89 protein-coding genes, 3 tRNA genes and 1 riboswitch (1 of these 93 only partly in view) are annotated in these 96148 nt (G+C 72.4%); of the genes, 44 read left to right on the top strand and 48 right to left on the bottom strand.

Features of this window, described 5'->3' with window-relative positions; genetic code table 11:
• Positions 1-95: 95 nt before the first annotated feature.
• Positions 96-1568, bottom strand: coding sequence for a DUF1593 domain-containing protein (locus J3P36_RS11755; protein WP_210508321.1), 1473 nt, complete (start codon positions 1566-1568; stop codon positions 96-98).
• A gap of 15 nt (positions 1569-1583) precedes the next feature.
• A complete protein-coding gene (locus J3P36_RS11750) occupies positions 1584-4388 on the bottom strand; it encodes a family 78 glycoside hydrolase catalytic domain (protein WP_210508312.1) in 2805 nt (934 codons plus the stop codon).
• A gap of 186 nt (positions 4389-4574) precedes the next feature.
• Between J3P36_RS11750 and J3P36_RS16615 the strand changes: the two genes are divergently transcribed.
• On the top strand, positions 4575-6326 hold the full coding sequence (locus tag J3P36_RS16615) for a S8 family serine peptidase (protein WP_210508306.1): 1752 nt from the start codon (positions 4575-4577) through the stop codon (positions 6324-6326).
• A gap of 19 nt (positions 6327-6345) precedes the next feature.
• Here J3P36_RS16615 and J3P36_RS11740 read toward each other — a convergent pair whose 3' ends face one another.
• The 7 genes from J3P36_RS11740 to J3P36_RS11710 form a co-directional block, all read right to left on the bottom strand.
• Positions 6346-6987 (bottom strand): HAD family phosphatase, encoded by a 642-nt coding sequence (locus J3P36_RS11740; protein ID WP_210508305.1) that lies wholly within the window; start codon positions 6985-6987, stop codon positions 6346-6348.
• Between the two features lie 127 nt (positions 6988-7114).
• Positions 7115-7981 carry a phosphogluconate dehydrogenase C-terminal domain-containing protein gene (locus J3P36_RS11735; protein ID WP_210508304.1) on the bottom strand — a complete coding sequence of 289 codons (867 nt, stop codon included), beginning with the start codon at positions 7979-7981 and terminating at the stop codon, positions 7115-7117.
• Complete coding sequence (locus tag J3P36_RS11730) at positions 7978-8772, bottom strand: sugar phosphate isomerase/epimerase (RefSeq protein ID WP_210508303.1); 795 nt, start codon at positions 8770-8772, stop codon at positions 7978-7980. The genes J3P36_RS11735 and J3P36_RS11730 overlap by 4 nt, the downstream gene beginning before the upstream one ends.
• Positions 8769-9548, bottom strand: coding sequence for a triose-phosphate isomerase family protein (locus J3P36_RS11725; RefSeq protein ID WP_210508301.1), 780 nt, complete (start codon positions 9546-9548; stop codon positions 8769-8771). The genes J3P36_RS11730 and J3P36_RS11725 overlap by 4 nt, the downstream gene beginning before the upstream one ends.
• On the bottom strand, positions 9548-10018 hold the full coding sequence (locus J3P36_RS11720) for a ribose-5-phosphate isomerase (protein WP_210508299.1): 471 nt from the start codon (positions 10016-10018) through the stop codon (positions 9548-9550). Before J3P36_RS11720 ends, J3P36_RS11725 begins: the two co-directional genes overlap by 1 nt.
• Before the next feature lies 1 nt (position 10019).
• Positions 10020-11759, bottom strand: a complete 1740-nt coding sequence (locus J3P36_RS11715; protein WP_210508297.1) for a dihydroxyacetone kinase family protein — start codon at positions 11757-11759, stop codon at positions 10020-10022.
• A complete protein-coding gene (locus J3P36_RS11710) occupies positions 11756-13048 on the bottom strand; it encodes an MFS transporter (RefSeq protein WP_246854696.1) in 1293 nt (430 codons plus the stop codon). The genes J3P36_RS11715 and J3P36_RS11710 overlap by 4 nt, the downstream gene beginning before the upstream one ends.
• 244 nt (positions 13049-13292) lie before the next feature.
• Between J3P36_RS11710 and J3P36_RS11705 the strand changes: the two genes are divergently transcribed.
• A complete protein-coding gene (locus J3P36_RS11705) occupies positions 13293-14027 on the top strand; it encodes a FadR/GntR family transcriptional regulator (protein WP_210508293.1) in 735 nt (244 codons plus the stop codon).
• Positions 14028-14055: 28 nt separating this feature from the next.
• On the opposite strand, the gene J3P36_RS11700 is transcribed toward J3P36_RS11705, so the two are convergent.
• The 6 genes from J3P36_RS11700 to J3P36_RS11675 form a co-directional block, all read right to left on the bottom strand.
• A complete protein-coding gene (locus J3P36_RS11700; protein WP_210508291.1) occupies positions 14056-15813 on the bottom strand; it encodes a hypothetical protein in 1758 nt (585 codons plus the stop codon).
• Position 15814: 1 nt separating this feature from the next.
• Positions 15815-16576, bottom strand: a complete 762-nt coding sequence (locus J3P36_RS11695; protein WP_210508283.1) for an SDR family NAD(P)-dependent oxidoreductase — start codon at positions 16574-16576, stop codon at positions 15815-15817.
• A 67-nt stretch (positions 16577-16643) separates the two neighbouring features.
• Complete coding sequence (locus J3P36_RS11690) at positions 16644-17864, bottom strand: PP2C family protein-serine/threonine phosphatase (protein ID WP_210508281.1); 1221 nt, start codon at positions 17862-17864, stop codon at positions 16644-16646.
• The gene (locus J3P36_RS11685; RefSeq protein WP_210508279.1) at positions 17861-18274 is read right to left on the bottom strand and encodes an ATP-binding protein; all 414 of its coding nucleotides are present in this window, start codon (positions 18272-18274) and stop codon (positions 17861-17863) included. The genes J3P36_RS11690 and J3P36_RS11685 overlap by 4 nt, the downstream gene beginning before the upstream one ends.
• A complete protein-coding gene (locus tag J3P36_RS11680) occupies positions 18267-18602 on the bottom strand; it encodes an STAS domain-containing protein (protein ID WP_210508277.1) in 336 nt (111 codons plus the stop codon). Before J3P36_RS11680 ends, J3P36_RS11685 begins: the two co-directional genes overlap by 8 nt.
• The gene (locus J3P36_RS11675) at positions 18602-20590 is read right to left on the bottom strand and encodes a glycosyltransferase family 2 protein (RefSeq protein WP_210508275.1); all 1989 of its coding nucleotides are present in this window, start codon (positions 20588-20590) and stop codon (positions 18602-18604) included. Before J3P36_RS11675 ends, J3P36_RS11680 begins: the two co-directional genes overlap by 1 nt.
• Positions 20591-20804: 214 nt before the next feature.
• On the opposite strand from J3P36_RS11675, the gene J3P36_RS11670 reads away from it, so the two are divergent.
• A complete protein-coding gene (locus J3P36_RS11670; protein ID WP_210508273.1) occupies positions 20805-23411 on the top strand; it encodes a hypothetical protein in 2607 nt (868 codons plus the stop codon).
• Here the strand turns inward: J3P36_RS11670 and J3P36_RS11665 are convergent.
• Positions 23408-24400 carry a LacI family DNA-binding transcriptional regulator gene (locus tag J3P36_RS11665; protein ID WP_210508271.1) on the bottom strand — a complete coding sequence of 331 codons (993 nt, stop codon included), beginning with the start codon at positions 24398-24400 and terminating at the stop codon, positions 23408-23410. The genes J3P36_RS11670 and J3P36_RS11665 overlap by 4 nt on opposite strands.
• A 151-nt stretch (positions 24401-24551) precedes the next feature.
• Between J3P36_RS11665 and J3P36_RS11660 the strand changes: the two genes are divergently transcribed.
• Positions 24552-25508 carry a nitrilase-related carbon-nitrogen hydrolase gene (locus tag J3P36_RS11660; RefSeq protein ID WP_210508269.1) on the top strand — a complete coding sequence of 319 codons (957 nt, stop codon included), beginning with the start codon at positions 24552-24554 and terminating at the stop codon, positions 25506-25508.
• Positions 25505-26545 carry an agmatine/peptidylarginine deiminase gene (locus tag J3P36_RS11655; RefSeq protein WP_210508268.1) on the top strand — a complete coding sequence of 347 codons (1041 nt, stop codon included), beginning with the start codon at positions 25505-25507 and terminating at the stop codon, positions 26543-26545. Before J3P36_RS11660 ends, J3P36_RS11655 begins: the two co-directional genes overlap by 4 nt.
• 231 nt (positions 26546-26776) lie before the next feature.
• Here J3P36_RS11655 and J3P36_RS11650 read toward each other — a convergent pair whose 3' ends face one another.
• Positions 26777-27991 (bottom strand): cation:proton antiporter, encoded by a 1215-nt coding sequence (locus J3P36_RS11650; protein ID WP_210508267.1) that lies wholly within the window; start codon positions 27989-27991, stop codon positions 26777-26779.
• A gap of 88 nt (positions 27992-28079) precedes the next feature.
• On the opposite strand from J3P36_RS11650, the gene J3P36_RS11645 reads away from it, so the two are divergent.
• Both J3P36_RS11645 and J3P36_RS11640 read left to right on the top strand, forming a co-directional pair.
• The gene (locus J3P36_RS11645; protein WP_210508262.1) at positions 28080-28910 is read left to right on the top strand and encodes an aldo/keto reductase; all 831 of its coding nucleotides are present in this window, start codon (positions 28080-28082) and stop codon (positions 28908-28910) included.
• Between the two features lie 78 nt (positions 28911-28988).
• A complete protein-coding gene (locus J3P36_RS11640) occupies positions 28989-30197 on the top strand; it encodes a glycosyl hydrolase (protein ID WP_307807067.1) in 1209 nt (402 codons plus the stop codon).
• Positions 30198-30320: 123 nt separating this feature from the next.
• On the opposite strand, the gene J3P36_RS11635 is transcribed toward J3P36_RS11640, so the two are convergent.
• Positions 30321-30914, bottom strand: a complete 594-nt coding sequence (locus J3P36_RS11635) for a DUF1349 domain-containing protein (RefSeq protein WP_210508255.1) — start codon at positions 30912-30914, stop codon at positions 30321-30323.
• A gap of 180 nt (positions 30915-31094) precedes the next feature.
• On the opposite strand from J3P36_RS11635, the gene J3P36_RS11630 reads away from it, so the two are divergent.
• Positions 31095-31367: a DUF2277 domain-containing protein gene (locus J3P36_RS11630; protein ID WP_210508253.1), complete on the top strand. Its 273-nt coding sequence runs from the start codon at positions 31095-31097 to the stop codon at positions 31365-31367.
• Positions 31368-31471: 104 nt separating this feature from the next.
• Here J3P36_RS11630 and rlmN read toward each other — a convergent pair whose 3' ends face one another.
• The gene (rlmN, locus tag J3P36_RS11625) at positions 31472-32680 is read right to left on the bottom strand and encodes a 23S rRNA (adenine(2503)-C(2))-methyltransferase RlmN (RefSeq protein ID WP_210508251.1); all 1209 of its coding nucleotides are present in this window, start codon (positions 32678-32680) and stop codon (positions 31472-31474) included.
• Between the two features lie 95 nt (positions 32681-32775).
• On the opposite strand from rlmN, the gene J3P36_RS11620 reads away from it, so the two are divergent.
• Positions 32776-34230 (top strand): NCS2 family permease, encoded by a 1455-nt coding sequence (locus tag J3P36_RS11620; RefSeq protein WP_210508249.1) that lies wholly within the window; start codon positions 32776-32778, stop codon positions 34228-34230.
• 25 nt (positions 34231-34255) lie between these two features.
• Here the strand turns inward: J3P36_RS11620 and J3P36_RS11615 are convergent, their stop codons facing one another.
• Positions 34256-35335: a hypothetical protein gene (locus J3P36_RS11615; protein ID WP_210508247.1), complete on the bottom strand. Its 1080-nt coding sequence runs from the start codon at positions 35333-35335 to the stop codon at positions 34256-34258.
• Between the two features lie 148 nt (positions 35336-35483).
• Between J3P36_RS11615 and J3P36_RS11610 the strand changes: the two genes are divergently transcribed.
• The 5 genes from J3P36_RS11610 (at position 35484) to J3P36_RS11590 (ending at position 39346) form a co-directional block, all read left to right on the top strand.
• Positions 35484-36617, top strand: a complete 1134-nt coding sequence (locus tag J3P36_RS11610) for a nitronate monooxygenase family protein (RefSeq protein WP_210508245.1) — start codon at positions 35484-35486, stop codon at positions 36615-36617.
• Between the two features lie 101 nt (positions 36618-36718).
• A complete protein-coding gene (locus tag J3P36_RS11605) occupies positions 36719-37519 on the top strand; it encodes an amino acid ABC transporter substrate-binding protein (protein ID WP_307807066.1) in 801 nt (266 codons plus the stop codon).
• 87 nt (positions 37520-37606) lie between these two features.
• Entirely contained in the window at positions 37607-38275 is a 669-nt protein-coding gene (locus J3P36_RS11600; RefSeq protein WP_210508243.1) for an amino acid ABC transporter permease, read from the top strand.
• Positions 38262-39026, top strand: a complete 765-nt coding sequence (locus tag J3P36_RS11595) for an amino acid ABC transporter ATP-binding protein (protein ID WP_282595163.1) — start codon at positions 38262-38264, stop codon at positions 39024-39026. The genes J3P36_RS11600 and J3P36_RS11595 overlap by 14 nt, the downstream gene beginning before the upstream one ends.
• A 110-nt stretch (positions 39027-39136) precedes the next feature.
• A complete protein-coding gene (locus tag J3P36_RS11590; RefSeq protein WP_210508241.1) occupies positions 39137-39346 on the top strand; it encodes a hypothetical protein in 210 nt (69 codons plus the stop codon).
• 20 nt (positions 39347-39366) lie between these two features.
• On the opposite strand, the gene J3P36_RS11585 is transcribed toward J3P36_RS11590, so the two are convergent.
• The gene (locus J3P36_RS11585) at positions 39367-40314 is read right to left on the bottom strand and encodes a DMT family transporter (protein WP_210508239.1); all 948 of its coding nucleotides are present in this window, start codon (positions 40312-40314) and stop codon (positions 39367-39369) included.
• A 126-nt stretch (positions 40315-40440) separates the two neighbouring features.
• Here J3P36_RS11585 and J3P36_RS11580 point away from each other — a divergent pair, with 126 nt between their 5' ends.
• From J3P36_RS11580 to J3P36_RS11540, 9 genes are all read left to right on the top strand, one after another.
• Positions 40441-41469 carry a 6-phosphofructokinase gene (locus J3P36_RS11580; RefSeq protein ID WP_210508237.1) on the top strand — a complete coding sequence of 343 codons (1029 nt, stop codon included), beginning with the start codon at positions 40441-40443 and terminating at the stop codon, positions 41467-41469.
• Positions 41470-41582: 113 nt separating this feature from the next.
• Positions 41583-42272 carry a DUF3105 domain-containing protein gene (locus tag J3P36_RS11575; RefSeq protein WP_210508235.1) on the top strand — a complete coding sequence of 230 codons (690 nt, stop codon included), beginning with the start codon at positions 41583-41585 and terminating at the stop codon, positions 42270-42272.
• On the top strand, positions 42250-42876 hold the full coding sequence (locus J3P36_RS11570) for a DUF305 domain-containing protein (protein ID WP_210508233.1): 627 nt from the start codon (positions 42250-42252) through the stop codon (positions 42874-42876). The genes J3P36_RS11575 and J3P36_RS11570 overlap by 23 nt, the downstream gene beginning before the upstream one ends.
• 72 nt (positions 42877-42948) lie before the next feature.
• On the top strand, positions 42949-43956 hold the full coding sequence (locus tag J3P36_RS11565; RefSeq protein ID WP_210508231.1) for a permease: 1008 nt from the start codon (positions 42949-42951) through the stop codon (positions 43954-43956).
• On the top strand, positions 43949-44710 hold the full coding sequence (locus tag J3P36_RS11560) for a TIGR03943 family protein (RefSeq protein WP_210508229.1): 762 nt from the start codon (positions 43949-43951) through the stop codon (positions 44708-44710). The genes J3P36_RS11565 and J3P36_RS11560 overlap by 8 nt, the downstream gene beginning before the upstream one ends.
• 4 nt (positions 44711-44714) lie before the next feature.
• Complete coding sequence (locus tag J3P36_RS11555) at positions 44715-46133, top strand: hypothetical protein (protein ID WP_210508227.1); 1419 nt, start codon at positions 44715-44717, stop codon at positions 46131-46133.
• A gap of 231 nt (positions 46134-46364) precedes the next feature.
• The gene (locus tag J3P36_RS11550; protein WP_210508225.1) at positions 46365-47162 is read left to right on the top strand and encodes a hypothetical protein; all 798 of its coding nucleotides are present in this window, start codon (positions 46365-46367) and stop codon (positions 47160-47162) included.
• 89 nt (positions 47163-47251) lie between these two features.
• Positions 47252-48592, top strand: coding sequence for a hypothetical protein (locus tag J3P36_RS11545; protein ID WP_210508223.1), 1341 nt, complete (start codon positions 47252-47254; stop codon positions 48590-48592).
• 201 nt (positions 48593-48793) lie between these two features.
• Positions 48794-49762, top strand: a complete 969-nt coding sequence (locus tag J3P36_RS11540) for a sigma-70 family RNA polymerase sigma factor (RefSeq protein WP_210508221.1) — start codon at positions 48794-48796, stop codon at positions 49760-49762.
• Here the strand turns inward: J3P36_RS11540 and J3P36_RS11535 are convergent.
• Complete coding sequence (locus J3P36_RS11535; protein WP_210508219.1) at positions 49752-49958, bottom strand: hypothetical protein; 207 nt, start codon at positions 49956-49958, stop codon at positions 49752-49754. The two genes, J3P36_RS11540 and J3P36_RS11535, sit on opposite strands and share 11 nt — an antisense overlap.
• A gap of 169 nt (positions 49959-50127) precedes the next feature.
• Between J3P36_RS11535 and J3P36_RS11530 the strand changes: the two genes are divergently transcribed.
• The 5 genes from J3P36_RS11530 to J3P36_RS16910 all read left to right on the top strand — a co-directional run bounded on the left by J3P36_RS11530 (position 50128) and on the right by J3P36_RS16910 (position 52284).
• Entirely contained in the window at positions 50128-50676 is a 549-nt protein-coding gene (locus J3P36_RS11530; protein ID WP_210508218.1) for a dihydrofolate reductase family protein, read from the top strand.
• Between the two features lie 38 nt (positions 50677-50714).
• On the top strand, positions 50715-51017 hold the full coding sequence (locus J3P36_RS11525; RefSeq protein WP_210508217.1) for a DUF4287 domain-containing protein: 303 nt from the start codon (positions 50715-50717) through the stop codon (positions 51015-51017).
• The gene (locus tag J3P36_RS11520) at positions 51014-51748 is read left to right on the top strand and encodes a DUF998 domain-containing protein (protein ID WP_210508216.1); all 735 of its coding nucleotides are present in this window, start codon (positions 51014-51016) and stop codon (positions 51746-51748) included. Before J3P36_RS11525 ends, J3P36_RS11520 begins: the two co-directional genes overlap by 4 nt.
• Before the next feature lie 47 nt (positions 51749-51795).
• The gene (locus tag J3P36_RS16915; protein WP_374100720.1) at positions 51796-51996 is read left to right on the top strand and encodes an acetylxylan esterase; all 201 of its coding nucleotides are present in this window, start codon (positions 51796-51798) and stop codon (positions 51994-51996) included.
• An 81-nt stretch (positions 51997-52077) separates the two neighbouring features.
• The gene (locus J3P36_RS16910) at positions 52078-52284 is read left to right on the top strand and encodes an acetylxylan esterase (protein WP_374100725.1); all 207 of its coding nucleotides are present in this window, start codon (positions 52078-52080) and stop codon (positions 52282-52284) included.
• Positions 52285-52455: 171 nt separating this feature from the next.
• Here the strand turns inward: J3P36_RS16910 and J3P36_RS11510 are convergent.
• From J3P36_RS11510 to J3P36_RS11500, 3 genes are all read right to left on the bottom strand, one after another.
• Positions 52456-52528, bottom strand: a tRNA-Arg gene (locus J3P36_RS11510).
• 42 nt (positions 52529-52570) lie between these two features.
• Positions 52571-52661 (bottom strand) — tRNA-Ser (locus J3P36_RS11505).
• Between the two features lie 209 nt (positions 52662-52870).
• Positions 52871-54199, bottom strand: coding sequence for an LCP family protein (locus J3P36_RS11500; RefSeq protein ID WP_210508215.1), 1329 nt, complete (start codon positions 54197-54199; stop codon positions 52871-52873).
• A 516-nt stretch (positions 54200-54715) separates the two neighbouring features.
• Between J3P36_RS11500 and J3P36_RS16610 the strand changes: the two genes are divergently transcribed.
• Together J3P36_RS16610 and J3P36_RS11495 are read left to right on the top strand one after the other, a co-directional pair.
• Positions 54716-54850 (top strand): hypothetical protein, encoded by a 135-nt coding sequence (locus J3P36_RS16610; RefSeq protein WP_282595162.1) that lies wholly within the window; start codon positions 54716-54718, stop codon positions 54848-54850.
• A gap of 382 nt (positions 54851-55232) precedes the next feature.
• A riboswitch (guanidine-III (ykkC-III) riboswitch) is annotated at positions 55233-55296 on the top strand.
• A gap of 9 nt (positions 55297-55305) precedes the next feature.
• Positions 55306-55620: a multidrug efflux SMR transporter gene (locus J3P36_RS11495; protein ID WP_210508214.1), complete on the top strand. Its 315-nt coding sequence runs from the start codon at positions 55306-55308 to the stop codon at positions 55618-55620.
• 177 nt (positions 55621-55797) lie between these two features.
• Here J3P36_RS11495 and J3P36_RS16390 read toward each other — a convergent pair whose 3' ends face one another.
• The gene (locus tag J3P36_RS16390; protein WP_210508213.1) at positions 55798-56334 is read right to left on the bottom strand and encodes a VanZ family protein; all 537 of its coding nucleotides are present in this window, start codon (positions 56332-56334) and stop codon (positions 55798-55800) included.
• A gap of 251 nt (positions 56335-56585) precedes the next feature.
• Between J3P36_RS16390 and J3P36_RS11485 the strand changes: the two genes are divergently transcribed.
• Complete coding sequence (locus J3P36_RS11485; RefSeq protein ID WP_210508211.1) at positions 56586-56768, top strand: hypothetical protein; 183 nt, start codon at positions 56586-56588, stop codon at positions 56766-56768.
• Between the two features lie 28 nt (positions 56769-56796).
• Here J3P36_RS11485 and J3P36_RS11480 read toward each other — a convergent pair whose 3' ends face one another.
• The 4 genes from J3P36_RS11480 to serS form a co-directional block, all read right to left on the bottom strand.
• Positions 56797-57090: a hypothetical protein gene (locus J3P36_RS11480; RefSeq protein WP_210508208.1), complete on the bottom strand. Its 294-nt coding sequence runs from the start codon at positions 57088-57090 to the stop codon at positions 56797-56799.
• Between the two features lie 154 nt (positions 57091-57244).
• Positions 57245-57329, bottom strand: a tRNA-Ser gene (locus tag J3P36_RS11475).
• Positions 57330-57389: 60 nt separating this feature from the next.
• A complete protein-coding gene (locus tag J3P36_RS11470; RefSeq protein WP_210508206.1) occupies positions 57390-58217 on the bottom strand; it encodes an HAD family hydrolase in 828 nt (275 codons plus the stop codon).
• Positions 58214-59482, bottom strand: a complete 1269-nt coding sequence (serS, locus tag J3P36_RS11465) for a serine--tRNA ligase (RefSeq protein WP_210508205.1) — start codon at positions 59480-59482, stop codon at positions 58214-58216. Before serS ends, J3P36_RS11470 begins: the two co-directional genes overlap by 4 nt.
• Positions 59483-59566: 84 nt before the next feature.
• On the opposite strand from serS, the gene J3P36_RS11460 reads away from it, so the two are divergent.
• On the top strand, positions 59567-60706 hold the full coding sequence (locus tag J3P36_RS11460) for a diacylglycerol kinase family protein (RefSeq protein ID WP_210508204.1): 1140 nt from the start codon (positions 59567-59569) through the stop codon (positions 60704-60706).
• 94 nt (positions 60707-60800) lie between these two features.
• Here J3P36_RS11460 and pheA read toward each other — a convergent pair whose 3' ends face one another.
• Positions 60801-61766 (bottom strand): prephenate dehydratase, encoded by a 966-nt coding sequence (gene pheA, locus J3P36_RS11455; RefSeq protein ID WP_210508203.1) that lies wholly within the window; start codon positions 61764-61766, stop codon positions 60801-60803.
• Between the two features lie 39 nt (positions 61767-61805).
• On the opposite strand from pheA, the gene pgm reads away from it, so the two are divergent.
• Positions 61806-63422 carry a phosphoglucomutase (alpha-D-glucose-1,6-bisphosphate-dependent) gene (gene pgm / locus J3P36_RS11450; RefSeq protein ID WP_210508202.1) on the top strand — a complete coding sequence of 539 codons (1617 nt, stop codon included), beginning with the start codon at positions 61806-61808 and terminating at the stop codon, positions 63420-63422.
• A gap of 76 nt (positions 63423-63498) precedes the next feature.
• Positions 63499-64134, top strand: coding sequence for a dihydrofolate reductase family protein (locus J3P36_RS11445; protein ID WP_210508201.1), 636 nt, complete (start codon positions 63499-63501; stop codon positions 64132-64134).
• Positions 64135-64314: 180 nt separating this feature from the next.
• On the opposite strand, the gene J3P36_RS11440 is transcribed toward J3P36_RS11445, so the two are convergent.
• Positions 64315-65181 carry an amidase domain-containing protein gene (locus J3P36_RS11440; RefSeq protein ID WP_210508200.1) on the bottom strand — a complete coding sequence of 289 codons (867 nt, stop codon included), beginning with the start codon at positions 65179-65181 and terminating at the stop codon, positions 64315-64317.
• Between the two features lie 327 nt (positions 65182-65508).
• Here J3P36_RS11440 and J3P36_RS11435 point away from each other — a divergent pair, with 327 nt between their 5' ends.
• From J3P36_RS11435 to J3P36_RS11410, 6 genes are all read left to right on the top strand, one after another.
• Positions 65509-66828, top strand: a complete 1320-nt coding sequence (locus J3P36_RS11435; RefSeq protein WP_307807065.1) for an extracellular solute-binding protein — start codon at positions 65509-65511, stop codon at positions 66826-66828.
• Between the two features lie 70 nt (positions 66829-66898).
• Positions 66899-67996, top strand: coding sequence for a carbohydrate ABC transporter permease (locus J3P36_RS11430; RefSeq protein ID WP_210508196.1), 1098 nt, complete (start codon positions 66899-66901; stop codon positions 67994-67996).
• Positions 67993-68877 carry a carbohydrate ABC transporter permease gene (locus tag J3P36_RS11425; protein WP_210508194.1) on the top strand — a complete coding sequence of 295 codons (885 nt, stop codon included), beginning with the start codon at positions 67993-67995 and terminating at the stop codon, positions 68875-68877. The genes J3P36_RS11430 and J3P36_RS11425 overlap by 4 nt, the downstream gene beginning before the upstream one ends.
• Positions 68877-70289, top strand: a complete 1413-nt coding sequence (locus J3P36_RS11420) for a glycoside hydrolase family 1 protein (RefSeq protein WP_210508192.1) — start codon at positions 68877-68879, stop codon at positions 70287-70289. Before J3P36_RS11425 ends, J3P36_RS11420 begins: the two co-directional genes overlap by 1 nt.
• 23 nt (positions 70290-70312) lie before the next feature.
• Positions 70313-71359 carry a LacI family DNA-binding transcriptional regulator gene (locus J3P36_RS11415; protein WP_210508190.1) on the top strand — a complete coding sequence of 349 codons (1047 nt, stop codon included), beginning with the start codon at positions 70313-70315 and terminating at the stop codon, positions 71357-71359.
• Positions 71356-71640 (top strand): GNAT family N-acetyltransferase, encoded by a 285-nt coding sequence (locus tag J3P36_RS11410; protein ID WP_210508188.1) that lies wholly within the window; start codon positions 71356-71358, stop codon positions 71638-71640. Before J3P36_RS11415 ends, J3P36_RS11410 begins: the two co-directional genes overlap by 4 nt.
• 18 nt (positions 71641-71658) lie before the next feature.
• Here the strand turns inward: J3P36_RS11410 and J3P36_RS11405 are convergent, their stop codons facing one another.
• From J3P36_RS11405 to ddaH, 10 genes are all read right to left on the bottom strand, one after another.
• Positions 71659-72708 (bottom strand): biotin/lipoate A/B protein ligase family protein, encoded by a 1050-nt coding sequence (locus tag J3P36_RS11405; protein WP_210508186.1) that lies wholly within the window; start codon positions 72706-72708, stop codon positions 71659-71661.
• 29 nt (positions 72709-72737) lie between these two features.
• Positions 72738-73595: an alpha/beta fold hydrolase gene (locus J3P36_RS11400; RefSeq protein WP_210508184.1), complete on the bottom strand. Its 858-nt coding sequence runs from the start codon at positions 73593-73595 to the stop codon at positions 72738-72740.
• Positions 73596-73670: 75 nt separating this feature from the next.
• A complete protein-coding gene (locus J3P36_RS11395; protein WP_210508182.1) occupies positions 73671-74954 on the bottom strand; it encodes a glycoside hydrolase family 6 protein in 1284 nt (427 codons plus the stop codon).
• Between the two features lie 164 nt (positions 74955-75118).
• Entirely contained in the window at positions 75119-76042 is a 924-nt protein-coding gene (locus J3P36_RS11390) for a S1C family serine protease (protein WP_210508180.1), read from the bottom strand.
• 74 nt (positions 76043-76116) lie between these two features.
• Entirely contained in the window at positions 76117-76962 is an 846-nt protein-coding gene (locus J3P36_RS11385; protein WP_210508178.1) for a transglutaminase family protein, read from the bottom strand.
• Positions 76962-77888 carry an alpha-E domain-containing protein gene (locus tag J3P36_RS11380; RefSeq protein ID WP_210508177.1) on the bottom strand — a complete coding sequence of 309 codons (927 nt, stop codon included), beginning with the start codon at positions 77886-77888 and terminating at the stop codon, positions 76962-76964. The genes J3P36_RS11385 and J3P36_RS11380 overlap by 1 nt, the downstream gene beginning before the upstream one ends.
• Positions 77882-79603, bottom strand: a complete 1722-nt coding sequence (locus J3P36_RS11375) for a circularly permuted type 2 ATP-grasp protein (protein ID WP_210508175.1) — start codon at positions 79601-79603, stop codon at positions 77882-77884. Before J3P36_RS11375 ends, J3P36_RS11380 begins: the two co-directional genes overlap by 7 nt.
• A 118-nt stretch (positions 79604-79721) precedes the next feature.
• Positions 79722-81998: a maltose alpha-D-glucosyltransferase gene (gene treS / locus J3P36_RS11370; protein ID WP_210508173.1), complete on the bottom strand. Its 2277-nt coding sequence runs from the start codon at positions 81996-81998 to the stop codon at positions 79722-79724.
• A 184-nt stretch (positions 81999-82182) separates the two neighbouring features.
• Positions 82183-83418: an ornithine--oxo-acid transaminase gene (gene rocD / locus J3P36_RS11365; protein WP_210508587.1), complete on the bottom strand. Its 1236-nt coding sequence runs from the start codon at positions 83416-83418 to the stop codon at positions 82183-82185.
• Positions 83415-84278: a dimethylargininase gene (ddaH, locus tag J3P36_RS11360; protein WP_210508171.1), complete on the bottom strand. Its 864-nt coding sequence runs from the start codon at positions 84276-84278 to the stop codon at positions 83415-83417. The genes rocD and ddaH overlap by 4 nt, the downstream gene beginning before the upstream one ends.
• Positions 84279-84442: 164 nt before the next feature.
• Between ddaH and J3P36_RS16815 the strand changes: the two genes are divergently transcribed.
• Complete coding sequence (locus tag J3P36_RS16815) at positions 84443-84880, top strand: Lrp/AsnC family transcriptional regulator (RefSeq protein ID WP_210508169.1); 438 nt, start codon at positions 84443-84445, stop codon at positions 84878-84880.
• 2 nt (positions 84881-84882) lie between these two features.
• Positions 84883-85242: a GntR family transcriptional regulator gene (locus J3P36_RS11350; RefSeq protein WP_307807064.1), complete on the top strand. Its 360-nt coding sequence runs from the start codon at positions 84883-84885 to the stop codon at positions 85240-85242.
• A gap of 40 nt (positions 85243-85282) precedes the next feature.
• On the opposite strand, the gene J3P36_RS11345 is transcribed toward J3P36_RS11350, so the two are convergent.
• Complete coding sequence (locus J3P36_RS11345; RefSeq protein ID WP_210508167.1) at positions 85283-88717, bottom strand: proline dehydrogenase family protein; 3435 nt, start codon at positions 88715-88717, stop codon at positions 85283-85285.
• 109 nt (positions 88718-88826) lie between these two features.
• Here J3P36_RS11345 and J3P36_RS11340 point away from each other — a divergent pair, with 109 nt between their 5' ends.
• Positions 88827-90197 (top strand): FAD-binding oxidoreductase, encoded by a 1371-nt coding sequence (locus J3P36_RS11340; RefSeq protein ID WP_210508158.1) that lies wholly within the window; start codon positions 88827-88829, stop codon positions 90195-90197.
• A 30-nt stretch (positions 90198-90227) separates the two neighbouring features.
• Here J3P36_RS11340 and J3P36_RS11335 read toward each other — a convergent pair whose 3' ends face one another.
• Positions 90228-91196: a DNA-3-methyladenine glycosylase 2 family protein gene (locus J3P36_RS11335; RefSeq protein ID WP_307807063.1), complete on the bottom strand. Its 969-nt coding sequence runs from the start codon at positions 91194-91196 to the stop codon at positions 90228-90230.
• 72 nt (positions 91197-91268) lie between these two features.
• Between J3P36_RS11335 and J3P36_RS11330 the strand changes: the two genes are divergently transcribed.
• The gene (locus J3P36_RS11330) at positions 91269-92261 is read left to right on the top strand and encodes an acryloyl-CoA reductase (RefSeq protein WP_210508156.1); all 993 of its coding nucleotides are present in this window, start codon (positions 91269-91271) and stop codon (positions 92259-92261) included.
• 238 nt (positions 92262-92499) lie between these two features.
• Here the strand turns inward: J3P36_RS11330 and hemL are convergent, their stop codons facing one another.
• The 4 genes in view from hemL to hemC are tightly spaced (at most 38 nt apart) and all read right to left on the bottom strand, a layout consistent with a single transcriptional unit that may run on beyond the window.
• Entirely contained in the window at positions 92500-93885 is a 1386-nt protein-coding gene (hemL, locus tag J3P36_RS11325; RefSeq protein ID WP_210508151.1) for a glutamate-1-semialdehyde 2,1-aminomutase, read from the bottom strand.
• The gene (hemB, locus tag J3P36_RS11320) at positions 93882-94817 is read right to left on the bottom strand and encodes a porphobilinogen synthase (protein ID WP_246854631.1); all 936 of its coding nucleotides are present in this window, start codon (positions 94815-94817) and stop codon (positions 93882-93884) included. Before hemB ends, hemL begins: the two co-directional genes overlap by 4 nt.
• A gap of 38 nt (positions 94818-94855) precedes the next feature.
• Positions 94856-95629, bottom strand: coding sequence for a uroporphyrinogen-III synthase (locus J3P36_RS11315; protein WP_210508149.1), 774 nt, complete (start codon positions 95627-95629; stop codon positions 94856-94858).
• Positions 95626-96148: the 3' portion of a hydroxymethylbilane synthase gene (gene hemC / locus J3P36_RS11310; protein WP_307807062.1), read on the bottom strand. 410 nt of this gene lie beyond the right edge of the window; only the last 523 of its 933 coding nucleotides appear in the window; the start codon falls outside the window, past its right edge; the stop codon is at positions 95626-95628. Before hemC ends, J3P36_RS11315 begins: the two co-directional genes overlap by 4 nt.

Below are 96148 nucleotides of genomic sequence, written 5' to 3'. Positions count from 1 at the left end.
CCCCCCCCCGCCACACACCCGCCCGCCGCGGGGGCCACCCCCCCCCGGGGGCGAGGACGTTTCTGGCGCGCCGAGCGGACGCGGAGCGAGCGGAGCTACGCGACCGTGACGATCACGCGGCGGTACGTCGCGAGCGGCAGCGGGGCGTCGTCGCGCGCCTCGAGGATCAGGTGGATCGTCTGTCCGGGCTCGGCGTCCTCGGGCACGAGGAGGGTCACCTCGGCGGCGTCCGCCCCCTGGAGGGCGACCGTGCCGGGATAGGTTCCGGCCTCCCGGTACTGCCACCACCGCAGCGCTACGCCGTCCCCGTCGGGGTCCTCGACGTCCGCGTGCGCGGCGACACGGGATCCGGGCGCCGCGCGAAGGTCGAGGCCCGGCGACACGCTGACGACCGGGTGGTGGTTGGCGCCCGCGAACTCGGGGGTGACGGACCAGCGGAGCCGGGTCGCGAACTCCCGCTGGGCGTCCGCGAACCAGCGCACGACCGAGTACTCATCCGGAGTGCCGCCGTCCGGGGCCGCGTCCCGCGCCGCGAGCACGCTCCAGGTGTCCGGCCCCTCGTTCGGTGTGCGCACCGCCCGGCCACCCCACCCGCCGTAGGACGGGTGCTCGTGGCCGCGCAGGCCGTTGCCGAGCAGGTTCAGCAGGTTGGTGGTGTCGCCCTCCGAGATCCACTCGCCCTGCGGCTGGGGGTCGATCCACACCCAGTAGCCCTGCTCTGTGAGCTCCTGCCGGGAGAGGCCGCTCGTGTGGAAGTAGTCGGTCGGGTCGCCCGGCACCATCTGCCGCCCATCGCCCCAGACGCGGTAGAGCGCCCCGAGCGGGCCGAGCGCGGTGACGTTGTCGCGCATCCAGTCGGCGGTGAGCATCGCGGCGCCCTCGGGCAGGGCCACCTTGCGGGCGATGTAGCCCCACGCCATCGTCATGACATCGAGGACGCGGATATCCGGCCAGTTCGGCCGGATGTAGTCGTCGTAGGTGCCGTCCTGCGAGGCGAACTTGAGGATCACCGCCTTGCGGCTCACGGCCTCCCGGACGGACTGCTCCTCGGCGGTGCCGGCGTACCGCTCCTCGATGGAGCGCAGCGCGCGGGCGACGGTGCTCGTGCCCGCCCAGTTCTGGAGGTGGACGGGACCGGGCTCGTCGTCGAGCAGCACGTCCGCGATGAGGCGGGAGCCCGGGGTCTCCTCGGACATGTCGCCCTCGAACGCCACGTTGCCCTCGCGGATGACGGCACGGAGCGCGTCCGGGGTCGGGTAGCCGGAGTCGTGGACGAGGAGGTTCCCGTGCACCTCGGCGTAGGCGTCCACCGCATCGTCGATGAACCGCTCGCCGGGCGCCCAGCGCCAGGACGTCTGCGGCTCGGCGTACTCGCGGTCCGGCTGGAAGAACGTCGTGCCCTTCCCATCGCCCTTCCAGTGGAACCGGCTGCTCGCGTAGACCAGTCCCTCGATGCGCAGCTCGTTGCTGTGCAGCAGCAGGCGGATCATAGAGTTGAGATCGTCGAGCTCCGGATCGGCGGTGACGATGGTGCGCGGGCGCGTCGCGGCAGTGCTCTTCGAGATCATCGTGCGCTTCCGGCGTCAGGCGGCGTTGAGCTCGCCGAGCAGGGCCTCGAGCCGAGGGCGCTGCTCACGTGGGAACATGATGAGGCTCGAGCCCAGGCGGGCGTCCGAGCGCCAGGCGCCGGAGTCGTTCCACCCGAACGAGATGAAGTAGCCGATCTCGCCGAAGAACTCCTCGAGCGATGCCTTCGCCTCCGGGTCGTCGGCGAAGTCGGCGAGCGCGGAGTCCATGCTGAAGGCGCGCGGCCGGCGCTCGGCGATCGTCAGCGGCACGGTCCACTCGTGCGCGCCGCTGCCGACCCGGAGCTCCTCGTGCCGGCCGGGCAGCACGACGAGCGCCTCGGCGCCCACCGGGACGGTGAGCTTCAGGGAGAACCGGCCGTCCTCGATCCGCCAGTCGGTGCTCACCCGACCGTAGCCGGTCTCGAGCGAGGCGGAGGCCGAGGTGAGGGCACCGCCGGGGCGGGGGTGCACGGAGATGACCCGGTAGCCGGGCTCGGCCGGCGCGATGCCGCCGATGGTGCGCTGCATCCAGTCGGCCACCGCCCCGAGTGCGTAGTGGTTGAACGACGTCATCTCGCCCGGATTGATGGTGCCGTCCGGGAGCATGCTGTCCCAGCGCTCCCAGATCGTCGTGGCGCCCATCGTGATCGGGTAGAGCCAGGACGGGTTGCCGCGCTCGAGCAGCAGCCGGTACGCCGTGTGCACGTGCCCCGTCGTGGTGAGCGCGTCGCAGATGAGGGGAGTGCCGACGAAGCCGGTGCGGACCCGGTACCCGTAGGCGCGGACGAGTTCGGCGAGCCGGTCGCCCGCCGCCTGCCGCCGCTCGCCCTCGAGGAGGTCGAACGCGATCGCCAGGGCATAGGCGGTGTGCGCGTCGGAGAGGACGCGCCCGGCGCCCGTCACGTACTCGCGCACCCAGGCGTCGCGGATCAGCTCGGCGAGCGCCGCGTACTCGCGGGCGTCCTCGTCGCGGCCGAGGATGCGGGCCGCCTCGGCCAGGCGCTGCGTCGAGCGGAAGTAGTGGGCGGTCGCCACGATGTCGGCGTCGGTCTTCGCCGCGGCCGGGTTGTGCGGCGGGGCGGCCGGGTCGAGCCAGTCGCCGAACTGGAAGGTGCCGGTCCACAGGTGGTCGTCGCCGGCGAGGCCGCGGAGGGTCTCCACCCACTGGCGCATGCTCGGGTACTGGTCCTCCAGCACCCGCGGGTCGCCGTAGCGGGCGAAGAGCGCGTCGGGCACGAGGGTGGCCGCGTCGCCCCAGGCGGCGGCCGCCGCCGGCGGGTCGGGCAGCGGGGAGGGGATCACCATCGGCACGCCGGTGTCCGTCTGCTGCAGCGCGAGGTCGCGCAGCCAGGAGCGCAGGAAGCCGGAGACGTCGTAGAGGTACGACGCCGTCGGGGTGAACACCTGGATGTCGCCCGTCCAGCCGAGGCGCTCGTCGCGCTGCGGGCAGTCGGTCGGGATGCTGAGGAAGTTGCCCCGCATGCCCCACACGACGTTCGCGTGCAGCTGGTCGAGCATCGGATCGCTCGTCGTGAGCCAGCCGGTGCGCTCGAGGTCGGTGTGGACGACGACCGCGGTGATCCGGGCCGGGTCGAAGCCCTCGGGGAGGCCCTCGACCTGCGCGTAGCGGAAGCCGTGGAACGTGAAGCGCGGGCTCCAGGTGCGGGCGTCGCCGGCGGCGGTGAAGGAATCGGTCGCGGCCGCGAAGCGGAGGGGGCGCAGGCCGAGCTCGCCGTGCTCGAGCACCTCGGCGTGCCGCAGCACGAGCTCGGTGCCGGCCGGCAGGTCGAGGTCCAGCTCGAGCCAGCCGACGAGGTTCTGGCCGAAGTCGAGGATCGGCTTCCCGGAGGCGGACGTGAGCACGTCAGCGACGGCGACCCGCTCGATGCGGCGGACCGGCGGCACGGGCGACGGCGCGAGACGCGTGGAGTCGGCGTCGATCACCACAGCCGGCCCCGCACCGGGGAGCGCGGCGTCCGGGTTCTCGAAGGCGTCGTCCTCTGCGCGGGCGTCGTAGGTCTCGCCCTGGTAGATGCTCGCGGACACGGTGGGGCCGGTCGCGCTCGTCTCCCAGGTCGCATCGGTGGCGACAACGTCGACGGAGCCGTCCTCGTACTCGAGCCGCAGCTGCGCGGAGAGGGCGACGGGGCCCGGGTAGGCGACGGCGAACTTGCCGTCGAAGCCGAAGCGCTCGCGGTACCAGCCCTCGGCGACGGTGGCACCGAGCACGTTGCGGCCCGGGCGGACGAGGGCGGTCACGTCGGAGGACTGGAAGAGCAGCCGCTGGTCGTAGGCGGTCCAGCCGGGAGCGAGGACCTCGTCGGTTGTGGGCGCGCCGTTCAGGACCGTCTCGTAGACGCCGTGCGCGGTGGCGGACAGCACGGCCGAGCGGACGGGGCCGCGGGCCTCGAACACAGTGCGGAACCGGATGGGGCGCCGGCTCTCGTCGATCGGCTCCGGGGAGGCGATGAAGGCGGCCGTCCAGTCGCCGGGACCCAGCGCGGCGGTGCGGGCGGACACCCAGGCGCTCGGCGCGCTCCACTTCCCGCCGTCACCGCGGACCGCGACGCGGACCTCGGCGTCGTCGTAGGCGGCCAGCGCCGAGAAGGGCCAGGTCACGGACTGCGAGTCGGGGGCGTGCAGCTCGACCGACTCGGTCTCGCTCCCCCGACGGAGCTCGACGCGGGCGCCGGCCTGACGCCAGCCGGCGGTCGTTGTCTCGACCTGCCACGAGAGGGCGGGAGTGCCGGTCGCGAGGAAGCGGGGTCCGCCCCGTCCCTCCAGCCACACGCGCGAGACGAGGGGGGTGGTGTCCGTCATGGTTCCTCCGCGACCGCGTCTCCGGTGAGCGGCCTGCTGAAAACCTAGCATCCAGCCGGTATTGGCGGCCAGGGCTGGGGCGGACATCGGCCCAATCCTTCCGCGACACGCACGGGCCGGGGCCCCCGAACGGGCGATGCCCGCTCTGCGTCGCTCCGCGTAGCGTGAGCAGCGGGGGATCGCATCATGAGGAACGAATGCCGATCCGGCGTGCCCGGCGCCGGACGAGCGCGCCGCGGCATCGTGCTGCCGTCGGCGCTCGCGGTCGCCATCGCCTCGGCGATCCTCGGGCCCGTCGGCCCGGCGGCCGCAGCCGAGGGCGAGTACCTCGTGCTCGTCGACGGAGACCCCGCCGCGCTCTCGCGCGAGGTCGAGAAGGCGGGCGGAGAGGTCGAGGACGTCTTCGGGCAGCTGGATGTCCTCGCCGTCACTCTGCCGGCGACTCAGGCCGAGCTGCTCGACGACCGGGCCGGCATCCGGGTGGAGCCGAATCCGGTGCTCCGTGCCTTCGACACCGTCGCGCCGCCGAGCTACGGCCTCGACCGCATCGACCAGCGCGCCCTGCCGCTCTCCTCCTCGTACACCTACCCGTCCGCCGCGGCGGGCGCCGGCGTGGACGTGTACGTCATGGACACCGGCGTGCGCGCCGACCACGAGCAGTTCGGCGGACGGGTCGCCGCGGGCTACACCGCGATCGCCGACGGCCTCGGCACCGCGGACTGCAACGGCCACGGAACGCACGTCGCGGGAACCATCGCGGGACGGACGACGGGAGTCGCCCCCGCGGCGACGATCGTGCCCGTGCGCGTGCTCGACTGCGGCGGCAGCTCGGCGACCGGCTTCGAGTACCTGGACGGCATCGACTGGATCCTGTCGCACCACCAGGCGGGCCGGCCGGCGGTGCTCAACCTGAGCCTCGGCGGCGCGGCCAGCGACGCGGTGGACCGCGCCACCGCGGCCGCGGTCGCCGACGGGATCACGGTGGTCGCCGCCGCCGGCAACGAGGCCACCGACGCCTGCAGCACCTCCCCCGCGCGGCTGCCGTCCGCGCTCACGGTCGCAGCGACGACCTCGAGCGACTCCCGCGCCCCGTACTCCAACCTCGGCGTGTGCGTCGACCTCTTCGCGCCGGGCGGCGGGTCGACGCGGGCGATCGTCTCCGCCTGGCACACGAGCGCGACCGCCACGGCCGGGCTCGCCGGCACGTCGATGGCGGCACCGCACGTCGCAGGTGCCGCCGCCCGCTACCTGTCGGCCGCGCCGTCGGCGACGCCCGACCGGGTCGGGACTGATCTCCTTGCCGCCTCGACGGTCGGCGTCGTGACGTCGCCCGGCGCCGGAACGCCGAACCGGCTGCTCTACGCCGACCCCGCGGGTCTCGTGCCGCAGCCCGCCGTCCTCGATCCCGGCCAGGCCCCCGTCATCACCGGGACGCCCGCCGCCGGGTCGGTGCTCACCGCCGAGGCGGGCACCTGGGGTCCCGCGCCCGTCTCGCTCACCTATCAGTGGCTGCGCTCGGGCGTCCCGATCCCCCGGGCGACGAAGGCCTCGTACCGGCTCGCCCCGATGGACGCCGGCCGCGCCCTCTCGGTGAGGGTCACCGGCGCGAAGACGGGCTACCCGTCATCGAGCCGGACGAGCGAGCCGGTGATCGTGCTGAAGCGGCTCACCAGGACGTCCGCACCGGCCGTCTCCGGCACTCCGGCGGTCGGCGCCACCCTCACGGCGGATCCCGGCACCTGGGGCCCCGCTCCGGTCGAGCTCACGATCGAGTGGCTGCGCTCGGGTGTGCCGATCCCCGGCGCGACCGGTGCGACCTACACGGTCACCGCCGAGGACGCGGGACGATTCCTCGCCGTCCGGGTCACCGCGGCGAAGGCGGATCATGCGGAGGCGACGAGGACCAGCGCCCGGCGAGTGGTGCCTCCGCCCCGCTGATCGCGGCGCCTCCCTGTCGTCAGAGCTCGCAGAGCAGGTCAGCCTCGATGCCTCGGCCGCGGTTGTAGTCGTGCACGACGCCGACCGTCGCGGCGCCGGAGGAGCGGGCGAGACGCAGGAAGTCGGCGCTGTCCTCGAGGACGAGCGCCGGCGACGCGCAGCGCGCCAGCAGCAGGCTCCGCTTGTCCTCCCCCTCCCCGCGGCGGGCGACCTCGAGGCGTTCGCCGAGCCCCCACGCCTCCAGCAGGGTGCCGATGACGTCGGGGTCGCCGTTCGAGACGACGGTCTGGCTCGCGGCGTGCCCGTCGAACGCCGGCACGAGCGCGGTCGCGATCCAGCTCGGCGAGAGGGCCGCGAGCGCCGCCTCGAGGAACCGGACGCGGCGCTCCTCCACGAGGACTGCCTTCGTGTTCTCGCCGAGCGCCGGGTTCAACTCGGTGAGCCGGTCCCAGATCCACGCCTCCGTGTGGCCGACGAGCTCCTCGAAGAAGTCGGGCGCGACCGCGAAGCCGCGGTCGTCGAGCATCGCGCGGTAGCTCTCCGCGTGCAGCGGCTCGGTGTCGGCGAGGACGCCGTCGAAGTCCCACACCACGGCCCGCCCGTGGGCGAGCGGCAGCGCCGCCGCGACCAGGGCGTCGGCATCGGCGGCGGAGAAGGGCATCCCGTCATTCTGCCGCGGGTGCTGCGGACAGCTGCACCCCGTAGACCGTCGCAACGTGTCCGCACGACCCGCGGAAACGGCAGCGGGCGCCACCCGGGAAGGGTGACGCCCGCAGAACCGCTGCGGCCTAGCGCTCGATCTTGTCGAGGTGGAGCATCGCGGCGAGGTTCTTGTCGAGCTCGTCGTCCTGGAAGACCTTCTTCCAGTCGTCGCGGATGATCGACTTCTTGCCGTAGTCCATCGCGATGAGGCAGGCGTCGCTGAACGGGTTGTCGCCGCGGAGGCCGTTCGCGAGCGCGACCTGGGTGTGGCCGAGCAGGATCGAGCGGGCCGCCGCCTCGGGGACGCCCATCGTGTTCACGGCCTCCTGGAGCGCCTCGTTGAGGAGCGCGCCGACCATGCACGCGATCGTCTCGACGAGGGTCGGCTCGAGCTGGGCGAGCTGCTTGATCGTGACCCAGTGCACGTCGATCACGGGCGCGTAGATGGCGCGCACGGTCGCCTCGACGACCGCCTTCTTCTCCGGGTCGTCCGACTCGATCGCGGCGATCGCGTCCTGCGGGGCGGCGATGCCGCCGAACGTGTCCGCGTACTCCTCGGGGGTGGTGCGCTGGAGGAAGATCGACGGGTGGCAGGGGTGCGCCACGGCCTGGATGACGTCGTCGCGCGTGGCGAGGAGGCCGGCGTAGGCGGCGGCCGGGTCGAGTGTGAGGACGATCGACCCCGGCTTCATCTGCGGGACGACCTCCTTGGTGACGGGGCCGAGGGCGAGGTCCGGCACCGCGAGGACGACGATGTCCGCGCCCTTGACCGCCGTGGCGGTGTCGGTCAGCTCGCGGCCCGCGGAGGTGACGCGCTCCTGGCCGGCGGGCGAGTTCTCGCTGTAGAAGACGGTGTGACCGGTCTTGACGAGGTTGTTGGAGACGCGCATCCCCATCTTCCCGCCCGCGCCGATGACGGCGATCACATAGGTGTCGGTGGTCGTGGTGCTCATGAATTGCTCCTCAGGTATTCCAGTGCGGTGCGGGTCCAGTCGGCTTCGACGGAGACGGTGGTCGCCGGGTCACCCTGCCAGGGCAGCCAGTGCTCGACGATCTGGTTGATGCCGCGGCCGTCGGGGTCGACGGTGCGCAGCAGGTGGGGGTAGTCGTGCAGGCCCTCGCCCATGCGGGTGCCGCTGTAGGTGAAGCCCACCCAGCCGTCCTGCCGGGCGAACGCGAAGTCCTTCGCGTGCACGTTCTTCGTGTACGGAGCGCAGCGCTCCACCACGTCCTTCGGCAGCTCCAAGCCGGCCACGGTGTTGGCGGGATCGAGGCAGATGCCGAGGCGGTCGCTGCCGACGCGCTCGACGAGGGCGACGAGCTCGGCGGACGGCAGCTGCTCGTAGGTCTCGAGCGCCAGGGTGACGCCCGCCGCCTCGTAGTCGCGGAGCGCGGTGCGGAGGTACCGCTCCGCGTCCTCGAGGGTGGGCCGGAAGTCGGGCGCGAACACCATGCTCCGCACGAGCGTCGCGCCGAACACGTCGGCGAGGCGGAGGAACGTGGCGAGGTGGTCGACCGCGACGCCCTTGGTGCCGAGCTCGATGGCGATGCCGAGGTCGCGGGCCGCCGCGGCGGCGTCGCGCAGCTCGGAAGACGACATGGTGAGCAGCGGCGCGTAGTCGCAGATCTGGAACAGGTCGGCGCCGAGCTCACGGGTGCGCTCGAGCACGCCGATCAGGCTGAGCGGAGACGCAACCCGGTCGGACTGCTGCCAGAAGAAGGCGTAGCTGCCGAGGCCGATCATCCGGCGGCCTCCGTCTGGCGGGAGGCGAGCTCGGCGGCCTCATCGAGGACCGCCGCGAGGGCGCTCGGGTCGTGCGCGAAGCGGCCGAGGAAGAGCCCGTCCACGGAGTCGTCAAGCGCGCCCAGCAGCCCGGGCTTGGCGGAGCCGCCGTAGATGACGCCGCTCCCCGCCCTGCCGGGCAGGGTGGGCACTGCGGCCCGCAGCGCGCCGGCGACCGCACGGATGTGCTCCGCGGGCGCGGGCTCCGGGGCGCCGATCGCCCAAACGGGCTCGTAGGCGACGAGCACGCGTCCGGCGGGTGCATCCGCGAGCGCGGACTGCAGCTGCGCCATCACCTCGGCCGCGGCGACGTCCGCCTCCGCCCGCTCGGTCTCGCCGATGCAGAGCACGGGCACGAGGCCGTTGCGCAGGGCTGCGGCGGTCTTCGCCGCCACCACCTCGTCGGTCTCGCAGAAGAGGCGGCGCCGCTCGGCGTGACCGACCTCGACCACCTGGACGCCCACCTCCGCGAGCTCGGCCGGACTCACCTCGCCGGTGAACGCGCCGGCGTCCTCCGCCGCCGCATCCTGAGCGCCGACGAGCACGGGGGTGCCCGCGAACGCGTCGAGCGCCGGCAGCACCTGGAGGTAGGTCGGGATGACGAACAGCTCGACGTCGCCGCCGGTCACCGCCGGGTGGGTCCGGGCGATCTCCGCGACGCGCGCGAACCAGTCGCGGGCCTGGCGATGACCGAAGTACATCTTCAGGCTCACGCCGACCGACACGCGCGCGCCCATCAGCAGGAGCCCGTCGTCTCGTACTGCTCGATGACGGCGACCTTGGCCGCGGAGGCCGAGCTCGGGTCGAAGCGGTAGGTCAGCCACTCCCGCACCAGACGGCGGGCCAGCTCGATGCCGACCACCCGCTGGCCCATGGTGAGCACCTGGGCGTCGTTGGAGAGCACGCCCCGCTCCACCGAGAAGCTGTCGTGCGCGGTCACGGCACGGATGCCGGGCACCTTGTTCGCCGCGATCGCCACCCCCAGGCCGGTGCCGCAGATCAGCAGGGCCCGATCGGCCTCGCCCCTGGCGACCAGCTCGGCGGCCGCCACGGCCACCTTCGGATACGCGGTGTGGCCGTCCGAGTCGACGCCCACATCCACGACCGAGGCGACGCCGTCGCTGTTCTCGAGGTCCTTCTTCAGGATCTCCTTGTAGTCGAACCCGGCGTCATCGCTTCCGATGACCAGGCGCAGGGGCTCCGCCATGTCAGTTGCTTCCTTCCTGCCGGTCGGCGAGCACGGTGGCCACCGTCCGGACGATCAGTGCGAACGAGTGCGCGCCCGGGTCGGGCGTGCCGAGGCTCTTCTCGGCGTGGGGACGGGCGCGGCCCATCCGTGGCAGCAGGTCTGCGGTCGCCGCGGCTGCCGCGGTCGCCGCGTCCGCCGCCGAGGTCCAGGCGGCCGCGAGCGACGCCCCCGCCTCGGTCTCCCGGGACAGGGTCTCGGTGAACGGGACGATGGCGTCCACCATCGTCTTGTCCCCGACCTGCGCCTTGCCGTACGAGGTGATGCCCTCCGCGCCGGCGGCGACACCGGCGGCGACGGATGCGGCGGACGGGACGTCGGAGTCGCCGAGGTGCACGCCGAGGGCGCGGAGCGCGACTCCCCACAGGGCGCCGGAGGTTCCGCCGGCGCGGTGCGACCAGGCGTCGCCCGCGCGGAGCAGGACGTTGCCGGCACCCGCACCCGCGGTGACCGCCTCCTGCGCAGCGGTGCGGGCGGCGTGGGCGCCGCGCTGCATGCCGATCCCGTGGTCGCCGTCGCCGGCGATCGCGTCCATGCGGCCGAGCTCGTCGACGTTCTCGTCGATCGCGTCCGTAAGCGCTTCGATCGCGGTGAGCACGCGGCTCGCGGCCTGCCGCGACTCCGGGCTCGCCTCCGGCACGGCGCCGTCGGTCATGGCGTCGACCTCCGTCGTGGCGACGCGTTCGGCGGCGACCACGGAGCCCTTGCGGTACGCCGGGGCGTCGACGGGCGCGTTCCAGAGCCGCTCGAGCTCCTCGTCGAGCCAGAACAGGGTCAGCGAGGTGCCGGCCATGTCGAAGCTCGTGCAGAACTCGCCCACGTGCGGGTCGACGATCTCGACCCCGGCCTCCTCGAGCAGCCGGGCGATGCGCCGGTAGACGACGAACATCTCCTCGTACTTCACCGAGCCCAGCCCGTTGAGGATCGGCACCACGCGGGCGCCCCTTGCGCTCTCGACGCCCTCGGGGAGCTCCTCGAGCAGCCGGGCGACGAGCATCCCGGCGAGCTCGTCCGCGGTCGGGATGTCGGTCTCGCCGATGCCCGGCTCGCCGTGGATGCCCATCCCCACCGCCATCCTCCTCTCCGCCACGGTGAACAGCGGCTCGGGCGCGCCCGGCAGCGTGCACCCGGTGAAGGCCACACCGAACGACCGGGTGCGCTCGTTGGCGAGGGCGGCGACACGCACCACCTCGGCGAGCTCGTAGCCCGCCTCGGCCGCGGCCGCAGCCGACTTGAACACCGTCAGGTCACCGGCGATGCCGCGCCGCTTGTGCTTCTCCGCAAGCGGCGCGCTCGAGACGTCATCGGTCACCGTGACCGTCTCACAGGGGATGCCCGCGGCGCGCAGGCGGTCCTGCGCGGCGTCGAAGTTGAGCACGTCCCCGGCGTAGTTGCCGTAGGAGAGCAGCACACCCCCGCCGTTCTCCGCGGCGCGAGCCACCGACTCCACCTGCTGCGTCGCCGGCGAGGCGAACAGGTTGCCCATCGCGGCGCCGTGCGCCAGACCCTGACCGACCAGCCCGCCGAAGGCCGGATAGTGCCCCGAGCCGCCGCCGATGACGAGGGCGACCTGCCCCTCCGGCGACACCGTCGAGCGGGCCACCCCGCCGGGCACCGCCCGGACGTAGCGGGCGTTCGCCGCGACGAAGCCCTCGATCATCTCGTCCGCGAACGCCGCAGGCTCGTTGTACAGCCGGGTCATCGATCGCGCCCCGCGGCCTCGTCGAAGATCAGCGGCGCCGCATTCGGAGTATCGGTGCCGGCGTTGTGCCGCTGACGGGAGAGGATCAGCATCAGGACGGCCGAGAGCAGCATGAAGAAGCCGACGATGAACATCGGGATCTCGTAGCCGCCGGTCCAGTCGAACACCGCACCGGTGATGTAGGGCGCGGAGAAGCCCGCGAGGTTGCCGATCGTGTTGATGAGCGCGACTCCCGCCGCCGCCGCGACACCCGTCAGGAACTGCGTGGGCAGCGTCCAGAAGTTGGGCAGCGCCGAGAAGATCGCCATGGCGGTGATCGTGATGACGGCGATCGTGAGGACGGGCGAACCGGCGAAGAGCGCGAGCGGGATGCTGACGCCGCCGGCGATCGCTGGGATCACGATGTGCCAGGTCTTGAGGCCGCGACGGTGCGCGTCCTGAGACCAGAAGTAGAGGGCGATCGCGGCGGGCAGGTACGGGATCGCCGTGATGAGGCCCTTCTGCAGCACGTCGAACTCGACGCCGGCCTGGGCCTGGAAGCCCTCGATGATGGTCGGCAGGAAGAACGCGAGCGCGTAGAGGCCGTAGATGAAGCCGAAGTAGATGAAGCAGAGCATCCAGACTCGGCCGCTGCCGAAGGCGTGGCGGATGGAGACGTGCTTGTGAGCCTCCTCCGCGGTCACCCGCTCCTTCTCGAGCGCGCCGGTGAGCCAGGTCTTCTCCTCCGCCGTCAGCCACTTGGCGTCGGCGGGACGGTCCTTCAGGTAGAACCAGGCGATGATGCCGACCACGATCGCAGGGATGGCGACGCCGAGGAACATGAAGCGCCAGCCGGCGAGGCCGAAGAACACGCCGTCCTGTTGGATCAGCAGGCCCGCGAGCGGGGCGCCGATGACCGTCGTGAGCGGCTGGGCGATGTAGAAGAGGGAGAGGATCTTGCTGCGGTGCCGGGCCGGGACCCAGAGGCTGAGGAAGAGGATCGCGCCGGGGAAGAAGCCGGCCTCGGCGACACCGAGGATGAAGCGGAGGATCGCGAGCTGCTCGAAGTTGCCGACCCACGTGAAGAGGGCGGCGACGATGCCCCAGCTGACCATGATCCGGGCCAGCCACTTGCGGGCGCCGAACCGGTGCAGGGCGAGGTTGCTCGGCACCTCGAGGAGGATGTAGCCGATGAAGAAGACGCCGGACGCGAACCCGAACTGAGCCGCGCTGAGGGCCAGGTCGTCGTTCATGCCGTTGGGAGCGGCGAAGCCGATGGCGGTGCGGTCGAGGTAGTTGATGAAGAACATCAGCGCCACGAACGGAACGAGGCGGACGGCCACCTTCCGGATCGCGGAGCGCTCGACGCTCGCGGTGGTGTGGGCAGTGGCGTCCACGTTGACTCCTTGGAGATCGTCATCGATGGGGAAGGCCCGAGCGGCGCGCTCGATCGGGTTCAGTATTCAAGCCGCCGTCGGTTTTTGTCAAACCGGTTGACCGGTTTGGGGCGTCTCTTCCAGCCATTCCGCGCCCTCGACCCGCTATGTTGACGGCATGCCGGCGTATCGAGACGACCACTCCGCGGAGATCACCGCGGCGCTCGGCGCCCTGCCCTCCGGGTCCGCCGTGTCGGTCGTCGCCACCCGGCTGCTGGATCTGTTCACGAGCGGCTCCATCGCCCCCGGCACCCGGCTGCCCCCGGAGCGCCAGCTCGCCGCCAGTCTGGAGGTGGGCCGGTCCGCCGTCCGCGAGGCTCTCGCGGCCCTGGAGATCCTCGGGGTCGTCGATGTGCGGCCGGGCTCGGGCACGTACCTCCGCGGCAGCGTCAGCGAACTGCTCCCGCAGACCCTCCGCTGGGGAGTGCTCATCGGGGAGCGCAGCACCGCCGAGCTGCTCGAGCTCCGCTCCGGTCTCGAGATCTACGTCGCCCGGCTGGCCGCCGAGCGGCTCACCGAGAAGCAGCTCGTGACCCTCGGCCAGCAGGTCGAGCGGATGCGGGCCTCCGTGGACGACTTGGCGACGTTCGTGAAGGCGGACCTGGCCTTCCACCACGAGCTCGCGAGCAGCGCGGGCAACTCGGTGCTCCTCGACCAGCTGCAGGTGGTCCGCTCCCTGCTGCGCATCTGGGTCGACCGGGCCCTTGAGAACGAGGACGACGCCCGCGCCGCGCTGGAGGAGCACGACGCCGTCTACCGCGCCCTCCTCGCCCGCGACCCGGACGCGGCCGCCTCCGCGATGGCGACGCACATGACGACGGCGTCCGCCCGCCTCTCCGCACCCCACGCGTAGCGGCCGACGGTCCGCCCCGGCGAGGCGGTCAGCGCACGACGAGGCGGCTCGCCTCCAACGGGCCGAGCTCCTGCACATGCTCTCCCCCGTCCGGCAGCGTCAGCGTTACCCGGCGCAGGCGGGCGGTGAGGTTCGCGACCAGGACCACCGTTCCCTCGTCCGTGTGCGCTCCGAGAGCCCACACCCCGCCGCGGCCCGGGTCGGCGGCGGCGAGCATCGGGTGCCCTGTCAGTTCGTGCAGCCACGCGATCGCCTGGGCGACCGGGTAGGGCGCGCCGTCCGCGTCGACGATGCCGCGGGGCCCCCACTGCTCGAAGTAGGTGATGCCCGCGACGCCCGGCACGCTCGACGCCGCGGCACTCGCGATCGTCCACGCGGCGAGCGCCGACGAGCGCTGGCGCGGGTCGGTCGCGTCGAACAGCTCGGCGCCGTAGCCCTCCGAGAGGTCGTTCCCGCCGGCGGGCGGCGCGGTCGTGGCGACGGCGTTGAACCGGGCCTTGAGCGTGATGGGGCCCACCTGCACGGGACGGCCCGCCGCGATCCGCACGGCGTCGAGGGCGACGAGCCGCTGCATCGCGATCGACTCGACGAGCTGGCTGCGCTCGGTCGCGTGCATCTGCGGGGTCACGCTGTACGTGATCTCCTCGAGCCCGTCGTCGAGCCGCTCGTGGTTGCGGTTCAGCTCGGTGAAATGCGATCTCGCGCCGCCGACGACGGGCACGCGACGGGAGCCGAGTGCCGAGCGGAGCGCCTCGACGAGGGCCGGCTCGCTCACGTGGGTGGCGCGGTCGTAGATCCCGATGCGCGCCGGCTCGATGCCCTCGAGCGCCCCGACCAGCTCGCCGAGGTCGTCGCCGGCCTGCGCCACGACGCGCACGTCGAGGGGGACGCCCCGGGAATCGGCGACGGCGCGGTCGAGCGCCGCGCGCCAGGTAGGAGTTGCGAGGACGAGCTCGACGAGGAGCGAGTCCGCGTCCGGTCGCGGCAGCTCCGGCGCTGGATCCGGGGCCGTGGAGGCGCCGACCCCGATCGTCGGCATGCTCCGGCCCGTCTCCTCGAGGGTCACGGCGTCCGGATCGCCGCCGGGTTCCCGCGCTTCGGACCGGCGCGCGGTCAGCGTGATGGCCTGGTGCACCTCCTCGCCCTCGGCGAGCAGGACGGGGAACGGGAGCGCGAGCGGGGTGCTGTAGGTCTTGAACGAGGCGTCGGTCCAGTTGCGCTGGTCCTCCATCTCGAACACATCGCCCTCGAAGTCGAGCGTGCTCCAGACGCCGCCGTCGGTCCACTGGAGCCCCGCGATGTCGAAGGCCGGCTGGTGCGGGCTGATCGAGGTCGGGAACGCGCCCTCTGTCCGGTCGCCGTCCGGCGTGACGACGGTCATCGGCCGGCCGGCCACACTCGGCGGGTGCAGCACCACGAGTCCGACGCGGTTGCGGAGGAAGTCGGTGCCGGATCGCGCATCGAAGGCGATCCGCAGCCCGCCGCCTACTGCCGTCACCCGGAGCGCGCCGCGCAGGTCGGCGCCGTAGCCGTGGAGCCGGAGCTCGAGCACGAGCTCCTCGTCCGTGGCGGTCGCCGACAGGACCTCGGGCGGGACGGTGCTCCAGTTGCGGTCCCGCGCGACGGCACGGACCATCCGCAGCACGAGGGCGCCGTCGAACCGCAGGTCGGCGAGCTCGTCGCCGCGCACCTCGAGGCTCCAGGGGCCGGAGCGCCACTCCTGCGGGATCGGCTCGGTGTCGCCCCAGGCGCGGTCGGCCGCGGCGTGCTCCTCGAGAGTCGTCATCTCAGAGCGTGGTCATGCCGCCATCGACGGCGAACAGGCCGCCGGTGGCGAAGGCCGCGTCGTCACTCGCGAGGAACACCATGATGCCCTCGACGTCGGCGGGAGATCCGGCGCGGCCCATGGGGATGCGGCCGATGATCGCGGCCCGCGACTCCGGGTCGGAGGTGATCGTGGTGACGAGGGTCGTCTCCGTGTAGGCGGGCACGACCGTGTTCACGCGAATGTTCTGCTTCGCGTAGGCGGCGGCGACGGTGCGCCCGAGGCCGTGGATGCCCGCCTTCGAGGCGCTGTAGGCGGTGAAGTCGGCGCCCTCGCCGTTGATGCCGGTCGGGCTGCCGGTGAGGATGATCGATCCGCCCCCGGAGGCGAGCATCGCGCGCACGGCATGCTTCACGGTGAGGAACGTGCCGGTGAGGTTCACGTCGATCGTGCGGCGCCAGTTCTCGAGGTCGAGGTCGGCGGCCTTCGCGTCCTTGCCGAACAGCTGGACGCCCGCGTTCGCGACCACCACATCGGGTGACCAGCCGTCCGCGGAGAGCTCGGCGAACGCCGCCTCGACCGAGGCCTCGTCGGAGATGTCCATAGTCACAGCTCGGCCGCGGCTCCCGTCGGCCGCCGCTGCGGCACCCACCGCCGCCTCGCCGTTGCGATCCGCATAGACGACGCGAGCGCCCTCGCGCGCGAAGCGGTCGGCCACGGACTGGCCGATCCCCGTCGCCGCACCGGTCACCAGGGCCGTCTTGCCGGTCAGTCGTTCCGTCACTGGAGCTCCTCCTCGAGTCGTTCCCGCGATCCTATAACCGGTCAACCGGTTTTCGGCGGGACGGCCGTCAGGAGCGGAAGCCGGGGGTGCGGCGGACGGCGAGGATCGTCATGTCGTCGGGCGGGAAGCGGCCAACGAGGGAGGCGACCGCCGCGATCGCGGACTTCGCGTCCGGCGCCCCCCGAACGGCCTCGGCCACGAGGTCGAGAGCGTCGAGCGCACCGCCGAGTCCGTCCAGGACGCCGTCGCTGACGGAGATGAGCAGGTCGCCGTGCCGCATCTCGATCTCACCCTGCTCCCACTCCGAGTCCCAGCCCACACCGAGCGGCAGGCCGCTGAGCGAGGCGAGCCGCTCGGTCGTCCCGTCGGCCCGCACGAGGAGCGTGAGTCCGTGCCCCGCGTCGATGTAGCGGAGGATGCCGGTCTCCTCCTCGAGGTGGGCGTGGAACATCGTGACGAAGGTGCGGGCGCTCTCGAGGTCGGCGTCGAGGGCCTCGGCCGCGGATTCGACGGCGGCGGCCACGCCGTCGTAGCGGGAGCCTGCGCGCATCGTCGCGCGCACGGTGGCCGCCATCAGCGCAGCGGGGACGCCCTTGCCCATCGCGTCGGCGAGGGTGAACGCCGCTCCCCCGCGCACCGGGTACCAGTCGTAGAAGTCGCCGCTCACGGCCCGGACGGGGCGCAGGAGCCCCGCGGCGTCGTACCCCTCGAGGGTCACGAGCGCATGCGGCAGCAGACCGCTCTGCACCTGGGCGCTGTCGCTCATCTCCCGCGAGTGCGCGAGCTCCTCCTCCACCCAGAGCGCGAGGTCCTTGAGGATCGCCACCTGCTCCTCGCTGAACTCCCGCGGCTCGGTGTCCGCGACGCAGATCGTGCCGACCCGCTCGCCGCCCGGGCCCTCGAGCGCGTGGCCGGCGTAGAACCGGAGTCGCGGTCCACCGGCGACGCGCGGGCTGTCCCGGAACCGGGGGTCCTGCGTCGCGTCGGGGACGACCAGCAGTCCGGATTCCTCGATCGCCACGTTGCAGAACGAGCCGAAGCGCGCGTACTCGCTCGGAACCGCGCCGACGCGCGACTTCGTCCGGTGCATGTCCTGGCCGACGAATGCGATGGACACGTGCTCGAAGCCGAGCAGGCGCCGCGCCATCCGAGTGATGCGGTCGAAGCGCTCGCTCGGGGGCGAGTCGAGCACGCCCAGCTCCTCGACGGCACGCATGCGGGCCATCTCGTCGATCGCCTGCTGTTCGGCCAGGGTGAGCGATGTCCCCGGCTCCCGCGGCTTGCTCACCGTGCCAGCGATCGGGAGATGAACCAGCGGTTCGCGTCGGCCTCGCGGTCGTATTCGACGACGTCGACGAGGGCGCGGATGAGCGGGATGCCGCGCCCCGACTCCGCGAGGTCGTCGGGGAGCTCGGCATCCGAGAGCCGGATGTCGCCCGGCTCCCCCGTGTCCATGAGCGTCGCCTCGAGCCGGTCGCCGTGCACGGTGACCGCGAGGCGGCAGGACACGCCCCCGCCCCCATCGGCATGGCGGATGACGTTGGAGGCGAGCTCGATGAGCGCGGTCTCGAACGAGAAGCGGTCGAGGTCCGGGACGCCGGCACTCGAGTCCCAGACCCGCTCGAGGAGCTCGTGGACCGCGTTGACGTCGTCGGGCGGCGTGGACAGCGCGAGGCTGTGCGAGACGGTGTCAGGCACGGGCGAACGCCTCCTCAGCGGTGTCGTAGGGGGTGAGCACGCGCTCCATGTTGGTGAGGCGCAGCACGAGGCGGGTCTGCTCCGACGGCGCGGCGATGCGGAGGTCGCCGCCCGCCTGGCGGGCGCTCTTCAGGCCGGCGATGAGGGCGCCGAGGCCCGACGAGTCGAGGAACGGCACCTCCGCGAGATCGACGACCACGCGGCTGTGGCCGTCGCCGACGAGGGCCGTGATCGTCTCGCGGACCACGGGGGCGGTCACCATGTTGAGCTTGCCCCGCAGGGCGAGGACGGCGACGCCATCCCCGCGATGCGTGATGTCGGATTCCATCACTCTGCTTCCTTTCCATAGCCCCGGTAGCGCAGCGCGCTGACGAGGACACCGAGTGCGGCGAGATCCACTGCCACCCAGACGACATTGACGAGCACCGGGATCGGCTCCGCCACGCCGAGCGTGACCCGAGCGACACCGATCGGGACGGAGACGGCCAGCAGTACCGCCATGACGGCCTGCGGCCAGACGAGGCGCAGGGCGTTGCCGGTGCGCTGGCGCGTCTTGGGCGTCACGACGAAGTCGAGCGGCCGGGCGAAGAACACGTTGGCGGCCGCGGTGACGGTGGCGCGGATCCACACGGGGAAGAGGGCGACGCTGTACTGCCGGCCGCGCCGAGTCGGGATGCCGCGGCTGCCCACGAGGAAGAGCAGCCGGCTCGCCGCGAGGAACGGCAGGAAGTGCACGAGGAACTGGATCGGGTCGGCGGTGGCGGGCAGCACGCCGAAGCAGAGGTAGGCGATCGGTGCCGCGAAGTAGACGACCGTCGCGAAGCCCGAGAGGTAGCTCCACCCCGTGGCCGCGTACATCAGCCGCTGGGCGAAGGTCATGCTCCGCTGCAGGTGCGGGTTCTCCCGCAGCATCACCTGCACCGTCCCCTGCGCCCAGCGCAGCCGCTGCCGCAGCATCGTCCCGAGATCCTCGGGCGCGAGACCGACGGCGAGGTTCTCGTGGTGGTAGACGCTGCGCCAGCCCGCCGAGTGCAGGCGCATCGCGGTGGCCATGTCCTCGGTGACCGAGATGGTGGCGAGCGGCATGAGCGGCTGCGCCTCGCTGCCGAGGTCGACGTCGAGCGAGCGGATGAGCGCCTGCACGGCCGTGAACGCGGCGAGCGGCGAGGATTCCCCGGAGGACAGCTGGTCGACCGCGGCCGTGAAGTCGAGGTCGGCGGCGATTCCGGTCTCCCCGGCGAGGTCGGCGAGATCGAGGGCCGCCGCGTGCAGCTGGATGGCGACGAGGTCGCGCGAGATGCCCTCGACCCGGCGCTGCAGCTCGAAGGTGGCGAGCGCGATCGGCTCCCCGTCCTGCAGCGAGCGTCGGGTCTCGCCGATCGCGTCGTCGAGGGCGGAGAGCGCGGCGCTCAGTACAGGGTCCTTGCCGTCGTCGGTCCTTCGCGCCTGCTCGAGCACGCGGGACGCGCGACGGAGGGCGTGCGCCACCGACCGCTCGACGTCCTTCACGTACCGCGCGATGGCGAGCTGCATGAGCGCCTCGCGGCGGAGCACGGCGTTGGATCCGCAGAAGAACGCGGCGTTCCAGGCGTCCTTGCCCTGCTGGATCGGGCCGTAGAAGAGGGGCGCGTCGCTGCCGAGCGGGTCGCGCGATCCGACGTTGCCGAACGTCTGCGGCGTCTGCACGAACGCGACCGAGTCATCGAGGAAGTAGCCGAGCGTGTGGTCGAGGATCCGCGCGTCCGGCACCTGGTCGGCGTCGAGCACGAGGATGAACTCGCCCTCGGTGGCGAGGATGGCGTTGTTGAGGTTGCCGGCCTTCGCGTGGCGCTGATGCCCGTCCCACGCGGCGCCGCGCGTGAGGTAGCCGATGCCCTCGCGCTCGATCGCTTCACGCAGCTCCGGTCGGTTCCCGTCGTCGAGCACCCAGGTGCGATGCGGGTAGTGGATGCGCTTGGCCGCCTCCGCCGTGCGCAGCACGAGGTCGATGGGCTCGTTGTACGTGGCGATGAAGACGTCGACGGTCCAGTCGCGGGGCGGCGCCGGAGGGCGCGGACGTCGGCGCACGCGCCACACCGTGATGGCGAAGAAGGTGACGTCGATGAGGCTGTAGGTCTCGGCGAGCACGAGCGGCACGGCGATCCAGAGCGCGTCGGGGTTGAGCGAGAACAGCCACCGCCACGCGATGTACAGGGTGCCGAGCAGCAGCGTGACGGTCGCGACCAGGCGGACGAGGATCAGGTGCCGCTCGTCCTGCCGGCGGTCCAGGCGCTCGGTGCGGGCGGCGCCGCGCGACAGCGTCAGCGTTCCCGTCATTCTCGCCCCCCAGCGTGAACGCCCGCCCCCCGGACGCTCGTGCTGACCATAACTTCGAGCGGAAGGGGCGGTCGACGCCCACTTCGGGTGACACGGCTGTCCGTACAATGACCGACTCTGGGATCGATCCCGGGGTACACGGCGGGACCTTCGCCCCTCTCTTCTCTCCCGCCGCGGACACTAGCGTCCGCCCGAACCGACGTCGGGAGCGCGCGTGCCGAGACCCCTGCTGCGGCCCGTCCTCGAGCTGCGCGTCCACGGCGTCAAGAACACCCTCCCCGCCGAGATGCTGGGGGTGAAGTCCGACGCGGTCCAACAGGTGGCGGGCGACGAGCTGGGCGGATTCTGGGCGACCCGGGAAGAGACTGTGGACACGCCCCGGATCGTGCACCGCGAGGCGTACTCCTGGGGGCTGCTCGCCCGGACGGGCGGCGGAGCCCTGCCGCTGCTCGGCCAGCTGGCCGTCCACCTCGGCTGGCTGTTCGTGCTGCCTTTCGGTCTCGCCAACGTGGCCTACTGGACGCGCAGGCTGGAGCCGCAGCCGGAACCCGCTGGCTGGGTTCCGGGCCGCGGCGCCAGCCTGCTGCGCATCTTCGGCCTGGGCCTGACCCTGCTCTACGTCGTCGCGCTGTCCTCGGTCGCCCTCGACCTGCTCGGGGTACGCTGCGTCGCCGAACGGGGCGCCTGCGCACCGGTCGCCGCCCTGATCGACCCCCTCGCGGGCCTGCATCGCGGGGCCAGGCTGGCGCTGCTCGCCATGCTCCCGCTGGCCGCGATGCTGCTCCTCTACGTCGTCGCCCGCCGGGGACGCGTGCGCTACGAGGCGAGCGTGAGCCGGATGGCCGCGTCCCTCGCGGCCGAGCGCATCGAGACGGTGCCCACCCTCGCGACCCCGGGGTTCTGGTCGAAGGCACGGGTGGGACCCACGACGGAGCGCCTGCACTTCGCGGCCGTGCTGATGCTGCTCGCCCTGCTCCTCGCCTGGGACCGGGTCTACTCCCCCCTGCCGCAGTGCACCCGGCCCGGCAGCTTCCTCGCGGGCGGCTGCCACCTGCCCGACCGGATCCTCGCCTCGTCGCCGGCGAGCGCAATCGTCTTCGCCCTCTCGGTCGCCGGGCTCGTCGCCGTGGTGCTCGTGCTCACCCTCGCGTCGGAGACCCCGGGGGCCGCCCGCACGGTCCGGCGCCGGCGGGCCACGGCGGGCTGGCTGCTCGTCGGCGGCGCCGCGCTGTTCACGGCGGCGCTGGCGGCGAGCGCGGTGCCGACCGGCGAGGCGCCGAGCACCGCGCCGTTCCTCGGGCTGGTCGCGGCCCCGCAGATCCTGCTCGCCGTCCTGCTCGCGATCGCCCTGGCCGCCCTGGGCTGGCGCCGCGGCGTCCCGGGTCTCCTCACCGCGCTCCTGCTGATCCCCGCGCTGGCGTTCCTGGTTGTGCCCTACGTGCTGCCCGGCGAGGGACTCGACGCCCTCTGGCAACTGCTCGCCGCCGCCGCCGTGCTCGCGCATCTCGCGGTGGTCTGGATCGCCGGCCTGCGCGACCGGTCCGACCACGCCCGCACCGGCTGGGCGGGAACGGGCCCCGGCGTCGTGCTGCTCCTGTCGCTCGGTGCGGCGATGGTGCTCGCAAGCCTCCTCGTCGTCGGGGTCCGCGCCGCACTCGGCGCGCCCGCCGCGGCGAGCGGAGACGTCTACGCCGAGTTCGGCGTCGTGCTGCTCGGGGTCGTGCTCGTCGTCGCGGCCGTGGTCGGGGTCGTCGTGCTCTCCAGCATGACCCGGCTGACGAGGCTCACCTCCGCCCCGCTGCGCGGCGGCGGGCGCGAGGTCGCCCCGCTCCGGTCCTACGCCCACGGCAGGCCGGAGCGGGACGAGTCCGAGGACCGCCTGGAAGTGCGCGTCCTGCGGTCCCGCCGCTTCGCCGCTCTGCTGCACCGCGGGGAGCCGGTCCTCGGCGTGGTCGCCGGCGCGCTGGGGGTGGGCCTCGCCGCCACCCTCGTCACGGACATGCAGGTGGGGCCCGCGGCAGTCGCGGGGTACGACCCGCCCGCCGTGTCGGAGCTCGTGCTGCGGACCAGCGCCGCCGTCGCGGTCACCGTCCTCGGCGCCACCGCGGCCGCGGCGGTCGCCGCCGTCGCGGCGAATGCGCTGACGCACAAGGAGCGGCCCGTCGCGCTGCTGTGGGACCTCATCTGCTTCCTGCCGCGGGCCGGGCACCCCTTCGGCCCGCCGTCCTACGCGGAGCGTGCCGTCCCCGAGCTGGACGACCGCATCCGCTCCTGGCTCGCCGCGCCCTCGCTGCTGCGCCGTCGGGTGGTGGTCTCGGCGCACAGTCTCGGCGGGGTCCTCGCGATCGCGACGCTGTTCGCCCGCTACGCCGTCGAGGAGCAGCCGCTGCGAGGGGTCGGGCTGCTGACGTACGGCACCCAGCCCCGCGCCTACTTCGGCCGCTTCTTCCCCGAGCTGTTCGGCCCGCGGGTGCTCGGCACCCGGTCCTCGCGGCGGCCGGCCCTGCTCGGGGCCGACCCATGGCTGAGGCAGATCCGCATCGACCGGAAGGGCGAGCGAGAGACCTTCCACGGACCCGGCACGGCGCCGACCCTCAGCGAGATCCTCACCACTCGCGGCCGTCCCGCCTGGGTGAGCCTCTGGCGGCGCACCGACTTCCTCGGCTTTCCCGTGCACAGCTTCGCGAGCGAGGGGAACCCCGTCGACCGGGGAGCGGCGGAGCTCGAGCCCGGGCCGTACGAGAAGGTGGCGACCCACTCGGGATACCCGGCGACGCCCCAGTACGCGGCCGCGTTCGCGGAGGTGCTGGAGCGGATCTAGCGGGGACCGCCGGTCGACTCGCGGACGCGCAGCTCGAACGGCACGATCCGCAGCTCGGGCTCGCCGTCCCCCGGATCCCGGACCCGCGCGAGCAGCAGCTCGGCGCAGTCGATGCCGATCTCACGGGCGTGCAGGTCGAGGGCGGTGATCGCGGGCGTCGCCGTCCGGGTGTCGAGGTTGTCGACACCCGAGGCGAGCATCAGGTCGTCGCCGACGCGGCGGCCCGCGGCCAGCGCCGCCGTGAGGACGCCGATCACCGCACCCTCCGGCAGCGCGATGACCGCGTCGACGGCGTCGCGGTCGTCGAGCAGCTCCCGGGAGACCGCGGCGATGTCCGCCACATCGGGGGTGAACGGGATCTCCGCGACGCGCGCCGGAACGCCCGACTCCGCGCAGGTGAACTCGTAGCCGCGTCGCGATCCGGCCGACCAGCCCGAGTCGAGCGGCGGGGCGAGGAGGACCGGACGACGCGCACCGCCTTGCAGAACCGTGGCGGTGAGCGCGGCGAGGGCCGCCACGTTGTCGGTGCCCGCTCCGCCCGCCGACCTGGCCAGCACGGACTCGCCGGGATCGACGCAGACGACCGGGGCCGAGGAGTCGAGCAGCGCTTCGAGCACGGGGTCGCCCTCCGCCGGATCGACGACGACGGTGCCGTCGACGAGTGGCGAGCTGCCCTCGAGGATCTGGTCCTCAGTGAGGAGCGTGACCGCGGCGCCCGCCCGCTGGGCGGCGTCCACGACGCCGAACGTCAGGTCCACGTAGTAGCTGCGGGTGCTCGACCGGCGCGGCAGGTAGAGGCCGATCGCGCCGGTGCGGGCCAGCCGGAGATTGCGCGCGCTGAGGTTCGGCCGGTAGCCGAGCTGCTTGGCCGCGGAGAGCACGCGCTCCCGCGTCTCGGGCGCGACCCTGCCCTTGCCCGCCAGAGCGTCCGACGCCGTCGAGAAGGCGACGCCGGCGAGCTGCGCGACATCGCGCAGGGTGGGGGTCACGGGTCCAACCTAGGACGGATCAGCGGCGCGGCGGCAGCCGCGGTGGTACGCTCGCGGTGCCGAAACGATTCGGCACCTTCGTTCAGCGAACACCGTCGTTCGATGGACATCCTGACTCTCACCATCGACGCTTCCGAAGACGGAGACCGCCGTGCACGTGATCCGCGCGCTCACTCCCCCGCCCTCCCCTGCGCGGAAGCGCTCCGCGGAGCGGAAGCCCGTTGTGGTCGGCGTCGTCCAGCACTCCTGGACCGCCGACCCCGTCGCACTGCAGGCGAAGCTCGCCGACGCGATCGGCGCGGCCGCGGCCGAGGGCGCCCGACTGGTCGTGCTGCCCGAGCTGACCCTGAGCCGGTACCCGGCCGACGTGCTGCCGGACGGCGACGGCGGGGAAGCGGCCGAGGACCTCGGCACCGGCCCGACCCTCGCCTTCGCCCGGGCCGCCGCCGCCCTGCACGGTGTCGCCGTGCAGGCCTCGCTCTTCGAGCGCAGCGGCGGCGAGGACGGTCTCGGCCTCAACACCTCCGTTCTCGTCGGGCCGACGGGCGCCCTGGTCGCCCGCACGCGCAAGCTGCACATCCCGGTCACCGCCGGCTACTACGAGGATCGGTACTTCCGCCCCGGTCCGGCGGACGAGGCCCCGTACCCGGTGCACGAGGTGCCCGGATCGGGTCTGCGGCTCGGCATGCCCACCTGCTGGGACCAGTGGTTCCCGGAGGTCGCGCGGGCCTACGGGCTCGGCGGCGCGGACGTGGTCGCGTATCCGACCGCGATCGGCTCCGAGCCCGACCATCCCGAGTTCGACACCGAACCCCTGTGGCGCCAGGTGATCGTCGGCAACGGCATCGCGAACGGCACGTTCATGGTCGCCGCGAACCGCACCGGGCAGGAGTTCCGCCCGGACGGCGCCCCCGGCAACCGCTTCTACGGCTCGTCGTTCGTGTCCGACCCGTACGGCCGCATCCTCGCGCAGGCGCCCCGGGACGAGGAGGCGGTGCTCGTCGCCGCCCTCGACCTCGACCAGCGCCGGGACTGGCTGGAGCTGTTCCCCTTCTTCCGCACCCGCCGGCCCGAGACCTACGGCAGCCTCGCCGAGCCGGTCGCGTGACCGGACCTCGCTGGCGCCTGCCGGCCGAGGGCGACCGGCATGCCGCCACTTGGCTGGCCTGGCCGACCACCGGCTACACGCTCGGCGACACCGCCGAGGAGGCGGAGCTCGCCCGCCGGACCTGGGCGGCCGTCGCGAACGCGGCCGCGGAGCACGAGCCCGTGCGCGTGGTGGCCGATCCGCGCGACGAGCGGCTCGTGCGCAGCTACCTTTCCGGCGCCATCGACGTGCTCGTCGCGCCCCTCGACGACGCGTGGATCCGCGACTCCGGTCCCACCTTCGTGGTCGGCGAGCACGACGACGGCACGCGCGAGCTCGGCGCCGTCGACTGGGTCTTCAACGGCTGGGGCGCCCAGCCGTGGGCGACGTGGGACCGCGATGCCCTCCTCGGCCGCTGGGTCGCCGAGCAGGCCGGTGCGACCGTGGTCGACAGCCCCCTCGTGAACGAGGGCGGTGGCATCCACACCGACGGACGCGGAATCGTGCTCGCGACGGACACCGTGCAGCTCGACCCGGGCCGCAACCCCGACTGGACGCGCGAGCAGGTGGAGGCGGAGTTCGCCCGCGTGCTCGGCGCGACGACCGTGCTGTGGCTGCCCCGCGGGCTGCACCGCGATTCGGACACCTTCGGCACGCGGGGCCACGTCGACATCGTCGCGACCTTCCCCGCGCCCGGACGCGTGCTGCTGCACGATCAGCGGGCCGTGGAGCATCCGGACTTCGCGCTGAGCCGGGAGCTGCGGGAGCTGCTGACGTCCTGGGCCTTGGCCGACGGCGCGACGGTCGACGTCGTGCCGCTGCCTGCGCCCGACACCCTGCGCGACGAGGAGGGCTGGGTGGACTACAGCTACATCAACCACTCGCTCGTCAACGGCGGCGTGATCGCCTGCGGCTTCGGCGATGCCCGTGATGCGGAGGCGGCCGCCATCCTCGCGGACCAGTACCCCGGCCGCACCGTGACGACGGTGGACGCGCGCCCCCTCTTCACCCGCGGCGGCGGCATCCACTGCATCACCCTTCACCAGCCGGCCCTGTAGCGGCTCAACTTGGTGTCCGCCCGGTGGTTGAGGAGCCGACCGCAGGTCGGCGTCTCGAAACCACGCAACGTCCGCTGAGAGCCGATCCCCGCGGGCCCGAGTCCGAGGACGACCTCGCCTGATTTCGAGACGCGGTCCGGAGGACCGCTCCTCGATCACCGGGATGGGGGCGGCCCCTCCGCCACCGGGAGGGGGCTGGTCCCCCTGCACCGGCCTGGAGGCATGCCGCCGTCACCCCTCGGTGGCGGCGGGGTCCTCGGCCGCCGCCGGCGCGGCAGTCCGCTGGCCCCGGCCCCGGAGGGCGAGGCCGACAAGGGGGAAGAGGAGCACCGACAGCATCCCCGCCCCGACGAGGGCGGCCGCGATGCCCGGGGTGAGGTCACCCGCCTGCACGCCGAGGGCCGTCACGGCCACGATGATCGGGAGCCCCGTCGCGGCGAGCAGCACGGCGGCGCCCCTGTCCCAGTGCGTGCGCGTGGCGGCACCGAGCAGCCCCGGCAGGCCGCGGACGACGAGCATCAGCACGAGGAACAGGGGCACCAGCAGCAGGGCGCGGACGTCCTCGAGGAGCGAGCCGAGCGGGAACGTGACTCCCGTGTTGATGAAGAAGATGGGCACGAGGAACCCGAAGCCGACCGCCTCGAGCTTGCTCTCGACGCTCTCCCGCTCGTCGGGCGGGGCCGCGGAGAGCAGCACGCGCGCGAGCACTCCCGCGGTGAACGAGCCGAGCAGCATGTCGAGCCCGATCGCGATGCTCGCGCACGTCAGCACGGCGAGGATGCCGAGCACGAGCCGGACCGCGAATTGGCCGCTCGTGTGCAGGGTGGCGGTGATGAGCCGGTGCAGCGCCGGATACGGTCCGCGCGCGGCCAGGATGATCGCGACGGTCGCGACGATCACGAAGCCGATGAGCACGACGCCGGCGAGCGCCGGGCTCCGGCCGCTGAGGAAGAGCGAGATCGCGACGAGCGGCGCGAACTCGCCGACCGCGCCGATCGTCATCACGGAGCGGCCGAAGGGGGTGGGCAGCTCGCCCGCGTCGCGGAGCAGCGGAAGGATCGCGCCGAGCGAGGTGGTGGTCAGCGCGATGCCGACGAACACCGCGGCGGCGAGGGATCCGCCGATCAGCAGGCCGAGCGCGAGACCGAGCACCAGCGAGATGGCCCAGCCGAGCACCGCGGCCCCCGTGGCCCGGCTGCGGAGGGCCGTGAAGTCGATCTCGCTGCCGGCGAGGAAGAAGAGGGTGGCGAGCCCGACCGCGGCGAGGAACGTCGTGAACTCGTTGACGGTGATCCAGCCGAGCACGGCCGGCCCAAGCAGGATCCCGAGCACGATCTCGAACACGACGATCGGCACGCGCGCCGCCCGGCCGAACAGCGCGGAGAGCACCGGGGCGGCCGCGGCGATCCCCGCGAAGAGGATGATCGTCTCGAGCGGCGGACGCACGAGCACACCCTAGGGGCGGCCCGGGCCGCGGCGACAGGGGATCTTCCGCGCAGGGACGGGGCGGGCCGGCGGGCGTAGCCTTCCCGGCATGGCAGAGATCCCCCGACTCCCCCTGAACAGCGGCGCGACGATCCCCCAGGTCGGGTTCGGCGTCTTCAAGGTGGACCCGGCCGACACCCAGCGCGTCGTGGAGGACGCGCTCGAGGTCGGCTACCGCCACATCGACACCGCGACCGGCTACGAGAACGAGGCGGAGGTCGGCGCCGCCATCCGCGCCTCCGGCCTCGACCGCGAGGACGTGTTCGTCACCACGAAGCTGCGCAACGACCACCACGCAGCGGGCGACGCGGAGGGCGCCTTCCAGCGCAGCCTCGACGCGCTCGACCTCGGCTGGATCGACCTCTACCTCATCCACTGGCCGGTCCCGTCGGCCGACCGGTACGTCGAGACGTGGCGCACCTTCGAGACGTTCGCCGAGCACGGGCGCGCCCGCAGCATCGGCGTCAGCAACTTCCTCATCCCGCACCTCGAGCGGCTGATCGCGGAGGCCGGCACCGTGCCCGCGGTGAACCAGGTGGAGCTGCACCCCGTCTTCTCGCAGCCGGAGCTGCGCCGATTCCACGCGGAGCACGGGATCCTCACCGAGGCGTGGGGTCCGCTCGGCCAGGGCAAGTACGACCTGTTCGGCATGGAGCCGGTCCGGAACGCGGCGGCCGCGCACGGCGTCACGCCCGCCCAGGTCGTGCTCCGCTGGCACCTGCAGCTCGGCAACGTCGTCATCCCCAAGTCGTCGTCGAGGGAGCGCATGGCGCAGAACCTCGACCTCACCGGCTTCGAGCTGAGCGACGAGGAGATGGCCGCCATCGACGCGCTCAACGAGGACCGCCGGGTCGGCGGCCACCCGGAGGAGGTCAGCTGACCCCAGACCGGGGCACTGAGGGGGACGGACCGGCCGGATGACGGCACGAGCCGGGCACTGCCCACGTAGGGTCCCAAGGTGGTCAACCGATCCGCCTTCCCCGCCCGCGCGGCGGCCCTCGCCGCGCTCTCCCTCGCACTTCCCGCGCTGGCCGGCTGCGCGATGCTGACCGAGGCATTGGGCCCGGCGAGCGCGGGCGGCGCATCCTGCCCGGCCCCGTCGGCGGCGGACCTGGTGCCCGAATCGGGCGCGCTCCTCGGCGTGAGCCTCGACTGGACGCGGTCGACCATCGACGACTACGCGGACCGGCTCGGCCGCTCCCCCGCCGTCGCCGTGCAGTTCTTCGGCTTCCCCCTCACCGATGAGGACATCGAGAACCTGCGCTCCGCCGCCGACCAGCTGCGCCCATCCGGGGCGGCACTCCTCGTGACCCTCGAGCCGGACGACGGCCTCGAGGCGGTGACGCCGTCAGCAGCCGCCCGCGTCGCCGAGGTGCTGAGCGAGGTCAACCGCTCGGGCGTGCCCGCGCTCGTCCGGTTCGCGCATGAAATGAACGGGTCCTGGTACGCCTGGAGCCAGCAGCCCGCCGCCTACGTCGCCGCGTTCCGCACGGTCGCGTACGCGGTGCACCGCGAGGCTCCGGGCTCGGCCATGATGTGGGCTCCCAACTACGGCGGCGGCTACCCCTTCACGGGCGGCCGGTACGCCGCGGTGCCCGGCGGGGCGGACTTCGCGGCCCTCGACACCGACGGGGACGGCGCCCTCACCATGGCCGACGACCCCTACGCGCCCTACTACCCGGGCGACGACGCCGTCGACTGGGTGGGGATGTCCCTCTACCACTGGGGGTCGGCGTATCCCTGGGGCGAGAACGAGCTGCCCGAGGACGGCAAGTTCGCCGCACAGCTGACGGGCGCCTATGCCGGGCTCGGCGGCGACAACACGGCACTCCCCGACTTCTACGGCACGTACGCCGCCGGCCACGGCAAGCCGCTGGCGATCCCGGAGACGGCAGCGCTCGTCGTGCCGCGCGGCGACGCGGCGGGCGAGCTCGCCATCAAGCAGGCGTGGTGGCGCCAGGTCTTCTCGGCGGACACGGCGGAACGGTTCCCGCAGCTGCACCTCATCGACTGGTTCGAGTGGCACAAGACCGAGCCGGAGGTCGGCGAGGGCGTCGACTGGTCCGTGACGACGGACCCGGCGACGCGGCGGGCGTTCGCGGCCGACCTGCCCTCGTGGGCGCTCGGCGCCGACGCCCTGCCGCGAAACTGCGCCACCGCTCCGTAGCGCCCGCGCCCGCCCGCGCGCCCGTTCTGGTCCGCCGAGATGCCACTTTTCGCCCCTATCGCGCCCGAATAGGGACGGAAAGTGGCATCTCGGGCGGGTCAGGGCGCCCGAGGGCACGGCGTCTCAGTGCAGGGCGGCGTCGGCGGGGCCGGTGCGCCAGGCCGGGAAGCGGACCGTCAGGCCCGCTCGCGTCGGCGCGCACGCGAAGGGGCCCGCGCTGACCGCCAGCGTCGGCTCGAGCGGCGCGACCCGGACGAGGCGGAACTCCTCGCCCTCGGCTCGGGCGCGGATCGTCACCGCATCGCCGCTCCAGCTCGCTCGCACGGTGACGAGGCGGCCCCGCCACTCGGGCACGGGCGCGACGGACCAGTCCGACTTGCCGCGGGTGACCACGGCCCCGACCTGCGGCAGCCCGTCCGCGAACTCGACCCCCGCCTTGATCCAGTGCTCGTCGTCGACCCGCAGGAAGACGCCGGCCTGGTCGAACTGCTCGTCGAACTCGGCGAGGAAGTCGACCTCGACCGCCGTGCCGTTCGGAAGCGGGGCGAGCAGCGCGTGCTCGGTGTCGTGCACGAACCCGTAGGAGGTGTGCCGCCAGGCGTCGCTGCCCTCGACCGCGGTGACGAGCAGCGCGCCGTCCCGCTCCTCCACTCCGGCGGGAGGGGTGGTCCACTCCCCGTCGCCCCAGTCGATGCGCCGCTGTCCGGGATCCGTCATGTCGTCTGCCTCCGTCCCCGATCCTTCCGCACCGGAGAGCTCCCCGATATGCCACCTGATACCGGCAACCGGTGCGGATGGGAGCATCGAGTGGCATCTCGCGAGACGGAAGGAACCCGGGGACGGGAACCGGACCCGGTGGGGTTCCGCCGGCGGCGGCGCGGACGTACCCTTCCGGCCATGTGCCGGAACATCCACACCCTCCACAACTTCGAGCCCGCCGCGACCGACGACGAGGTGCACGCCGCCGCCCTGCAGTTCGTGCGGAAGATCAGCGGATCGACGAAGCCGTCGAAGGCGAACGCCGAGGCGTTCGACCGGGCCGTGATCGAGATCGCGCACGTGACGCGCCACCTCCTCGAGGACCTCGTGACGAATGCGCCGCCCAAGAACCGCGAAATCGAGGTTGCGAAGCTGAAGGAGCGCTCGCGCCAGCGCTTCGCCCAGGTCTAGCGGCCCCCGCGTCAGGCCCACCGCGCGAGTTGCCGATCTCCGCCCCTATCCGGGCGGGATGAGGGCGGAAAGCGGCAACTCGGCCAGGGGAGGGATGCGCGACCTCAGGCGTCGGCCGCTGCGAGCTGGCCGCAGGCGCCGTCGATCTCCTTGCCGCGGGTGTCGCGCAGGGTGGTGGGGATGCCGGCCGCGTTGAGGCGGCGGACGAACTCGTCCTGCACCTCCGGCTCGGACGACGTCCAGATGGAGCCGGGCGTCGGGTTGAGCGGGATCGGGTTGACGTGCACCCAGCCCCGCCCGCGGGCGAGCAGCTTCTCGGCGAGCAGGTCGGCGCGCCACGCGTGGTCGTTCATGTCCTTGATGAGCGCGTATTCGATCGACACCCGGCGCCCGGTCTTCTCGAAGTAGGCGTGCGCGGCATCGAGGGCCTCGTCGACCTTCCAGCGCGAGTTGACGGGGATCAGCTCGTCGCGCAGCTCGTCGTCGGGCGCGTGCAGCGACAGCGCGAAGGTGACGGGGATGTCCTCGTCCGCGAGCTTGCCGATCGCCGGCACGAGGCCCACGGTCGAGACGGTGATGTGTCGCGCGCTCATCCCGAGCCCCTCCGGCTGGGGCGCGACCATCGTGCGCACCGCGTGCATGAGGCGGGCGTAGTTGGCGAGGGGCTCCCCCATGCCCATGAAGACGATGTTGCTGACCCGCTCGGGCGTCGTCTCGCCCTTCTTCTTGCCGCCGAGCTCCCCGTTCGCGAGCGCGCGGTTGGCGCGGACCACCTGGTCGAGGATCTCCGCCGCGGAGAGGTTGCGGGTGAGGCCGGCCTGGCCCGTCGCGCAGAACGGGCAGTTCATGCCGCAGCCCGCCTGCGACGAGACGCAGAGGGTGATGCGGCCCGGGTACCGCATGAGCACGGACTCGACGAGCGCGCCGTCGTGCAGCTTCCAGAGGAACTTGATCGTGTCCCCGCGGTCGGTGGCGAGCCGCCGGACCTCCGTCATGAGCGGCGGCAGCAGCCCGGTGACGAGCTCCTCGCGGTTCGCGGCGGGAAGGTCGGTCATGTCGGCCGGGTCGCTCGTGAAGTGGGTGAAGTAGTGCGTCGCGATCTGCTTCGCCCGGAAGGCCGGCATGCCGAGCTCGACGAGGCGGGCCTTGCGCTGCTCGACGGTGAGGTCGGCGAAGTGCGCCGGCGGCTTGCCGCGCTTCGGCGACGCGAACTGGAGCAGCGGACGGCCTTCGCCGTCGAGCTTCTGGGACCACCCCTCGGTGGCGGGGCGCACCTGCGGGCGCGCGACGACAGGGAGGAATTCGGGCGGCATGGGTTAAAGGGTACGGCCGCCCCTCCGGCGGGTGGGGCGGCGGGGGCGCATCCGGGCCCCGGAATCACCGCTACCTTCGTCTGCGGAGGAAATCGATGACCACTGCCCCGACCGACACCGAGACGAAGCACGCCGGTCGCCTCGACCGCTTCTTCGAGATCACGGCGCGCGGCTCCACCGTCGGCGCCGAGATCCGCGGCGGGCTCGTCACGTTCGTCGCGATGGCCTACATCGTCATCCTCAACCCGATCATCCTGTCGAGCGGGACGGACGTCGAGGGCGGCACCCTGGCGTTCGCCCAGGTCGCGGCGGTCACCGCGCTGACCGCCGGCGTGATGACGATGCTGTTCGGACTCGTCACGCGGCTGCCGTTCGCCTTCGCGGCGGGTCTCGGCATCAACTCGTTCCTCGCGGTGAGCGTCGTCGGACAGGTCACCTGGCCGGAGGCGATGGGGCTCGTCCTTCTCAACGGCCTGCTCATCGTGCTGCTCGCCGCGACCGGGCTGCGCCAGCTGGTGTTCGACGCGGTGCCGCTGCAGCTGAAGACGGCGATCACTGTCGGGATCGGCCTGTTCATCGCCTTCATCGGACTCGTCGACTCCGGGTTCGTCACCTCGACCGGCGCGAGCTCGCCCCCGGTCGGCCTCGGCATCGCCGGCTCGGTCGCGACCGTGCCGACCCTCCTCTTCGTGATCACCCTGCTGATCACCGCGGTGCTCCTGGCCCGCCAGGTCCGCGGTGCGATCCTCATCGGCCTCGCGTCCGGCACCGTGCTGTCGATCCTCGTCGAGGCGATCTGGAACCTCGGGCCCCGCATCGGCGGCGACGGCGCGGTCAACCAGCAGGGCTGGGGCCTCACCGTGCCCGAGCTGCCGGGCAGTCTCGTGAGCGTTCCGGACCTCGGCCTCATCGGGCAGGTCAGCTTCGGCTCGTTCGAGCGGATCGGCGTCCTCGCCGCCACGATGCTCGTCTTCACCCTGCTCTTCACGAACTTCTTCGACGCGATGGGCACCTTCACGGGCCTCTCGCGGGAGGCGGGCCTCGCGGACACCCGCGGCGACTTCCCCCGCCTCCGCTCGGCGCTCATCGTCGAGGGCGTCGGCGCGGTGGCGGGCGGCGCGACCTCGTCGTCCTCGAACACCGTGTTCATCGAGTCGGGCGCCGGCATCGGCGAGGGCGCGCGGACCGGGCTCGCCAACCTCGTGACCGGCGGCCTCTTCCTGCTCGCGATGTTCTTCACGCCGCTCACGACGATCGTGCCCACCGAGGTCGCCTCCGCCTCGCTCGTCACCGTCGGCGCGCTGATGATGGCGCAGATCCGGCACATCGACATGGGCGACTTCGCCGTGCTGCTGCCCGTGTTCCTCACCGTGACGGTGATGCCGCTCACCTACTCGATCGCGAACGGCATCGGCGCCGGCTTCATCAGCTGGGTGGTGGTGCACGCGCTGTCCGGCCGCATCCGCCGGATCAGCCCCCTGCTGTGGGTGGTCGCCGCCGGCTTCGTCATCTACTTCGCCCGCGGCCCCATCGAGGCGCTGCTCGGCTGACGACGGACGCCCGTGATCGACGGGCCTAGATGCGCTCCAGCACGAGCACGTCGGGCCCGGCGGTGACGTAGACGACGTCGTTGAGCGGGTCCACCGCGGCGATACCGAACCAGGGGCCGGTCGCCTCCAGCGGGTCGAGGCGGGCGACCGTCTCGAGGGTGGCCGTCTCAAGGATGGTCAGCTCGCCGCCCTCACCACCGGTCACCCACACCAGGCCCCGCGAGGGGTCCGGCACGGCGGCGAACGGGCCGCGGCCGCCCACCTCCGCGCGGTCGATCACCTGGAGGGTGCGGCCGTCGACGAGCGCGACGGTGCCCTCCCCCTCCTCGGCCACCAGCACGATGCCCGCGGACTCGTCGACGGCGATCCGGCCGCCGCCGGCCTCCGCGGTGCCGAGCACGAGGAGTGTGGCCGTGTCGACGGCGGTGACGCTCGACCCGGTCACGTAGGCGATGCCCGTGCGCGCGTCGACCGTCACCCCGGCCGGGATCGCGCCGACGGAATGCCGGCGCACCACCTGGCGGCCGATCGTGTCGACCGCGAGGAGGGTGTCGTTGCCGCTCGCGGCGACGAACAGCAGGCCGCGGTCGCGGTCGAGGGCGACGTCGACCGGCCAGGCGCGCTCCCCCACGGGGATGGTGTCGACGACCTGCCGGGACGCGAGGTCGACGACGACCACCCGGCCATCGGAGGGAGTGTCGGCGTCGGCGGCGTAGAGCAGTCCGGCCGCCTCGTCGACGGCCAGCCCGAAGACCTGCGAGCCGACCGGGATCGCCGCCACCCTCCGCCGGGCGACGATGTCGATGATCGTCACCCATCCCCCGCGGTTGCTCACGTACATCAGCCCGGCCTCGGGCGCGATCGCCAGGTCGCTCGGGACGCCGCCCACGGGGATCCTCGCGAGAACCTCCGGGGTGCGATCCGCCGGCGCGCTCGGAGCGGACGTCGACGACACGTCGGCGGGGGACGGCGAGGTCGACGGACGCGATGCGGCGGTGGGGGAACGGGATGGCGGGGCCGGCACATCGCTCCCGACCTCGCAGCCGGTCAGCGTGACGGCGAGGAGCAGCGCAGGGACCGCGACGAGCCGCCGCATCCTGCGCATGACCCTCTCCCGCCTGTCGCGGTTCTCCGAGCGAGGGCTCCAGCCAACCGCACACCGGAGCGGTGCGCGACGGGCTTGCGCATCGGCTCGTCCCGTGCGGCCCGAGGAGGCGCGGCAGCGGCCGGCCGGTGCGGCTAGGGTCGGCGGCATGACGGCCTCCTGGCGCGAGAACCGACTGACCGACCGCCTGGGCATCGAGGTGCCGATCCTGTCCGGGGCGTTCGGCGGCCTCTCCTCGGTGGCGCTGACGGCAGCCGTGAGCGATGCGGGCGGACTCGGCGCGTACGGGCTCTACGGGTACGGCCCCGAGAGGATCGCCGCAACGGTCGCCGAGCTGCGCGCTGCCACCGCGGCGCCATTCCTGCTGAACCTGTGGGTGACCGACGAGGCGGAGGCCGCCCCGCCCGCCGCCGCCGTGGTCCGGGAAGCGGCGGAGAGGCTCGCGCCCTTCTATGCCGAGCTCGGCATAGAACTTCCGGATCCGCCCACTCGGCTCCTGCCCTCGTTCGAGGAGCAGGTCGAGGCCGTGGTCGCGGTCCGTCCCGCCGCGGTCGGCTTCGTGTTCGGCCTGCCGGACGCGGCGTCCCTCGCCCGGCTGCGCGAGGCCGGCATCGCGGTCCTCGGCACCGCCACCACCGTCGAGGAGGCGCTCGGACTCGACGCGGCCGGTGTGGACGCGATCATCGCGAGCGGCGCAGAGGCCGGCGGCCACCGCGTGTCCTTCCTGCGTCCGGCCGAGGAGTCCCTCGTCGGCACCATCGCACTCGTCCCGCAGATCGTCGACGCCGTGTCGGTGCCCGTCGTCGCGGCCGGCGGCATCGCGGACGGGCGCGGGATCGCGGCCGCGGTCATGCTCGGCGCGGAGGGCGTGCAGGTCGGCAGCGCGTTCCTCGCCACCCGGCAGTCCGCCGCATCCGACGGCTACCGGCAGGCGATCGCCTCCTACCGCTCACGCACGACGGTGCTCACGCGGGCGTCGAGCGGCCGTCTCGCCCGCGGCATCCCGAACCGGCTCACCGCCGAGGCGGGCGCCGACCCGGCGCCGTTCCCGCTGCAGAACTGGCTCACCGGCGCCGTCCGCCGCGCGGCCGCCGAGCGCGACGAGACCGAGCTGATCGCGCTCTGGTGCGGACAGGCCGGCCCGCTGGCGGAGGTCACCGACGCCGACGCACTGCTCCGCCGCCTCGTCGAGCAGACGGACCGGCTCCTCTCCGACTCCAGCACCGACGGCCCGGGAGGCGGGCGATCGACCGGAAACGGGGGCGCGAGCCGCAGGACGTAACACCGGGAAGGAATGCACCGGCCGCTTGTTACGTTCGAATCCAATCGGGCCCTGTTTCCGTCGGCCCGATCACAGCAGCCACACTCTGGGAGCACATTTCCGTGAAGCACCGCCTGTCCGCCTTCGCCCTCCTCGCCGCCGGCACGATCGCCCTGGCCGGCTGCTCGACCGGGAGCGACTCCAGCGACGCAGCCGAGGGCGACGCCCTCGCGCAGGTGCAGGAGGCCGGCGAGATCGTCTTCGGCACCGAGGGCACCTACCGTCCCTTCTCCTTCCACGAGGACGGCTCCGGCGACCTCGTCGGCTACGACGTCGAGATCGCTCAGGCCGTCGCCGAGAAGCTCGGCGTCGAGGCCAAGTTCGAGGAGACCCAGTGGGACGCGATCTTCGCGGGCCTCGACGCGGGCCGCTTCGACGCGATCGCGAACCAGGTCTCCATCACCCCTCAGCGTGAGGCGGACTACCTCTTCTCCGAGCCGTACACCGTCTCGCAGGGCGTCATCGTGACCGTCGAGAGCAGCGACATCGCCTCGTTCGAGGACCTGGCCGGCAAGACGACCGCGCAGTCGCTCACCAGCAACTGGCGCGAGCTCGCGGAGGAGAGCGGCGCCACGGTCGAGGGCGTCGAGGGCTGGGCGCAGGCCGTCGCCCTCGTGCAGCAGGGCCGCGTCGACGCGACCATCAACGACGAGCTCACCTGGCTCGACTACAAGACCACCGAGGGAGCGAACGGCCTCAAGGTCGCCGCGACCACCGAGGACAGCTCGAAGCAGGCGTTCGCGTTCGGCCAGGACAGCGAGACGCTGGTCGACGCCGTGAACGACGCCCTCGCCGAGCTGCGCGAGGACGGCACGCTCGCCGAGATCAGCGACAAGTACTTCGGGGACGATGTCACCGAGTAGTTCCCGCCGAGTTGCCGCTTTCCGCCCCTCCCCGAGCCGGAGCAGGGCGGAGAGCGGCGACTCGACAACCGAGGGGACGGCGAGGCGATGACGTCTGAGGAGCTCTCCCTGGTCTTCGAGTCGCTCGGGCCGATCGCGCTCGGCGCGATCGTCGGCACCATCCCGCTCGCGCTCGCCTCGTTCGCACTCGGCCTCGTGATCGCCGTGCTGATCGCGCTGATGCGACTCTCGAAGATCGGCATCGTGTCCGGTATCGCCCGGGTCTACATCTCCCTCGTCCGCGGCACCCCGCTGCTCGTGCAGCTGTTCGTGATCTTCTACGGCCTGCCCTCGATCGGCCTCGTCGTCGACCCGTGGCCGAGCGCGATCGCCGCCTTCTCGATCAACGTCGGCGGCTACGCGGCCGAGATCGTCCGGGCCGCGATCCTCTCCGTGCCGAAGGGGCAGTGGGAGGCGGCGCACGTCGTGGGCATGTCGAACCGGGTCGCGCTGCGGCGGATCATCCTTCCCCAGGCGGCCCGCGTGTCCGTGCCGCCGCTGTCGAACACGTTCATCAGCCTGGTCAAGGACACCTCGCTCGCGTCCCTCATCCTCGTCAGCGAGCTGTTCCGGGCGACCCAGGAGATCGCGGCCTTCAGCGGCGAGTTCATGATCCTCTACCTCGAGGCGGCCCTCGTCTACTGGGTGATCTGCCTCGCCCTGTCGGCGGCGCAGAACCGGCTCGAGAAGCGATTGGACCGCTATGTCGCGCACTGATCCGCTGCTGACCGTCCGCGCGCTCGCGAAGAGCTTCGGCGCCAATCAGGTGCTCAAGTCGGTCGACCTGGACGTGCCGGCCGGCACTGTGACGACGCTGATCGGCCCCTCCGGCTCCGGCAAGACCACCCTCCTCAGGTGCCTCAACGGCCTCGAGGTCCCCGACGCCGGCACGGTCGCCGTCACCGGCGGGCCCACGGTCGACTTCGGCGGCACGGTCCCGAAGCGCACACTCGGCGAGCTGCGCGACTGCTCAGCCATGGTGTTCCAGCACTACAACCTGTTCCCGCACATGACGGTGCTCGAGAACGTGATCGAGGGGCCCGTCATCGTGCAGAAGCGCCCCGCCCAGGAGGCGATCGCCGACGCCACGAAGCTGCTCGAGCGGGTGGGCCTCGCCGCCAAGCGCGACGACTACCCCTTCTCGCTCTCGGGCGGCCAGCAGCAGCGCGTCGGCATCGTCCGCGCGCTCGCCCTGAAGCCGAAGCTGCTCCTCTTCGACGAGCCGACGTCGGCGCTCGATCCCGAGCTCGTCGGCGAGGTCCTCTCTCTGATGAAGCAGCTCGCGGGCGAGGGCTGGACGATGGTGGTCGCCACCCACGAGCTGCAGTTCGCGCGCGAGGTCGCGAACCAGGTCGTGTTCATGGACGGCGGCGTCATCGTGGAGCGCGGCGCTCCGGCTCAGGTGCTCGGCTCCCCTCGGGAGGAGCGCACCCGCCGCTTCGTGCAGCGGCTCACCCACCCGATGTAGCGCGGCGCCCGGTATCGGGTGCTGCCGAGACGCCACTCTCCGCCCCTATCTCGCCGGAATGAGGGCATCGACTGGCATCTCGAGGGGCGGATACGGCGGATACTGGGCGGATGAGCGGACCGGCACCGACGTCACCCCTCGCGCGGGTCCTCCGGTGGGAGGACGCGGGCGGCACCTGGCGTCGCGAGACCGGCGGCGCGGAGCAGGCGTCGGTCGTGCTGTGCCGCTGCGACGGCGGCGAGGAGGTCGAGCGCATCGTCTCCTCGGACCCGGAGCTCCTCGCCTTCCTCGACGGCGTCCCCGCCGACGACGAGCGCTGACGCCGGGACGTCGAGAAGCCCTACCCCTCGGACCGCTCCGCGAGCGGGACCGAGGCGCTGCCGGCGGTCGCCTCGGTCGGGGCGGACGGGTCCCCCGGCGGCTCCGGCGGCTTCCGGCGGCGGGTGACGAGCAGCGAGCCCGCGAGCACGAGCGCGAAGCCGACGATCGTCCAGACCGTCACCCGCTCGCCGAGCACGAGCGCGCCGGCGACGATGGCGACCGCCGGGTTCACGTAGGTGATGGTGGTCGTGCGGACGGGCCCGATCTCGGCGATGAGCGCGAACATGATGAGGAAGGCCGCCGCGCTGCAGACGACCGCGAGCGTGACGATCGAGAGGATCGCGGCCGCCGACGGCATCACGGTGGGCCAGCCGCCGGCGAGCGGCACGATCGGCACGTAGATCAGCGCGCTGAGCACGAGCGACACCGCGACCACGCCGGTGCCCGGCAGGTCGGACATCCAGCGGACGAGGATGGCGGGCCCGACCGCGTAGCCGACCACCACGACCGCGATCTCGGCGACGCCGATCAGGTCGGATCCGGCGACGTCGAGGCCGACGAGCGCCGCGACCCCGAGCATCCCGAGGAGGACGCCGGCCCAGTTGCCGAGGGAGAACCGCTCCGGCCGGCCGAACAGGAACGCGACGAAGACCCCGACGAGCGGCACCGCGGCGAGGAGCAGCCCCGCTGTCGAACTCGGCAGCCGCTGCTCCGCGGAGCTGAGGAAGTACCAGGGCAGGACGATCTCGACCACCGTGTACGCGAGCAGCGGCCGCCACCGGCGCAGCACGGGCAGCACCTGCTTGCGGGCGAGCGCGAGCGGGAGCAGGACGAGGCCGCCGAGCGCGCTGCGGCCGAAGACGACCACGGCGGGATCGAGCTCGGTGACCGCGACCTTGATGAGCAGGTACGGGATGCCCCACGCGATCCCCAGGGCGGCGAACAGGACGACGGCGCGGGGACTCACCGCGCGATCCTCCCACGTGCGACCGACGTGCGCGCGACGCCCGCACGCGGGCACTCGCGGCCATCAGGAGCAGACGCGAGAATGCACGAGGAGCGGCCGAGACGCGGCCACCGGAAGGGCGGACGCGTGAAGGTCGGCATCCTCACCTCGGGCGGCGACTGCCCGGGGCTCAACGCGGTCATCCGAGGCGCGGTGCTCGTCGGCGACCGCCAGCACGACGCCGAGTTCGTCGGCTTCCGATGGGGCTGGCGCGGCCTCGTCGAGAACGACTGGATGCCGATCGACCGGCACACGGTGCGCGGCCTCGCCCGCCAGGGCGGCACCATCCTCGGCTCGTCGCGCACGAACCCGTTCGAGGGACCGCACGGCGGCCCCGACAAGATCCGCGCCGTGCTCGATCAGCACGGGCTCGACGCGGTCATCGCGATCGGCGGCGAAGGTACCCTGACGGCAGCGCTCCGGCTCTCCGACGCGGGCATCCCGATCATCGGCGTGCCGAAGACGATCGACAACGACCTCGCCGCCACCGACTACGCGTTCGGCTTCGACACCGCGGTGGAGATCGCGACCGAGGCAATCGACCGGGTCCGCACGACGGCCGAGTCGCACCGGCGCTGCATCATCGTCGAGGTGATGGGCCGGCACGTGGGCTGGATCGCCCTGCACTCCGGCATGGCGGGCGGGGCGCACGCGATCCTCATCCCGGAGCAGCCCGAATCGATCGAGACGATCTGCGACTGGGCGACGCGCGTCATCGATCGCATGCGCGCGCCGGTCATCGTCGTGTCGGAGGGCTTCCGCCTCACCGGGATGGAGCAGGCGCACTCGCACAAGGGCCTCGACGCCTTCAACCGCCCGCGACTGGGCGGCATCGCCGAGATGCTCGCTCCGATGGTGGAGGAGCGCACCGGTATCGAGTCGCGGGCGGTCACCCTCGGCCACATGCAGCGCGGCGGAGTGCCGAGCGCCTACGACCGGGTGCTCGCCACCCGGCTCGGCATGCACGCGATCGCCGCGGTCGCTCGGGAGGACTGGGGGAAGATGGTCGCCCTGCGCGGCCGGGACATCGTCACCGTCCCCATCTCCGAGGCGACCTCCGCGCTCAACACGGTCCCCCTCAGCCGGTACGAGGAGGCGGCGATGCTGTTCGGCTGAGCTCCGGCCGTTCCGCACTCAGCGATCACGGACAGCCCGGCCGCTATCCTTTGGTTGACACGACAACCACTCTGGCCGCACCTGCCCGCCGGCCATCACGGACAGGAACCTCCATGCCGTCGTCCGATCCCGGATCGAAGAACTCGACGCCCGCCAAGCTCTCGGTGAAGGAGCAGCGCGCGGCCGATCGCGCCGCCAAGCTCGAGAAGTTCCGCAAGGAGCAGGCGCGCAAGAAGCGGAACCGCCGCATCGGCATCGCCGCGGCCATCACCGGCGGCGTCGCCATCATCGCCCTGCTCGTCGTCTCCTTCGTGCTCGCGCCGAAGCCCGCGAGCTACACGGCCGGCAGCGACGGCGCCGACATCCCGGGCGTGGAGACCTTCACGAACACCGCGGCCCACGTCACCACCCCGGTGACCTACGCCCAGACCCCGCCCGCCGGCGGCGAGCACAACCCGGCCTGGCTCAACTGCGGCGTGTACTCGGAGTCGGTGCCGAACGAGTACGCCGTCCACTCGCTCGAACACGGCGCGGTCTGGATCACCTACGACCCCTCCGCCGTCAGCGATGAGGAGGTCGAGACCCTCCGCTCCTTGATGCCGTCTCGGCACGCCGTCCTCTCGCCCTTCGAGGGCATGGGCACTCCCATCGCCGTCTCCGGCTGGAACACCCAGCTGAAGCTCGACTCGGTCGATCGCGACGCGATCAGCGCCTTCTTCGAGGAGTACTGGCTGAGCGAGAACGTGCCGGAGCCGGGCGCTCCGTGCACCGGAGGGATCGATGGCCCCGGCAAGGTCTCCTGAGCGACGCCTCCGGCTGGTCCTCCTCGCACTCGTCGCGATCGCGGCGGTCGCGCTTCCGGCGTTCGCGATCGGCCGGATCAGCGTACTGCTCGCTTCGGACCCGAGCACCACGAGCGCGGAGGCCGGCTACGCCCGCGACATGCAGACCCATCACGACCAGGGCGTCGAGATGGCGATGATCGTCCGCGACCTCACCGACGACGAGGCGGTCCGCCTGCTCGCCTACGACATCGCGCGGACGCAGGGGCAGCAGTCCGGCCAGCTGTACGGATGGCTCACCCAGTGGGGCCTCCCTCAGGCCGCGCCCGGGCCGCCGATGGCGTGGATGGCGGAGGACGGGCACGCCCACGGCGCCGACGGCGCCCCGATGCCGGGACTCGCGACGCCGCAGCAGCTCGACGAGCTGCGGGCCGCCTCGGGGGTCGAGGCGGAGCGGGTGTTCCTCCGCCTGATGATCGCCCACCACCAGGGCGCCGTCGAGATGAGCGAAGCGGTGCTCGCGCGGACCGGGAACCCCACGGTCGAGGACTTCGCGAGCTCAGTCGTCGCGAGCCAGCAGTCGGAGACCGACCTGATGGAGGAGATGCTGGCCGCCCGCTCCTGACCGGGTCGTCCGCCACGACATGCGGGCTCCGCCCGGTCAGCCGCGCGCAGGATGCGCCCGTAGCCTGAACCGGTGAGCACGCTGACCCGCGGACGCAGCCGCGCGCGGACGGGAACCGTCATCGCCGCGGCGCTCCTGCTCGCCGCCGTCGCGGTGCGGCTGCTCTCGCCCGCCTCCTCGGACGCGCTGCCCGAGGCGCTGAGCGACTTCGTCACGCTGACCCTGAGCGTCATCATCGAGTCGGTGCCGTTCGTGTTCCTCGGCATCCTCATCTCGATCGTCGTGCAGCTGTGGGTGCCGGAACGGCTGCTGCATCGGGTGCTCCCCCGCAACCCGGCGGCGCGCCGCCTCACCATCTCGGTGCTCGGCATCCTCCTGCCGGTCTGCGAGTGCGGGAACGTCCCGCTCGCGCGCGGGCTGATGATGCGCGGACTGAGCGTCTCCGAGTCGGTGACGTTCCTGCTGGCCGCGCCGATCCTCAACCCGGTCACGATCGTCACCACCTACCAGGTGTTCGGCTGGGAGGACGGGATCCTCCTCGCCCGCATCCTCGGCGCGCTCGTCATCGCGAACCTCGTCGGCTGGCTGTTCAGCCACGCGCCCCAGCAGGAGCAGCTCCTCACCCCCGGCTTCCGGGCGTCGTGCGCGGCGCCGCATCCACACGACCACGGGCGCACGCCCCGGATGCTCGAGGCGCTGTCGCTCTTCCGCTCCGAGACGACGGCGATCATGCCCGCCCTCTTCGTGGGGTCCGCGATCGCGGGGCTCATCCAGGTCGCCGCGACCCGCGACCTCCTCGTGACGCTCGGCAGCGACCCGATCTGGTCGGTGCTCGCCCTGATGGCCCTGGCGTTCGTGGTGGCCCTCTGCTCGAACGTGGACGCCTTCTTCATCCTCGCGCTCGGGTCGACCTTCATGCCCGGATCGATCGTCGCGTTCCTGGTGTTCGGGCCGATGATCGACGTGAAGATGCTCGCCCTGCTGCGCACCACGTTCACGACGCGCACGCTCGTCACCCTCACCGCGCTCGTCGCCCTCTCCGCCGCAGCGCTAGGCCTGGGGGTGAACCTCGTTGCTTGACACCCTCGCCGCGCGCTGGACGGGACTCGCGCTCGCCCTGCTGACCGTGGTCGGCACACTCTGGCTGGCGCTCACGGGCGATCTCGACCTCTACGTGCACCCGCGCTATTTCGGCTTCACGATCACGATGGCGGTCGTCGGCGGCCTCCTCGCGGTCGCGGCGGTGCTCTTCCTGCCGGGGCACCCGCTCGGCGAGGACGCGCACGACGCCGAGGAGGTGACCGAGTCGACGGCCCGCTCGCCGTTCGCCACGGCCGGCAGGGTGGTCATCGTGGCCGCGGCGACCGTCGCCCTCCTCGTGCTGTCCCCCGCCACCCTCTCCTCCCGCGTCGCGGGAACCCGCGAGCTCAATGCGGCCTCCGCCACCGGCGACGCGGTACAGCCGCTCGAGCTGGCCGGCGCTGACGGCACCGGCTTCAGCGTGAAGGACTGGGCGGGACTGCTGCGGCAGAACCTGCCGGAGAGCTTCTTCGCCGGCAAGACCGCGGACGTCACCGGCTTCGTGCTCGACGCCGAGTCCGAGGACACCTTCTACCTGTCCCGCTACCTGATCACGCACTGCGCGATCGACGCTCAGCCGGTGGGGATCCCCGTGCACTGGCCGGGCTGGCAGGACGAGGTCGAGCCCGGCGGCTGGCTGTCGATCTCCGGCGCGTTCGGGGCGAACGAGGATCCTCTCGTCGACTCCAGCGTCGTCCTGACGCCGGACGCGACGGAGCAGGTCGAGCAGCCGGACGACCCGTATGTCTACTGAGCGCATGTCCACTGAGCGGGCGAGGGCGGATGCGGGCCGCGGCGCGCGCCGTCGGCAGGTCCGGTACACCCGGATGCTGGCCGGCACCGTCGTCACCCTGGCGGTGGTGGTCGTCGCCCTCACGCTCGCGAACGCGCTGCAGGGGCCGCGCCTCGCCGACGTCACCGTCGACCCGTCGGCGCTCGTGTCGCGGCCCGAGCAGTCCCTCGTCCTCCGCGCCTCTCAGCGGCTCGCCCCGGTCGAGGCCGCGGACGTCCGCGTCGAGCCGGCCGCCCCGCACCGCGTCACGAGCGACGAGTCGGGCGTGACCATCACGTTCGACGGGATGCTGCCCTACGCCACCCGGTACACCGTCACGGTCGACGCCGCCACCGCCGCAACGGGCGTCACCTCGGAGCTGGTCGCCGACTTCACCACGGCCGACGCCGACGTCTTCGCCCTCGTCCGCAACGGCGCGACCGGCGCCGACGACCTCATCACCCGGCGGGCGCTCTCGGACGGGGAGTCCGCGCAGGTGCTCGCCCTGCCCGGCATCCAGGAGTACGCCGTCGCCGGAAGTCACCTCGCCGCCGCCACAGTGGCAGCGGACGGCACGAACTCCCTCGTCACCGCGCCCGCCGCGGGCGGCGGGCCGACCAGTCCCGTAGGCCTGCCCACCACGGGCACCGTGACGCGCCTGCACGGCTCCGGCGTCACCGAGCTGTTCGGGTTCCTCTTCACTCCCCCGGCGGGCACCCCGGAGCGGCAGACGACACTCTTCGTCCACGATCCCACCGCCGGCTCTCCCATCAGCCGGCCCGTGCTCGGTCCCGACGGGCAGCCGCTCGACGTGCTCGACTGGATCTTCGTGCCCGACACCACCTCCGTCGTCGCGCAGGCCTCCGACCTCAACCTCTACCTGATCGACACGATGGTGTCGGCCGCAGTCGTGCCCCTCGGTCAGCACCAGGAGCTGCGCGGCTTCATCCCCGGAACCCGCTCCCTCGTGGTGGCCGACGCCAACGGCTCGACGGCGATCGACGTCGGGACCGGGGAGTCGACGCTGCTCGAGCTGCCGCCCGACTTCTCGCAGCCGGATGACTACCCGGGCGAGGTGATCGTGCTCGGGCCGGACGAGTACCTCGAGATCCTCATGACGCCGGACTACACGCCGGGCGCGACCCGGCTGAACCCGCGCGTCGTCCACGTCGGCACCGAGGGCGCCCGGGTCGTGTACGAGCCGGTCGCCGAGGAGACCGAGATCCGGTCGATGTGCGTCTCCCCGAACGGACACCACCTCGCCGTGGAGCTGGTCGACGGCGACCCGTCACCGGACGGCTACCCCAACGTGCCCGCGTCGATCGGCATGTCGACGGTGATCCTCGACATCGCCACCGGAGCGACGGTGGGCGGCATGAACGGCTTCCTGCCGAGCTGGTGCTGACCGCCCGGATGGTCGATCGAAGCCGTCGGACGGGTCGGCTTCCGGTCGTTCGCCCCCACGCGGAGCGCATCGCTCCCGACGCATACGGGCCCTGCTGCATTCCGCTTCGGGAAACAAGGTCGGGACCGGAGGGGTAGACAAACCGTTCTGCGGGGGCATATCTTTCCCGGACACGCGGAACACCGGGGGGTGAGAGCAGTGGACGCAGGGGCCGAGGGGTACACGAGGCGGGTGCTGCGCCTGCTCCTGTGCGCCCTCGCCCTGTCCGGAGCCTGGGCCTTGGCCGCGATGATCCTCGGCTCCACCGCGGCCACGGCCTCCGAGAACCCGACTGCCGACACGGACTCGGGCGCGATTCTCGCGGTCCCGGTCGTCGAGGACGCGCTCGTGCCCGCGTTGGACGCCACGACGGGAGCAGTGCCCCTCGTCGCCGACGCCCTCGCCGCCGGCGACGCCCTCGGCAGCGTCGAGGCGGTCGCCGACGCGGTCCCCGCGGTCGTGCAGCCCGTGGTCGCGGCGGTTCCCCCCGTCGAGCACCTCCTCGACGAGACCGTTCCCGCGGTGCTCACGGACGTCCGCGACCTACCCACCGAGGTGCTGCCCACCCCGCTCCCGCTTCCCGCTCAGCCCTCCTCTCCGTCGGTCCCGTCGGCCGGGGGCGGCATGACGGCCGCGTCGGCACCGGAAGCGGCGCCGAACACCTCGACGGTGCCGGAGGCCGCGGCTGCGCTCTCCGTCGTCGACGGCCCTGTGCGCCCGGCTCCGGCAGCCGGCTCCGCTGCTGCTCCCGCACCCGTCGCGGTCGCCGTCCCCACTTCGGCGCCCCTGAACGAGTCGCCCGTGGCCCCGCTGACCGAGGGCGCTCCCGCGCCCACCCAGGGGGCGGGCCAGTCGACCCCGCAGCCCGCGCTCCACGCCGCTCTTCCTCCGACCCTGCCGCCCGCCCTCGCCGGCGCAGCGATCCGCTTCCGCTCCGTCGCTACGGTCCTTCCGGACCCCGCCGGCGACCTCTCCTCCTCTCCCGACTGACGGCCCTGCCGAGCGCCTCGCGCTCGGACGCGCTGCCCGCCTCCGGCGGGCCAATCCCATCAGTCGAAAGAGAAGCAGGAGACATGACCATGTCGAGAATCGGATACCGAGGACTGCTCTTCGTCCTCGTGACGGGCGGCCTCAGCGTCGCCGGAGTGTCGGCGGCGACCGCCGCCGAGACGGACGGATCGCACAGCGTCGGCGGCGGCAATCAGCTGCTCCCGATGGTCAGCGCGCCCGTCGACGTCGTCGACAACGCCGTCGCCGTCCTCGGTAACGCCACCACGACGGCGGCCACCGGCGGCTCGTCCACCGGCGGAGCCGGTCCCGTCGGCTCCGGCCCGACCACGGACGGGACCGGCAGCGTCCTGGGCGGCAACCAGATCGCCCCGGTCGTCAGCGTGCCGATCACCGTCTCGGGCAACAGCGTCAGCGTGCTCGGGGACGCCGACGCCGGATCCGCCCCTGCCGGAACGGCTCAGCCGGTTCCCCCGACCGGGACCGCCGCGGAGACCGACGGCTCCGGGAGCCTGGCGGGCGGCAATCAGATCGCGCCGAACCTGGCCTCCCCCGTTTCCGTCGGCGGCAACGCCGTCAGCGTGCTCGGGGACGCGACCGCCGAGCAGGGGCAGGCAGCCCCCGCGGGCACCGCACCGACCGGACACGACCTCACCACCGACGGACGGGGGAGCCTCCTCGGGGGCAACCAGGTCGCGCCTGACCTGCGCATCCCCGTCACGGTCGCCGGCAACGCCCTCGGCATCCTCCGCGACGCGGAGGCTCGTCCGGTGCGCGTCGTACCGGGCACGTCGCACGCCGCGACTCCTGGCGCTGCGACCTCGGACGGGCGCGGAAGCCTCCTCGGCGGCAACCAGCTCCTGCCGGTCCTGCACGCTCCTCTGACGATCGCCGGCAACGGCATCGGCCTGCTCGGTGCCGCTCCGTCCGTGCTGCCGCACCCGCCCCTGCACGGCGGCGGGCTCGGCATCGACGTCGGGACGGTCGGCTCCCCGACCATCCCGGGCGCGCCGACCTCGCCAGGCTCCCCGACCACGCCCGGCGCCCCGGCCACCCCGGGTGCACCGGTCGACGGCCGCCCCGGTTCCGCGGTTCCGCCTTTCGGGATCCGCGGCGACGCGGTGGTGGTCGTCGGTGTCGAAGCGGGCATGGGTGCGGGGAGCAGCGTCACGAACGGCGCCGCCTGCTACTCCGGAACCGTCGGCGGCGGGGCGCCGCCGGTGACTCCGCGTGAGTCATCGCACCACGGCTCCGGCGCCGGGTCGGACGACGCCGCCGCGTGCACGATGGAGCACGCGTCGACGACCGCGCCGATTCCGGGAAGTTCGACGACCGGCGTCCTGTCCCTCGCCCTGGGTGTGCTCCTCACCCTGGCCGGGGCTGCGCTGGTCCTGCGGAAGCGGATGAGCTAGCTGCAGCTCTCCGCGGTGCACGCGGCGGCTTCGGGTGCCGCCGCGTGCACCAGGAGTGCGGTGGGTTCGGGTCCCACCGCACTCCCGGGGTGTGGCGGGTCCGGGGGGATACCGCCACACCCCCTCTCCTCGTTGAGCGAAGGGCGGCCGGCCGGCGTCGTCGGGCGCCGGCCGCGCTGTGCCTCCCCCTACGATGTGGCCATGGAGCAGACCGTGGGCGGCGTCGTCGAGGAGGCCGCCCGGTACCGGCGCGAGCTGACGGCGCACTGCTACCGCATGCTCGGCTCGTCGGCGGAGGCCGAGGACGCCGTCCAGGAGACGATGCTGCGCGCCTGGCAGGGCGAGCGCGGGTTCGAGGGCCGGGCGTCGCTCAAGTCGTGGCTGTACCGCATTGCGACCAACGTGTGCATCGACATGACGCGCTCCGCTCAACGTCGGGCGCTGCCGATGGACCTCACCGGACCGGGGGCGGTGACCGAGGTCACCGACATCGGGTCTCCCATGGAGTCGACGCGGTGGATCGAGCCGGTGCCTGATGGGAAGGTGCTTCCCGACTCGGCCGACCCCGCGGACATCGCGGTGCAGCGAGAGACGGTCCGGCTCGCATTCGTGACGGCGCTCGCCCACCTGCCCGCCCAGCAGCGGGCGGTGCTGCTGCTCCGGGAGGTGCTGCAGTGGTCGGCGGCCGAGACGGCCGAGCTGCTCGGCGTCAGCGTCGACGCCGTCACGAGCTCGCTCGCGAGGGCGCGCTCGACCATGCGGCAGCGGGAGGCCACGCAGCCCGGCCGCCCACTCGACGACGGCGACCGCACGCTGCTCGACGACTACGTCTCCGCCTTCGAGGCCTACGACGTGCAGGCGCTCGTCGGGCTGCTGCAGCAGGATGCGGCGTTCACCATGCCGCCCTTCGCCTTCTGGCTGCGGGGCGCGGACCAGATCGAGCAGTGGTGGAACGGGCCCGGCACCGTGTGCCGCGGCTCGAAGGTGCTGCCCACCCGCGCGAACGGCGGCCCGGCCGTGGCCGTCTACCACCCGGTCAGCGCGGACCGGTGGGAGCCGTTCGCGATCCACCTGCTCGAGGTGCGGGACGGTCGCATTGCCGCGATCCACCACTTCCTCGATACGACGCTGTTCGGCGCGTTCGGGCTCCCCGACGCCCTCAGCGCCTGACGTCGCCCAGGTCGCCGAGCCCGGTGAGCGCGAGCAGCGCGACGACCTCGGGCGGGCCGTCGACCTCGAGGCGGCGACCTCGCCGCCGCTCCACGAGCGATCGGCCGAGCACATGCGCGAGGACGCCGGAGGCAGGAGCACCGGCGGGCGCGCACAGGAGCACGCGCTCGAGAAGGGTGCCCGCTGCGTCGCGCACCGAGCAGTGCACCACCAGCTCTCCGGGCCCAGGACGGCTCACACCATCACGACGGATCGGCGGCCCCGAACTGGTCGGCGGAAAAAGATCGGATCCGGCCGACCAGTTCCGCGGACGGCCTCCGTCGTAAGTGTGACCGCACTTCCCGACCGAACGAAGGAACCCCCCGATGCGCAAGATCGTCTCCAACTTCTTCATCAGCCTCGACGGCGTCGTGGAGGCGCCCCACGAGTGGCACTTCCCCTACTTCAGCGACGAGATGGGCGCCGCCGTCGACGCCGGCATGGGGTCGGCGACCGCGATGCTGCTCGGGCGCAAGGGCTACGACGAGTGGGCGGCCTTCTGGCCGAACCAGGACGCGGACGACCCGTTCGCCGCCCAGCTCAACGGGGTGGAGAAGTACGTGCTCACCAGCCGGCCGCTCGAGGAGCCGGTGTGGACGAACTCGACGGCGGTCACCGACGATGTCGCCGAGCGGATCCGCGCTCTGAAGGAGCAGGGCGAGGGGGACATCGCCATGTCCGGCTCGGCCACCACCGTCCGCTGGCTGCTCGCGGAGGGTCTCCTCGACGAGCTCAACCTGCTCGTGCACCCGCTCGCCGTCGGCCGCGGACAGCGCCTGTTCGAGGACGGCGACTCGGCGAATCTTGAGCTCGAGTCGAGCGAGACGCTGCCGAACGGTGTCCTGCATCTCCGCTACCGGCCCGCCGCCGCCTGACCCCCGACCCGTCCCCCGAATCCGACCAGGAGCATTTCATGTCCTTCCAGGCATATCTCGACGCGCTCGAGAAGAAGACCGGCAAGACGCCCGCCGAGCTGCTCGACGAGGCCGCCGAGCGCGGCTACGACTCGGGCACGAAGGCCGCCGTGATCGTCGAGTGGCTCGCCACCGACTACGGCGTCGGCCGCGGCCACGCGATGGCGTTCTTCTCCGTCCTCAAGAACGGCACTCAGATCAGCGACAAGCACGTCGGCAGCACCGGAGCGCACCGCGACGAGTCGGCGACACTGCGCGTCGACGGCATCGCCAACCGCGACCGGACGGAGGCGGACCGATGAGCGCGACCGGGATCCGGCCGACGGGCCCGTCGGGGAGCCCGCTGGTGGGTCGCGGCGACGCCGACCGCTTCGCCGCCGTCACCCGCTCCCTCCTCGGCTACGGAGTGGTCGCCGGACCGTTCTACGTCGGGGTCGGCCTCGTCCAGGCGGCGCTGCGCGACGGCTTCGACCTCACCCGGCATGACCTTAGTCTGCTCGCGAACGGCGCCTTCGGCTGGGTGCAGATCGCGAACCTCGTCCTCACCGGGCTGATGACCATCGCGGCGGCGGTCGGCATGGCTCGGTCGCTCCGCGTGCTCGGTCGCGGTCCCGGCTCGGCGTGGTGCCCGCGGCTGCTCGCCGGCTATGGGATGGGACTCGTCGGTGCGGGGGTCTTCGTCGCCGACCCGATGAACGGCTTCCCCCGGGGCACTCCGGATGGACCGCCCGCCGAGGCCACGATCGGCGGACTCGGCCACCTCGTCTTCGGCGCGTTCGGGTTCGCCTGCCTCATCGCCGCGTGCCTCGTCCTCGCCCGCCACTACCGCGCTCAGGATCGGGGCGGCATGGCGTGGTTCTCCCGCATCACCGGCGTCGTGTTCCTGGTCGCGTTCGTCGGCATCGCGAGCGGCTCCGCCTCGCCCGCGGTGGTGGTGGGCTTCTGGGCCGCGGTCATCCTGGCCTGGACCTGGCTCGCGGTGGTCTCGATCGACCTGTACCGGCGAACGCCGCTGCTCACGCCGGTGCACTGAGCGGCCGCCCGAGCGACCGAGCGCGGTGTGAGCACCGAACGCGGGTCGTGACGACGAGCGCGGTGCAGGTACGGCCCGCGCTCGTCGGTTCGACCCGCGCTCGAAAGGAGAGGCACCGCGCTCAGCGCCGGGCACCGCTGCCGGCGGTGGTGGAGTTCATCGGCTACACCGGTGGGCGAGGGTACCCCCACGAGCGGCTGGCCTGGCCGGCAGCAGGATTCGCGCACGTAGTCATGGACACGCGCTGACAGGGCAGCCAAGGCGGGCATGGGGTCACCGCGGACCCGGCGGGCTCAGGGCCCTCCGTCTCCGGGTTCCTCACACGCGGGATCGGGTCGCCCCTCGTTCCCGCTCTGTTCTCCGCCGGTCTGATGGACGACGTGTGCCCGCCCTCGACGGTGTTCGCAGCACACAACTGGTACGGAGGTCCGCGGGAGATCGACGTGTACCCGTTCAACGGTCACGAAGGGGGCGGTCCGGCCCGGTTCCCGCGGCAGGTCGAGTGGCTGCTGAAGCGTCTGGTGGCCCTCGAGTAGGCACTCATCCACCGACGGTCAGCAGCGGCCCGCCTCTCGGAACGGAACACGCTCTCGGCCCCCCCGATGGGAGCGGGCGCAGGGGCCATCCCTGCAAGGACCTTCTCGACCAACCGGCCGCCGAAACGCGAGAAGGGCACCAGCTCTCGCTGATGCCCTTCTCGCTTTCTGCGCGCCCGGAGGGACTCGAACCCCCAACCTTCTGATCCGTAGTCAGATGCTCTATCCGTTGAGCTACGGGCGCAGTCTTGTGGCCGCCTGCAGATCCTGGGATCTGTGACGATCGCGGAGACGGTGGGATTTGAACCCACGGAGGGGTCTAAACCCCTCTCCACCTTAGCAGGGTGGTGCACTCGACCGGACTATGCGACGTCTCCAGTGGCCTCAGCAAGCATAGCCGAGCCGAGAGGCACCTCGTGACCACCTGGGCCATCCGGCCGAAAAACCGCTCGAAACCACCTCGAACCCGCATCTCGCAACGGTACGGACAATCCGCAACCGCACACCCTTGCGATCTGTCCGTCCCGTTGCGGCGGAGAGCGGAGCGGGCAGAACCCCGAGCCGGCGCCGGTGCCGACGCCGGCCGCTACTGGTCGGCGAGGGCGCGACCCACCGAGCAGGTCTCCTGCGCGGCGGACTGCCCGAGCACGCCCGAGGGCAGCTCGACGACGCCCGGGTCGGTGGGCGTGGGAGTCGGGGTGGTGGCCTCCCCCTCGACGGGCGTCTCGGCCGGGGTCTCCTCGACGGGCGCCTCGGTCGCGGGCGCCTCGGTCGCGGGCGTCTCGGTTCCCGGGGCGGCGACGGAGCCGCTGCGCTGGTCGGGGTTCGGAGCCGCGAGGGCCAGCGCCTGGTCGTTCATGATCGCCGTCATGAGCAGCTCGGCCGACTCGTCGCTCGGGTAGAGGCCGCCGTCGCCGTCGACGCTGTAGGTCGGGTACTGGACGAACGCGATCTTCGCCAGGTCGATCGGCTGCAGCGCCTTCGCGATCTGCACCATCGTGTCGACGCTCTTCAGCGAGTCGGAGAAGGTCATGTTGCGCACGGCCGCGCCGGCGAGCCCGTAGAGCTTCGTGATGTCGGTGAGCGTGTCCGCGCTCTTCACCTTGCGGACGAGCGACGAGAGGAACACCTGCTGGGAGCTGATGCGGGTGATGTCGCTGCCGTCGCCGACGCCGTAGCGCGTGCGGAGGAACTTGAGGGCGTCCATGCCCTGCAGCTCGTGGGTGCCTGCGTCGAGCGTCAGCTCGGTGTGGGTGTCCTCGATCTTCTGCGCCACGCAGACCGGCACGCCGCCGATCGCGTTCGACATCTCGATCACGCCGTCGAAGCTGATCATCGCCGCGAACGGGATGCTGAGGCCCGTGAAGCCCTCGACCGTCTTCACGGCGCAGGCGAGACCGCCCTTCGCGGAACCGCCGCCGAACTCGAGCGCGGTGTTGATCTTCTGCTGACGGTAGGGGCCCTGGACGTTGCCCTCGCCGTCGTCGCATTCGGGGATCGGGACGTAGAGGTCGCGGGGGAAGCTCACGGCGACGGCGTTCGTGTGGTCCTGCGAGATGTGCAGCAGGATGTTGACGTCGTTGAGCTCGCTCTCCGGGTCCTCCCCGTAGCTGTAGGTCGAGTTCGCACGGCTGTCGCTGCCGATGAGCAGCATGTTGACGCCGCCATCGATGGCGCTGATCTCGGGCATCGGGCCGATCTCCGACTCGTTGCCGAGATGCACCGTCTTCACCTGGCGGCTGAGGTCCCAGGCGGCGATGCCGGCGACCGACAGCGTGCTGACGACGACGACCGTCATCGCGATTCCGAGGAACTTCAGCAGCGCCAGCGCGGGGTTCGGCTTCCGGAGCCGGCCATGCCGAGCCAGGGGGCGCACCGGGGAGGGACGGGCGGAACGTCGGCTGGTGCCGCTCATCGGACTCCCTTCGGGGCGCAGGCGGGGAGGAGGACGGTTGGATTCTGCTCCCGGTTCCCCCGGAGCGACAGCGGCATCCTCCCCCGACCCGCTTGAATCCGACTGACAACGAGAGTAGGGGACGCTTCCTGGGTTTCGCCGGATCTCGAGCGGACCGGCGTTCGCATCCGCGCCGCCGAGCACGAGCGACTCGGCTCGGCTCCTGCACACGGTGGCCGCGCACGTCAAGGTGGTTCCCGCGAGGAGGCCGACCGTCCAGGCTCTGTTCATGGACCAGCTCATCGATGTAGCAGTCCGCGACTGCCCCACCTGCACGGAGCCGATGCTCGCCCTCGAGGGTCAGTGGTGGTGCCTTCCCTGCCAGGATTCCCTCCGGGCCGAATAGCCTCGCGGACCCGCGTCCCCGGGGGCGCGGCAGCCGCTCCGGCGCGCCATCGCGCCGCTGGCCCCGCCTGCGCACCGGCCGATCAGCGGCAGTTCACCTCGCGTTCGCGGCGGCCCTGTATCAAGTCGATCATGTTGACAGCACTCCTGATCGCGGCCTGGCCGGTCGGATCGGTCGTCCTCGGCGTCGCGCTCGGCGCGGCCGCCCGCCGCATCCGCCGTCCGCACGGCGCGCACGGCGTCCCCGGCTACTCCCTCGCGGCGTAGCCTCCCCTCCCCCCGGCACCGGCTTCGTCGCCGGTGCCTTTCTCGTGTGCGGCGTCCCCACGCGTGTTCGCCCGATCGCGGGAGAGGTCTCGCGGAACGACGAAGCCCCCTCTGCGGCCGGGTGTCTCCGCGAGGGGGCTGGTCGTTCAGCGAGGAGGCGTGCCGGTGTGGGGAGCACCTCGGGTGGCCGCTTCCCGGACTCGTTGGGGGCCGAATCGGGATCTCCGTGCTGTACCTGTTCAGCATGCCGTGTCCGCACTATGGAGGACAAGCTCTGTCCCTCACCCAATTCGGGGGCCTGGCGGCGGGCGGCCGGATCTGACAGGCCCTGTGCACCCGGCCGCCCCGGTTGCCGGTCGTTGCGAGCCGTGAGACGGTGGAAGCCGAGCCGGTCAACGGCTCCCGGACGAGGGTGCCGTACCCGGTGTGCGACAAGACGGCCTGTGGAGGCTGTCATGTCCTGGTTCGTTCTCGTGCTGTCCGGCGCCATGGAGGCGGTGTGGGCCACCGCTCTCGGCAAGTCCGAGGGCTTCACCCGCGTCGGGCCGTCGATGGTGTTCGTCGTCGGCCTGGTGCTCAGCATGGCAGGCCTCGCCTGGGCGATGCGCGACCTGCCGATCGGCACCGCCTATGCCGTCTGGGTGGGAATCGGCGCCGTGCTGACCGTGGTGTACGCGATGGTCACGGGCGAGGAGCCCACCTCGGCGCTCAAGGTGCTGTTCCTCGCGATGATCGTCGGCGGAGTCGTCGGGTTGAAGGTCCTCCACTGACCCCGGCGCGCTAGGCGGGTCTCTCGAGCAGGGGGACGGAACCCGCACCTGCCCGAGAGCCCGTGGAGCCGGTGTCCGCTGCGCGGAGCGGAGTTGACCCGGCGATGCCCGCGACGGTACTCGCCGCCCGATGAGGCCTGAAGTAGACCGATCTGTCTGGGGCGGGGCGCACGTGCGCTAGCGGTGACCGGCCGTCTGCACGTCCGGATTCCCCTGCTGCGCGGACCCTGCGGCGCGCCCGTCTCGGCGCCTCACGATGGCCAGCGCGGCGAGGGCGAGCACCGCGCCGATGGACGCGCCGATCGTGTTGCAGAGCCAGTCGTTCGTGTCGCACGAGCGTCCGATGCCAGGCACCACCGCCTGAAAGGCCTCGAGGAGCGCGGAGAGCCCGCTGGCCGCGGCGAGGACGAGCAGGGGACGCCGCGTCCCGACACCGGCGAGCAGGACGGGCACCACGAAGAGCACGACGTTGGCGAACAGCTCGACCCGGCCCGGGGTGGGAAGGGACCACTGCACGGCGCAGAACTCGTACAGCTCCCGCTGCACCGGGACGAGCGTGAGGGCGGCGACGGGCAGCAGCGACAGCGCCGCGAGCCCGAGGGCGAGCCGCGGACGACCGACGAGCCAGACCCCGACAACCGGCCCGAGGACGACGACCACGACCAGGGCCGTGGGGGTGAGCCACGGGTTCGCGAGCAGCACGTCCGTGATCACCGGTCCACCCTCCCATGTGACGACGATGACCTCCGCCGGCACGGCAGCGGATGGCCGAGGGAGTGTGCACAGCGATCCGCCCCGGCGTCAATCCCCTCGGTTGGCGAAGTGCACGGGACTATCGTTCCGGTACGGCAGGCGAGGGACGCGGCAGTCCGATTCCGCGTCTGTCGAGTACCAGCTCACGCGGTTCGCGAGCACTCCCTCGTCGGGTGCCGCGTGCAGGCCGATCTCGATCGAGCGGAAGCGTCATGCCCGAATTCCTCCTCGTCTACGACCGCAACACGGGCGCGGGTCGCGTGACGCGCTTCGAGGAGACGCGGGACGAGCGCAGCCGCGTCTCTCGGATCGCTCTCGAGGCTCTGGCCGGGCCGAATGAGGAGGTCGTGCTGCTGCAGGCGGACTCGAGCGACTCGATCCGCGTTACTCGGTAGCCGCACGACAGCCGTCGGCGATGCCGATTCAGTAGTCGATGAAGTCGAGGCTCGTGAAGGACCGGGCGCCGGTCGGGGGGTCGAAGGGGTACCGCGCATCGCCGTCGTCGCGGATGTCGGCCTCGACCTGCTCCTGCTCCATGACGACGGTCACGCCGGCGGTTATCAGGGCGGACACCACGCGGTTGCCCACCTCCATGAAGCTCACGAAGCCGGCACCCGCCTTCGCGGCCCTCACGATCTCCTCTTTGAGCTTCTCGGGGTCGTGATTCTGGGCGAGGTAGAACGTCACGTCGTGGATGCGGACACTGGTGCGCAGCATGACTTTCCCTTCAGCTGCTGAACCTCCGCAGCCTCAATCCGCCGAGACTACGCCTACGCGCAGGGCTGTTCAACTTGGGCGGGCGAGCTCTGAAAACGCTCCCAGGTTGAGCCATGGGAGCGTGGTCAGCGCCTTGCCGGGACGTGCGTCGCAGCGGAGGGCGTGGGATTCGAACCCACGGGACATCTCTGCCCACTGGTTTTCAAGACCAGCTCCATCGGCCGCTCGGACAGCCCTCCATGCCCGAGCCGCAGGGGCCGGACCCGGCCGAGTCTACCGAGCGGGCGCGAGTGCACCGGCTACGGGATGGTGGAGAGCACCTTCTGCAGGCCGTCCTCGGCCACCGAGGTGGTGAGCTCCGTCGCCGCCTCGCGGACGTCGGCGGGCGCCTGCCCCATCGCGACCCCGCGCCCCGCCTCGCCGGCCCAGCGCAGCATCTCAATGTCGTTGCGGCCGTCGCCCACCGCGACGAGGCTGCGGCGCGGAGCGCCGAGCGCCTCGCGCACCCGCTCCAGCGCGGTCGCCTTGTTGACGCCGTCCGGAGCGATGTCGAGCCAGGCCGTCCAACCCACCGTGTAGCTCACCCGGTGCAGGCCCATCCGCTCGACGATGCCGAGGAACTCCTCGACGCCGTGATCCGGCGAGATGACGACAACGCGGGTGGCGCGGGTGTGCAGCAGCTTGTCGAAGTCGACCCGCTCGCTGGAGTGGCCGAGCGCGCCCTTCGGGAAGTCCCCGGTGTAGCGGTAGAAGCCGGTCTCGTCCTCGACCGCGTAGCGACCGCCGGAGAGGTGCGTCCGCACCGTGGTGAGCACGTGCGTGGGGTCGAACGTCTCGACGAACTGGCGGCGGTAGCCGTGCGGCGCCATCGGGTCGCGGCGCAGCGTGATGGCGCCGTTGCAGCAGACCACGTACTCGGGCGAGATCTTCAGCTGCTCCACCACCGGCAGCGTCGACGCGACCGAACGGCCGGTCGCGAGCATCACCTCGTGCCCCGCGTCCGCGAGGCGGCGGACTTCGGCGGACACCGGGTCGCTGATGACCCCGTCCTCGTGCAGCACGGTGCCGTCGATGTCGAGGGCGACCAGCTTGCGGCCGTCCTGCCAGCCGTTCGGGCGGGCGCTCATCGGCGGGCCGTCGGCTGCAGCACCTCGAGGCCGCCCAGGTAGGGCCGCAGCGCCTCGGGCACGAGGACGGAGCCGTCCTCCTGCTGGTGGGTCTCGAGCAGGGCGACGATCCAGCGCGTGGTGGCCAGCGTGCCGTTGAGGGTCGCGACCGGGCTCGTGCCGTGCTCGCCGCGCGAGCGGATGCCGAGGCGGCGGGCCTGGAACGTCGTGCAGTTCGACGTCGAGGTGAGCTCGCGGTACGCGCCCTGCGTCGGCACCCACGCCTCCACATCGAACTTGCGGGCGGCGCTGCTGCCGAGGTCGCCCGCGGCGACGTCGATCACCCGGTAGCTGAGCCCCAGCGACTGGAGCATGCCCTCCTGCCAGCCGACCAGCCGGTCGTGCTCCGCCTCCGCCTGGTCCGGCGTCGTGTAGACGAACATCTCCAGCTTGTTGAACTGGTGCACCCGGATGATGCCGCGGGTGTCCCTGCCATAGGAGCCGGCCTCGCGGCGGTAGCACGTGGACCAGCCGGCGTAGCGGAGGGGCCCGTCCGACAGGTCGAGGATCTCGTTGGAGTGCAGCCCCGCAAGCGGCACCTCGCTCGTGCCGACGAGGTAGAGCTCGTCGGCGGGCAGGTAGTACACCTCGTCGGCGTGCTCACCGAGGAAGCCGGTGCCCTCCATGATCTCGGGCTTCACGAGCGTCGGCGGGATGACCGGGGTGAAGCCAGCCTCGAGCGCACGGTCGAGGCCGAGCTGCATGATCGCGAGCTCGAGCCGGGCGCCGAGGCCCTTCAGGAAGTAGAACCGGGCGCCGGAGACCTTCGCGCCGCGCGCCATGTCGATCGCGTCGAGACCCTCGGCGAGCGCAAGGTGGTCCTTCGGTTCGAACCCGAACTCGCGCCGCTCGCCGACCTCGCGCAGCACGACGAAGTCGTCCTCGCCGCCGGCCGGGACGCCGTCGAGGACGACGTTCTGAATCATCCGCGTGAGGTCGGAGAAGTGCTTCTCGGCGTCGCCGGCCGCGTTCTGCGCGGACTTCACGCCCGCCGCGAGCTCCTGCGCCTGGGCGACGAGGGCCTGCTTCTCCTCCTTGGGCGCGGCCGCGACCCGCTTGCCGAGCGCGTTCTGCTCGGCGCGGAGCCGCTCGAACTCGGAGATCGCCGCCCGCCGTGCCGACTCCGCCTCGATGGCCTGGTCGACGACGTTCACGGACGCGCCCCGCGACTGCTGGGACCGGCGGATGGCGTCGGGATCATCGCGCAGAAGCTGGGGATCGATCACGCCGTAAAGCCTACTGGCGGCGATCCTGCCGCCCTTCCCGTCAACCCCGGCGCTCGAAGCGCACGCCGCCGCTAGATTGTGCGAATGGCAGACAGCGCGCCCGAGACCCGGACGGCCGCGGTCGTCTACAACCCGATCAAGGTCGACCTCGACGCCATGCGCGCCGCCGTCGACGCGGCGGCCGCCTCCGCCGGCTGGGGGACGACTCGCTGGTACGAGACCAGCGAGGAGGACCCGGGCGAGGGGCAGACCCGCCAAGCCGTCGAGGACGGGGCGGACGTCGTGCTCGCCGCGGGTGGCGACGGCACCGTGCGCGCGGTCGCCCAGGGCCTCCGCGACACCGGTGTGCCAATCGCGCTGCTGCCCTCCGGCACCGGGAACCTGCTCGCCCGCAACCTCAACCTGACCCTCGGCAACCTCGAGGACTCGGTCGCCACCGCCTTCGAGGGCACCGACCGCGAGATCGACCTCGGCGTCGTCGAGGTGCGGCGGCCGGAGGGGACGCGGGACCGCCTCGTCTTCCTCGTCATGGCGGGCATCGGACTCGACGCCCAGATGATCGAGAACACCGACACCGAGCTCAAGAAGAAGGTCGGCTGGCTCGCCTACGTCGACGCCATCCGCAAGTCGCTGAAGGGCGACAACAACACGCGGCTCCGGTTCCAGCTCGACGGCGCCCCGCCCCGCAACCTCCGGGTGCACACGCTGATGATCGGCAACTGCGGATCACTGCCGGCCAACATCCTGCTGCTGCCGGAGGCGTCCGTCGACGACGGGCTGTTCGATATCGTCGCGCTCCGCCCGCAGGGACTCTTCGGCTGGATCCAGATCTGGGTGAAGATCGTGTGGGAGAACGGGGTGCTGCGCCGGGCGGGAACCGTCGGCCGGAAGCTGCTCGACGGTCTCAGCCGCGAGGTCCGCGCCCTCAGCTACCTGAAGGGCAAGGAGCTCATCCTGCGTCCGGACGAGCCCGTCGTCTTCGAGCTCGACGGCGACACCTTCGGCGAGGCGACCGCGCTCAAGGCGTGGGTCGATCCGCTCGCCCTCACCGTGAAGATCCCGCAGGCCGAGGCCGAGCGGCTGCCCGCGGCCGAGCGCACCGAGATGGGCGCGCCGGCGAAGGAGCAGGAGACGCTGCCGCCCGAGGTCACGTCGATCAGCCCGGCGGACGCTGCGGACGAGGCCCCGATCGGTGAGCCCGTGCGCGAGGGCGCCCCCGCCTGACCACGTCGCCGAGTGCGCCCCGCGGCACCGAGTGCGCCCGGTGCACGGGGCGCACTCGGTGTTTCAGGGTGCGCTCGGCGCGCGTGGCGAGGGGCTACTCGCCGTCGGCGGGTTCGCCCGAGAGGAGGCCGCGCAGCCAGTCGCGGGCCTCGATGAAGATCTCGTCGTCGTAGCGGTCGACGTACTCGATCTTCACCTTGTCGGCGCGGGGGTAGGAGCCGAGGAAGATGACGCTCGGACTGAAGCGGCGGACGCCGAGAAGCGCGTCCGCGACCCGCTCGTCGGAGATGTGCCCGTCGAGGTCGATGACGAACCGGTAGCGGCCGAGGGCGTCGCCGATCGGCCGGGACTGCAGCAGGCTGAGGTTGATGCCTCGGGTCGAGAACTGCTCGAGCAGCTCGAGCAGCGCGCCGGAGCGGTCCTCGGGCAGCTCCGCGATGAGGCTCGTCTTGTCGGCGCCGGTGCGCTCGGGGATGGTGCGTGTCCGGCTGACCAGCACGAAGCGGGTGACCGCGTTGGCGTTGTCGCCGATGTCCTCGGCCAGCACGTCGACGTTGTAGTGCTTCGAGATGGTGGGCGGCGCGACGGCGGCGTCGGCGAGCGCCGGCCCCTCACCGAGCAGCTCGGCGGCGGCCTGCACGTTCGAGGTGGCGGGCAGGTGGCCGTGCGCGGGCACGTTCTGCTCCAGCCAGCGCCGGCACTGCGCGTAGGCGACCGGATGCGCGGCGACGGTGCGCACCTCGGCGAGACGGGTGCCGGGCCGGGCGACGAGCACGAACCTCACCGGCACCAGGTACTCGCCCACGATCCGCAGGTCGGGGATGCTCGCGAGCGCATCCTGAGCCGCGGTCACGCCGCCCTCCACCGAGTTCTCGATCGCGATCATGGCGGCGACGCTGCGGCCGGTCACGACGTCGTCGAGCGCCTCGCCGACGTTGTTGACGGGGCGCCACACCTTGCCCTGCGCGTCCGGGACCTGGGCGAGCGCGGCCTCGGTGAACGTGCCGGCCGGGCCGAGGAAGCTGTAGGTCGCGGCGGCGGCGTCAAGGGGCCCGGGCATGGGTAGAGGTTATCGGGAGCGAACCGCCACTATGGGGGCATGACCGACCGTGCGGGAACCCCGGCCCAGGAATCCGACCTCATCGACGTGACGGCGCTCGTCCAGGCGTACTACGACAAGCATCCGGACGTGTCCGTCCCCGAGCAGAGGGTGGTGTTCGGCACCTCGGGCCACCGCGGCAGCTCGTTCGACACGGCGTTCAACGAGGACCACATCCTCGCGACGACGCAGGCGATCGTCGAGTACCGGGCGGCGCAGGGCACCACCGGTCCGCTGTTCATCGGCCGCGACACCCACGGGCTCAGCCGGCCGGCGGAGACCACAGCGCTCGAGGTCCTCGTCGCCAACGGAGTCCGGGTCCTCACCGCCGCCGACGACGGCTACACCCCGACCCCCGCGGTCTCGCACGCCATCCTGCGCTACAACCGGGCCGGCAACGACGACCAGGCGGACGGCATCGTCGTCACTCCCAGCCACAACCCGCCGCGCGACGGCGGCTTCAAGTACAACCCGCCGCACGGCGGCCCCGCCGACAGCGACGCGACGAGCTGGATCGCCCGCCGCGCCAACGAGATCATCGAGAACGGGCTCCGCGACGTGAAGGCGGCGGAGCCGAGCGCCGTCGAGGGCTACGACTACCTCGGCACCTACGTCGACGACCTCGCGAACATCATCGACATGGACGCGATCAAGGCGTCCGGCATCCGGATCGGCGCCGACCCGCTCGGCGGCGCGAGCCTCGCCTACTGGGAGGCGATCCGCGACCGGTACGGCCTCGACCTCGAGGTCGTGAACCCCGAGATCGACCCCACCTGGCGCTTCATGACCCTCGACTGGGACGGCAAGATCCGGATGGACCCGTCGTCCGCCTCGGCGATGGCGTCGGTCGTCGCTCGCCGGGCCGACTACGACATCCTCACCGGCAACGACGCGGACGCCGACCGGCACGGCATCGTCACCCCGGACGGCGGGCTGATGAACCCCAACCACTACCTCGCGGTCGCCATCCAGTACCTCTACGCGAACCGGCCCGGCTGGCGCAGCGACGCCGCCATCGGCAAGACGCTCGTCTCCTCGACGATGATCGACCGGGTCGCCGAGTCGCTCGGCCGGCGGCTCTGGGAGGTGCCGGTGGGCTTCAAGTGGTTCGTGCCCGGGCTGGTCGACGGCTCCGTCGCGTTCGGCGGCGAGGAGTCGGCGGGCGCGAGCTTCCTGCGCTTCGACGGCACCGTGTGGACGACGGACAAGGACGGCATCATCCTCGCCCTGCTCGCGAGCGAGATCCTCGCGAAGACCGGGAAGACGCCGAGCCGGCTGTACGAGGAGCTGACCGAGCGGTTCGGCGCGCCCGCGTACGAGCGGGTCGACGCTGCGGCGAGCAAGGAGCAGAAGGCACGACTCGGCAAGCTCGACGGCGACGCCATCACGGCGACGGAGCTGGCAGGCGAGCCCATCACCGCCAAGCTGAGCGCGGCGCCCGGCAACGGCGCGGCGATCGGCGGCCTCAAGGTGGTGAGCGAGAACGCGTGGTTCGCGGCCCGGCCGAGCGGCACCGAGGACGTCTACAAAATCTACGCGGAGTCGTTCAAGGGCACCGACCACCTGCGCGAGGTGCAGGCGGAGGCGAAGCGGATCGTCGACTCCGCGCTCGGCTGATGTCGAAGACGGGCTTCCCCGTTCGACGGAACAGGTGAGAGCCCGACCGCGGCTCACGACAGCAAGGGAGCAACCGATGCGACTCACGATCCAGGCCTTCGTCACCCTCGACGGCGTCATGCAGGGCCCCGGCGGCGCCGACGAGGACCGCTCGGGCGGCTTCGAGGCCGGCGGCTGGCTGGTGCCGTTCGTCGACGAGGGGTTCGGCGAGGTCGTCGACAGCTGGTTCCGGCGGGTCGACGCCGTGCTGCTCGGGCGGACGACGTTCGAGCTGATGCGCGGGTTCTGGCCGCAGGTGACCGATCCGGACGACGCGACGGCCGCCGCCCTCAACGGCAAGCCGAAGTACGTCGTCTCGAGCTCGCTCACCGACCCGGACTGGAGCGGCACCCGGGTGCTGTCCGGCGACCCGCTGGAGGAGATCCGCAGACTGAAGGAGCAGCCCGGCGGTGAGCTGCAGGTGCACGGCAGCGCCCGGCTCGCCCGCACGCTGCACGAGGCGGGGCTCGTCGACGAGTACCGGATCCTCACCTTCCCCGTCACCGTCGGGCAGGGCAAGCGCCTGTTCGACGAGGAGGCGCCGCCGCGGCGCTACCGCGTCGTCGAGTCCCGCGTCACGCCGGCCGGCGTCGTCTACACCGCCCTCACGCCCGAGGCCTTCTCTGGCGGCGAGATCTCCATCGAGGACGGCAGGGAGGTTCTCGACTCCTGAGCGGTGATCGAGGGGACCCACACCCTCTTCGGTGATTGAGGAGCTCGCGCAGCGAGCGCCTCGAAATCAGGCACCCCTGTCTCCGGACCCAGCCCCGCGAGTCGCGTGATCTCGAGACGCCGGCCTGCGGCCGGCTCCTCAATCACCGGAAGGGGCCGCCGGGATCGAGGCGGCGGACCGCTACTGCGCCAGGTGCCAGTAGTAGGCGGTGCCGCCCGGGTGGTCGACCGTGATCGCCTGGTCGACGTCGCGGTAGTCGGAGTCGAGGGTGTGTCCGGCGAAGTAGATCTTCGTGCCCGCGTCCGTCTTCTCGACCTTCGTCACGACGCCGGTGTGGTCGCGGTCGCCGGTGTTGTCCCAGTCGAACTGGGCGATGTCGCCGACCACGACCTGGTCGCGCTGGCTGTCGTCGAGCGGAGTCGCGAGGTCGGGCCGCGTCTGCAGCCAGTTGCGCATCGCGGTCGAGCTGCGCCAGGTCGCGCTCGCGGAGAGGACGCCGGACGAGCCGTAGTGCCACTCGTCGCTCTGGGTCCAACCTCGAGCGAGCAGCGTCTGGCTGGTGAAGTTGACGCAGTCGGTGTCGCCGAGGGTCTCGAACTCGGCGGTGTTGTAGTTCTTCCAATGGGCGAGCGCGTACGCGAGCTGCCGGTCGACGGGAGTGACCACCTGGTAGTCGAACTGCCCCTCGTAGACCGTCGTGCCGGCGCCGTCGAGCAGCACTAGCGGCTGCGATCCGGCGGCGAAGTTCGCTGACGCGGGCGCCGTCAGCGTCACGGACGCGCCGTCGCCGGCCGGGGCCACCGGAACCTCGACGGCACCCACGCGGGCCGTCGTCACGCCCTCGAGCGCGATTCCGCGCGCCGTGATCTGCGTACCGCCGGACACCGACCCCGAGGCGGGCTCCACCGCGAAGACGGACGGGGACGGGGCGGCCGGCGTCGATGCGGCAGGGGCGGGCTCCGTCGCGGGCTGCGCGGCCTCGGCGCATCCGGCGAGCACGGGGATCAGGAGCGCGGCGGCGAGAACGGGACGGAGCACTCGGGACACGGCGGTCGACGGTAGCCGCCCTGCCTGGGCGCCTGCTCGGCGCCGCGGGCTCCTCGAGTCCAGAGCGTCGGAGGTCGGCGATCCGGGAAAGGGGGCGGCTGGGCGGGACACCCGATGAGGATACGCGCGAGCCGCATCCGTCGGCCCGTCCCCCGCCGCCGCGCCCGCGCCAAAACCGCGTGGTCCTTCGTTCTTGGGAGCGCTCCCAAGATTTCCTTGACACGCTCGGAAGCAGCGGCCTACCGTGTCCCCAAAGTTGTGAGAGCGCTCTCATGCATCGCGATGGAAGCGCTCCCACGAACCCCACGCACACACAAGGGAGTGACCGTGACGTATTCACGTCGTACCAGAGCTGCTGCGGCAATCGCCGGTGCAGCATCCATCGCCCTCCTCGCCTCGGGATGCTCCGCGGCGGCGAGCGGATCGGGCTCGGGCGAGGACGGCCAGATCGAGCTGACCGTCACCACGTTCGGCACCATGGGCTTCGACGACCTCTACAAGCAGTACGAGGACGAGAACCCGAACATCAAGATCACGGCGAACAACATCGACACGGGCGGCAACGCCCGCACCGACGCCTTCACCAAGCTCGCGGCCGGCTCTGGCCTCTCCGACGTCGTCGCGATCGAGGAGGGCTGGCTCGGCTCGATCATGGAGGTGTCCGACCAGTTCGTCGACCTCCGCGACTTCGGCATCGAGGACCGCAAGGGCGACTGGGTGGACTGGAAGTACGAGCAGGCGACCGATCCGGATGGCCGCGTCATCGGCTACGGCACCGACATCGGCCCGGAGGGCCTCTGCTACAACTCCGCCGCGTTCGCCGCGGCCGGCCTGCCCACCGACCGTGCTCAGGTCGCCGAGCTGCTCGGCGGCGAGGACGCGACGTGGGAGCGCTACTTCGAGGTCGGCAAGCAGTACCACGACGCGACCGGCAAGGCCTGGTACGACCACTCCGGCTTCGTCTGGAACGCCATGGTGAACCAGCTCGACGAGGGCTACTACACGGCGGACGGCGAGCTGAACGTCGAGGGCAACGCCGAGCTCGAGGAGCGCTTCGGCTGGCTCGCGGACGGCGCCGAGAGCGGCCTCTCCGCGGCCCAGACCGCGTGGGACTGGAACGGCGGCAAGTCGTTCGTCGACGGCACCTTCGCCACCTTCGTCTGCCCCGGCTGGATGCTCGGCGTCGTGAAGGGCCAGATCGAGGCGGGCGGCGGCGACGCCGCCACCGGCTGGGACTTCGCCGACGTGTTCCCCGGCGGCGCGGCGAACTGGGGCGGCTCGTTCCTCTCCGTCCCCACCAGCTCGAAGCACCAGGAGGAGGCGGCGGCGCTCGCGTCGTGGCTGACCGAGCCGGAGCAGCAGTCGGCCGCGTTCGCGGTCGCCGGCCCGTTCCCGAGCACGCTCGAGGCGCAGGAGCAGCTCGCCTCCGAGGGCACCGCTGACGAGTTCTTCAACGGAGCTCCGACCGGTCAGATCCTCGCCGCTCGCGCCGAGGGCGTGAAGGCCCAGTTCAAGGGCCCGGACGACTCGGTCATCCAGGAGAACGTCTTCGGCCCCGCGCTGCAGGCGCTCGACCGCGGCGAGGCCGACGGCTCCGCCGCGTGGCAGCAGGCGATCGACCTGCTCGGCGAGCTCGTCGAGCAGTAGCAGCCCGAATCAAGCAGGGGGCTCCCGGCCGGGCACCGGGAGCCCCCTCCCTCCTCGAAAGGCGTCGACGATGACATCCACCCTCAGCCGCACCGAGGCTCCGGCCACCCCGCCCGAGGAGACGCGCCCCCGGCGCGGACGCTCGGACCTCACGTTCCGGCAGCGGCTCAGCCGGTTCGACGTCAAGGCGTCGCCCTACCTCTACATCTCCCCCTTCTTCCTCACCTTCGGGGTCGTGGGGCTGTTCCCGCTCGTCTACACGCTCGTCGTATCGCTCTACGACTGGCAGCTGCTGCAGGGCCAGGGCGAGTTCGTCGGGCTCGGCAACTTCGTCGAGGTGCTCGGCGACCGGTTCTTCTGGAACTCGATCTTCAACACGTTCAGCATCTTCCTGCTGTCCTCGATCCCGCAGATCATCGTCGCGCTCGTGATCGCCGCGGTCCTCGACCAGAACATCAAGGCGAAGACCTTCTGGCGGATGAGCGTCCTGCTCCCCTACGTCGTCGCCCCCGTCGCGGTGGCCCTCATCTTCTCGAGCATGTTCGGCGAGGAGTCCGGGCTCGTGAACAACCTGCTCGGCCTCGTCGGCATCGACCCGATCCAGTGGAAGCACGACACCCTCGCGAGCCACATCGCGATCGCGACCATGGTCAACTGGCGCTGGACGGGCTACAACGCGCTCATCCTGCTCGCCGCGATGCAGGCGATCCCGCGCGACCTTTACGAGTCGGCGGCTCTCGACGGCGCCGGCGCGGTCCGCCGCTTCTTCTCCATCACGATCCCGAGCATCCGGCCGACGCTGATCTTCGTGATCATCACGGCCACGATCGGCGGGCTGCAGATCTTCGCCGAGCCGAAGCTGTTCGACGTCACGAGCGCCGGCGGCATCGGCGGCTACGACCGGCAGTTCCAGACCACGGTGCTCTACCTCTGGGAGATGGCGTTCTTCCGCCAGAACTTCGGCGAGGCCGCGGCCATCGCCTGGCTGCTGTTCCTCCTCATCGTGGGCATCGGCATGATCAACTTCCTGCTCTCCCGGCGCATCGCGTCGGCCGAGACGCGGGCACTCAAGAAGCGGACGGCGAAGCGCCTGGGCGAGCACCAGGACCGCGCGTCGCAGGGACTCGTCGGCGAGGGCGCCGGCGTCGAGGATCGGGGGAACGCATGACCGCGCCGGCACAGACGAGGATCTTCCCGGTGCGGGGGCCCGCGGCCCTGCCGCGCCGCCGCGGCCGCGGGGACCGACCCGGCTTCCTCGCCTACGGGCTCCTCAGCGCGGTGCTGCTCGGCTCGGCGTATCCGCTCTGGTGGTCGTTCGTGGTCGGCAGCGGCACGAACGCGACCCGCGGCGAGACCCTCCCGCTGCTGCCCGGCGGAAACTTCCTCGCGAACGCGGCCACCGTGCTCGGGGCGATCCCGTTCTGGACGGCCCTCGCGAACAGCGTGATCGTCTCGTCGGTCATCACGCTCTCCGTCGTGATCTTCTCGACGCTCGCCGGGTACGCCTTCGCCAAGCTCCGCTTCCGCGGCAGGGACGGCCTCATGGTCTTCGTCGTCGCGACGATGGCGATCCCGACCCAGCTCGGCATCATCCCGCTGTTCATCATGATGCGGCAGCTGGGCTGGACCGGTCAGCTCGGTGCGGTCATCATCCCGACCCTCGTGACCGCGTTCGGCGTGTTCTTCATGCGCCAGTACCTGGTCGACGTGATCCCGGACGAGCTCATCGAGGCGGCCCGCGTCGACGGCGCCAACCAGATCCGCACGTTCTTCCATGTGGCGCTGCCCGCGGCGCGGCCCGCGATGGCGATCCTCGCCCTGTTCACCTTCATGATGGCGTGGACCGACTTCCTCTGGCCGCTCATCGTGCTGAACCCGACGAACCCGACGCTGCAGACGGCTCTCGCCCAGCTGCAGTCCGGCTACTACGTCGACTACTCGGTCGTGCTGACGGGGGCGGTGCTGTCGGTGGTCCCGCTGCTCATCCTGTTCGTCGCGGCGGGCCGCCAGCTGGTGGCCGGAATCATGCAGGGAGCGGTGAAGGGCTGATGATCGATCCGAACGAGTACCGGTGGCCCGAGGGCTTCCTCTTCGGCTCCGCGACGGCGGCGGCCCAGATCGAGGGCGCCGCTCACGAGGACGGCAAGGAGGACTCGATCTGGGACGCCTACGCCCGCGTCCCGGGCGCGGTCGCCGGCGGCGACACTCCCGAGGTCGCGGTCGACCACTACCACCGCATGCCCGAGGACGTGCGCCTCATGCAGCGGCTCGGGCTCGGCTCCTACCGCTTCTCCACGAGCTGGGCGCGCGTGAAGCCGGGCGACCGGGAGGTGAACCGGAAGGGCCTCGACTTCTACTCGCGGCTCGTCGACGAGCTGCTGGACGCGGGCATCCTGCCCTGGCTCACCCTGTACCACTGGGACCTGCCGCAGGCGGTCGAGGAGCGGGGCGGCTGGGCGAACCGCGACACCGCCGCCCGCTTCCGCGACTACGCGGCCGCGGTGCACGACGCGCTCGGCGACCGGGTGACGCACTGGACCACGTTCAACGAGCCGCTCTGCTCCTCCCTCATCGGGTATGCCGGCGGCGAGCACGCGCCCGGACGGCGCGAGCCCCGCGCGGCCCTGGCCGCGCTGCACCACCAGCACCTCGCGCACGGCCTCGCCACCGACCTGCTCCGGGAGCGGGGCGCGGAGCGGATCGGCATCACCCTCAACCTGACGAACGCCGTGCCGAACGACCCCTCGGATCCCGTCGACCTCGACGCCGCCCGCCGGCTCGACGCCATCTGGAACCGCGCCTTCCTCGAGCCGCTGCTCCTCGCCGCCTACCCCGACGACTTCCTCGAGGACGTGCGTGAGCACGACTTCGAGTCGCTTCTCCGGCCCGGGGACCTGGACACGATCGCCGCCCCGATCGACTTCCTCGGCGTGAACCACTACCACGACGACAACGTGAGCGGTCATCCGCTGCCGCCGGGCACGCCGCCCGGGCTGCGCCCCGCCCCGCGCCCGACGTCGTCGCCGTTCGTCGGCTCCGAGCACCTCACCTTCCCCCGCCGCGGCCTGCCCGTCACGGCGATGGACTGGGAGGTGAACCCCGACGGGATGCGCACGCTGCTCGTCCGGCTCGGCCGCGAGTACCCGAACCTGCCGCCGCTCTACGTCACCGAGAACGGATCCGCCTACGACGACGTCGTGGCGGAGGACGGCGCCGTGCACGACGCCGAGCGCGTCGCCTATCTCCGGGCGCACCTCTCCGCTGTGGCCGAGGCGATCGACGAGGGCGCCGACGTGCGCGGCTACTTCGTCTGGTCGCTGCTCGACAACTTCGAGTGGGCCTGGGGCTATGCCAAGCGGTTCGGCATCGTCCGGGTCGACTACGAGACGCAGGAGCGCATCCCGAAGGACAGCGCCCTCGAGTACGCCGGGATCATCGGGCGGGTGCCGGCGGGGACCTAGACTGCGAGCGGAAGGGAGCGACGATGACCCAGGAGTTGACGCCGGGGGCGCCGACCTTGGAGCAGGTCGCCGCTCTCGCGGGCGTCTCCCGGTCGACGGTCAGCCGAGTGGTCAACAACTCGCCGCACGTCACCGAGGAGGCGGCCTCTGCCGTGCTGCAGGCGATCGAGGAGCTCGGCTACGTGCCCAACCGGGCCGCCCGGTCGCTCGCGAGCCGGAAGACGCAGGTGATCGCCCTCGTCGTGCCGGAGTCGATCGCGAAGGTGTTCGCCGACCCGTTCTTCGCGTCCGTGGTGCAGGGCGTCGCGCTCCATCTCGCGGAGACCGACTACACGCTCAACATGGTCATCGCGTCCGAGACGAGCCCCGAGAAGACCCGGCGGTACCTGCTCGGCGGCAACGTCGACGGAGCGCTCGTCGTCTCGCACCACTCGGGCGACCACTCCTACGCGCGGCTCAGCCGCTCGCTGCCAATGGTGTTCGGCGGCCGCCCGATGCACGCGGAGGAGCAGGACAGCTTCTACGTCGACTCCGACAACGTGACGAGCGCGCGGGATGCGACGCGCCACCTCGTCCGGATCGGCTGCCGCTCGATCGCGACGATCTACGGCCCGCAGGACATGCCGCCCGGATTCGACCGCCTCGCCGGGTGGCGCTCGGCCCTGCAGGAGGCCGGGCTGGACGACTCCCTCGCCGAGGCCGGCGACTTCACGCCGGCATCCGGGGCCGAGGCGATGCGCCGGCTGCTCGACCGCGGAGAGCCGATCGACGCGGTGTTCGCCGCCAACGACCAGATGGCGGTCGGCGCGCTGTCCACCCTGCGCGAGCGGGGACTTGCCGTGCCGGGCGACGTCTCCCTCGTCGGGTTCGACGGGGACAGCTTCAGCGCGACCAGCGAGCCGCCGCTGACGACGGTCGCTCAGCCGGCCACCGAGCTGGGCGCCACCATGGCGCGCGTGCTCGTCGACCTGCTCGAGGGCCGCCCGGTCGAGCGCGTCACGATCATGCCGACGCGGCTGCTCGTCCGGGCGTCCACCCGCCCGCCGCAGGCTCCGGAGGAGGAGAGATGACCGACACCGTGCGCCACGAGCCCGAGCAGTCCCGGTACGTCTTCGAGCGGGACGGCGAGCGGCTCGGCCTCACCAACTACCGCGTCACGGGCAGCGGCGTGCACATCACCCACACCGAGATCGACCCGTCCCTCCGCGGACAGGGGCTCGGCGGAATCATGGTGCGGGGCGTGCTCGACGACCTGCGGAGCCGGACCGAGGACCGGGTCGTGCCGATCTGCCCCTTCGTCGACCGGTGGATCGACCTGCACCCCGACTACCAGGACCTGCTCACCCGCTGACCTCGGCACCGGCCGCCATCACGGGACGCGGGCGAGCCACTCCGGAGTGCTGAACTTCGAGCGCACGAGCTCCTCGGCGGCGGCGTATTCCTCGGAAGTGATACCTCCCGCAGTCGCGCCGTAGAGGGACGTGAACGTCTCCTTCATTCGGTCGATGATCTCCGCGCGGGACAGGCCCGTCTGGCTGCGGAGCGGGTCCACGCGCTTCGCCGCGCTCGTCGTGCCCTTGTCCGACAGCTTCTCGCGGCCGATGCGCAGCACCTGCACCATCTTCCCGCCGTCCATGTCGTAGCTCATCGTGACGTGGTGCAGCACCGCCCCGCCGCCGAGGCGCTTCTGCGCGGCTCCGCCGATCTTGCCCTTCGGCGAGGTGATGTCGTTGAGAGGCTGGTAGAACGCGTCGATGCCGAGCGAGCGGAGCGCGGTGATGACCCACTCGTCGAGGTAGGCGTACGACTCGGCGAAGGACATCCCGCGCACCAGGTCGCCGGGGGCGTAGAGCGAGTACGTGACGGCGGTGCCGGCCTCCATGAACATGGCGCCGCCACCGCTGATCCGCCGTACCACCTCGACGCCGTATCTCTCGGCGTTCTCGAGGTCGACCTCGTTGCGGAGGGACTGGAAGCTGCCGATGACGATGGCCGACCGGTCCCACTCCCAGAACCGCAGGGTGGGCTTGCGACGGCCCGCGCCCACCTCCTCGGTGAGCACCTGGTCGAGCGCGAGATGCATCGCGGGCGACTCGGCCTTGGCGTGCACCAGCTCCCAGTCGTAGTCGCGCCAGCTCCTCGCATTGCCGATCGACCGGCGAATCGCGGTGGCGACCCCCTCCGGCGTGAAGCCGAGGAGCACGGCCTCCTCCGGCAGGGCGGCCCGGATCGCGGCGGCGATGCGCATCGAGTCCGCGTCGACGGGCAGGCCGTTGACGGCGCGGTCGATCGCCTCGAGCGCGGTGTCGGGCTCGAGGAAGAAGTCGCCCGCCAGCCGGAAGTTCGCGATGACGCCGTCCACCTCGTCGAGGTCGACCACCACGAGCTTGCCGCCCGGAACCTTGTACTCACCGTGCATGCCGGACTCGTCCTCTCGCTCGGGTGCCCTCAGCGGGCCGATCGCCGCTCGCCGACGCGCTCCTCGAGCCAGGCGAGGAGGTCCGCGACGACCTCCTGGCGGTTCGTCTCATTGAACACCTCGTGGCGGGCCTCGTCGTACACGATCGCCTCGACGTCCCGCATTCCGGAGCGGCGCACGTACTCCTCCGCGAGCCGTTCAACGCTGCGGGGGCCGCCGAGTGGGTCGTCGCTGCCGACGAGGATCAGCAGCGGGAGGTCACTCGGCAGATTCCGGGCGGGCCGGCCGAGGAGACGCAGGGCGTCGGGCAGGCCGAACAGCTTCACGCTCTGGGCGGAGAAGTTGAGCGGGTCGGTGAAGAAGGCGGCGGAGATCTCGGCGTCCCGGCTCAGCCACTCTGCGCCGGTCGTGCCGAGATGGCGGTGCCGGCGGTTGAGGTCGCCGCCGTTCATCCAGCCGAAGGCACGGTAGGCGGTTCCCGTGAACACGATCGCGTCGAAGTCGCGTGGGTGCCGGTTGAGGAGGATCTGCCCGAGCACGGACCCCCAGCTGTGGCCGAGGAGCACCAGGGGCACATCGGCGTGTTGCGCCCGGATGATCCCGGTGAGCTGATGGACGGCCGCGATCGTGCCGCGGACGCCGCCCGGGCCGAGCCGGCCGAGCTTCGACCGGTCGCCTCCCCACTGCTGCATGCCGGTCTGGCCGTGACCGCGGTGGTCGTCCGCGACCACCGAGTAGCCGGCCTCGTTCAGCTCCCGGGCGAGGACGGCGTAGCGCCCGGCGTGCTCCCCCAGCCCGTGGAGCAGCTGGACGACGGCGCGCGGGGACTCGACAAGCCATTCGTGATAGGTGATGACGACGCCGTAGTCGTCCGTGTACGTGGGCACGGAGGGATTCTTCCATCCGCGGGACACAGAGGAGGGCCCGGCGACTGCCGGGCCCTCCGTCCGTGCTGAGCGGTGCTAGAGCGCCGGCTGCGCGAGCTCGATCAGCTCACGCGCCTGCTCGGGGAACCACTGGCCGGCGGCCGGGTCGATCATGCCCCGCTCGGGGTCCTCCGGCCCGCCGGTGCCGCGGAAGCACTGGCCGTCGGACTCACCGGGCACCTTGATCCAGAGGTATGCGTCGACGAGCTCGTTGCCCGTGTCGGTCGTGGGGGCGGCGCCGAGGCCGCGGGCCGGCGGGTTGCACCAGTCCTCGGGGTCGCTGTACTCGGTGCCGCCGGCGTCCCACGGGCCCTGCCCGTTGCGGCTCGTGTCGAGCACGAAGTGGACGGCAGGCTCGACCCCGCCGAGGATCGACTCGTAGCGCGAGTTCACGCCGGCGGTGTTGAGGGCGGGATCCGTCGCGGTGTCGCTCCATTCGCCGAACTGCGTGAGGGCGGTGCCCTGCCAGCCGTTCGCCGGGCCGCCGCTCCAGTACTGGCTGCCGCAGCTCGCGAAGTCGCCCTCGTTCACCTGCGTCGCGTAGGTGATGCAGGTGGACACCCAGGTGCCGTACTGCTCGAGGTTCGCCGTGTACTGGTAGTTGGACACGTTGAGGAAGAACCCGTCCGCGTTCTGCACGCCGGCCTTGAGGAGCCGGTCGCTCGCGTCGCCGACGTTGAGCCACCCGTTGTGCGTGCCGTCGAGGTAGACGACGGTGTTGGGAAGGGCCGAGAGCGCGTCGACGGCGTAGTTCAGCTGCGCGAAGCGGCTCGCCGCGGCCGTCGCGGGGTCGAGGTCGGCCGGCTGGCACCACTCCAGCGTGCCGTCGAGGTTCGTGTACCAGGGGATGATGCCGAGGCCGTCGGGCTCGAGGATCACCGCGGCGTCGCGGTCACCGATACCGGCGACGACGCCGTCGATCCAGGCCTGATACTCCGCGGTGTCGGCCGCGCCGCCCGCCGAGTACTGGGCGCAATCCCGATACGGCAGGTTGTAGGCGACGAGGACCGGCACGGCGCCGTCCTTGTCCGCGGCCTTGACGACCGTCGAGACGTCCTTCTCCACCTGCTTCGGCGTGCCGCTCGTAAACCAGGTGGCGGAGGCGTATCCGCCGAGCAGTTGCGCGTCCTCCTTCGCCTGCCCTTTGAGCTTCTTCGCGGCGTCGAGGGTGGTGCTGTGCGGGTTGACCCACAGCGGGGCCTCGGGGTTCAGCACGTCGTTCGCCGCGGCGGCCGACTGCGCCGTCGCCATGCCCACCAGCGAGAGCGCTGCGGCCGCGGCCACCGCCGCCACCCGTCTCCCCATCGAGAATCGAGTCATTCCATCTCCGTTGATCAGCGCCGATCGCGGTTCGACCGACGTCATCGTCGTCCTGGCCCCACCTCCAGCTGAGAGCGCTCCCAGATCCCTCCCACCACCCTCCGTGGGAGCGCTCCCGGTGTCAAGCGCGAATCGGCGTGCCTGTGCCGACGGGGGCGTTCCGGCTAGTGGACGGCCAGCTCGCGCGGCGTGACGAAGACGTCGACGAGGGCGCCGTTGCGCCAGACGGTCATCTCGATCTCGCGGTCGATCGCGTCCTCGACGAGCAGCCGCTGGACCTCGGTGGTGCTCACGACCTGGGTGCCGGCGATCTCGACGACGATGTCGCCGGGGCGGAGCCCTGCCGCCGCGGCGGGCGAGTGCTCGGAGACCCCGGCGACCCGGAGCCCCTGGGCAGAGCCGACGCGCGTGCCGAGCTCGACCGGGAGGGGCACCTGAGCGCCCGCGATGCCGAGCCATGCCCTGCGGACCCGACCACGCGCGCACAGGGACGCGATGATCGCGCCGGTCGTCGCATTGAGCGGGACGGCCAGCCCCACCCCGATTCCGGCCACCGCGGTGTTGACGCCGATCGCGCGTCCGGCACTGTCCGCGAGCACGCCGCCGCTGTTGCCGGGGTTGAGCGCAGCATCCGTCTGGATCACCTCGTCGATGATCCGGCCGGACGCCGTGGGCAGGGACCGGCCGAGGGCCGAGACGATGCCGGCGGTGACGCTGCCGGCGAGGCCCAGGGGATTGCCGAGCGCGACCACGAGCTGCCCGACGCGCAGCGTCGCGGCGTCGCCGATCGGCACGGGCGGCGGCACGGGACCGTGCGCCCGCAGCACCGCGAGGTCGGACAGCGGGTCGCGCCCGAGCACCTCGGCGGACACCGTGCTGCCGTCGGTGAACGCCGCCTCCACCGAGTCGGCACCAGCCACGACGTGCGCGCTCGTCAGCAGGACGCCGTCCTCGGTGATCACGCTCGCGCTGCCCGCGCCGGCGCCGCGCGGACCTCGCACGGCGAGGCTCGCGACGCTCGGCAGGACCCGCTCCGCGACACCGACGACGGCTCGCGAGTAGGCGTCCAGCGCCTCGTCGTCGTTCATGCGGACACCTTGCACCCGGCGGGCCGCGAACGGGAGGGTGTTCGCCACCGGCGGAGGGCCGGCGGGCAACGGGATCAGGCCTCGCGGGTGATCTCGACGGTCACGAACAGCTGCGAGCGGGCGGGGCCGGCGTACACGCCTCGGAGCGGCGGCACGTCGCGGTAGTCGCGGCCGCGGCCGACGAGCACGTGGCGGTCTCCGATCGGCAGCTGGTTCGTCGGATCGAACCCGTGCCAGTCGCCGCAGAACCACTCGACCCAGGCGTGCGACTCCCCGGCGACGGTCTCCCCGATCGCCGGCTCGGCCACGGGGTGCAGGTATCCGGACACGTAGCGGGCCGGGATGCCGACCGAGCGGACCGCCCCGATCGCGAGCTGCGTGATGTCCTGGCAGACACCCTTGCGCTCGGCCCACGCCTCGCGCGCGGTGGAGCCGACACCGGTGACGCCCTGCATGTACTCGACGCTCTCGCCCACCATCCGGCAGATCGCCTCGGCGGCCGCGCAGGGGTCCGCGCTGTCCGCCGCGATCTCCGCGGCCAGCGCCGAGAGGTCCTCGGGCGGGTCGGTCAGCGGCGTCTGCGGCGCCTGCTCGACGGACGCCACCTGTCGTGCGGCGGCGGCGGGCAGCTCCTCCCAGGTGAGGCGACTGCCGCTGTGCTCGCGGTCGCGGACCTCGACGAGGCTCGTCGCGGTGAGGGACAGCTCCCGATGCGGGGCCAGGACCTCGAACGAGCTGACCCGCGTGCCCCAGTAGTCGACGTAGCCGTGCTGCGACGAGGTGGGCCGCACGTCGAGGTGGGAGTGGAGCACGAACTGCCCCTCGCCGCTCACCGGCAGCATCCGGGCCTCGTTGTAGGACGCCGTGACCTCGCCGTCGTAGCGGAAGCCGGTCTCGTGCCGGACCCGAAGGCGCTTCATCAGTCCTCCTCCCGCCAGGACGGGGCGGCGCCCGTCGGGAAGTAGCGGCGCCGGATCGCCTCCGAGGCCTCGGAGGTGACCTCCTGGACCGCGTCCATCTGGTGCGGCAGGTCGTCGAGGATCTCGGCGATCGGCCGGTACTCGAGCTGGCTCCGGATGCGTCCCAGCAGGCGCTGGGCCTGGTCCGAGACGCCGACCCGGTCGGTGCGCGGCTCCAGCTGGCGGAGGCACTCCTCGGCGCGCGACACGCTGAACAGCACCGACCGCGGGAACAGGCGGTCGAGGAGCAGGAACTCGGCGGCGTTCCGCGCCGACGGCATCCCGCGGTAGGTGCGCAGGTACGCCTCGTACGCGCCGCAGGAGCGGAGGATGGTCGTCCAGCTCGGTCCGCTGGCCTCCGTGAGGGCGCGGGTGGCGAGCAGGCGGGCGGTCATGTCGGCGCGCTCGAGGCTGCGCCCGAGGGTGAAGAACAGCCAGGCCTCGTCGCGGCTCGTCGCCGACTCGATGACGCCGACGGCGAGCGCGGCCCGCTCCCGCACCCACCCGAAGAACTCGTGCACCTTCTCGGAGGAGATCCGCCGCGGCATGCGGGCGCGGGTCGTGTTGAGGCACTCCCACAGCTCGGTGGAGACGATCTCGCGGGCTCGCCGGGCGTTCTCACGCGCGGCGCCGAGCGAGTAGGCGATGGAGGCGGGATGGGTGCGGTCGACGGCGAGGATCGCGAGCACGTCCTCGCGGGTGAGCTCGCGATCGTCCGGAGCGGAGCTGCCCATCACCGAGAGGAGGGAGCGGCAGGCGACGTCCTCGGGGGTCCACGGGTCCTCGAGCAGCAGCTGCAGGTGCACGTCGAGGATGCGCGCGGTCCCGTCGCTGCGCTCGATGTAGCGCCCGATCCAGAAGAGGCTCTCCGCGATGCGGCTCAGCATGGCGCCCCCTCCCCGAGTGCCCGTTCCGGCGCGGCGTGCCCGGTGCAGGCGTTCCTCGGCGCCGGAACGGACACCTGGCGGGACTGCTGCTGCTGTTGCTGCTGCTCGGTGCCGCCGCGGGGGCGGTCCTCGGGCGAGTGGTCCGGGGCGTGCTCGCGGATGATCGGGATCGACTGGGTGGACGCCTGGCCGGCGACCAGGCCAGCGATGCCGCCCTCGCGCGGGGCGGAGAGGACGGCGCTGCCGACGACCCACGTGTCCTTCGACCCGCCGCCCTGGCTCGAGTTCACGACGAGCTGCCCCTCCGGCAGGGCGACGCGGGTCAGCCCGCCCGGCAGCACCCACACGTCGTCGCCGTCGTTGACCGCGAAGGGCCGCAGGTCGGCGTGCCGCGGCCGGACGCCGTCCTCGACGAGGGTGGGGATGGTCGACAGCTGCACGACCGGCTGGGCGATCCAGCCGCGCGGGTCGCCCAGGAGGCGGGTGCGGAGCGCGTCGAGTTCGGCCCGCGACGCGGCGGGGCCGACGACGAGGCCCTTGCCGCCCGAGCCGTCGACCGGCTTCACGACGAGCTCGTCGAGGCGGTCGAGGACCTCCTCGAGCGCGCCCGGATCCTCGAGGCGCCACGTCTGCACGTTCGGCAGGATCGCGTCCTCGCCCAGGTAGTAGCGGATCAGGTCCGGCAGGTACGTGTAGACGAGCTTGTCGTCGGCGACGCCGTTGCCGACCGCGTTCGCGATGGTCACGTTGCCGAGCCGCGCCGCGAGCATCAGGCCCGGCGACCCCAGCATCGAGTCGGCCCGGAACTGCAGCGGATCGAGGAACTCGTCGTCGACGCGGCGGTAGATCACATCGACGCGCGTGGGGCCCGCCGTGGTCCGCATGAAGACGCGGCCGCCCGAGCAGAACAGGTCGCGGCCCTCGACGAGCTCGACCCCCATCAGCCGCGCGAGGAGGGTGTGCTCGAAGTACGCGGAGTTGTAGACCCCGGGAGTGAGCACGACGACCGTCGGATCCTCGACGCCCGCCGGCGCGCTCGCCCGCAGCGCCTGGAAGAGCCGGTTCGGGTAGTCGCCGACCGGCCGCACCCGCATCGAGACGAACAGCTCGGGCAGCGTCTGCGCCATCACCCGGCGGTTGGAGATGACGTAGCTGACGCCGCTCGGCACGCGCACGTTGTCCTCGAGGACCCGCCAGTCGCCGGCCTCGTCGCGGATGAGGTCGATGCCGGACACCTGGATGCGCACGCCGTTCGCCGGCTCGATCCCGGCCGCCTGGCGGTGGTAGTGCGAGGACGAGGTGAGCAGTGAGGCGGGGATCACGCCGTCGCGCACCGCCCGCTGCGGGCCGTACACGTCGGCGAGGAACGCCTCGAGCGCGCGCACCCGCTGCTTCACGCCGGAGTCGATGCGCGACCACTCCTGCTGGTCGATGACCCGGGGCACGGCGTCGAGCGGGAAGGGGCGCTCCTCGCCCGCGAAGTCGAAGGTGACGCCCTGGGCGAGGTAGCTCGAGGCCAGCGCTTCGGTGCGCCCGCGGAGCTCGGACTGCGTCATCCGGGCGAGTGCGGAGTGGATCTCGCGATAGTGGTCGCGGGCGACGCCGTGCCCTTCACCGTCGGGCGCGATCTCGAACATCTCGTCCCAGGCGGGACGCGGCGGCGCAGGCCGGGGGCGGGCCGCCGGGGCGGCGTAACCGTCGAAGAGGTCGCCCATGAGCCGAGAATAGCGAGGGCCGTGTTGCCGGATTGTTTCGGGATCGGGGGTTGCGGCGGCGCCTCCCGGTCGGCGAGACGGCGCGGTCGGGGAACGAGGACAGAAGGCCCGGCCGGGACTACTCCCCCGGCTCGCCGCCTGCCGCCGCCGGTCCGCCCTCCACCTGACCGTCGAGGATCAGGAACAGGCCCGCGTACGGCGCCAGATGCACCCCGAAGCTCTGCAGGTCGTCGACGTGCGCCACCACCTGGCCCGTCGCCGCGTCGACGACGTTCCGCTGAGGCACGAGGGCCTCCGAGTGCACGGTGCCCTCGATGGTCTCGCCGGAGAAGTTGAGCACCGTCACCTGGATGGGCGCATCCTCCTTCGTGCGGTCGCCGTCGTCGAGCCGGTGCACCAGGACCAGCATGCTCTGGTGCGCGACCGGGGGGATGTCGAGCTGGGTGGCGGTCGCGATCGAGTGCTCGCGGCGGATGTCGAGCACCGAGGTCAGCCCCGCGGCGAATGAGTCGGGCTGCTCGAACTGCGCGGGCAGCGAGCCGTAGAGCGAGCGGCCGCGCAGCATGCCGGCCTGCGAGCGGGTGGCGTCCGGCGAGGTGTCGAGCAGGTCGTGCGCGCCGCGCGAGATCCAGCGTGTGTCGCCCGACTCGATGAGCTCGCGCACATCGTCGGCGGGCAGGGTGAGGATGCCCATGAGGTCCCACGCGGACAGTGCGAACACGCCGGGCTGCCACGCGTTGTACTTCGCGAGCAGCAGGTGGGCGTCCCGGATCAGCGGCACGTCCTCCTCGGTGATGTCCTCGAGGCGCGCGAAGCCCTGGGAGGCGGCGATGATCGACGCCGTGGTGCAGGCGATGCCGTTCTGCGTGAAGACCCGGTTGTAGTCGCCCGTTCCGACCAGCTTCTCGGTGAGGTCGGCGCGGATCTCCTCGGCCAGCTGGCCGCCCGTCACCTCCCGGTGGCGGAAGAAGTAGGTGTCGTCGCGGTGGGTGGTCGCCCAGTGCACGAGCTCGTAGGTGAGCTCGTCGTGGTTCTGCATCCCGTGCACGAGCTGCACCGGCTCGACGCCGACCTCGAGCGCGGTGGTGAGGGTGAGCCGCAGGAACTCGGTCTGCCCCGTCGCGAGCGCGTGGTGGTAGGCGGGCCGGCTGACGAAGTCGTAGGAGAGGTCCGCCCCGACCGCACCGGTGTCGCGGATGTCCTCCATGGTCAGGTTCAGCTCCTGGAAGGTGAAGCCGCCGACCTTGCGGACCATGCCCGCGATGATGTGGTTCGCCGCGTGCGAGAGGGGGTGCCCCTCCGACCAGGCGGGGAGACCCTCTGCGCTCTTCTCGACTCCGAGGAAGCCGTTGGCGTCGAGCCGCAAGGCGCTCGTGCCGAGGTCGCCGAGCGAGTGCAGGGCGTCGCCGATCACGAGCCGCATCCCCGCGAACGTGGGGTCGAGCCAGTTGATGGAGGGCTGGCCCTGCTTGAAGTAGTGCAGGTAGACCCAGCGCCGCTGGACGCCGTCCGTGCCGACGACCGGGCCGGTCGCGCTCCAGTTGGTCTCCTTCACGCCCGGCGTGTAGAAGATGACCCGCTGGAGCTCGCCGATGATGTAGCCGTGCTCGCTGAGCTTCTGCTCGGTCGCCGGGTCGAGGTTGACCGCGTCCCGGCCCTCGGGAACCTCGGGCAGCAGGTGCCAGTCCTCGGCCGGGATCTCGACCATGTGATAGATGCCCGGGTAGTCCTTGTAGGCCATCTCGGCGAGGCGGAAGTCCGCGCCCTTGCCGGTGTGGCCGGGCACGATGTCGTCGATGACGCTGCCGTGGTGCTGGTCCGCGACGTCGCACAGCCGCCGGAACGCCTCCTCGTCGCCGAAGGCCGGGTCGATCTGGGTGCTGATGCGGTCGAAGTGGCCGTCGACGCTCGGCGTCTGCTGCCAGCCGGTGATGCCGCCCGCGCGCTTCACGGGGCCGGTGTGGATGCCGTTGATGCCGATCCGCTCGAACGCCTCCCAGAGCCGGTCCTCGCCGAGGGCCTGCAGGAAGGACACCCCGGGCGGGGTGATGAGCGAGATCGGATAGGCGGTGAACCACACGTCGCTCGTCCCGATCGCGCGCCGCGCGTCGGGGCGGGCGTAGGGGTTGCGCCACATGGACGGCTGCCCGGAGAGGTGCCGGCTCAGCACGTCGGCGTCCTTCAGCATCGACTGGCGGACGAGCCACTCGACGTAGGCGGGGTTGGTCCCGTTGGCGCTGCGCGGATCGGTGGCGAAACGGCGGAGGGTGCCACCCCGGAATTGGTCGCGCGGCCGCAGTCGGCGGGGCCGGGCCGGGTACCTCTGTTCGTCGTAGGTGATCTCAGTCGAAGGGTCGGCGATCTCGGCCGCGGATTCCTCGGAGAACTCGTCCACGCGTCAGTTCTACCCCGGCGGGCGGAGAAGCACGCGGCTGGAGGGGAGGGCTTTATTCCGCCGCCGCTTCACGGTAATAGCCGGTGATGTGCGCGGTCATCAGGCAGCGGCGTCATCCCGGCGGCCCTCCTCGATGGCGGCGAGGAGGGCCGGTTCTGCGGATCGGCCCGTTTCCGATTCGGGGTCAGGTGCGGAGGACCGCCTCCAGCGCGTCGACGGCGAAGTCGATCTCGTCGCGCTCCACCACGAGGGGCGGCGCCATGCGAACCGTCGAGCCGTGAGTGTCCTTCGCGAGGACTCCGCGCTCCAGCAGGGCGAGGCACACCTGGCGGCCCGTGCCGACGGACGGGTCGATGTCGATGCCGGCCCACAGTCCCGCGCCCCGGACGGCGGTGACGCCGGACCCGACGAGGGCGTGCAGCCGCCCGTGCAGGTGCTCGCCGAGCTCGCGCGCCCGCTCCTGGTACTCGCCGGACTCGAGCATCCGGACCACCTCGAGGCCGACGGCCGCGGCGAGCGGGTTGCCGCCGAACGTCGACCCGTGCTCGCCGGGACGCAGCACGCCGAGCACGTCCTCGTCGCCGACCACGGCGGACACCGGCACGATGCCGCCGCCGAGCGCCTTGCCGAGCAGGTAGAGGTCGGGCACGACACCCACGAGGTCGCACGCGAAGGTGCTTCCGGTGCGGCCGAGCCCGGACTGGATCTCGTCGGCAACGAAGAGCACGTTCCGCTCGTCGCAGAGCGCCCGCACAGCAGGCAGGTAGTCGGCGGGCGGGACGATCACGCCCGCCTCGCCCTGGATGGGCTCGAGCAGGATGGCGACCGTGGTGTCGTCCAGGGCATCCCTCAGGGCGGCCACGTCGCCGTAGGGCACGATGCGGAAGCCCGGCGTGTACGGACCGAAGTCGTCGCGCGCGCTCGCGTCGTCGCTGAAGCTGACGATCGTGGTCGTGCGGCCGTGGAAGTTGCCGGACGCGACGAGGATCGTGGCCTGCCCGGCAGGCACGCCCTTCCGCCGATACCCCCAAGCGCGCACCACCTTGATGGCCGACTCGACCGCCTCGGCGCCGGTGTTCATGGGCAGCACCAGGTCCTTGCGGGCGAGGGCCGCGAGCGCGGTGGCGAACGGACCGAGCCGGTCGTTGTCGAAGGCACGGCTCGTCAGCGTGATGCGCTCCAGCTGCTCCTTCGCCGCGGCGACGAGACGCGGATGCGAGTGCCCGAAGTTGACGGCGGAGTAGGCGGCGAGGAAGTCGAGATAGCGCCGGCCCTCGACGCCCGTCACCCACGCGCCCTGCCCGGACGCCAGTGTCACGGGCAGGGGCGCGTAGTTCCTGGCGAGCGCCGCGTTCCTGACGAGCGCTGCGTCTCCGGCGAGCGCAGCGTTCCCGGCGGGGCCTGGGCCGTTCCCGTTCAGTAGCGGAGCTCCAGCGTGCAGCACTTGACCCCACCTCCCCCGAGGAGCAGCTCGGACAGGTCGACGCCGATCGGGTTGTAGCCGCGCTCCCGCAGCGAGGCCTCGAAGCCGGTGGCGCGCTCGGCGATGACGACGTTGTAGCCGTCGCTGATGCAGTTGAGGCCGAGCCAGACGGCGTCCTCGTCGCTGACGAGCACGGCGTCCGGATAGCGCCGCTCGAGCTCCGCGCGGCTGCGGTCGTCGAACGCGCCCGGCAGGTACGCGATATTGGGCGCGCCGACGGCCGGGGTCACCGGGTCGAGCACGGCGAGCGCGGTGTCGAGGTGGTAGAACCGCGGGTCGACGAGCTCGAGGCTCACGACCTCGCGGTCGAAGACCCGGCCGACCTCCTCGTGGCTGCTGTTGGAGCTGCGGAAGCCGGTGCCGGCGAGGATCGTGTCGCCGACGAGCAGGAAGTCGCCCTCCCCCTCGTTCGTCTCGGCAGCCTCGACGAGGCGGAACCCGTTGTCGGCGAACCATCGCGAGTATGCGGGCGCCTCACCGGCCCGCTCCGGGTGCGCGAACCGGGGCGCGTAGGCGATGCCGTCGATCGTGAACCCGCCGTTCGCGGCGTAGACCATGTCGGGCAGGCCGGGCTCCGGATCGATCAGCCGGACGTCATGGCCGAGCTCGACGTAGAGGTCGTGCAGGCGCTGCCACTGCGCGAGCGCGCGGGACGTGTCGGTCGGGTGCTCGGGATGCATCCACGGGTTGATGCGGTACTCCACGGTGAAGTGCTCGGGCCGGCACATCAGCCAGGTGCGCGGCACGGCGACGCGCGCGGCGCCTTCGACGGTGGGATCGGGTGCGGTCAGGGTCATCGTTCTCCTCCTGGACGGGGGCGGACGAGGTCGCCTCATTCGAGGCCCCGGGTCGGGACGCCGGTCATCAGTGTGCCGGGCTCACCGCGACGATTAGTCGGCGCGAACGCACGAATCCGCCGTTCTGCTCTCTTTCACGCAACGTCGTTTCGTACACTCGCCTTGTGGACAACATCGACCACCGGATCATCGACCTGCTCCGCCTCAACGCCCGCTCCGGCTACGGCGACATCGGCAGCGTGGTCGGCCTCTCGGCGTCCGCGGTGAAGCGGCGAGTCGACCGCCTCGTGGCGGACGGCGTCATCCGCTCCTTCACGATCCAGGTCGATCCCGACATCGAGGGCTCGTCGACCGAGGCGTACGTCGAGATCTTCTGCCGCGGCACCGTCGCCCCCGCCGAGCTGAAGCGCATCCTGTCGGGGGTGCCCGAGGTCATCTATGCCGGTACTGTGACGGGCAGCGCCGATGCGGTCCTGCTCATGCGCAGCCGGGACATCCCGAGTCTCGAGCTGGCACTGGAGCGGGTGCGGATCGCGCCGAACGTCGACCACACCCGGAGCGCGATCGTGCTGTCGCGCCTCATCCAGCGCAGGACGGACTGACCGTGGACCTCCGGATCGATCCCCGCGACCGCACCCCCGCCGGCGAGCAGCTGCGACGCCAGCTCATCGACCGCATCCGCTCGGGAGCCCTGCCGCCCGCCGCGAAGCTGCCGACCGTGCGCGGTCTCGCGAATCAGCTGGGCATCGCGCCGGGCACGGTCGCCAAGGTGTATCGCGACCTGGAGCAGGACGGCCTGCTCGAGACGAACGGCCGCAACGGCACGCTCGTCTCGTCGGCCTCCGAGGATCCGGTGCAGCGCCAGGCCCAGGAGGCGGCGATCGCCTACGCCGACCGCGTCCGCTCCCTCGGTCTCGGCGCCGACGAGGCCCTCGACCTGGTGAGGGCCGCCCTCCAGCGCTGATCGAGGAGCTCGCTTCGACCCCGGTGGTCGAGGTGCGAGCTCAGCGGGCCGCCGTCTCGGGCAGCACCCCGTCGAGCGCGCCCAGCGCCCCGAACCGGTGGGCGGTGATCGACACCGCCTGCTCGCGGAGGAACGCGAGCAGCTCGACGCGTCCCGCCGTGGTGACGGGGCCGTCGTAGACCGTGAGGTCCGGGTCGCCGCCGAGGAGGCGGGCGATCGCGCCGGGCTCACCGCCGGCCATCCGCAGGCGCGACGTGCCGAGCCCCTCCCGGACGCGTGCCGCGAACTGGTCGTCGGTCTCGTCCCGCACCTCGATGCCGATGCCGAGCAGGCCGTTGCGCAGCCGCTCGGACAGCGGCCAGGCCGTGCTCACCTCGGTCTCGGCACGCGTTCGCGCCGCGGCGACGGCGAGGCGGACGAGGGACGCGACCGGCGCGCCCTCGGGCAGCCGCAGCGTGATGTCGGCGGGCCGGTAGCGGAACAGGTTCCGCTCGACGCCGAGGCCGGTGGCGTCGCGGACGACTCCGAACTCGGCCTGCCACGCGTCCTCGTCGTGCCGGGCGGCGGTGCGGACGAACTCGAACCCCTCGTAGGACAGGTCGCCCGTCGCGGCGTCGAGCAGGCGCCCGACGCGCTTCGACAGCCCGGCGAGCTTCAGGCCGCCGCCCGGCGCGACCTCCTGGGGCCGCAGCGTGCCGAGCCCGTACAGGTAGTTGGGGCCGCCGGCCTTCGCTCCGCCGCCGACGGACGAGCGCTTCCAGCCGCCGAACGGCTGCCGCCGCACGATCGCGCCCGTGATGCCGCGGTTCACGTAGAGGTTGCCCGCCTGCACCCGCTCCGCCCAGGCCGTGACCTCGTCCGGGTCGAGCGAATGCAGCCCGGCCGTCAGCCCGAAGGGGACCGCGTTCTGCAGCTCGATCGCCTCGTCCAGGCTCGCGGCGGTCATCACGCCGAGCACCGGCCCGAAGTACTCGGTGAGGTGGAACGGCGAACCGGGCTGCACGCCGGTCCGGATGCCGGGGGTCCAGAGGCGTGCGCCTCGCCGTTCGGGCTGGACGAGCCACTCCTCGCCGTCGCCGAGCGTGGTGAGGGCGTCGAGCAGCTTGCCGGAGGGCGGCTCGATGACGGGCCCCATCTGGGTCGCGGGGTCCTCGGCGGGTCCGACGGTGAGCGACCGGGTGGCGTCGGCGAGCTGCGAGAGGAACCGCCCGGACTTCGCCGCGGACCCGACGAGGATCACGAGGCTGGCGGCCGAGCACTTCTGGCCGGCGTGGCCGAAGGCGGACTTCACCACGTCCGCCGCGGCCAGGTCGAGGTCGGCGCTCGGCGTGACGATGATCGAGTTCTTGCCGCTCGTCTCGGCGAGCAGCGGCAGGTCCGGGCGCCAGGAGCGGAACAGCGCCGCGGTCTCCCACGAGCCGGTCAGCACGACGCGGTCCACGCGGGGATCCTCGATCAACCGGCGGCCGAGGGTCTCCTCGTCGACGTCGGCGAAGGCGAGCAGGTCGCGCGGGAACCCGGCCCGCCGCAGCGCCTCGGCGAGGACGGCCCCGACGCGCCGGGCCTGCGGGGCCGGCTTGAAGACGACGCCGCTGCCCGCGGCGAGCGCGGCGAGCACCGATCCGGCCGGGATGGAGGCGGGGAAGTTCCAGGGCGGAGCCACGAGGGTGACGGCCGCGGGAACGAAGTCGGCGCCGGGGATCTCGTCGAGCTCGCGCGCGCGCTCCGCGTAGTAGGCGGCGAAGTCGATGGCCTCGCTCACCTCGGGGTCACCCTCCGCGAGCGTCTTGCCCGTCTCGAACGCAGCGATCTCGAGCAGCTCGGCCCGGGCGGCGGCGAGCGCCGCGGCGGCGCGTTCGAGCACGGCCGCCCGCTCGGCTCCGGACCGTGCCCCCCACTCGGCGCCGGCGCGGGCGACGCCCGCGAGGAGCCGGTCGAGCTCGGCCTCGGTCTCGATCCGCCCCTCCCGCAGGGTCTCGACGCCCAGCCGCGTGTCCTTCGCCCGCGCGAGGATGGCGCGCCCCCACTCGCGGTTGGCGGGGAGCGACGGGTCGGTGTCCGGCTCGTTCTCGAACGGAGCTCCGGCCCGCGGGGCGTATTGCTCGGTGCGCCGGTCCTGGCGCCGGTTCGGGCGCAGCTCCCTCGGCTCCCTCAGCGCGGCCAGGGACCGCGCGAACCGCTCGCGCTCACGCTGGAAGACGCCCTCGTCCGAGGCGAGGTCGAAGACGGCGGACATGAAGTTCTCGTCGCTCGCGTTCTCCTCGAGCCGCCGCACCAGGTAGGAGATCGCGACGTCGAACTCGCGGGGCGCCACGACCGGCGTGTAGAGCAGCAGGCCGCCCACGTCCTCGCTGATCGCCGCCGCCTGCCCCGTCGCCATGCCGAGCAGCATCTCGACGTCCACCCGGTCGGTCACGCCGCGGTCCTGGGCGAGCAGCCACGCGTACGCGAGGTCGAAGAGATTGTGGCCGGCGACTCCGAGGCGGACGGCGTCGGTGCGCTCGGGGGTCATCGCCCAGTCGAGCACCCGCTTGTAGTTCGTGTCCGTCTCCTGCTTGCTCGGCAGGGTGGCGAGCGGCCAGTCGTGCACCGCCGCGTCGACGCGCTCCATGGCGAGGTTCGCGCCCTTGACGACGCGGACCTTGATCGCGGCGCCGCCCTTCCCGCGCCGCTCCCGGGCCCAGCCGTTGAGGCGCTGCATGGCGTCGAGCGCGTCCGGCAGGTAAGCCTGCAGCACGATCCCGGCCTCCAGGCCCCGCAGCTCGGGGAGGTCGAGGAGGCGCATGAAGACCGCGAGCGTCAGGTCGAGGTCGCGGTACTCCTCCATGTCGAGGTTGATGAACTTGCGGCTCGGCGACGAGGCGGCGAAGCGGTACAGCGGCAGGAGACGGTCCACCACCCGGTCGACCGTCTCGTCGAACCCCCACATGGTGAGCTGCCCGGCGATCGCCGACACCTTGACGGAGACGTAGTCGACGTCGTCGCGCGCGAGCAGCTTGCGGGTGCCCGCGAGCCGGCGCTTCGCCTCGTCCTCCCCGAGCACCGCCTCGCCGAGCAGGTTGAGGTTGAGGCGCGCGCCGCGGGAGCGCAGCCGCGCGATCGAGCGGCCGAGCCGGCGGGGCGTGGCGTCGAGCACGAGGTGGCCGACCATCCGCCGCAGCACCTCGCGCGCGATCGGCACCACCGGCCACGGCAGGATCAGCCCCGCGAGCCCGCCGGCGAGGATCGCCGCCCGCTGGTACAGCGGCAGGAACCGCGGGAGCACCCGCCGCAGCCGCCACAGGTTGCGGGCGGCGACGCGGAGATCCTCGGGGCGCACCACTCCGTCGATGAAGCCGACCGTGAACGGCAGCCCCTTGGGATCCCGCAGCACGCCGGCGAGCCGCGCAGCCGCCGCATCGGTCGGGGCGTCGGCGCTGCGCGCGAGCCAGGATCGGACGAGCGCGACCGTGCGCTCCTCGGAGACCTGCACCATGCTTCGAAGGATAGGCGGGCGCGACCGAGGCGGCGTTCCGCCGCGGGGCGGGGCCGGAAACACCCCAGGATGGGGGACGCGCCACTTGCGGGAACGGTAGTCTCACGATATGGCGACGCCCATCACCCTGGACGCGGTCGCCGACCTGCGCGAGAGCGTGTCCGGCGTCGTCTACGTCCGCGGCGACGAGGGACTCGACGACGAGGCCGCCTGCTACAACACCGCGATCGTGCACGACCCCGACGTGGTCGTCGGCGCCGGCACCGTGGACGACGTCGTCATGGCGGTCCGCTTCGCGGGCGAGCACGGCGTCCCCGTCTTCGTGCAGGCCACCGGACACGGCGCCTTCGCGCCCATCACGAGCGGCGTCCTCATCACGACGGGCCGGATGACGGGCGTCAGCATCGACCCCGCCAGCCGGATCGCCACCATCGACGCGGGCACCCGCTGGGGCGAGGTCGTCGAGGCGGGCGCGCGGTACGGGCTCGCGCCCATCACCGGCTCCTCCATCAGCGTCGGCGCCATCGGCTACACCCTGGGCGGCGGTCTCGGCCCCCTCTCCCGCACCTACGGGTTCACCGCCGACTGGGCGCGCGGCTTCACCGTCGTCACCGCCGACGGACGGGTCGTCCGGGCGACCGCCGAGGAGAACCCCGACCTGTTCTGGGCGCTCCGCGGCGGCAAGGGCGGGCTCGGCGTCGTCGTGGAGATGGACCTCGAGCTCGTTCCTCTCACGCACGTCTACGGCGGCGGGCTCTTCTTCGACACCGCCCACATCGAGGACGCGATGCGCGCCTGGGTGGACTGGGTGCACACCGTGCCGGACACCGTCACCTCGTCCGTCGCGCTCGTGCGCTTCCCGCCCATCGAGGAGGTGCCGGAGGCGCTCCGCGGCAAGTTCGTGCTGCACCTGCGCTTCGCGTTCGTCGGCGACGACGCCGAGGGCGAGCGCCTGCTCGCGCCGATCCGGGATGCGGCGCCCGCGTTCCTCGACCTGGTCGGGGAGATGCCGACCTCCGCGATCGGCTCGATCCACAACGACGCCGACCAGCCCGGGCCCGCCTGGGATCGCGGCATGCAGCTGAAGGACATCGACCAGGACTTCGTGACCGCGTTCCTCGCGCGGGCCGGTGCCGGCTCGGATGTGCCCTTCATCGCGATCGAGATCCGGCACATCGGCGGCGCCGCAGCCGAGGAGCAGCACGGCGGCACCGCGGTCGGCGGCCGGCAGGCGCCGTTCACGCTCGTGATGATCGGGGTGCCGGTCCCCGAGCTGTTCGCGATCGCGATGCCGCAGAAGTCCGACTACGTCGTATCGGGGATCCTGCCCTGGATCGCGAGCGAGACGAACATCAACTTCCTCGGGCACGTGGCGTCGACCCAGCAGTTCGCGAGCGCCTGGCCGAGCCATGCCTTCGACCGGCTCGCGTCGACGCGCACCGCCTGGGATCCGGACGGGGTCTTCGCCTACGGGCCATGACGGCGGCGCACCGCGGCTCGCTCCCGGCGGTCAGTGGCTCCGGTGGTCCTGGATCGTCATCTTCGGGCCGAAGCGCGGCTTGCGGAACCCGCTCGCGAGGATGATCCGCACCACCCGCTGGCGGTGCCCGCGCCACGGCTCCAGCAGCTCGAGCATGCCGTCGTCGTCGACGGGCTTGCCCGCGAGGGCCCAGCCGACGATGTCGTGCAGGTGGTAGTCGCCGACGCTCACCTCGTCGGGGTCGCCGTGGGCGCGCTGGCTCGTCTCCGCGGCCGTCCAGATGCCCACTCCCCCGAGGCTGCGCAGCCGGGAGTGCACCTGCGGTCCCCCGCGGCCGAGGTCGAGGGTCCGCTCGAGGGACGAGGCGACCTTCGCGGCCTCGACGCACGTGCGCGACCGGCGCGGATCGACGCCGGCACGATGCCATTCCCACGACGGAATACGTCGCCAGACGCCCGCCTCGGGGAAGACCTTCATGCCCTCGGGGGCGGGTCCGGGCGGCGTCTCGCCATGCCGGCGCATGAGCTGCCGCCAGGCGGCGTGCGCCTCCTTGACGGTGACCTTCTGCTCGAGGATCGCCGCGAGGAGCATCTCGAAGACGAGCCCGACCCGCGCGAGGCGGAGTCCCGGCAGCCGTCGCGCCGCCTCGGCGAGCGCCGGGGCCGCGGACAGGTCGAAACCGCTCGCGTCGTCGCCGGCGCCGAGCAATTCGGGGACGCCCGCGATCGCCCACTCCGCACCGGCGCCCCAGGCGCGGGCGTGCACGGCGCCGCGCGCGCTCTGTGCCAGGTGCAGGGTGGCAGGGCCTTCAGGGGTGCGCAGGGTGCGCCAGACCCCCGCGGGACCGTGCCGACCGGCCGGGTCCCAGAGCAGCGTCGGGTCTCCCGGACCGCGTCCCAGCTGGGCGAGGACGAGTCGCAGGTCGACGGGGACTGCCGGATCCCAGACCGTGCTGAGGGCCGCGTCGTCGACCGCCGCGATCGTCCCGAGTGCCCCCACCCGGTCATGGTACGTGAGGCGCTCAGGCCGTTAGCGTGTGGGGGCGGCCTGTCCGCGGGGAGGGAGAGCGCCATGTCGTACCGAGCCGTCGTCGTCGAGGAGGGCACCCCGCCCGAGGCCCGCATCCGCACCGTTCCCGGCCCGTTCGCCGTGCCGCCCGGGGACGCGCTCCGGATCCAGGTGAGCCACTCGTCCGTCAACTACAAGGACGCGATCGCCCTCACCGGCGGGAAGGGCGTCCTCCGCGCTCTGCCGATGGTGCCGGGGATCGACGCTGTCGGCGTCCTCGCGGACGGCACGGAAGGGATCCCCGCCGGCATGCCCGTGCTCGTCAACGGCGCCGGACTCGGCGAGCGGACGGACGGTGGGCTCGCGGGCGAGGTGCTCGCGCCCGCCGACACGGTGCTCCCGGTGCCCGACGGCCTGTCCGCGCGCGACGCCGCCGCCATCGGCACGGCGGGTTTCACCGCGGCCCTCGCCGCGCTCACGCTCGAGCGGCAGGGCGTGGCGCCGGGCGGGGGCGAGGTCCTCGTCACGGGTGCGGGCGGCGGCGTCGGCTCGTTCGCCGTGGCCCTGCTCGCCGCGCTGGGCTACGAGGTGGTCGCCTCGACCGGACGGGTGCCCGAGCGGGGACCCGAGCTCAAGGCCCTTGGCGCCTCCGGGGTGGTGGATCGCGCCGAGATCGCGGCGGGCGGCAAGCCGCTGCAGAGTGCGCGCTGGGCCGCGGTCGTCGACTCGGTCGGCGGCGTCCCGCTCGCCAACGCGCTCGCGCAGACGCGGTACGGCGGCGTCGTGGCCGCGTGCGGGCTGGCGGGAAGCTCTGCGCTGCCGGCGACGGTGATGCCGTTCATCCTGCGCGCCGTCACACTCGCCGGCGTGAACTCGGTGGACGCGCCCCGCGATCATCGCGAGGCGGCCTGGAATCTCCTCGCGGGGCACATCTCGCCGCAGATCATCGGGGCGATCGCCCCGCGCGAGGTCGGCCTGCGCGAGGCGGTGGCGGTCGCCCGCGACGTCCTCGACGGTCGGGTGGCGGGCCGAGTGGTGGTCGACGTCACCGCGTAGTCCCGGTCGGCGGTCCACCGCCGGCGGTCGAGGAGTGGCGCGGCCGCGTCTCGGCGCGTCGGGTGAAGGCAGCCCCACCGCCGGTGATTGAGGAGCGGCGCAGCCGCGTCTCGAAATCACGCACGCCGATCTCCGGACCCGGCCACCCTGCCTGGGTTCGTCCGAAGGCGCGTCGGGTGATTTCGAGACGCCCGCTGCGCGGGCTCCTCAATCACCGGAAGGGGGCCGCCAGGACGCGCTACTGGCCGCGCCCGGAGCTCGGGGGCGGAGTCGGCGACGCCGGCTTCACGTCCTCCGGCGCGGTCGCCGCGGCGGCCGCGCGGGCCGCGCCCGGCAGGGCCGCCTCGATGCGGGCGATCGCCGCTTCGTCGTGGGCGGCGGTGACGAACCACGCCTCGAAGACCGACGGCGGCAGCGAGACGCCCGCGTCGAGCATCGCGTGGAAGAACGGCGGATACCGCCACCCCTCCTGCCGTTTGACCCCGGCGTAGTCGGTGGGGAGCGGCAGGTCGCCGAACACGATGCTGAACAGGTTCCCGGCGCGCTGGATGCTGTGCGCCACTCCCGCCGCATCGAGCGCCGCAGATGTCGCGGCCGAGATGCGCGCCGCGGTGGCGTCCAGGGAGTCGTAGACCGCTGAGTCCGCGAGGCGGAGCGTGGTGAGACCCGCCGCGACCGCGACCGGGTTCCCGGAGAGGGTGCCCGCCTGGTACACGGGCCCGCGAGGGGCGAGCAGCTCCATCACGTCGGCGCGTCCGCCGAGCGCGGCGAGGGGCATCCCGCCGCCGATCACCTTGCCGAACGTGAAGAGGTCGGGCGTGTAGTCGACGCCGTCGGCGTTCTCGAGACCCCACCAGCCGGCGCTGCCGACCCGGAAGCCGGTGAGCACCTCGTCGGAGATGACGAGCGCGCCGTGCTCGTGCGCGATGCGGTGCAGCGCGGCGTTGAACCCGGGCGCGGGCGGAACGACGCCCATATTCGCGGCGGCCGCCTCGGTGATGACGGCGGCGATGTTCGCGCCGTGCCGCTCGAAGACCGCCTGGAGCGCGGCGACGTCGTTGTAGGGGACGACGAGCGTCGTGCCGGCGACCGCCGCCGGGACCCCCGCCGATCCCGGCAGCGCCAGAGTCGCGACCCCGGAGCCCGCCTCGGCGAGCAGGGCATCGGAGTGGCCGTGGTAGTGCCCGGCGAACTTCACGAGCAGGTCCCGGCCGGTCGCGCCGCGCGCCAGCCGGATGGCGGTCATCGTCGCCTCGGTGCCCGTGGAGACGAGGCGCAGCCGCTCGATCGGCGCGACGCCGTTCGCCCGCACCCGGTCGCGGACGAGTTCGGCGAGCTCCGTCTCCGAGGGCGTGGAGGCGCCGAAGGAGAGGCCGCGCGCGGCCGCGTCCTGCACGGCGGCGACCACCTCGGGATGAGCGTGCCCCAGGATCGCGGGACCCCACGACGCGACGAGGTCGACGTACTCGGTGCCCTCGCTGTCGGTGACCGTGGCGCCGGACGCGCGGACCAGGAAGCGCGGGGTGCCGCCGACGGAGCCGAACGCCCGCACGGGCGAGTTCACGCCGCCGGGGATGGAGCGCTGCGCGCGCTCGAACAGGTCTTCGTTGGCCGGTGCGTTCACCGCTCCTCCTTCAGCCAGCCGGCGACCTCGACGGCCCAGTAGGTGAGCACCGCCTCGGCACCCGCACGGCGGATGGCGGTGATCGACTCGAGCACGGCGCGGCGGCGGTCGATCCAGCCGTTCGCGGCGGCGGCCTCGAGCATCGCGTACTCGCCGGACACCTGATATGCCCAGACGGGAATGGACGAAACGGCCGCCACCTCGGCCAGCACGTCGAGATAGCTCGACGCCGGCTTCACCATCACCACGTCGGCGCCTTCCGCCTCGTCGAGCGCAGCCTCCCGGGCCCCGGCGCGGCCGTTGGCGGGGTCGATCTGGTACGAGCGGCGGTCGCCCTTCAGCTGGGAGTCGACGGCCTCGCGGAAGGGACCGTAGAACGCGGAGGCGTACTTGCCGGCATAGGCGAGGATCGGCGTTCCGGCGTAGCCCCCGGAGTCGAGGGCGTCGCGGACGGCGGCGACCTGGTGGTCCATCATCCCGGACAGTCCGAGCAGCTGGGAGCCGCTGGCCGCCTGCGCGATCGCCATGTCGCGGTACCGCTCGAGGGTCGCATCGTTGTCGACGGAGCCGTCCGCCGCCAGCACGCCGCAGTGGCCGTGGTCGGTGAACTCGTCGAGGCACAGGTCGGTCTGGACGACGAGCGCGTCGCCCACCTCCTCGGCCGCGATGCGGGTGGCGACGTTGAGGACGCCGTCCGGATCGGTCGCGCCGCTGCCCTCGGCGTCGCGGCGCTCGGGGACTCCGAACAGCATGACGCCGCCGATGCCGGCCTCCGCAGCCCCGACGAGGGCGGCCCGGAAGCTGTCCTCGGAGTGCTGCATCACGCCCGGCATCGAGGAGATCGGGATCGGTGCGGCGGCGCCCTCCCGCAGGAACATCGGGAGGACGAGCTCCGCCCGGTGCAGCCGGGTCTCCGCGACCAGTCGCCGCATGGCGGGGGTCTCCCGGAGGCGCCGGGGCCTGACCGGATTCATCGCTGCCGCTCCGCGGCGGCCTCGACGAGGGACGTGATCAAGGACTCGGCACTCCGTTCGGCCGCCACGAGGTCGACGCGGAGTCCGGCGGCGCGGGCGTCCGTTGCGGTGCGGGGGCCGATGCAGGCCACGAGCGTGCCCTCGGGCACGGGGCCAAGCTGCAGCTGGACCTGCTCGGCGACGCTGCCGGAGGTGACGAGGATCGCGTCCACGCGCCCCTCCGACACGTCGTTGCGGATGGCCTCGTCGACCGGCACGCCGACGGTGCGGTAGGCGACGACCGACTCGACCTCGTGCCCGAGCGCGCGGAGGCCGTCGGTGAGGACCGGCTTCGCGATGTCGGAGCGCAGGGCGAGGATGCGCTGGGGCGTCGACGCCTGGGTCACGTCGGTCCACTCGCGCAGCAGTCCACTTGCCGAGTTGTCGCCGGTCGGCACGAAGTCGACGCGGTAGCCGGCGGCGACGAGCGCGGCGGACGTGGTCTCGCCGACCGCGGCGATGCGGGTGCGTGCGGGCACGCGCGCGCGGTGCGAGGAGAGCACGTCGACGGTGGTCGCGCTCGTCACGCTCATCCAGTCGAAGCCGCCGTCCGCGAGCCGCGCGAGGGCCTGGTCGAGGGCGGGGGCGTCGGCCGTGGACGCGAAGTTGATCATCGGCGCGACGATGGGCGACGCGCCCTGAACGCGGAGGTCGGCGGCGACGCCATGGCCCCATGGTCCGCCACGGGGCACGAGGACGCGCCAGCCGCTCAACGGCTTGCGCCCGTTCATGCTCCGGCTCCGAGCGGTGCGAGGGAGGCGGCACCCGCGGCGAGGAGCTGCTCCACCAGGCGGCGTCCGGCGTCGACAGGCGACTCGCCGGCGTCGATGCGCGACTCGACCGATCCGCGGAGGCTCTCGCTGCCGTCGGGACGGTAGACGGCGGCCCAGAGGGTGAGCACGCCCGACCGGATGCTGGTCGAGGCGGCGACGGGGGCGGTGCAGCCCGCGCCGAGGCCGCGGAGGACCTCGCGCTCGGCGGCGATGGCGCTCTCGGCGTCGAGGTCGGCCAGGGCCCGGGCGGCCGCCGCGAGCTCGGTGCCGACGGCGTCGCCGGTGCGCACCTCGAGCGCGAGGGCGCCCTGACCGGGAGCGGTCGGCCACTCCTCGAGCGGCAGCGTCTCGCTGATGGCGGCGGTGCGGCCGAGGCGGCCGAGGCCGGCGGCGGCGAGGATCACGGCGTCGAGCCGGCCGCTCTCGACCTGGCCGAGGCGGGTATCGACGTTGCCGCGGAGGTCGACGACCTCGAGG

The sequence above is a fragment of the Naasia sp. SYSU D00057 genome (genome assembly GCF_017916505.1).
Lineage (GTDB): Bacteria > Actinomycetota > Actinomycetes > Actinomycetales > Microbacteriaceae > Naasia.
Note: the sequence above shows the minus strand (reverse complement) of the source record. Positions and strands in the feature narration are given on the sequence as shown.

What these genes read in the sequence shown, in the direction of transcription:
- J3P36_RS11755 (WP_210508321.1), bottom strand. Translation starts at nt 1,568, where the DNA reads ATGATCTCGAAGAGCACTGCCGCGACGCGCCCGCGCACCATCGTCACC.
- J3P36_RS11750 (WP_210508312.1), bottom strand. Translation starts at nt 4,388, where the DNA reads ATGACGGACACCACCCCCCTCGTCTCGCGCGTGTGGCTGGAGGGACGG.
- J3P36_RS16615 (WP_210508306.1), top strand. Translation starts at nt 4,575, where the DNA reads ATGAGGAACGAATGCCGATCCGGCGTGCCCGGCGCCGGACGAGCGCGC.
- J3P36_RS11740 (WP_210508305.1), bottom strand. Translation starts at nt 6,987, where the DNA reads ATGCCCTTCTCCGCCGCCGATGCCGACGCCCTGGTCGCGGCGGCGCTG.
- J3P36_RS11735 (WP_210508304.1), bottom strand. Translation starts at nt 7,981, where the DNA reads ATGAGCACCACGACCACCGACACCTATGTGATCGCCGTCATCGGCGCG.
- J3P36_RS11730 (WP_210508303.1), bottom strand. Translation starts at nt 8,772, where the DNA reads ATGATCGGCCTCGGCAGCTACGCCTTCTTCTGGCAGCAGTCCGACCGG.
- J3P36_RS11725 (WP_210508301.1), bottom strand. Translation starts at nt 9,548, where the DNA reads ATGGGCGCGCGCGTGTCGGTCGGCGTGAGCCTGAAGATGTACTTCGGT.
- J3P36_RS11720 (WP_210508299.1), bottom strand. Translation starts at nt 10,018, where the DNA reads ATGGCGGAGCCCCTGCGCCTGGTCATCGGAAGCGATGACGCCGGGTTC.
- J3P36_RS11715 (WP_210508297.1), bottom strand. Translation starts at nt 11,759, where the DNA reads ATGACCCGGCTGTACAACGAGCCTGCGGCGTTCGCGGACGAGATGATC.
- J3P36_RS11710 (WP_246854696.1), bottom strand. Translation starts at nt 13,048, where the DNA reads ATGTTCTTCATCAACTACCTCGACCGCACCGCCATCGGCTTCGCCGCT.
- J3P36_RS11705 (WP_210508293.1), top strand. Translation starts at nt 13,293, where the DNA reads ATGCCGGCGTATCGAGACGACCACTCCGCGGAGATCACCGCGGCGCTC.
- J3P36_RS11700 (WP_210508291.1), bottom strand. Translation starts at nt 15,813, where the DNA reads ATGACGACTCTCGAGGAGCACGCCGCGGCCGACCGCGCCTGGGGCGAC.
- J3P36_RS11680 (WP_210508277.1), bottom strand. Translation starts at nt 18,602, where the DNA reads ATGGAATCCGACATCACGCATCGCGGGGATGGCGTCGCCGTCCTCGCC.
- J3P36_RS11675 (WP_210508275.1), bottom strand. Translation starts at nt 20,590, where the DNA reads ATGACGGGAACGCTGACGCTGTCGCGCGGCGCCGCCCGCACCGAGCGC.
- J3P36_RS11645 (WP_210508262.1), top strand. Translation starts at nt 28,080, where the DNA reads ATGGCAGAGATCCCCCGACTCCCCCTGAACAGCGGCGCGACGATCCCC.
- J3P36_RS11635 (WP_210508255.1), bottom strand. Translation starts at nt 30,914, where the DNA reads ATGACGGATCCCGGACAGCGGCGCATCGACTGGGGCGACGGGGAGTGG.
- J3P36_RS11630 (WP_210508253.1), top strand. Translation starts at nt 31,095, where the DNA reads ATGTGCCGGAACATCCACACCCTCCACAACTTCGAGCCCGCCGCGACC.
- rlmN (WP_210508251.1), bottom strand. Translation starts at nt 32,680, where the DNA reads ATGCCGCCCGAATTCCTCCCTGTCGTCGCGCGCCCGCAGGTGCGCCCC.
- J3P36_RS11620 (WP_210508249.1), top strand. Translation starts at nt 32,776, where the DNA reads ATGACCACTGCCCCGACCGACACCGAGACGAAGCACGCCGGTCGCCTC.
- J3P36_RS11615 (WP_210508247.1), bottom strand. Translation starts at nt 35,335, where the DNA reads ATGCGCAGGATGCGGCGGCTCGTCGCGGTCCCTGCGCTGCTCCTCGCC.
- J3P36_RS11610 (WP_210508245.1), top strand. Translation starts at nt 35,484, where the DNA reads ATGACGGCCTCCTGGCGCGAGAACCGACTGACCGACCGCCTGGGCATC.
- J3P36_RS11600 (WP_210508243.1), top strand. Translation starts at nt 37,607, where the DNA reads ATGACGTCTGAGGAGCTCTCCCTGGTCTTCGAGTCGCTCGGGCCGATC.
- J3P36_RS11595 (WP_282595163.1), top strand. Translation starts at nt 38,262, where the DNA reads ATGTCGCGCACTGATCCGCTGCTGACCGTCCGCGCGCTCGCGAAGAGC.
- J3P36_RS11590 (WP_210508241.1), top strand. Translation starts at nt 39,137, where the DNA reads ATGAGCGGACCGGCACCGACGTCACCCCTCGCGCGGGTCCTCCGGTGG.
- J3P36_RS11575 (WP_210508235.1), top strand. Translation starts at nt 41,583, where the DNA reads ATGCCGTCGTCCGATCCCGGATCGAAGAACTCGACGCCCGCCAAGCTC.
- J3P36_RS11570 (WP_210508233.1), top strand. Translation starts at nt 42,250, where the DNA reads ATGGCCCCGGCAAGGTCTCCTGAGCGACGCCTCCGGCTGGTCCTCCTC.
- J3P36_RS11555 (WP_210508227.1), top strand. Translation starts at nt 44,715, where the DNA reads ATGTCCACTGAGCGGGCGAGGGCGGATGCGGGCCGCGGCGCGCGCCGT.
- J3P36_RS11545 (WP_210508223.1), top strand. Translation starts at nt 47,252, where the DNA reads ATGTCGAGAATCGGATACCGAGGACTGCTCTTCGTCCTCGTGACGGGC.
- J3P36_RS11540 (WP_210508221.1), top strand. Translation starts at nt 48,794, where the DNA reads ATGGAGCAGACCGTGGGCGGCGTCGTCGAGGAGGCCGCCCGGTACCGG.
- J3P36_RS11530 (WP_210508218.1), top strand. Translation starts at nt 50,128, where the DNA reads ATGCGCAAGATCGTCTCCAACTTCTTCATCAGCCTCGACGGCGTCGTG.
- J3P36_RS11525 (WP_210508217.1), top strand. Translation starts at nt 50,715, where the DNA reads ATGTCCTTCCAGGCATATCTCGACGCGCTCGAGAAGAAGACCGGCAAG.
- J3P36_RS11520 (WP_210508216.1), top strand. Translation starts at nt 51,014, where the DNA reads ATGAGCGCGACCGGGATCCGGCCGACGGGCCCGTCGGGGAGCCCGCTG.
- J3P36_RS11500 (WP_210508215.1), bottom strand. Translation starts at nt 54,199, where the DNA reads ATGAGCGGCACCAGCCGACGTTCCGCCCGTCCCTCCCCGGTGCGCCCC.
- J3P36_RS16610 (WP_282595162.1), top strand. Translation starts at nt 54,716, where the DNA reads ATGTTGACAGCACTCCTGATCGCGGCCTGGCCGGTCGGATCGGTCGTC.
- J3P36_RS11495 (WP_210508214.1), top strand. Translation starts at nt 55,306, where the DNA reads ATGTCCTGGTTCGTTCTCGTGCTGTCCGGCGCCATGGAGGCGGTGTGG.
- J3P36_RS11485 (WP_210508211.1), top strand. Translation starts at nt 56,586, where the DNA reads ATGCCCGAATTCCTCCTCGTCTACGACCGCAACACGGGCGCGGGTCGC.
- J3P36_RS11480 (WP_210508208.1), bottom strand. Translation starts at nt 57,090, where the DNA reads ATGCTGCGCACCAGTGTCCGCATCCACGACGTGACGTTCTACCTCGCC.
- J3P36_RS11470 (WP_210508206.1), bottom strand. Translation starts at nt 58,217, where the DNA reads ATGAGCGCCCGCCCGAACGGCTGGCAGGACGGCCGCAAGCTGGTCGCC.
- J3P36_RS11460 (WP_210508204.1), top strand. Translation starts at nt 59,567, where the DNA reads ATGGCAGACAGCGCGCCCGAGACCCGGACGGCCGCGGTCGTCTACAAC.
- pheA (WP_210508203.1), bottom strand. Translation starts at nt 61,766, where the DNA reads ATGCCCGGGCCCCTTGACGCCGCCGCCGCGACCTACAGCTTCCTCGGC.
- pgm (WP_210508202.1), top strand. Translation starts at nt 61,806, where the DNA reads ATGACCGACCGTGCGGGAACCCCGGCCCAGGAATCCGACCTCATCGAC.
- J3P36_RS11445 (WP_210508201.1), top strand. Translation starts at nt 63,499, where the DNA reads ATGCGACTCACGATCCAGGCCTTCGTCACCCTCGACGGCGTCATGCAG.
- J3P36_RS11430 (WP_210508196.1), top strand. Translation starts at nt 66,899, where the DNA reads ATGACATCCACCCTCAGCCGCACCGAGGCTCCGGCCACCCCGCCCGAG.
- J3P36_RS11425 (WP_210508194.1), top strand. Translation starts at nt 67,993, where the DNA reads ATGACCGCGCCGGCACAGACGAGGATCTTCCCGGTGCGGGGGCCCGCG.
- J3P36_RS11420 (WP_210508192.1), top strand. Translation starts at nt 68,877, where the DNA reads ATGATCGATCCGAACGAGTACCGGTGGCCCGAGGGCTTCCTCTTCGGC.
- J3P36_RS11415 (WP_210508190.1), top strand. Translation starts at nt 70,313, where the DNA reads ATGACCCAGGAGTTGACGCCGGGGGCGCCGACCTTGGAGCAGGTCGCC.
- J3P36_RS11410 (WP_210508188.1), top strand. Translation starts at nt 71,356, where the DNA reads ATGACCGACACCGTGCGCCACGAGCCCGAGCAGTCCCGGTACGTCTTC.
- J3P36_RS11405 (WP_210508186.1), bottom strand. Translation starts at nt 72,708, where the DNA reads ATGCACGGTGAGTACAAGGTTCCGGGCGGCAAGCTCGTGGTGGTCGAC.
- J3P36_RS11395 (WP_210508182.1), bottom strand. Translation starts at nt 74,954, where the DNA reads ATGACTCGATTCTCGATGGGGAGACGGGTGGCGGCGGTGGCCGCGGCC.
- J3P36_RS11390 (WP_210508180.1), bottom strand. Translation starts at nt 76,042, where the DNA reads ATGAACGACGACGAGGCGCTGGACGCCTACTCGCGAGCCGTCGTCGGT.
- J3P36_RS11385 (WP_210508178.1), bottom strand. Translation starts at nt 76,962, where the DNA reads ATGAAGCGCCTTCGGGTCCGGCACGAGACCGGCTTCCGCTACGACGGC.
- J3P36_RS11380 (WP_210508177.1), bottom strand. Translation starts at nt 77,888, where the DNA reads ATGCTGAGCCGCATCGCGGAGAGCCTCTTCTGGATCGGGCGCTACATC.
- J3P36_RS11375 (WP_210508175.1), bottom strand. Translation starts at nt 79,603, where the DNA reads ATGGGCGACCTCTTCGACGGTTACGCCGCCCCGGCGGCCCGCCCCCGG.
- ddaH (WP_210508171.1), bottom strand. Translation starts at nt 84,278, where the DNA reads ATGACCCTGACCGCACCCGATCCCACCGTCGAAGGCGCCGCGCGCGTC.
- J3P36_RS11345 (WP_210508167.1), bottom strand. Translation starts at nt 88,717, where the DNA reads ATGGTGCAGGTCTCCGAGGAGCGCACGGTCGCGCTCGTCCGATCCTGG.
- J3P36_RS11340 (WP_210508158.1), top strand. Translation starts at nt 88,827, where the DNA reads ATGGCGACGCCCATCACCCTGGACGCGGTCGCCGACCTGCGCGAGAGC.
- J3P36_RS11330 (WP_210508156.1), top strand. Translation starts at nt 91,269, where the DNA reads ATGTCGTACCGAGCCGTCGTCGTCGAGGAGGGCACCCCGCCCGAGGCC.
- hemB (WP_246854631.1), bottom strand. Translation starts at nt 94,817, where the DNA reads ATGCGGCGACTGGTCGCGGAGACCCGGCTGCACCGGGCGGAGCTCGTC.
- J3P36_RS11315 (WP_210508149.1), bottom strand. Translation starts at nt 95,629, where the DNA reads ATGAACGGGCGCAAGCCGTTGAGCGGCTGGCGCGTCCTCGTGCCCCGT.